At 41.4% G+C, this 115,343-nt stretch carries 98 protein-coding genes, 1 tRNA gene, 2 pseudogenes and 1 riboswitch (2 of these 102 running past the window's edge); of the genes and pseudogenes, 49 read left to right on the top strand and 52 right to left on the bottom strand.

Features of this window, described 5'->3' with window-relative positions:
• On the top strand, nucleotides 1-218 hold the final stretch of the coding sequence (locus NSP_RS11470) for an AI-2E family transporter (RefSeq protein ID WP_006196459.1). Its footprint begins 814 nt before the window's first position; the window shows 218 of its 1,032 coding nt (coding positions 815-1,032); the start codon falls outside the window, past its left edge; the stop codon is at nucleotides 216-218.
• Nucleotides 219-548: 330 nt separating this feature from the next.
• Here NSP_RS11470 and NSP_RS11465 read toward each other — a convergent pair whose 3' ends face one another.
• The 14 genes from NSP_RS11465 to NSP_RS11410 all read right to left on the bottom strand — a co-directional run bounded on the left by NSP_RS11465 (nucleotide 549) and on the right by NSP_RS11410 (nucleotide 14,981).
• Nucleotides 549-935 (bottom strand): endonuclease domain-containing protein, encoded by a 387-nt coding sequence (locus NSP_RS11465; RefSeq protein WP_006196457.1) that lies wholly within the window; start codon nucleotides 933-935, stop codon nucleotides 549-551.
• Between the two features lie 326 nt (nucleotides 936-1,261).
• Nucleotides 1,262-5,752, bottom strand: coding sequence for an Eco57I restriction-modification methylase domain-containing protein (locus tag NSP_RS11460; protein WP_006196456.1), 4,491 nt, complete (start codon nucleotides 5,750-5,752; stop codon nucleotides 1,262-1,264).
• A gap of 282 nt (nucleotides 5,753-6,034) precedes the next feature.
• Nucleotides 6,035-7,600: a cation:proton antiporter gene (locus NSP_RS11455; RefSeq protein WP_006196455.1), complete on the bottom strand. Its 1,566-nt coding sequence runs from the start codon at nucleotides 7,598-7,600 to the stop codon at nucleotides 6,035-6,037.
• Between the two features lie 75 nt (nucleotides 7,601-7,675).
• The gene (locus NSP_RS11450; RefSeq protein ID WP_006196453.1) at nucleotides 7,676-8,050 is read right to left on the bottom strand and encodes a hypothetical protein; all 375 of its coding nucleotides are present in this window, start codon (nucleotides 8,048-8,050) and stop codon (nucleotides 7,676-7,678) included.
• A gap of 175 nt (nucleotides 8,051-8,225) precedes the next feature.
• Nucleotides 8,226-8,342, bottom strand: coding sequence for a hypothetical protein (locus NSP_RS27225; RefSeq protein ID WP_269454130.1), 117 nt, complete (start codon nucleotides 8,340-8,342; stop codon nucleotides 8,226-8,228).
• A 164-nt stretch (nucleotides 8,343-8,506) separates the two neighbouring features.
• Complete coding sequence (locus NSP_RS27220) at nucleotides 8,507-8,821, bottom strand: transposase family protein (RefSeq protein ID WP_144360535.1); 315 nt, start codon at nucleotides 8,819-8,821, stop codon at nucleotides 8,507-8,509.
• The gene (locus tag NSP_RS26540) at nucleotides 8,728-9,123 is read right to left on the bottom strand and encodes a helix-turn-helix domain-containing protein (RefSeq protein WP_006194781.1); all 396 of its coding nucleotides are present in this window, start codon (nucleotides 9,121-9,123) and stop codon (nucleotides 8,728-8,730) included. Before NSP_RS26540 ends, NSP_RS27220 begins: the two co-directional genes overlap by 94 nt.
• Before the next feature lie 71 nt (nucleotides 9,124-9,194).
• Nucleotides 9,195-9,965 (bottom strand): MBL fold metallo-hydrolase, encoded by a 771-nt coding sequence (locus NSP_RS11435; protein WP_006196712.1) that lies wholly within the window; start codon nucleotides 9,963-9,965, stop codon nucleotides 9,195-9,197.
• Nucleotides 9,966-9,968: 3 nt separating this feature from the next.
• Nucleotides 9,969-10,568 (bottom strand): anthranilate synthase component II, encoded by a 600-nt coding sequence (locus tag NSP_RS11430; protein WP_006196711.1) that lies wholly within the window; start codon nucleotides 10,566-10,568, stop codon nucleotides 9,969-9,971.
• A gap of 156 nt (nucleotides 10,569-10,724) precedes the next feature.
• Entirely contained in the window at nucleotides 10,725-11,180 is a 456-nt protein-coding gene (locus NSP_RS11425) for a diacylglycerol kinase family protein (RefSeq protein ID WP_006196710.1), read from the bottom strand.
• A 129-nt stretch (nucleotides 11,181-11,309) separates the two neighbouring features.
• Nucleotides 11,310-11,837 (bottom strand): rRNA maturation RNase YbeY, encoded by a 528-nt coding sequence (ybeY, locus tag NSP_RS11420; protein WP_006196709.1) that lies wholly within the window; start codon nucleotides 11,835-11,837, stop codon nucleotides 11,310-11,312.
• A 424-nt stretch (nucleotides 11,838-12,261) separates the two neighbouring features.
• Entirely contained in the window at nucleotides 12,262-12,414 is a 153-nt protein-coding gene (locus tag NSP_RS24115) for a DUF3285 domain-containing protein (protein WP_006196708.1), read from the bottom strand.
• A 184-nt stretch (nucleotides 12,415-12,598) separates the two neighbouring features.
• Nucleotides 12,599-13,721, bottom strand: a protein-coding gene (prfB, locus tag NSP_RS11415) for a peptide chain release factor 2 (RefSeq protein ID WP_144360533.1) whose coding sequence is annotated in 2 segments (ribosomal slippage) — nucleotides 12,599-13,648 and nucleotides 13,650-13,721 — 1,122 coding nt in all. Because the reading frame shifts where the segments join, the coding sequence is not laid out codon by codon here.
• A 579-nt stretch (nucleotides 13,722-14,300) separates the two neighbouring features.
• Complete coding sequence (locus NSP_RS11410; protein ID WP_006196706.1) at nucleotides 14,301-14,981, bottom strand: Bax inhibitor-1/YccA family protein; 681 nt, start codon at nucleotides 14,979-14,981, stop codon at nucleotides 14,301-14,303.
• Between the two features lie 473 nt (nucleotides 14,982-15,454).
• Here NSP_RS11410 and NSP_RS11405 point away from each other — a divergent pair, with 473 nt between their 5' ends.
• A complete protein-coding gene (locus NSP_RS11405; protein WP_006196705.1) occupies nucleotides 15,455-16,240 on the top strand; it encodes an RNA polymerase sigma factor SigF in 786 nt (261 codons plus the stop codon).
• Nucleotides 16,241-16,364: 124 nt separating this feature from the next.
• Here the strand turns inward: NSP_RS11405 and bchD are convergent, their stop codons facing one another.
• The 3 genes from bchD to NSP_RS11390 all read right to left on the bottom strand — a co-directional run bounded on the left by bchD (nucleotide 16,365) and on the right by NSP_RS11390 (nucleotide 19,187).
• On the bottom strand, nucleotides 16,365-18,407 hold the full coding sequence (gene bchD / locus NSP_RS11400; RefSeq protein WP_006196704.1) for a magnesium chelatase ATPase subunit D: 2,043 nt from the start codon (nucleotides 18,405-18,407) through the stop codon (nucleotides 16,365-16,367).
• Between the two features lie 312 nt (nucleotides 18,408-18,719).
• Nucleotides 18,720-18,932, bottom strand: coding sequence for a chlorophyll a/b-binding protein (locus NSP_RS11395; RefSeq protein ID WP_006196703.1), 213 nt, complete (start codon nucleotides 18,930-18,932; stop codon nucleotides 18,720-18,722).
• Between the two features lie 42 nt (nucleotides 18,933-18,974).
• Nucleotides 18,975-19,187, bottom strand: a complete 213-nt coding sequence (locus NSP_RS11390; RefSeq protein WP_006196702.1) for a chlorophyll a/b-binding protein — start codon at nucleotides 19,185-19,187, stop codon at nucleotides 18,975-18,977.
• 521 nt (nucleotides 19,188-19,708) lie between these two features.
• Here NSP_RS11390 and NSP_RS11385 point away from each other — a divergent pair.
• Nucleotides 19,709-22,825 carry a hypothetical protein gene (locus NSP_RS11385; protein WP_006196701.1) on the top strand — a complete coding sequence of 1,039 codons (3,117 nt, stop codon included), beginning with the start codon at nucleotides 19,709-19,711 and terminating at the stop codon, nucleotides 22,823-22,825.
• A gap of 226 nt (nucleotides 22,826-23,051) precedes the next feature.
• Here the strand turns inward: NSP_RS11385 and NSP_RS11380 are convergent, their stop codons facing one another.
• The 3 genes from NSP_RS11380 to NSP_RS11370 form a co-directional block, all read right to left on the bottom strand.
• Complete coding sequence (locus NSP_RS11380) at nucleotides 23,052-23,930, bottom strand: NAD(P)-dependent oxidoreductase (protein ID WP_006196700.1); 879 nt, start codon at nucleotides 23,928-23,930, stop codon at nucleotides 23,052-23,054.
• Between the two features lie 316 nt (nucleotides 23,931-24,246).
• A complete protein-coding gene (locus tag NSP_RS11375) occupies nucleotides 24,247-25,419 on the bottom strand; it encodes a class I SAM-dependent methyltransferase (RefSeq protein WP_006196699.1) in 1,173 nt (390 codons plus the stop codon).
• A gap of 257 nt (nucleotides 25,420-25,676) precedes the next feature.
• Nucleotides 25,677-27,269: a serine/threonine-protein kinase gene (locus tag NSP_RS11370; RefSeq protein WP_231859578.1), complete on the bottom strand. Its 1,593-nt coding sequence runs from the start codon at nucleotides 27,267-27,269 to the stop codon at nucleotides 25,677-25,679.
• A gap of 416 nt (nucleotides 27,270-27,685) precedes the next feature.
• Between NSP_RS11370 and NSP_RS11365 the strand changes: the two genes are divergently transcribed.
• The 5 genes and pseudogenes from NSP_RS11365 (at nucleotide 27,686) to NSP_RS11345 (ending at nucleotide 32,920) form a co-directional block, all read left to right on the top strand.
• Entirely contained in the window at nucleotides 27,686-28,636 is a 951-nt protein-coding gene (locus NSP_RS11365) for a YihY/virulence factor BrkB family protein (RefSeq protein WP_006196697.1), read from the top strand.
• A gap of 90 nt (nucleotides 28,637-28,726) precedes the next feature.
• Nucleotides 28,727-29,779 carry an AI-2E family transporter gene (locus NSP_RS11360; protein WP_006196696.1) on the top strand — a complete coding sequence of 351 codons (1,053 nt, stop codon included), beginning with the start codon at nucleotides 28,727-28,729 and terminating at the stop codon, nucleotides 29,777-29,779.
• 113 nt (nucleotides 29,780-29,892) lie between these two features.
• A pseudogene (locus NSP_RS11355) lies at nucleotides 29,893-30,261 on the top strand (alpha-hydroxy-acid oxidizing protein); the annotation flags it as partial.
• A 9-nt stretch (nucleotides 30,262-30,270) separates the two neighbouring features.
• Nucleotides 30,271-32,106, top strand: coding sequence for a signal peptide peptidase SppA (sppA, locus tag NSP_RS11350; protein ID WP_006196693.1), 1,836 nt, complete (start codon nucleotides 30,271-30,273; stop codon nucleotides 32,104-32,106).
• Nucleotides 32,107-32,701: 595 nt separating this feature from the next.
• Nucleotides 32,702-32,920, top strand: a complete 219-nt coding sequence (locus NSP_RS11345; RefSeq protein WP_006196690.1) for a DUF4327 family protein — start codon at nucleotides 32,702-32,704, stop codon at nucleotides 32,918-32,920.
• 188 nt (nucleotides 32,921-33,108) lie between these two features.
• Here the strand turns inward: NSP_RS11345 and NSP_RS11340 are convergent, their stop codons facing one another.
• The 3 genes from NSP_RS11340 to NSP_RS11330 form a co-directional block, all read right to left on the bottom strand.
• Entirely contained in the window at nucleotides 33,109-34,365 is a 1,257-nt protein-coding gene (locus NSP_RS11340; RefSeq protein ID WP_006196688.1) for a protein kinase domain-containing protein, read from the bottom strand.
• A gap of 85 nt (nucleotides 34,366-34,450) precedes the next feature.
• Nucleotides 34,451-36,424 (bottom strand): serine/threonine phosphatase, encoded by a 1,974-nt coding sequence (locus tag NSP_RS11335; protein ID WP_173403340.1) that lies wholly within the window; start codon nucleotides 36,422-36,424, stop codon nucleotides 34,451-34,453.
• Nucleotides 36,425-36,604: 180 nt separating this feature from the next.
• Entirely contained in the window at nucleotides 36,605-37,231 is a 627-nt protein-coding gene (locus tag NSP_RS11330; RefSeq protein WP_006196686.1) for an rRNA large subunit pseudouridine synthase E, read from the bottom strand.
• A gap of 269 nt (nucleotides 37,232-37,500) precedes the next feature.
• A riboswitch (TPP riboswitch) is annotated at nucleotides 37,501-37,597 on the top strand.
• 7 nt (nucleotides 37,598-37,604) lie between these two features.
• On the opposite strand from NSP_RS11330, the gene thiC reads away from it, so the two are divergent.
• The 4 genes from thiC to NSP_RS11310 all read left to right on the top strand — a co-directional run bounded on the left by thiC (nucleotide 37,605) and on the right by NSP_RS11310 (nucleotide 42,349).
• The gene (gene thiC / locus NSP_RS11325) at nucleotides 37,605-38,978 is read left to right on the top strand and encodes a phosphomethylpyrimidine synthase (protein WP_006196684.1); all 1,374 of its coding nucleotides are present in this window, start codon (nucleotides 37,605-37,607) and stop codon (nucleotides 38,976-38,978) included.
• Nucleotides 38,979-39,089: 111 nt separating this feature from the next.
• Nucleotides 39,090-39,257: a PCP reductase family protein gene (locus NSP_RS11320; protein WP_006196683.1), complete on the top strand. Its 168-nt coding sequence runs from the start codon at nucleotides 39,090-39,092 to the stop codon at nucleotides 39,255-39,257.
• A 135-nt stretch (nucleotides 39,258-39,392) separates the two neighbouring features.
• On the top strand, nucleotides 39,393-40,484 hold the full coding sequence (locus NSP_RS11315) for an AAA family ATPase (protein ID WP_006196682.1): 1,092 nt from the start codon (nucleotides 39,393-39,395) through the stop codon (nucleotides 40,482-40,484).
• Nucleotides 40,485-40,531: 47 nt separating this feature from the next.
• Nucleotides 40,532-42,349 carry a hypothetical protein gene (locus NSP_RS11310; RefSeq protein ID WP_006196681.1) on the top strand — a complete coding sequence of 606 codons (1,818 nt, stop codon included), beginning with the start codon at nucleotides 40,532-40,534 and terminating at the stop codon, nucleotides 42,347-42,349.
• A 54-nt stretch (nucleotides 42,350-42,403) separates the two neighbouring features.
• On the opposite strand, the gene NSP_RS11305 is transcribed toward NSP_RS11310, so the two are convergent.
• Together NSP_RS11305 and NSP_RS25980 are read right to left on the bottom strand one after the other, a co-directional pair.
• Nucleotides 42,404-42,637 (bottom strand): DUF433 domain-containing protein, encoded by a 234-nt coding sequence (locus NSP_RS11305; protein ID WP_042202284.1) that lies wholly within the window; start codon nucleotides 42,635-42,637, stop codon nucleotides 42,404-42,406.
• A gap of 88 nt (nucleotides 42,638-42,725) precedes the next feature.
• Nucleotides 42,726-42,863: a hypothetical protein gene (locus tag NSP_RS25980; RefSeq protein WP_157133659.1), complete on the bottom strand. Its 138-nt coding sequence runs from the start codon at nucleotides 42,861-42,863 to the stop codon at nucleotides 42,726-42,728.
• A 17-nt stretch (nucleotides 42,864-42,880) separates the two neighbouring features.
• Between NSP_RS25980 and NSP_RS11300 the strand changes: the two genes are divergently transcribed.
• Nucleotides 42,881-43,762: a DNA-methyltransferase gene (locus NSP_RS11300; RefSeq protein ID WP_006196679.1), complete on the top strand. Its 882-nt coding sequence runs from the start codon at nucleotides 42,881-42,883 to the stop codon at nucleotides 43,760-43,762.
• Between the two features lie 49 nt (nucleotides 43,763-43,811).
• Here NSP_RS11300 and NSP_RS11295 read toward each other — a convergent pair whose 3' ends face one another.
• Entirely contained in the window at nucleotides 43,812-44,657 is an 846-nt protein-coding gene (locus NSP_RS11295) for an RpnC/YadD family protein (protein WP_006196678.1), read from the bottom strand.
• Between the two features lie 185 nt (nucleotides 44,658-44,842).
• Nucleotides 44,843-45,460, bottom strand: coding sequence for an orotate phosphoribosyltransferase (gene pyrE / locus NSP_RS11290; protein WP_006196677.1), 618 nt, complete (start codon nucleotides 45,458-45,460; stop codon nucleotides 44,843-44,845).
• A 100-nt stretch (nucleotides 45,461-45,560) separates the two neighbouring features.
• On the opposite strand from pyrE, the gene NSP_RS11285 reads away from it, so the two are divergent.
• Nucleotides 45,561-45,989 carry a hypothetical protein gene (locus tag NSP_RS11285; protein WP_006196675.1) on the top strand — a complete coding sequence of 143 codons (429 nt, stop codon included), beginning with the start codon at nucleotides 45,561-45,563 and terminating at the stop codon, nucleotides 45,987-45,989.
• Between the two features lie 154 nt (nucleotides 45,990-46,143).
• Here the strand turns inward: NSP_RS11285 and NSP_RS11280 are convergent.
• Nucleotides 46,144-46,216, bottom strand: a tRNA-Ile gene (locus NSP_RS11280).
• A gap of 201 nt (nucleotides 46,217-46,417) precedes the next feature.
• Here NSP_RS11280 and NSP_RS11275 point away from each other — a divergent pair.
• On the top strand, nucleotides 46,418-47,119 hold the full coding sequence (locus tag NSP_RS11275; protein WP_017804081.1) for a hypothetical protein: 702 nt from the start codon (nucleotides 46,418-46,420) through the stop codon (nucleotides 47,117-47,119).
• A gap of 74 nt (nucleotides 47,120-47,193) precedes the next feature.
• Entirely contained in the window at nucleotides 47,194-48,567 is a 1,374-nt protein-coding gene (locus tag NSP_RS11270; RefSeq protein ID WP_006196673.1) for a hemolysin family protein, read from the top strand.
• Between the two features lie 551 nt (nucleotides 48,568-49,118).
• Here NSP_RS11270 and queC read toward each other — a convergent pair.
• Entirely contained in the window at nucleotides 49,119-49,796 is a 678-nt protein-coding gene (gene queC, locus NSP_RS11260; RefSeq protein ID WP_173403338.1) for a 7-cyano-7-deazaguanine synthase QueC, read from the bottom strand.
• A gap of 618 nt (nucleotides 49,797-50,414) precedes the next feature.
• Here queC and NSP_RS11255 point away from each other — a divergent pair.
• From NSP_RS11255 to NSP_RS11240, 4 genes are all read left to right on the top strand, one after another.
• Nucleotides 50,415-51,497, top strand: a complete 1,083-nt coding sequence (locus NSP_RS11255) for a Gfo/Idh/MocA family protein (RefSeq protein WP_006196670.1) — start codon at nucleotides 50,415-50,417, stop codon at nucleotides 51,495-51,497.
• Between the two features lie 679 nt (nucleotides 51,498-52,176).
• Nucleotides 52,177-53,322, top strand: coding sequence for a filament morphology actin-like protein FcmB (gene fcmB / locus NSP_RS11250; protein WP_006196666.1), 1,146 nt, complete (start codon nucleotides 52,177-52,179; stop codon nucleotides 53,320-53,322).
• A 5-nt stretch (nucleotides 53,323-53,327) separates the two neighbouring features.
• A complete protein-coding gene (fcmC, locus tag NSP_RS11245) occupies nucleotides 53,328-53,813 on the top strand; it encodes a filament morphology membrane protein FcmC (protein ID WP_006196665.1) in 486 nt (161 codons plus the stop codon).
• Nucleotides 53,814-54,770: 957 nt separating this feature from the next.
• Entirely contained in the window at nucleotides 54,771-55,622 is an 852-nt protein-coding gene (locus NSP_RS11240; RefSeq protein WP_017804078.1) for an SDR family NAD(P)-dependent oxidoreductase, read from the top strand.
• A 243-nt stretch (nucleotides 55,623-55,865) separates the two neighbouring features.
• Here the strand turns inward: NSP_RS11240 and NSP_RS11235 are convergent, their stop codons facing one another.
• Nucleotides 55,866-56,384, bottom strand: a complete 519-nt coding sequence (locus NSP_RS11235; RefSeq protein WP_006198048.1) for a hypothetical protein — start codon at nucleotides 56,382-56,384, stop codon at nucleotides 55,866-55,868.
• 49 nt (nucleotides 56,385-56,433) lie between these two features.
• Between NSP_RS11235 and NSP_RS11230 the strand changes: the two genes are divergently transcribed.
• From NSP_RS11230 to NSP_RS11220, 3 genes are all read left to right on the top strand, one after another.
• The gene (locus NSP_RS11230) at nucleotides 56,434-57,921 is read left to right on the top strand and encodes a hypothetical protein (RefSeq protein ID WP_006198047.1); all 1,488 of its coding nucleotides are present in this window, start codon (nucleotides 56,434-56,436) and stop codon (nucleotides 57,919-57,921) included.
• A 221-nt stretch (nucleotides 57,922-58,142) separates the two neighbouring features.
• Nucleotides 58,143-58,934 carry a hypothetical protein gene (locus tag NSP_RS11225; protein WP_006198046.1) on the top strand — a complete coding sequence of 264 codons (792 nt, stop codon included), beginning with the start codon at nucleotides 58,143-58,145 and terminating at the stop codon, nucleotides 58,932-58,934.
• Between the two features lie 107 nt (nucleotides 58,935-59,041).
• On the top strand, nucleotides 59,042-59,638 hold the full coding sequence (locus NSP_RS11220; protein WP_017804077.1) for a hypothetical protein: 597 nt from the start codon (nucleotides 59,042-59,044) through the stop codon (nucleotides 59,636-59,638).
• Between the two features lie 71 nt (nucleotides 59,639-59,709).
• Here NSP_RS11220 and NSP_RS11215 read toward each other — a convergent pair.
• Nucleotides 59,710-61,067, bottom strand: a pseudogene (locus NSP_RS11215) (sensor histidine kinase).
• Nucleotides 61,068-61,595: 528 nt separating this feature from the next.
• Between NSP_RS11215 and NSP_RS11210 the strand changes: the two are divergent.
• The 4 genes from NSP_RS11210 (at nucleotide 61,596) to NSP_RS11195 (ending at nucleotide 66,987) form a co-directional block, all read left to right on the top strand.
• A complete protein-coding gene (locus tag NSP_RS11210) occupies nucleotides 61,596-62,648 on the top strand; it encodes a permease (protein WP_006198042.1) in 1,053 nt (350 codons plus the stop codon).
• Between the two features lie 226 nt (nucleotides 62,649-62,874).
• Nucleotides 62,875-63,642 (top strand): TIGR03943 family putative permease subunit, encoded by a 768-nt coding sequence (locus NSP_RS11205; protein WP_006198041.1) that lies wholly within the window; start codon nucleotides 62,875-62,877, stop codon nucleotides 63,640-63,642.
• 51 nt (nucleotides 63,643-63,693) lie between these two features.
• Entirely contained in the window at nucleotides 63,694-65,187 is a 1,494-nt protein-coding gene (locus NSP_RS11200; protein WP_006198040.1) for a hypothetical protein, read from the top strand.
• A gap of 318 nt (nucleotides 65,188-65,505) precedes the next feature.
• Nucleotides 65,506-66,987, top strand: coding sequence for a hypothetical protein (locus NSP_RS11195; RefSeq protein WP_006198039.1), 1,482 nt, complete (start codon nucleotides 65,506-65,508; stop codon nucleotides 66,985-66,987).
• An 81-nt stretch (nucleotides 66,988-67,068) separates the two neighbouring features.
• On the opposite strand, the gene NSP_RS11190 is transcribed toward NSP_RS11195, so the two are convergent.
• A complete protein-coding gene (locus tag NSP_RS11190) occupies nucleotides 67,069-69,225 on the bottom strand; it encodes an NAD(P)/FAD-dependent oxidoreductase (protein ID WP_006198038.1) in 2,157 nt (718 codons plus the stop codon).
• Between the two features lie 164 nt (nucleotides 69,226-69,389).
• On the opposite strand from NSP_RS11190, the gene NSP_RS11185 reads away from it, so the two are divergent.
• The gene (locus tag NSP_RS11185) at nucleotides 69,390-69,623 is read left to right on the top strand and encodes a hypothetical protein (RefSeq protein ID WP_042202741.1); all 234 of its coding nucleotides are present in this window, start codon (nucleotides 69,390-69,392) and stop codon (nucleotides 69,621-69,623) included.
• Nucleotides 69,624-69,809: 186 nt separating this feature from the next.
• On the opposite strand, the gene cimA is transcribed toward NSP_RS11185, so the two are convergent.
• Nucleotides 69,810-71,441 carry a citramalate synthase gene (gene cimA, locus NSP_RS11180; RefSeq protein WP_006198036.1) on the bottom strand — a complete coding sequence of 544 codons (1,632 nt, stop codon included), beginning with the start codon at nucleotides 71,439-71,441 and terminating at the stop codon, nucleotides 69,810-69,812.
• Between the two features lie 75 nt (nucleotides 71,442-71,516).
• Here cimA and NSP_RS11175 point away from each other — a divergent pair, with 75 nt between their 5' ends.
• The 5 genes from NSP_RS11175 to NSP_RS11155 all read left to right on the top strand — a co-directional run bounded on the left by NSP_RS11175 (nucleotide 71,517) and on the right by NSP_RS11155 (nucleotide 77,370).
• On the top strand, nucleotides 71,517-71,855 hold the full coding sequence (locus NSP_RS11175; protein WP_006198035.1) for a 2Fe-2S iron-sulfur cluster-binding protein: 339 nt from the start codon (nucleotides 71,517-71,519) through the stop codon (nucleotides 71,853-71,855).
• 23 nt (nucleotides 71,856-71,878) lie between these two features.
• Nucleotides 71,879-72,253 (top strand): hypothetical protein, encoded by a 375-nt coding sequence (locus tag NSP_RS11170; protein ID WP_017804075.1) that lies wholly within the window; start codon nucleotides 71,879-71,881, stop codon nucleotides 72,251-72,253.
• Between the two features lie 404 nt (nucleotides 72,254-72,657).
• Nucleotides 72,658-74,631 (top strand): glycine oxidase ThiO, encoded by a 1,974-nt coding sequence (gene thiO, locus NSP_RS27215; RefSeq protein ID WP_006198033.1) that lies wholly within the window; start codon nucleotides 72,658-72,660, stop codon nucleotides 74,629-74,631.
• 162 nt (nucleotides 74,632-74,793) lie between these two features.
• The gene (psb34, locus tag NSP_RS11160) at nucleotides 74,794-74,973 is read left to right on the top strand and encodes a photosystem II assembly protein Psb34 (protein ID WP_006198032.1); all 180 of its coding nucleotides are present in this window, start codon (nucleotides 74,794-74,796) and stop codon (nucleotides 74,971-74,973) included.
• Between the two features lie 180 nt (nucleotides 74,974-75,153).
• Nucleotides 75,154-77,370 (top strand): tetratricopeptide repeat protein, encoded by a 2,217-nt coding sequence (locus NSP_RS11155; RefSeq protein WP_006198031.1) that lies wholly within the window; start codon nucleotides 75,154-75,156, stop codon nucleotides 77,368-77,370.
• A gap of 330 nt (nucleotides 77,371-77,700) precedes the next feature.
• Here NSP_RS11155 and NSP_RS11150 read toward each other — a convergent pair whose 3' ends face one another.
• The 4 genes from NSP_RS11150 to purE all read right to left on the bottom strand — a co-directional run bounded on the left by NSP_RS11150 (nucleotide 77,701) and on the right by purE (nucleotide 83,064).
• Nucleotides 77,701-78,909 (bottom strand): 4-hydroxy-3-methylbut-2-enyl diphosphate reductase, encoded by a 1,209-nt coding sequence (locus NSP_RS11150; RefSeq protein WP_006198030.1) that lies wholly within the window; start codon nucleotides 78,907-78,909, stop codon nucleotides 77,701-77,703.
• Nucleotides 78,910-79,146: 237 nt separating this feature from the next.
• On the bottom strand, nucleotides 79,147-79,905 hold the full coding sequence (locus tag NSP_RS11145; RefSeq protein WP_006198029.1) for an SGNH/GDSL hydrolase family protein: 759 nt from the start codon (nucleotides 79,903-79,905) through the stop codon (nucleotides 79,147-79,149).
• A gap of 408 nt (nucleotides 79,906-80,313) precedes the next feature.
• Nucleotides 80,314-81,888 carry an ammonium transporter gene (locus NSP_RS11140; protein WP_006198028.1) on the bottom strand — a complete coding sequence of 525 codons (1,575 nt, stop codon included), beginning with the start codon at nucleotides 81,886-81,888 and terminating at the stop codon, nucleotides 80,314-80,316.
• 654 nt (nucleotides 81,889-82,542) lie between these two features.
• Complete coding sequence (purE, locus tag NSP_RS11135) at nucleotides 82,543-83,064, bottom strand: 5-(carboxyamino)imidazole ribonucleotide mutase (protein ID WP_006198281.1); 522 nt, start codon at nucleotides 83,062-83,064, stop codon at nucleotides 82,543-82,545.
• Between the two features lie 41 nt (nucleotides 83,065-83,105).
• Here purE and nagA point away from each other — a divergent pair, with 41 nt between their 5' ends.
• Genes nagA through NSP_RS11120 form a run of 3 tightly spaced genes read left to right on the top strand, consistent with a single transcriptional unit; the run spans nucleotide 83,106 to nucleotide 85,026 of the window.
• Nucleotides 83,106-84,269 carry an N-acetylglucosamine-6-phosphate deacetylase gene (nagA, locus tag NSP_RS11130; protein ID WP_006198282.1) on the top strand — a complete coding sequence of 388 codons (1,164 nt, stop codon included), beginning with the start codon at nucleotides 83,106-83,108 and terminating at the stop codon, nucleotides 84,267-84,269.
• Between the two features lie 19 nt (nucleotides 84,270-84,288).
• Nucleotides 84,289-84,567 (top strand): hypothetical protein, encoded by a 279-nt coding sequence (locus NSP_RS11125; protein ID WP_006198283.1) that lies wholly within the window; start codon nucleotides 84,289-84,291, stop codon nucleotides 84,565-84,567.
• A gap of 12 nt (nucleotides 84,568-84,579) precedes the next feature.
• A complete protein-coding gene (locus tag NSP_RS11120) occupies nucleotides 84,580-85,026 on the top strand; it encodes an HNH endonuclease (protein WP_006198284.1) in 447 nt (148 codons plus the stop codon).
• 14 nt (nucleotides 85,027-85,040) lie between these two features.
• Here NSP_RS11120 and NSP_RS11115 read toward each other — a convergent pair whose 3' ends face one another.
• Nucleotides 85,041-87,122, bottom strand: a complete 2,082-nt coding sequence (locus NSP_RS11115; RefSeq protein ID WP_006198285.1) for a cation:proton antiporter domain-containing protein — start codon at nucleotides 87,120-87,122, stop codon at nucleotides 85,041-85,043.
• Between the two features lie 434 nt (nucleotides 87,123-87,556).
• Here NSP_RS11115 and bchM point away from each other — a divergent pair, with 434 nt between their 5' ends.
• From bchM to NSP_RS11100, 3 genes are all read left to right on the top strand, one after another.
• Nucleotides 87,557-88,243, top strand: a complete 687-nt coding sequence (bchM, locus tag NSP_RS11110; protein WP_006198286.1) for a magnesium protoporphyrin IX methyltransferase — start codon at nucleotides 87,557-87,559, stop codon at nucleotides 88,241-88,243.
• A 244-nt stretch (nucleotides 88,244-88,487) separates the two neighbouring features.
• Nucleotides 88,488-88,976: a hypothetical protein gene (locus tag NSP_RS11105; protein WP_006198287.1), complete on the top strand. Its 489-nt coding sequence runs from the start codon at nucleotides 88,488-88,490 to the stop codon at nucleotides 88,974-88,976.
• Between the two features lie 5 nt (nucleotides 88,977-88,981).
• Complete coding sequence (locus tag NSP_RS11100) at nucleotides 88,982-89,362, top strand: DUF423 domain-containing protein (RefSeq protein WP_006198288.1); 381 nt, start codon at nucleotides 88,982-88,984, stop codon at nucleotides 89,360-89,362.
• A 133-nt stretch (nucleotides 89,363-89,495) separates the two neighbouring features.
• On the opposite strand, the gene pruA is transcribed toward NSP_RS11100, so the two are convergent.
• Nucleotides 89,496-92,477, bottom strand: a complete 2,982-nt coding sequence (gene pruA / locus NSP_RS11095) for an L-glutamate gamma-semialdehyde dehydrogenase (protein ID WP_006198289.1) — start codon at nucleotides 92,475-92,477, stop codon at nucleotides 89,496-89,498.
• Between the two features lie 205 nt (nucleotides 92,478-92,682).
• On the opposite strand from pruA, the gene NSP_RS11090 reads away from it, so the two are divergent.
• From NSP_RS11090 to NSP_RS11050, 9 genes are all read left to right on the top strand, one after another.
• Nucleotides 92,683-93,711, top strand: a complete 1,029-nt coding sequence (locus NSP_RS11090; RefSeq protein WP_006198290.1) for a molybdopterin-dependent oxidoreductase — start codon at nucleotides 92,683-92,685, stop codon at nucleotides 93,709-93,711.
• Nucleotides 93,708-95,192: an adenylate/guanylate cyclase domain-containing protein gene (locus tag NSP_RS11085; RefSeq protein WP_006198291.1), complete on the top strand. Its 1,485-nt coding sequence runs from the start codon at nucleotides 93,708-93,710 to the stop codon at nucleotides 95,190-95,192. The genes NSP_RS11090 and NSP_RS11085 overlap by 4 nt, the downstream gene beginning before the upstream one ends.
• Nucleotides 95,179-96,159 carry an SDR family NAD(P)-dependent oxidoreductase gene (locus NSP_RS11080; protein WP_006198292.1) on the top strand — a complete coding sequence of 327 codons (981 nt, stop codon included), beginning with the start codon at nucleotides 95,179-95,181 and terminating at the stop codon, nucleotides 96,157-96,159. The genes NSP_RS11085 and NSP_RS11080 overlap by 14 nt, the downstream gene beginning before the upstream one ends.
• An 82-nt stretch (nucleotides 96,160-96,241) precedes the next feature.
• Nucleotides 96,242-97,066, top strand: coding sequence for an SDR family NAD(P)-dependent oxidoreductase (locus NSP_RS11075; protein ID WP_006198293.1), 825 nt, complete (start codon nucleotides 96,242-96,244; stop codon nucleotides 97,064-97,066).
• 19 nt (nucleotides 97,067-97,085) lie between these two features.
• Nucleotides 97,086-98,516, top strand: coding sequence for a flavin-containing monooxygenase (locus tag NSP_RS11070; RefSeq protein WP_006198294.1), 1,431 nt, complete (start codon nucleotides 97,086-97,088; stop codon nucleotides 98,514-98,516).
• Nucleotides 98,517-98,746: 230 nt separating this feature from the next.
• Nucleotides 98,747-99,388 carry a beta-carboxysome protein CcmP gene (locus NSP_RS11065; RefSeq protein ID WP_006198295.1) on the top strand — a complete coding sequence of 214 codons (642 nt, stop codon included), beginning with the start codon at nucleotides 98,747-98,749 and terminating at the stop codon, nucleotides 99,386-99,388.
• A 10-nt stretch (nucleotides 99,389-99,398) separates the two neighbouring features.
• On the top strand, nucleotides 99,399-100,205 hold the full coding sequence (locus NSP_RS11060) for a pentapeptide repeat-containing protein (protein WP_006198296.1): 807 nt from the start codon (nucleotides 99,399-99,401) through the stop codon (nucleotides 100,203-100,205).
• A gap of 30 nt (nucleotides 100,206-100,235) precedes the next feature.
• Nucleotides 100,236-101,105 (top strand): DNA adenine methylase, encoded by an 870-nt coding sequence (locus tag NSP_RS11055; protein WP_006198297.1) that lies wholly within the window; start codon nucleotides 100,236-100,238, stop codon nucleotides 101,103-101,105.
• Nucleotides 101,072-102,205, top strand: coding sequence for a restriction endonuclease, SacI family (locus NSP_RS11050; RefSeq protein WP_006198298.1), 1,134 nt, complete (start codon nucleotides 101,072-101,074; stop codon nucleotides 102,203-102,205). Before NSP_RS11055 ends, NSP_RS11050 begins: the two co-directional genes overlap by 34 nt.
• 236 nt (nucleotides 102,206-102,441) lie before the next feature.
• Here the strand turns inward: NSP_RS11050 and NSP_RS11045 are convergent, their stop codons facing one another.
• The 10 genes from NSP_RS11045 to NSP_RS11000 all read right to left on the bottom strand — a co-directional run bounded on the left by NSP_RS11045 (nucleotide 102,442) and on the right by NSP_RS11000 (nucleotide 110,910).
• Nucleotides 102,442-103,209: a phycobilisome rod-core linker polypeptide gene (locus NSP_RS11045; RefSeq protein ID WP_006198299.1), complete on the bottom strand. Its 768-nt coding sequence runs from the start codon at nucleotides 103,207-103,209 to the stop codon at nucleotides 102,442-102,444.
• A 139-nt stretch (nucleotides 103,210-103,348) separates the two neighbouring features.
• Complete coding sequence (locus NSP_RS11040; RefSeq protein ID WP_006198300.1) at nucleotides 103,349-104,092, bottom strand: phycobilisome rod-core linker polypeptide; 744 nt, start codon at nucleotides 104,090-104,092, stop codon at nucleotides 103,349-103,351.
• Between the two features lie 280 nt (nucleotides 104,093-104,372).
• Complete coding sequence (locus NSP_RS11035; protein ID WP_006198301.1) at nucleotides 104,373-105,212, bottom strand: phycobilisome rod-core linker polypeptide; 840 nt, start codon at nucleotides 105,210-105,212, stop codon at nucleotides 104,373-104,375.
• A gap of 95 nt (nucleotides 105,213-105,307) precedes the next feature.
• A complete protein-coding gene (locus NSP_RS11030; protein ID WP_006198302.1) occupies nucleotides 105,308-105,904 on the bottom strand; it encodes a HEAT repeat domain-containing protein in 597 nt (198 codons plus the stop codon).
• Nucleotides 105,905-105,985: 81 nt separating this feature from the next.
• Nucleotides 105,986-106,816: a HEAT repeat domain-containing protein gene (locus tag NSP_RS11025; RefSeq protein ID WP_017804074.1), complete on the bottom strand. Its 831-nt coding sequence runs from the start codon at nucleotides 106,814-106,816 to the stop codon at nucleotides 105,986-105,988.
• A 9-nt stretch (nucleotides 106,817-106,825) separates the two neighbouring features.
• Nucleotides 106,826-107,068 (bottom strand): phycobilisome linker polypeptide, encoded by a 243-nt coding sequence (locus NSP_RS11020; RefSeq protein WP_006199262.1) that lies wholly within the window; start codon nucleotides 107,066-107,068, stop codon nucleotides 106,826-106,828.
• 37 nt (nucleotides 107,069-107,105) lie between these two features.
• Nucleotides 107,106-107,966 (bottom strand): phycobilisome linker polypeptide, encoded by an 861-nt coding sequence (locus NSP_RS11015; RefSeq protein ID WP_006199263.1) that lies wholly within the window; start codon nucleotides 107,964-107,966, stop codon nucleotides 107,106-107,108.
• A gap of 222 nt (nucleotides 107,967-108,188) precedes the next feature.
• On the bottom strand, nucleotides 108,189-108,680 hold the full coding sequence (gene cpcA / locus NSP_RS11010; RefSeq protein WP_017804073.1) for a phycocyanin subunit alpha: 492 nt from the start codon (nucleotides 108,678-108,680) through the stop codon (nucleotides 108,189-108,191).
• A 78-nt stretch (nucleotides 108,681-108,758) separates the two neighbouring features.
• On the bottom strand, nucleotides 108,759-109,280 hold the full coding sequence (locus NSP_RS11005; RefSeq protein ID WP_017804072.1) for a phycocyanin subunit beta: 522 nt from the start codon (nucleotides 109,278-109,280) through the stop codon (nucleotides 108,759-108,761).
• 700 nt (nucleotides 109,281-109,980) lie between these two features.
• Nucleotides 109,981-110,910: an RluA family pseudouridine synthase gene (locus NSP_RS11000; RefSeq protein WP_006198839.1), complete on the bottom strand. Its 930-nt coding sequence runs from the start codon at nucleotides 110,908-110,910 to the stop codon at nucleotides 109,981-109,983.
• 1,756 nt (nucleotides 110,911-112,666) lie between these two features.
• Here NSP_RS11000 and NSP_RS10995 point away from each other — a divergent pair.
• A complete protein-coding gene (locus NSP_RS10995; RefSeq protein WP_006198840.1) occupies nucleotides 112,667-113,743 on the top strand; it encodes a response regulator in 1,077 nt (358 codons plus the stop codon).
• A 43-nt stretch (nucleotides 113,744-113,786) separates the two neighbouring features.
• Here NSP_RS10995 and NSP_RS26535 read toward each other — a convergent pair whose 3' ends face one another.
• The 3 genes in view from NSP_RS26535 to NSP_RS10985 are tightly spaced (at most 18 nt apart) and all read right to left on the bottom strand, a layout consistent with a single transcriptional unit that may run on beyond the window.
• On the bottom strand, nucleotides 113,787-114,146 hold the full coding sequence (locus NSP_RS26535) for a hypothetical protein (RefSeq protein ID WP_049950102.1): 360 nt from the start codon (nucleotides 114,144-114,146) through the stop codon (nucleotides 113,787-113,789).
• Nucleotides 114,147-114,160: 14 nt separating this feature from the next.
• Nucleotides 114,161-114,637, bottom strand: a complete 477-nt coding sequence (locus NSP_RS26530; protein WP_006198842.1) for a class I SAM-dependent methyltransferase — start codon at nucleotides 114,635-114,637, stop codon at nucleotides 114,161-114,163.
• Between the two features lie 18 nt (nucleotides 114,638-114,655).
• Nucleotides 114,656-115,343, bottom strand: partial view of an FAD-dependent monooxygenase gene (locus NSP_RS10985; RefSeq protein WP_006198843.1) — the 3' portion only. It continues 512 nt past the right edge of the window; only the last 688 of its 1,200 coding nucleotides appear in the window; its start codon lies off the right edge, out of view; its stop codon occupies nucleotides 114,656-114,658.

Raw genomic sequence — 115,343 nt, 5'->3', positions numbered from 1 at the left:
TTCAAAATATAGAAAGCTACTGGCTAACACCCACAGTCATGGCCAAACAGGTGTCGCTGTTACCAGCCTTTACCCTCACCGCCCAACTCTTCTTCGCAGGCTTTTTTGGTGCTTTGGGATTAATCATGGCGTTACCCTTGGCGGTAGTTGCAAAAACTTGGATAGAAGAACTCGTCTTTAAAGATATCTTAGATAAGTGGAAACAAACATCTTCTTAGCGGTTGTTTTAAAAGTGTCCGGCTGTGATTTTAGGCACTTAATGATCCCCCCTAGCCCCCCTTAAAAAGGTTACGGTGTACACACAAGTCTTATCAAGTTGCTTAACAGCGTTTCGATCCCCCCTAATTTCTTAAAGTCCCCCTTTTTCTACGCCGAAGGCGCATCCCCGAAGGGGTTTAGGGCGATTTAACGGGATCTAAAATCAAAGTCCCCCTTTTCCTACGCCGAAGGCGCATCCCCGAAGGGGTTTAGGGGGATTTAGGGGGATCTAAAACGTTTTGCTACCGACAATAAAACTTTTAAAATATCTGATACACCATCGCATCAAATTAGCCCCCCTTCTTAAGGGGGGTTGGGGGGATCAATTCTTCAATTGTTGCACACACCCCTTCAAAAGAATTTAACACTTCTTGATTAGTAAAACGAATAATTCTTAATCCATATCCTTCTAATATTTGTGTCCTTTCTCGATCATAATTTTGAGCTAAATCTGTACTATGGCTTTCCCCATCTACCTCTATTACCAGGCTTAAATTTGGACAATAAAAGTCAACAATAAAATTATCTATAGGTCTTTGACGATGTACTCGAAATTGAAAAGTTCTTAAGTAATCATACCAGAGCTTTTTTTCTGCTTTTGTCATATTTTTTCTCAGGGTTTTAGCCCTTTCTACCAGTTGTGGATTATAAGGTAAATGGAAATTGCTGATTTTCATAAGTTTGATCCCCCCAACCCCCCTTAGAAAGGCTACGCTGTACACACAAGTGATCTGATCCCCCTAAATCCCCCTAAACCCCTTCGGGGATGCGCCTTCGGCGTAGAAAAAGGGGGACTTTGATTCTAGTTCCCCCCTTCTCAAGGGAGGTTTTTGATTCTAGTTCCCCCCTTCTCAAGGGGGTTTTTGATTCTAGTTCCCCCCTTCTCAAGGGAGGTTTTTGATTCTAGTTCCCCCCTTCTCAAGGGGGGCTAGGGGGGATCGAAACGCTGTTAGGCAACTTGATAAGACTTGTGTGTACACGATAGCTTAGAAGGGGTGGCTTTTTACTTACGTTTAACACTCTCCTCAATTATCCTAATCTCTTCCTCTGTTAACCCATACAATTGATACACTATCTCATCAATTTCTCTTTCTAATTCTGTGGTGTCTGCTGTGGGGTTTTGGCGTTTTATTTCTAGGATTCTATCTACAATTTTAATAACTTGATCTGACTCATCAAATTCTAATTTCATAGGAAGTACAGCTAATTCATTTCTTTGAACATGAAGTGTTGGAAAAGATGTTTCATAATAAAATTTCATCAGAGATGAATTTAAAATACTTACTAATATTTTAAGAGTCTTTGTGCATTTTTGTTGATGAGATATAATCAATACGTCTTTAACATAAAAATTAAGTTCTTCATAAGTCCCCATTAGTCCGTTTCCAGTATCTCTAATAAGAACTTTTGGCTGTTCAAATCTTAATTTATTACCCGGACGTGCCGTTCGCCTATGTGAAGTCATTATTTTAGGAACATACCAGACATATTCACCTTTATAATCAAAAATATATCGTCCAATATTTTCTCCACGAAGTAAAGATTTATGTTCATTACTATCTTTACTAAAAGATAAAAACTTATCATCATCACCTGTTTTGAGTCCGAAGGATATATCAAACAAGTTTCCTAAGTCAATTGAATTTTGCCCAATTTTCTGTTTTAGTTTAACTATTTCATTATTGTATGATAAATCAAAAATTGATTGATAAGTTTTATTTTGGTAATATTGTTGTGGAACATTAGCAAATTGAAGATTTGCCAAATTAACATGAGAATATATTCTAGCGATTTTTATTTTTTTATTTTTTGTATATGTATTAGTGAAACTGAAAATACAAGTTTTTACAATAGCCGATTCAAAGACATCATCTTCAAAATCTATAATTAAATCAACAGATGTATTTTGTAGTAAAAGTATTCGTAATTTTTCAAAGCTATCAAGCCTTAAAAAACCGTTAGATAAAATAAAAGAGCCTATTCCAGTTTTTTTCAGTATGTTTAAAGTTTTTTCAACAAAGCAACTATACAAATCAGCTTTTTTAACAAAGGATGAGTAAAGCCTCCAGAGTTTCTCTTTAAAAACTTTTGATAATTTATGAGGTCTAACATAAGGAGGATTACCAATACAAATATCAAACCCATCTGTTACCCCAAACATCCAATTAGGGTCAAAAAAATCAGAACAGGTATTCAAATCATAAGGATTCCATCTTGCTAAAGTATCAGCAGTAGCAGATTCTAACCCCGTTGACTTCAATAACTGACTAATTTCTTGACGTAAAATGTTATCTTTATCCCGACATTTTTTCTTGGTTTTCGGAGTCCTAGCTTTAAAATGCTGTTGACGAACTTGCTTTAACTCTTCCTCTTTTTGTATCACCTCTGGACTTCTTAAACTTAACTGAGTTTCTAACCCAATTAAAGAATTAGCCGCAACAAACTTAGTCTCAAGGTTCGGTAAAGGTAAAATCCCCCGATTGGGTTGATTATTATTCACCTTTTGTTCAACAATTAAAGAGATAAAAAAGCGTAACTTAGAAATTTGTACCGCTATCGGCTGAATATCTACCCCAAAAATACAATTTTCAATCAAAAATAACTTCCGGGGATAGTCCATCTCATTATTCTCAAATTCATATTCTATTTCTGCTAACCTTTCCTGTAACTTCTCTATTGCTTCATCCCTTGCTTGTTCATAACTAATCTGTTTCGCCACCTGAATATCCTTTAACACAGGTGATATAGCTTTTTCTTTCTGTTGCTGTTTCCATTTAATATTGTTGGGGTCAAGTTTCTCTAAAATAAACACCAACTTCTGTAAAATTCCCATCGGAAACGCACCCGAACCACAAGCAATGTCAATAATTTTCAGGTTATCAATAGCATTAATTAAACAGTCAACTTCATCATCATTAAACTCATGGAAATCATTACTATAAGACAGTAAATGACGTAATTTATCTTCAATCTCAGATCCCCCTAAATCCCCCTTAGAAAGGGGGACTTTTTTTGTATTCTCCCCACTTCTCAAGGAGGGGTTTTCAGTATTCTCCCCACTTCTCAAGGGGACTTTTTCTGTATTCTCCCCCCTTCTTAAGGGGGGTTGGGGGGGATCTAACAAACCATTCTGTAGATAAGCAATTAACGACTCATCTACCATATAATTAACAATTTCTCTAGGAGTATAAAAAGAACCCGTTTGCTTTCTTGCTAAGGTAGTTTTATTCCCCCCATTACCCCCAGTAACTAAAGCCATATTGATATTTAACTCTGTTGTTACCCACCCTACCAAAGCATCATATAAATATTTAGCTGTATCGGCAAAAGCTGTGAAGATGATAACTTTTTTATTTTCCTTACTTTGTTTATTAAGTGTGGGATTTGTAACTTTATCCTCAATAATTGTTTTTAAATCTGCTAATTTAGCATCCCTACAAACATCTACATCCTTCGCTTGAATATATAACTTATGAAGTTGTCTTCTATCCCTGGCTAAATCAAATAACCATCTGTCAATGTCTAAGTGTTCTAATTGATATTTTAGTTCCCTACCTACTTCAAAAGCCGCTTGTAATTCTTCATCATCAAAAGATTCTATTTCACAATCTTCACTTTTGATAATTTCTATTTGATGCTGTCCAAAATTTTTAATTTTTGACTCTATTTTTTTAATCTTGTCAATGGTTCTCTCTAAGGTAATTCTAAAAGAATAAACCGAACTTTCTAATCTTTTGAGAAAATTCACTTTCATCATCCCAATCAAGTAATTTTCTCGATTACTTTGAGTGAAGTTATTTTGGACAACTTCCCCTTCATACAAGTGTTGATATTCTTCTAGAACATAATTAGAGGGGTTAAACAAAGACAATTGATAGTCAGAAATTTGCTCATTAATTTCATCGTAATCTAAGAAGTTATCTTCTAAATCAATATGGGAAAATAAAGAAACTGGTTTCAATCTCTCTGGAAAACCCCCTAATTCTGCAATTGTTTCTTGATAATACTTTTTGATATGTTGACGAGAACGAGCAATTGTTAACCCATCTAATAATGTGAAAAAGCTAGAATTTAAGTTTTCTAATAACTCATTACTATGATGTTGCTTTTTCTTTGCCCAAAGAGTAAATTCTTTTTGGGCAGTGGTTAAAGTTTGTTTGATACTGTCAATACCCAATGTTTGACTAAAAGCACTATCTTTATCTTTAACAATAAAATTAATCTGATTCCTTAAATCTTTTAAGTCTGTGTTCACGGGAGTTGCTGATAGTAATAAAACTCTAGTAGGAATGCCTTTTTTTATAATGTCTTCCATCAAACGTTCGTAGCGACTTTTTTTAATTACATTTCCGTCTTCATCTCGTTTCCCTTTGGTATTATTCCGAAAATTATGAGATTCATCAATCACCACTAAATCATAATTACCCCGATTTAAGGTTTCTAAATTAATATCCCCTGAATATCCCGTATCTCTACTCAAATCTGTATGAGACAAGACTGTATAGTTAAATCTATCTTCAACTAAAATATTTAATTCACTATTATTAGCAGCATGGTAAATTGTCCAATTACTTCTTAATTTTTTAGGACATAATACTAAGACTTTATAATTCAATAATTCAAAATATTTAATAATAGCTAAAGCTTCAAATGTTTTCCCTAACCCCACACTGTCAGCGATAATACAGCCATTATATTCCATGATTTTATTAATCGCACCTTTGACCCCATCCTTCTGAAAATCAAATAATAAGTTCCAAATCTTTGTATCAATTAAGTGTCCTTGTTTAGTGAGTAAATCACTGGCTGCTTGTTGGTCTAAAAATTGTTTGAATAAATGATACAGTGTTTTATAATAAATAAACTCAGGAGCATTATCTTGATAAAGTTGATTGAGATAACTAATTATTTCATCCTTGACATCTTGTACCAGCTTGTGATTATTCCATAACTCTTCAAACCAAAATTTTAAATCTTGTCTATCTCTTTCGCTATCAACGATTAAATTTAACTCAATATTACTATTGACCTTAGCTAATCCTAATCCCTTTAAAGTAAAATTAGAGCTACCTAAAATGGCAGTTTTCACCCCATTATTATCAATGTGGTACATTTTGCCATGAAGTAAGTTACTTTCCTTAATCGAACGAATATTGACTTTTTTCTGTATCCATTCTTGGCATTCCCTAGCTAATTTACTCTGTCTTAAACGACTGCTTAGTTGAATGCCAGTATCTTCAATTTTAAAAGATTTTCGATCAGTATTAGTGCCGATGGATTGAATAAACCGAGGTTCTCCAAATAGAAAATTTAAGCTATCAATAGAGCATAATTCCTGTTTTAAAGCTTCAAAGGCATAAATTGTAAAATAAGCAGAGACGATAGATAATTGAGAGCCTAGTTCAATCTTATCTTTGAGAAAATCTCCCACTGTACCCCGGTTACGGTTGTCTCGAATACCTGACTGAAACACAGAAAGCTGATGATCTGACATAGTGGTTGAGAAAGAATTGCTTTTCTCTTAGTGTTCCCTGATTGAACCTTTAACTTTCAATAAGTTAAGTTGTTGTGTAAACTGATAAGTCACCCCTAATTAAACAGACATGATATCAATACTGTTCGGTTAACGATATTTGTACATTGGAGATCCCCCTAAATCCCCCTTAAGAAGGGGGACTTTGAGGACTTTAGCCCTGCCTTTTCAAGGGGGTTGGGGGAATTCTACGGCACGCTACGCGAACAAAACCTTAACCGAAAAATATTGGACATGATATAACTAATGACTATCCCCATGTTCCCAAACATCTTCGAGCATCGGGGCTAATTCCGTATTTAAGCGACCAGCCTTGACGAACTCTGCATAAGTATCCGCTTCAATAGCCAAAAGTTCCTCCCGAAACTGTTCAGTGATAAAGGTGCGAAGATTAGGATACTCAACCTGTAACTTATCAATTTTCGTTTGCAGATTTTCCATCTCCCCTTTAATCAGCGTCTCCTGATAACGGTAAAACTCCGGGTCAATACCTGGACGGTGGTCTTCTTGGAGATGCTGCAAAACACGTTCTAAAGCGACATGACGGGTAGCTAGTTCTGAATATCGATCACGTAGAGGTGCATCACCCAAAAGATTCAGCTTCTGTAACAAAGGTTTAATCGTCAATCCTTGGACAAGGAGAGTAAATAAAACTACTCCAAACACCGTCGCAATGATTGTTTCTCGCTCTGGTAGTCCTATAGGTACACTCAAAGCTAAGGCGATAGAAACAGAACCCCGTACCCCACCCCACCATAAAACGGTTTGTTCAGGTAAAGGGATTTGATGTTGCGTAATCACAGCACTCAAATTGCTGAGAAGATAAATAGCCACAGCCCGCATCAAAATCATGGCTGCTATTGTTATACCAATGATTTGCAGGTTTTCGCCCAAAACAGCAAAGCGAATTTGGTCACCAATCAACAAAAATACAATTGAGTTGACAAAGAACGCCAAAAAATCCCAAAATTCTGAAACAATCACCCTAGTACGGGGATTCATACCCACGCGAGAACCAAAGTTACCTAAAATTAACCCTGTGGTGACAACTCCAATTACACCCGAACCACCCAATTCTTCAATAACCAGGTAAGTACCGTAAGCCGAAACCAGAGTTAAAGACTGTTCCACCATCGGTAAATCAAAGCGCTGGGTCAGATAAGAAATACTAAAGCCAATTAATCCTCCCACTGCTACGCCAATACCAATAACCATCACCAGCTCGAACAAAATTGGCTGGACACCCAATTCAGCATTTCCCAAAGATAGCGCCACCATAAAACCAAAAGCCACCACCGCCATGCCATCATTAAACAAGCTTTCGCCTTCCATCATGGTGGTGAGACTTTTACCCACGCCCAATTCGCGGAATAAAGCAGTCACAGAAACCGGATCAGTTGCAGATAAACTCGCACCAATCAGCAAAGCTGTGGTTAAAGATATCCCCGCTAGTTGATTTAGACCAAATGCTATGCCTGTAATGGAAATTACTACCCCTAAAACTGCATAGAGGCAAATTGTCACCAAATTGCGCTTTAACTCTGCCCAGCGCAAATTCCAGGCAGCTTCAAACAACAACGGCGGTAAAAAGATGAACAAAATTAATTCTGGGGAAAGGGTGACAAGGCGGACATCAACAAAGGCCAAGCCTAAACCCACAATCACTAGGAGTAATGTATAAGGTATGTGGCGAAACCAACTAAATATCTGCGGTAAAGTCGCCACCCCTAAAGATACTGAAAGTACCAAAAGAAATTGCTTGAGATTAGTGGTGATAATTTCTTCACCAATTGCTGATTCTATGTTCATAAGTAAAATTTGGTATAGTTCTGCCTTGATAAATTTTCTTAATATAGCAAAGTCCCACTCCCTACTCCCCACTCCCTACTCCCCATAATTCTTTTGCATCAACTCCTTAACTTGAGCAACTACGAGGGGGTGTGTATCTTGTTGCAGTTTGGGTAGAAGTTCAACGAGGACGCGGTGTGAGACGACACTGAGATAGGCGATCGCAGCTTCGCGGACAAAGCCTGTAGGATGACGAAGGGCGACTAAAATTTCCTGAATGTTCAATCGAATGCGCCTCTCTTGAGCAAAGTGAAAACAGCAAGCGAAACACCAATCAGAAAGTAAGTGACTCAGTGTCAACATCCGGGTAAGGCGATCGCTCACTGACATTTGTTGATAGTTTCCTAAACCAGCGTCAATTAAATAATGCAGTTTTTCTTGGGGCGATCGCCTATCTAATATATTAGACATCTCCGAAAACTATCAAACCCTTGCAGTTACGATATTTTTGGTGAGCGATCGCTAACTGCAAATATCCTGAGATTCTACGGTAGAATAGGTGTTAGAAATGCGTGTTGTTGGTAATTAGCCAAAAGTAGGATCTCTTTGAGGTAATTTTATTATAAATAATTTCAAGTTTTTATAGTTACAAAATAAATGTGCCAATGCGTAATCTAACGAGTCCACAAATAGTCATAATTATCTGCTCGTATTTAGAGGAATTTAATCTAAATCTTTCTTGAGCTACTCTAAATATCTTCACTAAACGAATTAAATGTTCTACAAATATGCGCTCTGATGCCAGTTCTTTATTTTGTAATTTTTTGTTCAGAACTTAATTCTTTTTTTCTAGGTCTTTTTTTCAGGTTGTTTTAATTGATTTCTCTCCTTGGTAAGCTTTGTCACCGGWAAAATTTTTGTTTCTCTTCAAACCCTATTTTTATTTTCCCGAAATAAATTTATGTCACTTTTTCGTCCTGGCTCACCAGCTACTACATCAACAATATCTCTACCATTAGGCAGAACAATTAATTGACTTTTTCTAGTGTGCATTTTCTTCTTACCTGAGTAATATTTTTCCTGCTGTTGATACTCTGAAGGTCTTTCTATGGGCTGTTCATAGCTATCTACGATTAGTTCAAAGTCTGTTAAAACTTCTTTAACAATTTCATAGTCACTGGAGTTTTTTTTACCTGTTCTACTAAACTTGGTGGTAATAATTCTCCCAATAATGGCAACCAATAGTTAAACGTATCATTTGCAGTTGTTTCACTCACGCCAAATTGAATACCCAATAGTTGAAATGTGGTTAAATGTCGTAAATATGTTAGGGTGAGAATTATTTGCTCCGATGGTGATAATTTTGGTCTGCGACCACCTCCACCCAGAATAATTCTCACTTTTCTATCTTCAAGCAATTCTCGTTTATGATTGTGCAGTTTAATGGCTTTGTCTAAAAGTTCCTGCAACTGTTCATATTTCAGCCCTACTAAACGCTGTGCTTCCTGGGGATTATTTTGGATATAATCGAATATACTGCTCATAATGCTTTACTAAAAATAGCATTTTATACTCTTATACCATAATTTTATTCTTTTTCGGAGATGTCTATTAATTAAAACTTGTAAGTTAAAACCTGAATTTCACTATTTTCGGGAAGATTACTAGAACTAATGGTCATAGTATCAGAATTACCACGCCGTACTGTCATCCCTTCCATCAAATTTAGAAATTCATCCACTGGCGAAATATCACACGCAGTAGCAGCATCAGCAGCTTGTGTACGGTAGTGAGTGGGAATCACTAACCTAGGATTTAACACCCCAATCGCCAGCTTGGCTTCTTGGGCATTATACGCCTTATCACTGCCTCCCACTGGAATTAGCGCCACATCGGGACGACCCATGAGGATTCTTTGCTCAGTCGAAATAGGTGCAGCAGCGCCTCCTAAATGCAGGATATTAATTCCCCCTTGCTGCCACCTCCAAGCAGTATTTATCCCAAATTGCCTACCACCTCTGCGGTCATGGTCTATAGCAATTCCCTGTAACTTAATACCTTGAAACTCATAAGCACCAGGCGCATATACTAGCTTGGGGTTTCCCGGTAGTCCATCTACTGAACCTTCATCTAGTAATTGACTGCTAATCAGGACTAAATCTGCCTCAACCTTTGGTGGACGATAACCAGCTGTACAGCCAACCGCCTGAAAAGGATTAACCAGAATTCTCACCCCACCACCAGTAAATAAAAAGCAAGTATGACCCAACCACTGAACTGATAAACCGCTAGATTGTGCGTCAGCTTTCCGGTGGGAACCCAAATTAGTAACCAATGCTGTGACTAACCCCGCTCCAGCATAGCCCATCAACTGTCGTCGTTTCATTAATTACTCTCTTGACTGTAATTGTTCCAGAAAGTTGCGTAATAACTGCTTTCCTGAAGATGTTAAAACACTCTCTGGATGAAACTGGACACCCTGAATGTGAGGATAGTTCCGGTGTCGCACGCCCATAATGGTGCCATCTTCAACCCAAGCAGTGATTTCTAATTCTTCTGGGCAGGTGTCACGGTCAATGACTAGACTATGATATCTGGTTGCGACCATCGGATTTTCTAATCCCCGGAAAACACCTACCCCAGTGTGAGACACCTGAGAAGTTTTACCATGCATCAAATCTGTAGCCGCAACAATTTTACCACCAAATACTTGACCAATGCTTTGATGCCCTAAACACACACCCAAAATTGGTAAGTTGTTACCTAGCTGTTTAATTACATCTTGAGATATCCCGGCGTTTTCTGGACGACCAGGCCCAGGAGAAATAACTACAAGCTCAGGATTTAATGCTCGAATTTCCTCTACTGATATTTTGTCGTTGCGAAAAACTTTAATATCTGATGCCACAGGGAACTCTGATGCTAGTTCTCCTAAATACTGCACCAAATTATATGTAAAACTATCATAATTATCAATGACTATAATCACAGCCTATAACTCCTGGTTTCTATCACCCATACTATTTATAGTCATTAATTATCGAACATTACCAGGTATATAAACGAATGGCCAGCCTAAAGCCGACATCTACAAAGTTTGTCCAGTTCTCAAATATTATCAGACAGGGTGGGATAACAAGCAAACCTAGAAATTTGACATAATTAAAATCACTAGAGGCGGTAGCAAGAGCATACCCGCAACTAGTACAGCTACCAAGGCGGAAACAAGCACAGCACCAGCAGCACAATCTTTGGCGATTTTTGCCAACTCATGGTAGGTCTGCTTTACGGTTAGGTCTACAAGGGACTCTACTGCTGTATTCAGTAATTCCAATGCCAACACTAAACCACTGGTTATACCAATGATGGCAATTTCTACTGCTTGCAGATGCAAGAAAATGCTTAAGGCGATCGCCAAAGCACATACACTAAGGTGGATGCGAAAGTTGCGTTGAGTGTGAAAACTGTAGCTGATTCCAGCCCAGGCATATTTAAAGCTAATGAATAAATTAGACGCAACTTGCCAGGACAGTTCCCGTTCCTTCGTGACTAGCGTTGGGAGGCAATTTGGTGTTTGTGGAGGGGAAACTTGTGGAGACATAAGCCTAAAAATAGGATAATAGGGTAATTACAGAAGAATTTCACATATTTTCCGATTTTTTATCATGCAATCAATTTTGAGGGAATTTTCTACAGAAGTATTATAAACATTTACCGACATAAAGAATCTTTAATATTCTATGTCAATATCAATACTGATTTTTTTCAGTAATTCTACTTGCTGTTTTAACATTTGCATCAACTGCTCTTCATCTGGATGATCCCAACCCAACAGATGCAGTAACCCGTGAGCGGCTAACCAAGCTAACTCCGTTGGCAAACTATGGCCTTGTTGTTGAGCTTGACGTTCAGCCGTATTTACCGAAATCACAATATCACCTAAATACAAAGGCGCAACTAGCATTTCCGGAATTTGAGGAAAATCTACCTCCAAGGCCGCAAAAGATAGAACGTCTGTCGGTTTATCTTGATGACGATATTGAGCATTCAATGACTGAATTTCCGCGTCATCTGTCAAACGCAGCCCTATTTCATAACTTGGGGCTGGCGGAAGGTCAGAGTGTAGACTTTCCAACCAGCGATGAAACCAATCTGACCAAGTTTCCGCAGTCACTCGAATATCCTTATCCCCAAAATCCATAGCTGCTTTTGGGGACGATTCGTAAAATAAATCCTGCACATCTAGTTCAACTTGCACTAACTCTCAACTCTCCTCAAAGCTGTTGATTTTGGTTTGTTTTGAACCTCCCCACGTCTAAAGCCAGGGGATTCTTGCCCACCTGAAAAAGGCGACAACGGGACATTCAAGTATCCCTCTACTCACTCAAAGAGCTTTTGCTCTCATTCGCGCATACTTTCTGAGTCCTTCATATTTTAAAGATGAACGCTCCATATCCTGCCCTTATTTGCCCTTTAACTATTCCGAATCGAGTCGGATATGTCCGTTGCCGGGATTGCTCCGTACTAGGATATTTCAAGGCGCTGAAGGTTATTCCTACTTGTTTTCTCGCTAATCTATTTTAACACTGTGGCTAAAGCCACGCAATCGTTTGACGGAACTTAAAAGTTCTTACCGCCTTCTCCCCATGCCTAAAGTCAGGGGCTTGCGTCTCGTTTTTCGGTCAGTGAGTTAGGTAAGCAAGACCCACGAAGACAGCTAAAAGCCCGATAGCGGTGAGCGCAAAATGTTTCATGGAAGTGGCTCCCTTACGCACCATGTTTCGCATGGCCAGTTTCACATAGCTAGGTTTGGGTTCAGTTGGCGAGTTACTCATAATAATTTGATCACAAAACTCTCGTATCTATAAATGTAACAGTTTAGATAAGCTTCTATTGCCATTTTGGCTCTTCTGGGGAGAATAAGAAAGGAAGTTAAGCAGCCGGGAGTGCAAAGTAATTTCCCACTTCCCCCTGCTCCCTGCTCCCTGCTCCCTGCTCCCTGCCCCCCTGTTCCTTGGTTCAGACAGGAGTGCTTTCTACCAGCTGGCTTTCTTGCCGCAGATAGGCTTGAATAAACGAATCGAGGTCGCCATCCATGACATCAGATATCGCAGTTGTTTCGACATTTGTACGCAAATCCTTGACCATTTGGTAAGGGTGAAACACATAGTTACGAATTTGGTTTCCCCAAGAAGCTTCCACCATATCACCTCTAATTTCGGCGACTTCTTGGGCCTTTTGCTCTCTGGCAATAACTAGCAGTTTAGCCTTAAGGCGGGCGAGGGCTTTATCTTTATTTTGCAGCTGAGAGCGTTCTTCTGTACAACGCACTGCAATGCCAGTGGGTAGGTGAACAATTCGCACTGCTGTTTCTACTTTGTTGACATTCTGCCCACCTTTACCACCAGCCCTGGATGTAGTAATTTCCAAATCCTTTTCGGGAATTTCCAGTTGCACTGAGTGGTCTAACTGCGGCATAATTTCCACACCAGCAAAACTGGTTTGCCGCTTACCGTTAGCATTAAAGGGTGAAATGCGTACTAAGCGATGTGTGCCTGTTTCCGAGCGTAGATAACCATAAGCGTAGCGACCAGTAATTTCCAGGGTGGCTGATTTAATCCCGGCTTCATCACCCTCTGATTCTTCGGCTAAACTGACTTTGTAGCCGTGGTCTTCTGCCCAACGGGTATACATCCGCATCAGCATAAACGCCCAGTCTTGGGCATCTGTACCACCAGCACCAGCATTAATTGTCAACACTGCCCCTTCAGCATCATAGGGGCCAGAAAGTAACTGTTGTAATTCCCACTGGTCGAGTTCACGATTCAGCTTGGTGACTGTAGATTCTGCCTCTTGCAATAGTGCTTCGTCGGTTTCTAACTCCAATAGCTCAACAACTGCTTTGGTATCTTCCAGATTAGAACGCCACTGCTCATATTGCTGGAGGTGGGCTTTGAGGTCGTTAAGTTCTTGCAGCGTTTGTTGGGCTTGAGTTTGGTCGTTCCAAAGTTCTGGCTGTGCTGCTATTTGTTCTAAATCTTGAATTTTGGCAGTAAGTGCAGGTATGTCAAAGATAGTCCTGGGCTTTACCCAGACGACCGGACAATATTTCGATTTCGCGTTTGAGTTCTAATACTTCCATAGTGCTTTGCTAAAGAAGGTCAATTAACTATTGTAGTATAAAATTGCCATTTTTTTATCTAGCCACAGAAAACCGTGGTTACTGTTTATGAACCACGGTGGACAATTAATTATTAATTTTGATGGTTTTGAGGACGCTTAAGCTGTTTGTCATTTAGCTGGCTTCATGAGGACGGGCAAGATGCCCATCCCACAAGATATTCAGTCAATCTGATCGAGCAAAGTAGATGAGTTTTGGCTTAATCACGACCATTTAGGGCAATTAGTAACCGCAAGATAAATACAAACAGATTGACGTAGGTGAGCAAGTCCTAAGTTGACAATTTCATAGACAAAACTATACTTATATTCACAAAAATCAATATATATTTTAGGAAAAAATCAACTACTTGATATATAATACGGTGATATCAAGTATTGAATTGAGACTATTGCCGACGCGAAAACCAAGCAATGATGGTGGTAGTCTTTTTCAGAAACTTAATTGGAACACAATCGCGTCTGGCTAAGGCGTGAAAGTCTACTGAGGGATAACTGCTCCCATGCTCCCGTTGAAGTAGAAAGTAAAGTCTAGTTTTGTCTAGGTTTTATATAGCAGGTACATCGACAAAGCAGCAGGTAGATATTGGTCATCCCGATAAGTACGGGGCAAGATGTAGAAATCAACCACAGATACCCCAACAAACAGGAAAACCCCTAAACCTGAAATACCGATTTCTAACCAACTGGGGGTGTAAACACCAAACATGGCAAATACAAATTGAGTCAGACAGACAACAACCAAGGCAATTACACCGAGGCTGATTGTTTTTGTCAAAGCCATGCCATCTTTTTCGGAGAGGTTGGAACCAATTTGACGCGCGACGATAAAGGTAACGCCACAACCGAGGGCAGCTAAACCAATGCCTTGAATGCCAACGCCTTGGGTTTGCAAGGCAAGGAATACTAAGCCACTGAGGGTGTATCCAGATAAGAGACTGTAGGTTGCTAGTAGAGGTAGTGCTAAACCCTTGTTACCTTTTTCGGCAACATTTCTGGCAACAAAGAATAGAATTAATTCCACAATCATTGCACCAATGAAGGTGGGAAAGAAAATACCGGGGTTGGTACGGATAACGCCCAAACCGCCGTAGGTTCCCAAGGCGGTTAGCACAAGACCACCACCTACAAAGGGCAGGGCATTGGCAATTACATTTGGGCCAATGAGAGCTTGAGTTTTAGCCTCACGAATTGCGTCACGAAAGTTGCTGGTATTACTCATAAGCCGATTTTTTGATATGGATATCCGGTTTAATTCCATTTTTACCAATTTTTGCAATTAACAGCTAAGTGGACGCTGAAAAATGTTGGGGTTCAGGAGGAATAATCATTGCTGCCCCCCTATCGCCCCCATTTCTGAGTGCCACTTAGTATCAGAATGTGTTTTCCTTGAATATAAATACGGCTATTGAGTCAGGTAGGCATTTCTCAGCATAAATAGCTAGCTTCTGTGGATAAAACTCAACATTTTTTGGTAATAAATTCTTCTTTGAAGAAATAAAATAACTATCAAGAGATAAAAAACCATAAATATGCGTATAAATACTGATGACGCTAGTAGAAGTTTTTGTAATTTCAGTAAAACGACGATGGTTTATTCAGCCTTGACTAAGGAAAATAATGAGAGATTTGAAGGCAATATACTCAACTCCATTTTTTTTTGAGAAACAGGAGTTATAAAAAAGGAATTTTTATATGGCAACTGGTGAATCCTCTATGCGAACTGATGGTATGGAGTTATTGCACTCATACCACCAAAATCCCTCTATTAAACTTCGTAATCAACTCGTACAGTTACATACTGGCTTAGTCAGAAAGATAGCTCATAAATTCAGCCATCAATGTCATGAACCTTATGAAGATTTAGAACAAATCGGTTATTTTGGTTTAATTAGGGCTATTGAACGCTTCGACCCTAGCCAAGGATATGCTTTTAGTTCCTTTGCAGTGCCATACATTCGAGGTGAGATGTTGCACTTTTTGCGCGATCGCAGTAGTCTATTAAAAATCCCCCGTCGTTGGCAAGAACTGTACAACGATGGGCAAAAAGTTCGCAAAGAATTAGCAGTTTCTTTGGGTCGTTCTCCCAGAGATGCGGAAATTGCACAGAAACTGCAAGTCTCTGTACACGAATGGCAAGAAACTAAGTTAGCAGCTCAAAATCGGATGCCTTTGAGTTTAGATGCTACCGCAGCCCATTATGTTGATTGCCAAATCACACTAGGTGAGGCGCTTCCTTGTCCTCGTTCTATTGCTCTTCAGCAGCAAGATGAAGAACGGCAACAACTCCAAGGGGCAATTAATATGTTAGAAGACAAGCCCCGAATGGCAGTGGAAATGGTGTTTTTAAAGGAACTTTCTCGCAAGGATGCGGCGAAAAATATTGGCACCAGTCCGATGACAGTCACGCGATATTTGCAAAAAGGCATTCAGGATCTAATTTGCTATTTACAACCACAAACAGTACCCACAGGGTCTTAGGGAGTGCTGGGGCAAAAGTCAAAAGTCAAAAGTCAAAAGTCAAAAAATGACTAATGACTAATGACTAATGACTAATGACCAATGACTAATGACTAATGACTAATGACTAATGACTAATGACTAACTATCGTGATTTTAAATCAGCGATCGCACCTTTGGTCATAGCAGCAATGGTTTTATCACTGGCTTTGGGCAAATGATAATACTTACCTGCGGCTGTTTGCGATAACTCTTTCGCAAAACCCGTAGACACAAATTTACTCTCAGTATCAATTACCAATAATTGCATTCCCAAGGCTCGAATTCTCGCCGCAATTTCTAACAATTCAGCTTTAATATCTGGTTTTTCGCCTGGTTCTAACGGTTCACCCAAAGAACGCGCCAAGGGAATATTACCCCGTCCATCCGTGATAGCCACAATTACAACTTGTCCAATATCACCACTCATTTGGGCATTTACACCCACACGGACTGCTTGAGTTAAACCATGTGCTAGAGGCGAACCACCGCCACAAGGTAGCCTTTCTAAACGGTTACGGGCTAAGGCTATGGAACGTGTTGGAGGTAATAAAACTTCTGCTTGTTCTCCTCGGAAGGGAATTAACGCCACTTGGTCACGATTTTGATAAGCTTCCGTTAAAAGCTGCATCACAGCACCTTTAGCTGACTGCATTCGGTTAAGAGCCATTGAACCAGAAGCATCCACTACAAATACTACCAAGGCTCCAGCTTTGCGTACCAAGCGCTTAGAACGGATATCGCCTTGCTCCACAATCACCTTTTTATTGGGCTGTCTTTCCCTTCTGGCTTTTTGATAGGGAGCAGCCGCCCTCAGAGTCGCATCTACTGCTATGCGGCGGACTTTGCCTTTGGGTAACATGGGCTTAATGTAGCGTCCCCGGTCATCAGAGAAAATAATGCTGCGATTACCGGATTTGCCTTGTCGCTTCGCCATTTGGGCAAAGTAAAGCACGCTTTCATCCATAATTACCCCTTCAGGGTCAAAAATAAATTCCTCTGGGATGTCGGGGGGTTGTTGTTCGTCTTGTTCGTCTTGTTCGGGTTCTTCCTTTTCTTCTTCGTCGTCGTCTTCTTGTTCTTGCTGGTCTTCTTCGTCTTGGTTTTGAGGTGGTGGTGGTGGGGGTGGTGGTGGTTGGTCTGGTGGTGGAGTCTGGACGATTGTGGAACGTGGTACAATCACGAATTCCACAGCCCGGCGTAAATCTTCGGCGTTGACGGTGGTTCGTCCTTCCAAAGCCGCCGCAGCTTTAGCCACACGCACGGCGAAGAGTTCGGCGCGATGTCCTTGGACTCCACCCCGAATGGCTTCATCGACTAAATAGGTAATTTGTTCTTGGGTGATGGTGACTTCTTTCAACCATTCCCGCGCTAGGATAATTTGGGTTTTGAGCGAGTCTAAGTCTTCTTCGTATTGTTGGAGAAATACTTGGGGAGATTTAGAATAAGCGATCGCCTGCTCTACAGCTGATACTCTTTGATCTAAGCCCAGTACACCGTCAGCAGAAAGAGAAATGGCAATTCTATCGAGTAAATGCTCCCGTAATGCGCCTTCTTCGGGGTTATAAGTGGCTATAAATAAAGATTTGCAAGGATGCTGAAAACTAATGCCTTCCCGTTCAATCTGGTTGCGTCCCTCAGATAATACTGTTAAAAGCTGATTCGAGATTTGGTCATCTAATAAATTCAATTCATCCACATACAGCACGCCTCGGTTAGCTGAAGCGAGTAACCCAGGCTGAAAAATAGTATCACCTTGCTGGACTGATTTTTCTACATCCACAGAACCCAGGAGTCTATCTTCTGTGACTCCTAAAGGAATCTGGATGAAGGGTGCGGGAATAATTTGGGTGGGGACATCTTGAATATCTTTGTCTCCATACTCGGCGAACAGATAATCATCCCAGTCTTCTGGGTGGTTGGGCTCGCAGTTACTGATTGAACCTTGAACAACTTCGATGGGTGGTAGTAAGGCGTGGATAGCACGAGCCATGACTGATTTTGCCGTACCGCGACGACCTGCGATCGCTACTCCTCCTAAACCGGGATCGACTGCTGCTAACAGCAAGGCTATTTTTATGGCTTCTTGTCCGACTACAGCTGTCAAGGGGAAGGCTGTGATTGTGGGGTTAATAGTGGGCGCGGGCATGGTTGGCACAATAGCGAGTCTCGGTTTTTAGCATAGCAATTTTTGGTACATGAAGTTAAGAGTTTTTTTCACGCAGAGGCGCAGAGACGCAGAGGAAAGGAGTTTACATTGTTTTTTGGGTCATTTTTTTCATTCCGTGGAATGTCTCTACAAGGGTTCTGGAAAACGCATATTTAAATTTGGTTGATGTCTAAAAGGCGGCTACCAATTCCGGCTCCGCCTTTTCACATCTGTATTATTGAGGAGTTATTCACGTCAGCTTTGAGTGGGGAATTACCAGTTACTATTTAACTCCTCATGTCATGTTCATGACTAATATCTAATAATGTGGAGGATGTCCCGCAGGACGCTATATCCAGCTAAATCCCAAAGTAAGTAAGCAAGAAAGCCAATCATTGCTAGCCGACCATTCCACAGTTCGGCTTGAGGGTTCCAACCAAACAAAAAGGCGTTGCGGTCTGCACCATTATAAGCTTTAGCAACTGGTGGTAAATCAGTGGAAGGACGAGTTTCTCTAGTTTCCATTTTTTTACTCCAAAATCAAACTAATTTTTCAGTATTTAATCGTTAATAACCAATGAGATGTAGCACGTCCCGCAGAACGCTATATCCAGCTAAATCCCAAAGTAAATAGGCAAGAAAGCCAATCATTGCAAACCGACCATTCCAAAGTTCGGCTTGAGGAGTCCAGCCAAACAGAAATGCATTGCGGTCTCTGCCATTGTATTCCAGTGCAACTGGTGGTAAATCAGTGGAAGGGCGAGTCTCTCGAGTTTCCATGTTTTTTGTCCTAAATCATTTATTGCTTAACTTTAATTTACCTAATCATCAGTAAATTGCTTTCCATCTGTAGGCACAAACTACACACACCTCTTGTGGACGATTATCAGAAACTTATATGTATAGGCATATCCACCTTGAGGGGGTGATGAAAATTCTAATTATAAATAAATGTAAATTTAGGCTGAAGCCAAGATAATATTTTTATAACCTAAGCATAAGAAATAGTTGTTATAAGCAATGCGAAAATATCAACTAAAATCCTAAAAATTATCAGATTTAACTTCATTATTCCCAATCATTTACTCAGTTTTTAACCTGTTAGATAGTCAAACTTCTATCTAGCGCTAGATATGTTTTTCAAACTTTAGATGGATGCCTGAAACGGCTACATTCCACGATTCTGTAAAGTGATGAAGAGTTGGATATTGCCATAGATACACAGAAAAAAATAGATGTTTACTTGCTTGTGATGAAATTCCTCATCCTCCTCAAACTTAAACTTAGAAGAAGGAAATATAATGTTTCAATGTACGGAAAACATACTAGGAGCCTACAAGCCACTATTGGCACAGGTTCCAGTAGTTCCCACGGGGATTACACCAGCGCAAGCATCAGTTCTCAATTCTGGACCGCGCTTTTTTGTCGCTTTAATCTCCGGTGTGATTCTAGCTTTTGCTTTCCAACTAGTATTAACTAACCTCTCCGTCGCAGCTGGTATTTCCTACTTGGGTCGTCCATCTGAATCAGATGCGGTTGTGGGGGAAGTGGGAAGTTTCAGGGGTACGATTCGCAAAATTGGGACAGCACTGGGTTTGTGGACATTAGTTACTGTCACGATCGCTTTATTAATTGCTTGCTTCCTTGCAGTTAAATTAAGTCTACTGGTTTTAGATCCCAGACTGGGCGCAATTCTGGGATTAGTCATCTGGGGTGCATACTTTTTGCTGCTGGTGTGGGTGAGTTCGACTACTGTGGGTTCGTTAGTTGGTTCGGTAGTCAATTCTGCCACTTCCGGTTTTCAGGCGATTATGGGGACTGCTACTGCTGCATTGGGTGCGAAAGCGGTGAATCAGCAGGTAGTCGCAACGGCTGAAGCTGCGGCCTCTGCTGTGCGTCGAGAAATAGGTCATGCTGTTGATCCTGGTAGTATTCGGGAAAATATAGAAGATTACTTAGAACAGCTACGTCCCCCAGAATTAGATTTATCCAAGATTCGCAGGGATTTTGAAAGTTTACTCAAAGACCCACAATTTCAAGCCATTGCTGGGAGTCCAGACCTCCGCCACATTGACCGCCAAAGGGTTATCGATTTAGTCAGCAGTCGCACCGACCTTTCTAAACGAGACGTTAACCGGATAACGGACATACTATATAATGTTTGGCAGCAGGTTGTCAGTCAGCAACAACCAATCAAAGACAATTTAGGTGAGTTAGTTAATTATCTCAAGTCACTGCCACCAGGACAAGCCAAGACAGATGAACTCAACGCCAAATTGGATCGGTTAATTGCAGAAATGCGTACTTCTCAGGAAGGAGTACCAACAGCAGAAAAACCGGGTTTGATGCAACAAACTTTACAACAGGGAATCACGGCGCTGACTGGTATTGTGTTGGGAAGGGCTGATTTGTCTGATATTGATGTGGAGAAAATTTGGCGATCGCTCACCACTGCAAAAGACAAAGCGATCGCACAAGCTGATAAACTAGGTTTACCTATACCATCAGAACCCTATAGTCCCATTCGGGCTGATGTGGAAAACTATCTACTCAATACCTATGCTTGGCAATTGAGTCGTGAGAGAATCGCTGAAGAATTTCGTGATGTTATCTATGACCCAGCCGCAGATCCTGGTATAGTTAAAAGAGAATTAGAGCGACTTTCTGCCAAGGATTTCGCTAATATCCTGCAACAACGGGGACTATTAACCCAAGCACAAATTCAGCGTATTACTGACCAACTAGAAACTGTGCGCCAAGAGGTATTAATCATAGTCAGTGCTGCGGAACAAAGAGAAATAGCACAAGACTTACAACGCCAAGTAGAAAGTTATCTGCTTGTTACTAATAAAGCGGAATTGACTCCAGAAGGAATTGAGCAGAATTTTAAACCATTACTAGAAGATCCAGAAGCAGATTACGAAACTCTCTCGCTGCGGTTAGCACAATTTGACCGCCAGGAAATGCGGGAAATATTGCTAGCACGCAATGATATTTTACCAGAAGAAGTAGACCCGATTCTCAATGAATTAGAAGAACACCGCGATCGCATTTTGATAGAATCTCAAGGATTGGCAGAACAAGCCAAATATCAAGCCGAAACTTTATGGTTGAATGTAGAATCATATCTGCGAAACACAGGAAAAGCTGAGTTAAATCCTGATGCGATTCGCGCCGATTTGCGAAAGCTGCTAGAAGACCCCCAATCGGGAATAATCTCTGGGCGTTCGCGATTAGCTCGCTTTGACCGTGATACTTTGGTACAATTATTGAGTCAACGTCAAGATTTGAGTGAACAGCAAGTTAATCAAATTATTGACGCTGTAGAAAAATCGTGGTATGATATTCGCCATACACCCCAAGCTTTAGCACACAGAGCTAAGGAACAACACGACTCTGTAACCGCTACCATTGCCGATTACTTACGCAATACTGGCAAAGAAGAATTAAATCCTGAAGGCATTCAACGAGATTTTAGCAGATTATTTGAACAACCCAGAGAGGGAGCCGTGGCTCTGCGCCGTCGCTTGTCTCAGGTAGACCGAGATACTTTAGTCAAGTTACTCAGCCAACGGCGAGACTTGAGTGAAGCGCAAGTCAATGAAATTATTGATTCTGTACAAACTTCGATTCGGAATATTGTCCGCGCGCCTCGTCGTTTAGCTACCCGCACACAGCAAAGAGTGGAAACATTCCAAGCTTATTTGTCAGAGTATTTACGGCAAACTGGGAAAGAAGAACTGAACCCAGAAGCTATTAAACGCGACTTACAATTATTATTGCATGATCCGCGCGTGGGAATGGAAAGTTTAGGCGATCGCCTGGCACATTTCGACCGTGACACAGTGATTGCTTTGCTGAAAATTCGGGAAGATATGACCGATGCAGAAGCAGCCATAATTGCCGATAATATCGTCTCGGTGCGTGACCAATTTGTAGAACAGGTGCGGGGGATTGAAAGGCGGATTCAAGATGTCGTAGAAGGGATTTTTGCCCGGATTCGTAATTATCTCAATTCCTTAGAACGCCCTGAACTCAACTATAATGGCATTAAGCGGGATGTTCGCACGTTCTTTGACGATCCACAGGCGGGGTTTGAAGCTTTACGCGATCGCCTGTCACATTTCGACCGCGACACCCTAGTGGCGATTCTCAGTTCCCGTGAGGACATATCTGAAGAAGATGTTAACCGAGTTATTGACCAAATTGAAAGCACACGCAACAAAGTGTTACAACGTGCCGAACGCATACAGCATGAAACGCAACGCCGCCTAGAAGAAGTCAAGCATCAAGCACAACTACAAGCTGAAGAAACGCGCAAAGCTGCCGCTACAGCATCTTGGTGGTTATTTGCCACAGCCTTTGTTTCAGCCGTATTTGCAGCATTAGGAGGAGCGCTCGGTGTGGTTGTAGTGTAGGGAGTAGGGAGTGGGGGGAAAGAGGCAGGGGAGCAGGGAGCAGGGAGCAGGGGGGAGAAAACGGTAATTTCCTAGTGACAAATGACAAATGACCAATGACCAATGACCAATGACTAATGACTAATGACCAATGACAAATGACCAATGACCAATGACCAATGACCAATGACTAATGACAAATGACCAATGACCAATGACCAATGACCAATGACTAATGACTAATGACTCATTCCCCAACTCCTTCTCCCCATTGACTAATGGCAGAAAATATTGATGAGTAGTCATCATTACCAAATGACATTTTTACAGCTGTTTGCACAAGTTGGCGCACAGCTTCAATGCTTCCCAGATCCAAACCCAGTGATTTGGCTTCTGATATGAACAAATCTGTATCTTTGAGCAAGTGTTTTGTGGGGAAATTGGGATTGGTATAATTTCCATCCAACATCCGCCGCATTTTTTTGTCAAAGGTAGGCGCATAAAGTGAACTTTCGCGCAGGATTTGCATAAATAAATCTATGTCGATACCTTGACGCTCAACAAAAGCTAGACTGAGAGCAAAGCTAGTTGTCAGGGAAGCAATGAGTTGATTTAGTGCCAACTTGACCCCAGCCGCAGCACCTACTGAACCTACAAGTACAGGTTCGGAACCGAAATTTTGCAGTAACTTTAAATGGCGTTGATATTGTTCTGGTTTACCGCCTACCATCACAATCAACTTACCAGCTTTTGCTTCGGGAATACTACCTAATACGGGAGCTTCCATATACTCACCACCGCCACCAATTACGGCATCTCTAATTTCTTGGCTTTCTGTAGGAGTTATAGTCCCCATCTGAATCACAGTGCGCCCTTCTAGAGTTCGCCAAGAGGTATCAGAAAGCAAAACATGATAAATTGCTGCGGCGTTAGTCAGCATGAGAATAATGCAATCAGCCGCACGTATTGCTTGGCGGGGATGTGTAGCAATTTCCGCCCCAGCAGCCTGTAATGGAGCTAATTTTTCTGGGGTGCGATTGTAGGCTACTAGCTCGATGTTGGCTGCTAACAACCGTTGAGCCATCGGTAATCCCATGAGTCCAGTTCCCAGAAATGCCACCTTCATTTTTTACGTTCCTTTATTACAGGTGTAGCTAGTCCTATGTTTGATTGTACGCTTAGTGAACAATTATCTTTGTCCAGTGATAACTGTTCACTGTTCACTGATAACTGACTAAAAATCAGCCACCTGCGGCAAATGTCACCATAATGATCACGGATAGTAAGATGCCGGGGCTAAGTAATGTTATCAATAAGAAAAGTTCATGAGCCGTCATAATTAATACTTTCCTGTTGTCTGAATCTGCACAGTAGTCAATGTTATGCTAATCTATATCAGCATCAGATAGCATTGTTAAAGACTGTTTTAACTTTTCTCAAGTTTAACCTGGTACTGTTAGTCCTTTGAGCGGTTGAGTTATTTCTGTCTGCTGGAGTCCTTTGCTTTGAATTAATACTCCAAAGTTACCTAATTCTGTAGGATCTATCAGTTGGTGTAATGCTTCTCGTCGTTGTAGAAGTTGTGAGAGGGGTAATTCTTGGTGAGAAATGGCTGAAAGACGCTCGCCTAAACCTAAAGCCATTAAAAATAAACCTTGCTGGATAAAGCCGATTTTTTCTAACTTGAAGCGATCGCCCCAGCGTTCCAAAGCTGTAAAATCAACATGGGCGGTAATATCTTGCATCCCGACGTTGATATAAGGGTTATCGTGGTGGCGATGGTTGTAGTAGCATTGTAAACTTCCTTGCGATCGCCTGGGGTTATAATAACGATCAGCCGGGTAGCCATAATCAATAGTTAACACATACCCCCGATGCAAGCGGTCGGCTACAATACTCAACCACTCACCAGCAGCCAAATTAATTTCACTGCGATAGCCATCTTCATAACCACGAGCAGTTAAATCAATTTCCACTAAATCCAGATATTTTTGCAATTCCGGTGTAGAAAGTTCTCCCGTAACTTCCAAAAATAACGGCTCAGAATCATCTTTCCCGGTTGTGACATAAACTTCGTGCATTTTCCCATCTGTTAAAATAAACTGATGTACAGGCAAAGCATCCACCAATTCATTAGAAAAAAAGCAGCCTGTAATCGAGTCAGTGGGTATATCTTCTAAACTGCACCAACGCACAGAAAAATCTTGCAAACGTTGCTGTTGTTCTTGCTGAAATCCTGGCGACTTTTCCACAATCACATAATCCAGCGCCGCAAAAAAATCTGGATAATGTAGCCCAGAGTAATTGAGGATATGCATAGCCAGCAGTCCTTGACCGGCTCCCATTTCCACCAAAGAAAATGGTACAGGACGCGCTAAAATATCCCACATCTGCCAAAATTGTTCCGCCAATAACTCGCCAAAATCAGCACCGAGATGAGGCGAAGTAAAAAAATCACTACCCTGAAATCCAATTTTCACAGCATGGCTAGAATAGTAACCGTGTTCAGGGTGATATAAAGCCAGATCCATAAATTCAGCGAAAGTAATTCGCCTTTGAGGACTGGTAGAAATATGATAGGCGATCGCGTTACACAATGCTGGATTGGAAGTCATGCAAAAACTATAAAAATGTAGTCGGGGTTAGCGACAGCGTAACCCACCATCATCCTAAAACACCCGCCCTTGAGTCCCATTAAATTCCCCCCTCTCCTTGGTAAGGAGAGGGGCTGGGGGGTGAGGTTCTTTTTAATAAATGATGAGAATCTTTTTTAACGCAAAGGGGCGCAAAGGTTTACGCAAAGGTACGCGGAGGTTTAAATTGAGATTGCTGTAACTGTTAAGTTGATACTCACGGCGGAAGCGTTTAGATGTTACAGTTTACAAGTATCCATGCGAGAAAAGAGAATACCTCTAGTCAAACCCCAACGAAAACCTCCTGCTGACCTATCAGATGGAAGATGTCCTGGTGGCGCTATTTTATCAAAAGTAAGCTCACTATAGCTTTTCCATTTTCTTTCTTTCCTCCATCCTATTTTTTCTCCAAAAGCTTCTGCAATGTTTCTGTTGAACTCTCTGGTTCCCCCCAAACTTTGATAAATGGGTTTTTGCACAGAAAAACCAAACCGGCTATTGCTATGTTTTACCCACAACTTGTCAATAGTCTGAAGGTCTTTACATGGGAAATTTTCAACACTTGTCATAAATAGCAAACCTTCTTTTTCCTGTTTCGCGACTACTAACATAACTCTCACTGTTTCGTCATTTGCTTGTTTCCACCTCCCCTCAGTAAGTAAATCTCTTAGTTTTGTATAGTCCATACCCACAGATGATATTAGTCCCCCATCTTCTATTGGTCTAGGTTCTGGTTTTGTAGTAGCTTCTGATATTGGAGTAGGTTCTGGTTTTGCAGTAGCTTCTGGTCTTAGCGTTGGACTAAATATACTTTGTCCCACCACAGCTAAAACAAATCCTCCCACGACTAACCCCGCAAGTTTCATAAAACCCGGTCGGGAAAATTGAGGTTTTACTGCTGTTTGTGATTTGAGTGGAGGTCGATAATGTACTGTAGGGGATATTTTGAGAGGATTTAAATCTGTTAAAACTTCTTCAGCAGACTGATAACGTTGTTGAGCATCTTTTTGTAATAACTTATCTAAAATTTGCCCCAATTCTGGACTAATTGGTTGCTGTAAATGGTTACGCCATTCTTTCACCCATCCATAACCATCTTCCTGCCAAAGTTGCCAAGGGTGGACTTTTGTTAACAAATGAAAACAAGTTGCACCAATACTATATAAATCACTGGCGGGATAAACTTTCGCATCTTGCATTTGTTCTAAGGGAGAATAGCCAAAAGTCCCGATGGTTGTTCCTGTTTTCACTGTTCCCTGTAGTTGCTTAGATGCCCCAAAATCAATTAATATTAATTTGCGATCATTCCGACGACGCATGATATTCTCTGGTTTAATATCCCGGTGAATAATGTTCTGGCTATGAACGACTTTCAGAACTGATAATAAATCTTGTAATAAGGCGCGTATTTTTAATTCTGGAAATATTCCCTGCTGTTCTAATTCCTTTAATAAATTCTCCCCATCAATAAATTGTTGTACCAAATACAGCCGATTATTTTCGTTAAAATACGCTAACAAAGCCGGAATTTGGGGATGTTCTCCGAGTTGTTGTAATTGCTGCGCTTCTTGTAAAAATAATTCTGTAGCTTTTTGTAACCCTGCTGTTCCTTGGGTTTGGGGTGCAAATTGCTTAATTACGCACTTTTCGTTTAATTTGTCAATATCTGATGCTAAATAAGTTTTGGCAAATCCTCCACCACCCAATGATTTTATTGGTCGATAGCGGTTTCTCAACGTGATTAAGGGAACTCCGCAACTGGGGCAAAATTTCGTATTTTCGGGAACTTGCGGGTTATCACACTCTGGGTTAAGACAACATATCTGGTTCATGGGTGGGTGGCGATAGATACATTTATTATTAAATATCTATCAGTATATAGGAAATTCCCCTTAAAGAGGGTGTGTGTTCTCTGTTCGTAACTTATTTATTTAGGACTGCTATATCTATAGTAATAAGTTTATTTCATCCAGAAGAGAGATATTTAGTAATTAAAATAAATCAATATTTAGTATCAAGCGATCGCTCTATCTATTGTGATATGAATATGACAAATTTAATAAGTATACTTATTCATTACTTGTTACAATCAAAAAACAAAGGTATTTTCAATTTTTTTCAATTAATCATCTCGCAAAATTAGCAGAAAAATCCTGGTTTATGCATTTTATACCTACTGTATTAAGCAAATTACAGGCGAACACTCAGGTATATTTCCGAGATAATTAAAAGCTCCTTTAGCGGCAATATGCCTTATTTAGTTACTATGGTAACTTTGAGAAAAATTCGGCGGTTATTAACAGAAATTTTTTCTGATTGGCAACTGAATGAAGTCCCTCTGTTAGCTTCATCACTAGCTTATTACTCAGTATTTTCCCTAGCGCCACTTTTGGTACTATTGATTATGATTGTAGGCACAATTTTTGGGGAATCTGTGGTTCAAGAAGAGGTGATTTCTCAGTTGAGTAAACTGTTTGGTGAGGAGGGGGCGAAATTAATTTCTACAGCTATTGTTAATCTGAGAGTCGATTCTAGAGAACAAACTTTTCAAATTGTCTTCAATCTTGGTTTTTTACTATTTGGTGCTACTGGAGTATTCACCCAAATTCAAGCCGCACTCAATAGAATTTGGAAAGTCAAGCCAGTCCCAAGACACCACGTTTTAAATCTATTGCATAAACGTGTATTGTGTTTTTTAATGGTATTGGTAATTGCTGTTGTTTTAATATTATTTTTTGTAAGTAACGCAATTTTGGCAAGATTAGTGATTTTTTTAAATGAATTAGTTCCCGGTTCAGGTTATCTATGGCAATTTATGAGCTTATTGATTACTTTTGGCGGGACAACATTAATGTTTACTATGATGTATAGTATACTACCAGATGCCGAGATTGCTTGGCGTGATACTATCGTTGGTGCGTTAATCACCTCTGTGCTGTTTTTGGTAGGACAGTATTTATTTGGACAGTTCCTCAGTCGCACTAATTTTGGTTCTGCTTATGGCGTGGCTGGCTCGTTTGTGATTGTGATCACTTGGATTTTTTTCGCGGCTCATATTCTGTTTTTAGGGGCAGAATTCACTAAAGTTTACGCCAAACAGCGCGGCGCGGCAATTTTTCCCTCTGAATATGCTGTACACCTCCCGGCTGAACAACAGCAGCACCAGTTATTTCAACCGAAAAAACGTCATCCTAGGTAGATAAAATTATGTTTAATTAATTAAGAAAATTCTTGTCAGAAGGTATTGATAATTACTACACACTAAAATCTTATAAAATTTCTCTAAATTATGAATGATTCAAGCATCAAAATGTTTTGGGAAAAGCTGAATAATACCAAGCTGATTCGCTATGTATTACTGTTAGCTCTTGGTTGGGCAATTGTGCAAGTTTTGGCTTATTTTTCCACAGTGATTGTTATTTTTATCTTTGCTGGAATTCTGGCATTTTTGCTGAGTTATCCAGTCAAGTGGTCTGAACGTTTTTTACCACATGGTATTGCAGTTATTGTGGTTTTTTTAGTGAGTCTGCTGGTTTTGGTAGGATTGATAGTAACTCTAGGTTTTGCTATATTATCTCAATTTCAACAGTTACTTGAACAAGCCCCTCAATTTGTTGAATATGTGATTTCCCTATTAAATACATTACAAAATATCCTAATTAAATTCAATTTTAAAGTGGATTTCCAACTAATTGAGGAGGCCTTACGCAATCAAATTTTAGCAGGAATTGGCACGGGATGGGCAACATTTCAAGGTTTATTAATTAATTTAGTAGATTTAATTTTGATTGCAGTTGTAGCTTTTTTTATGTTGTTAGATGGCAAAAGGGTTTGGGATTTTCTTATGAAATTTTTTCCTAGAAATGTTCGTAATCAGGTGACTTTAGCCATCCAGCAGAACTTTTTAGGCTTCTTTTGGGGTCGTTTATTATTATCTTTATTTTTCGGTGGTTCTATATTTGTTGTATTTATTTTTATTCAATTACCTTATGCCTTATTTTTAGCGGCGATCGCCGGAGTATTTGATTTGATTCCTGGCATTGGCGCTACAATTGGAATTACCCTAGTTGCTCTCATTGCTCTACCTCAAGGTATTTGGGTAAGTGTGCAAGTTTTAATCGGTAGTGTAATCCTTCAGCAAGTGGAAGAAAATTTACTTATGCCGCGCATTATGCAAGGCTCAATAAATATGAATCCAGTCTTCATGTTCTTTGCTTTATTAATAGGGGCAAAAGTAGCAGGTTTAGTAGGGGTATTTTTATCAATTCCTATAGCGGGAGTATTAATTAGTATGTTTAAAATTGAAGAAATGCAGGGGGGAAATCCAGGTAGAACAAACTAACACCACAAAATTCCGACACCTGTCACAATAGTTATTACAATTGCTGTGAGTTATATTTACCAGTGAACGCCCCTACCAAAAATTCAGAACAAACCCAGTCACGCAAAGCAGATTGGGCTATGGTGGAAAGTGAACGGGCGGAAAATGCCTTGCAAAGGCGCTTAGGGAGGACATTTGCTGATTGGGGTTTACCTACGGCAGAGTGTATCACAAGTATTCGGGCGATCGCACCTGATGTACCCTTAATTGCTTCGGGGGGTTTACGTCATGGACTAGATGTCGCCAAGGCGATCGCTCTAGGAGCAGATATTGGTGGTTTAGCGATGCCTTTTTTACAAGCCGCAGTGGAATCGGAAGCCGCATTGTATGATTTAGTTCAGGTGTTAATTGCCGAAATTACGACAGTATTATTTTGTACTGGCAACACGACATCAAATAACTTGCAGAACTCAAGAACTTTACGTAAAAATATGATTAACTAAATAACTGAAATGCGTAATTTTTTTAAACAAACTTTTGCCAGTTTAATAGGTACTGTACTGGGACTGATGATCTTCTTCGGTATCAGCACAACAGGAATAATATTCCTGTTATTTGCAGTTACCACCTCCAGAGATACTACTCCCCAAGTCAAAGATCAGTCAATCGTGGTTTTTGACTTGTCAATGAATATTACCGATACCCCCCCCGGTTCTAGCGAATTGCTACAACAAGCATTATCAGGAGCAGAAGCCCCAAGGATGACACTGCGTAGCGTTCTCGATACCTTGGAAAAGGCCAGGCTTGATCCGCGAATTGTCGGTATATATTTAGACGCAACAGGAACAAGTGCATCTGGTAACATGGGCTTTGCTTCTCTGACAGAAATTCGCCAGGCGCTGAAGAAGTTCCGCGAATCTGGGAAAAAGGTTGTCGCCTATGGCGTGGGCTTGAGTGAAAAGGATTATTATCTGAGTTCGGTGGCGGATACAATCACCCTTAATCCCATAGGCTTGATGGAAGTCAATGGTTTAACTAGCCAACCGACGTTTCTAGCTGGGGCTTTAGACAAGTTCGGAATTGGTGTTCAAGTCGTGCGGGTGGGCAAATTTAAAGGAGCCGTCGAACCATTTATCCTCCAAGAGTTGAGTCCAGAAAACCGCCAACAAATCCAAAAATTATTGGACGATGTTTGGGGAGATTGGCGAACTACAGTCAGTTCTAGTCGCAAAATGACTCCTCAACAGTTGCAAGCGATCGCCGATACTCAGGCTTTACTGACAGCCACTGAAGCCAAAGAGCGTGGTTTGGTGGATCAGGTAGGATACCTGGATGAGGTAGTTAACGACCTCAAGAAGTTAACAGCCAGCGACGAAACAGATCGCACCTTTGAGCAAATTAATCTGAGAAACTACGCTCAAGTTCCCGGAAAATCACTAGGTGTAGAACGCAACTCTCAAAATAAAATTGCTGTGGTTTATGCTGAGGGTGAAATTGTCGATGGTAGAGGTGAAGATCAGCAAATAGGAGGCGATCGCTTTGCCAGAATCTTGAATCAACTACGTCACGATAATGATGTCAAAGCAGTTGTCTTGCGAATTAATAGCCCCGGAGGTAGCGCTACCGCATCCGAGATCATGCAGCGAGAAGTACAATTGACTCGCGAGGTCAAACCTGTTGTGGTATCAATGGGTGATATCGCCGCCTCTGGTGGTTATTGGATTGCTACCGATTCCAACCGCATTTTTGCGGAACCAACTACCATTACAGGCTCCATAGGCGTGTTTGGTGTGCTTTTGAATGGGCAAAAACTGGCGAATGATAATGGTATCACCTGGGATACTGTCAAAACTGCACGTTATGCCGATAGTCAAACCCCGACGCGCCCAAAATCACCCCAGGAGTTAGAAATTTATCAACGCAGTGTTAACCGCATTTATAATCTGTTCCTCGATAGAGTTGTTCAAGGTCGGAATTTACCAGCCCCAAAAGTGGCAGAAATTGCCCAAGGACGAGTTTGGTCAGGAATATCCGCTAAACAAATCGGTTTGGTGGATGAAATAGGTGGTCTGAATGCTGCTATTGAATATGCTGCCAAGGAAGCTAAACTGGACAACGATTGGGAATTACAAGAATATCCCAGAGTCAGTACTTTGGAAGAACGCTTTTTTGGGCGGGCGATTCAAGAAATCACCACTATGTTAGGAATGGCCGGGGTGTCAGTTCAACCATCTCATCCCTTGATGGCGGAATTACAAAAACTCCAACAGGAAATGGTCATTCTTCAAAAGATGAATGATCCTCACGGGATTTACACTCGTTTACCCTTCAATTTTCACATTGAGTAGGTTTTTCTATGGGGGGTCAATTTGGTGCAATGATGCAAGTTGCTATCCAAAATGATCACCCTGTAACCTTTTTGCTGGAGAAACAAGCTTTGTAGCAGCATATTTTCCCCAGAGCGCGATCGCAAGAGCGCAATAATTAAATTTTTATAAAGATTTGTCAGAAGTATGTTTATTTCTAGATGTTTGCGATAGTCTATATAAGGGTTAAATATGCGTAATCATTTTTTTGCACCATTACGCTAAAATCATCAAAACCCATCGGTTCTATGGTCTTTTAACAATCACACAAATTCTGGTGACTATAAAACCAAAAAATTTCCAGGTCGTCCCCAGCAGATTTTTCATGTAACTTTTCGGATGGCTAGCTTGTCCGTATAGCATCTAAGATGATGGCTGGGCAGAATTTAAGTTATGTAGTGGTGATTACCGTACAAAACCGAATTTTCTCACCAAGTAGCAGAGTTTGTTATGGTATAGTAGAATAGTTAAGACTAGCTTTGCCAATTACAATACTCCACGCATCGATGACAATTGCAAAACGGAAAGCAGTTTTGATCAAGTATTTACCAAACAAAATCAGAATTGAATCGAGGCTATGACTCAGCAAGTGATTCACCCAATGGTGAAATTGCAGCGTAACGTGCAATCACTCATTGAATCCAATATTATCAAACCAACTGATAGCATTTGGAAAATTGCATTACTCTACGGCAACGACTGGCAGCACTGGAAACAGGAACTGCAAGACTTTGGCTTCAGTATGCAAGATCCAATTGGCGATTTGCTCTCAGTAGAAGCTTGGGACGAAGAGTAGGGTATAAAGCACTGGGAGTAGGTATTTCTCATACTCACTACTCCCCAGAAGAGGCAGGGGCGCACCGGAGCACCGGAGCAAGGGGGAGTGAGAAATTACTTTAAACTTCCGGTTACTTAAAAACCGTTCCTCTTCTCCCCTGCACCCTGCCCCCTGCACCCGTTCCTCTTCTCCCCACTCCCCACTCCCTATACTGGGCAAGCAGCTAATGCTACAGCCAGTTCTTTAGCACTTTGGTAGCGATCGCGTGGCAAATGCTGCGTAACGCGTTCAATAATTTCTCTGAGTTGAGGAGTAATTGTGGGAATATTGGCTACGTCAAACCCGGAATTTTGTTTCCGGTAACGATAAAAGTTGAAAGGATTTTCGCCGGTGAGGAGAAAAATTAAAGTCGGACCAATGGCATATAAATCGGATTGCGTTAAGGGTTGTCCCCGCTCTTGTTCGGGCGCACAGTAACCTTCTGCACCAATACGAGTGCCTGGTGTGGTGCCAATCTCCTTCACAGCCCCAAAATCTAACACTACTATCTGATTACCGGAATTTCGCACCATCAGGTTAGCGGGTTTGATGTCACGGTGTATTAGTGGTGGATTTTGTCCATGGAGATATTCTAATATGTCGCAGGTTTGAATCATCCAAGCGATCGCCTGGCTGGGTGGCACTGGACCTGTAGCATAAATTCTTTTTTCTAAATCCTCACCATGAACTAATTCCATCGCCAAGTATTTTTTGCCCCCAACTACAAAAAAGTCGTAATACTTGGGAATCCCCGAATGGTTAAGGGATTTGAGAGTATGCGCCTCCCGTTCAAATAATTCTTGGGCTTTGGCAATTTTAGCCATGTCAGCATTCATTTGTTTTAAAACCAACAATTGTGGTTTTCCTGGCATTCGACCTGCTGCATCCCAAGCCAGAAAAGTAGTACCCATACCTCCCTGTCCTAGAGTTCGCAACACCTGATATTGCCGAATTTTCTGTTGAGTTGAGATGGGTTGACCGCAATGAATACAAAAGAGATTATTCGGCGAATTACCTTCGTGCTTACAAGTGTAGGCTAAATTTGCCGGCGTATTTTCTTCAGCATTGACAGCTTCAGGCGATCGCACCACAGTATCTGGGATATCCTGAAATTGTAATTGTAATATTGGCCCTCCCTGTGCCAATTGCAGCAGCCCACTATCCGGCAAATCGCACTGAAGCACCAGCATACCCTCCAAAAAAGTGCCATTAGTGCCTTTACTAATTACCTGCCAACAACAGACATTTTTATTTTTAGCAGAATTAACTTGTCTGAGTTCCAAATGGTGCCGCGAAACCAAACTATCAGATAAAACCACATCATTATCCACCGCTCGACCAATGCGAATTACAGAGGAATTTTCAAAGCACCACTGTTGCAGTGGCGTTTTTTTTTGCGGCTCTAACAGTGTCAGAATAAGCACAATACAACCTACATAAGCTTAAAAAGTTAGATATTGGGATGAGGAATGGGGAAATAACTCACTACTTCCCACGCTCTCTATATTTTTAACCATCCAGATTGGGGCGCAATTTGGCCCGGATAAGTATAGCAGTAATATTGTCATGCCCATTGTATTGATTTGCTAAATTAATTAAGCCTGTGACTCCCTTTTCCAAATTAACCCCAGAACTCAGCAAGGGAATGAGGTAAGCCTGTCCATAAATTTCTAGGACATCATTATCTGATAAACCATCTGATACCAGAATGAAGAGGCTATCTTCAGTAATCTGGAAAAATTCTACATCGGGATTAATTGAATGTTGATCACGAGGCCCCAAGGCTTGAGTCAGCTGGTAGGCATCCGGACGGGCATAGGCTATACTAGCTTCCACTCCTCTAGAAATTTCTCGTTGACCTACTTCGTGATCAACGGTGATTTGTTCCAAGCCCCGCTTACGTGTCACGCGGTAAAGGCGACTATCTCCCACATGGGCTACTGCGGCTTGAGTACCTTTAATTAAAAGCATCACCAAGGTAGTACCCATGCGCTTGATGCCAGAACGGGCTTCTTCTTGATTTACCTCATAAATTGCTTGATTAGCTAAATATACCGCCTCACGGATCATATTTTCCGTAGGTATTTGGTTAGTAATCCAATGTTGATCAAAGTATTGTCTGAGAGTATTAACTGCTAACTCACTGGCTACCTCACCCCCTGCGTGTCCACCCATACCATCACAGAGGATATACAAACCACGGGCTTCTAGAACTCGGTTTTGCGGAAATTCCAGCTTGTTAATTTTGGTTGAAATCCCAAAGCAGTCCTCATTATAATTACGTTGACGACCTACATCAGTGCGCCCTGCATCGTCTAAACTACTCAATTGCATTGGCAGCACAACAGTGGGCAAATCATCAGCTTTCTCAGAGAAATCTTTTAAATCATCTGATTGCAAAATAGTCGGTGCGGCAGTATCATCGTCATCATCTTCTTCTATTGGATCAGACTTTGTGGTGTCGGGTGTTTCTAGTTCAGCCGCGATTTCCTTTAAACGCGATCGCAACATCTCAACTGTTTGAATTTTACCCCTTGCCAAATCTTCCAAAATATGTATTACAGAACCAAATTGAGTTCGTTGGGACTGTCTAAATAGTGCTTGCCAAACTTGCCCCAAAGCTTGAATAGTTAAAGGTTCCTCTGGAATTGTAAATGTTTCTCCTTCTGACTCTTGACATGATCCCATCATAGAGTTTGGCAACAGTGAATCTACATACAATCGCTGTAGCGCCAATGTTTGGTCTTCATCTAAGCGCAAATTCGACAAATTCAACAAACTTTGACGACAATTCACTGTTTCCAAAACAGTCCAAAGTTGGGTCATCTGATAAAGGCAGTGTAAAATTTCTAACCTAGATGTTGTTTCAGATTGCCATAAATCGAGTAAAGATTGCCAATTTGAACGGTCTTCAATCAGTAGCACCTGCATATCATCTTGTTGCCAGGCATCATGAATTGCTGGTATACCTGGATGAATTTGGGATTGCAAGACAAGATAAGCTTTAGCAAGGCCAGAAAGTTCACTTACTTGAACCGATGGTATCACCAGTCCCTGTTGCTGATTGGCTAGCATAGCCTCAATTGGCGATATTTGATATGGCTTACAGTCCAACACTTTTAGGCATATTTCAGCCTGAGATAAATTTTCCTCGGCGGCTGATAGCGGTTCTAACAATTGATAACGCTGTTCTGGGTCTAAATAAGAACCTGCTGTGAGTTGTAATAGAGAGATAGAAGGAGCTACAGTCGTCTCTTGTGTTTCTTCCCCAGTTCCTAATTCCCAACTCTCATTCCCTGACTTGGCAATAATTGCTTGCCAAACTGTCCCGCATTCCGCATTACAGTTATGACAAAATTGTGCGTTCACCGGCACTTCCGTACTGCACTCAGGACAAACTTTGTGGGTCAGGGATGCACCACAGCTTTGACAGAATTTGTTACTATTGGGGTTTTCAAATGTACACTGAGGGCAAATCAGCATAATGGAAGTTCCTTCATCCCGTTCCAAGCTGCTTTTAGTCACTAAGATCCAAAGTGCCACAATTGGCTGCCCCTGCCTAGAGTACAAGTACAATTAATTATGGTTTTACCAATGAATTTTGGTGGCTGTATTAATTGTGACACATATTAGCCAAATATTTCAGATATTGGTAGCTAATTTTTATTTCCGCCTTGGGGTACTAGCCCTAGAAACTTTGTAGTTTTTCGGCAAATTATGCAAAAATTCCAGTTCTGAAGGCATCAGGTCGCGCCACTCACCCAAATCTAAACCATCCAGATTGAGATGGGCTATGTTTACCCTCACCAGTCGCAAAGTGGGAAATCCTACAGCCGCAGTCATTCGCCGCACTTGGCGATTTTTTCCCTCAGTCAATGTCATTTCTAACCAAGCTGTGGGAACATTTTTCCGAAATCTAATTGGCGGGTTACGTTCAGGTAGCTGGGTTGCTGCTAACAACAACCTAACTTCTGCTGGTTGAGTGCGATAACCTTGAATTTCCACACCTGTTTGTAACTTGTTAATTGCATCCACATCAGGAATGCGCTCAACCTGTACCCAGTAAGTGCGTTGATGTCCAAAGCGAGGATGAGCGAGGCGATGTTGTAACTGTCCATCGTTCGTCAATAATAATAAACCTTCGCTGTCCCAGTCCAAACGCCCCACCGGATAAACATCCCGAACCGGGATATAGTCTTTCAACGTACTATGCTTCGGTGTTTCCTGCGTAAACTGGCTGAGAACTCCATAGGGCTTGTAAAAAATAATATATCGATAATGGTTAGCCATAAATACTTACGTCATCTGGGAAGGGAACCTGATGATGTTTAAAGAATGCGATCGCCTTCAGTATAGCCAATGAATCAATCCCCTTCTTCTTTCCCCTTCTTCTTTGCGCCTACCCTGCGGGAACGTTTTCAACGAATGCGCCTACCCTTCGGGAACGCCTTCGGCGAATGCGCGAGATAAAAAAAACCCAGAACCCAAGCACCGAAAACCCCTTACCTGATGAATTGTAAACAGCCCGACCCGTATTCTTAACTAAGGTGGTACAATTTCATTCATGCTAGGGGTGCCTGAAAAATCAGGCTGAGATCACACCCTTAACACCTGAGTCTGGCTAATACCAGCGGAGGGAAGCTGTTTATCGAGGAATTCAAATATGCGGACAGAATGGGTTGCTAAACGTCGTGGCCAGAGTAACGTAACTCAGATGCACTACGCACGCCAGGGTGTGATTACTGAAGAAATGCACTACGTGGCCAAGCGGGAAAACCTGCCTGTAGACCTGATTCGTGATGAAGTGGCGCGGGGACGGATGATTATCCCTGCTAACATTAATCACACCAATTTAGAACCGATGGCGATCGGCATCGCTTCCAGATGTAAAGTTAATGCTAATATCGGCGCTTCTCCTAACTCTTCCAATCTTCAAGAAGAAGTGGATAAGTTGAACCTAGCTGTGAAATACGGTGCTGACACCCTCATGGACTTGTCCACAGGTGGCGGTAACTTAGATGAAATTCGCACCGCTATTATTAATGCTTCATCTATTCCTATTGGCACAGTACCAGTTTATCAAGCTTTAGAAAGTGTCCACGGCACAATTGAAAATCTCACCGCCGACGACTTTCTGCACATTATCGAAAAACACGCCCAACAAGGTGTAGATTATCAAACTATTCACGCCGGGATTTTAATTGAACATTTACCGTTAGTCAGAGACCGGATTACTGGTATTGTCTCTCGTGGTGGTGGTATTTTGGCGCGGTGGATGCTGCATCACCACAAACAAAACCCCCTGTATACCCATTACAACGACATCATTGAGATTTTCAAAAGATATGATGTTTCTTTCAGTTTGGGTGATTCCCTGCGTCCTGGCTGTACTCATGATGCCTCAGATGCTGCACAATTAGCAGAACTGAAAACCCTCGGACAGCTAACCCGCAGAGCTTGGGAACATGATGTACAGGTGATGGTAGAAGGGCCTGGACACGTCCCAATGGATCAAATTGAGTTCAATGTCCGCAAGCAGATGGAAGAGTGTTCTGAAGCACCTTTCTATGTATTGGGACCACTAGTAACAGATATTGCTCCTGGTTATGACCACATTACCTCGGCAATTGGGGCGGCAATGGCTGGGTGGTACGGTACAGCCATGCTGTGTTATGTGACACCAAAAGAACATTTAGGCTTACCCAATGCCGAAGATGTCCGCAATGGTTTGATTGCTTATAAAATAGCGGCTCATGCTGCGGATATTGCTAGACATCGCCCAGGTGCGAGAGACAGAGATGATGAACTCTCAGCAGCCCGTTATAACTTTGATTGGAATCGTCAGTTTGAATTATCTTTAGATCCCGAAAGAGCTAAGGAATATCACGACGAAACTCTACCAGCAGATATTTATAAAACTGCTGAATTTTGTTCCATGTGTGGTCCTAAGTTCTGCCCCATGCAAACCAAGGTTGATGCTGATGCGTTGACTGAACTTGAGAAGTTCTTGGCGAAGGAACCTGTAACTCAAGGTTAAGTTAATTCTCGTTAAATGTCGTTACTGGGGTTAACCTGGTAACGATATTCATGTTGAGGATAACTTTACATTAATTCAAATCTTTATATCGAAATTAAGCCCTAAAAATCAATGAGTGAATCAATTAAATGGACTGCTGACGCTGAAGCTAAACTCAAGGAAATCCCTTTTTTTGTCCGTCCTTTTGCCCGTAAAAAGATTGAAACCTATGCTGAGGAGAATAATATTTCTCTAATCACTCTCGAAATTTATGAAGCTGTGAAAAAACAATTTAATTAATATTTAAATTAATTTTTCAAGGCATTATTTTGAGTTTATAGCCATTCATATAGACATCTAGGGCGATACAAACAAAGTCTGCCTGAGTAGACTAATTTTATTGTAATAATCATCTAAAGTATTTAAGGTTGAAAAATGCCACCAATTCAGAAGATTCTTTTTGGAAGTCCAGGAACAGGAAAAAGCTATAAAATTCATGAGATTGCAAAAAAAGAACTGGAGATAGAGTGGAATGAACAAACTAAATATTTAAAAAATACAATTAAAACAGTTTTTCATCCAGAATATACTTATTCAGATTTTGTCGGTAAGCTTTTACCACAAACAGATGGAACTAGTTCGGTAATATATAAATTTTATGAAGGTCATTTTTTACGTGCTTTAGGTTTAGCATACAAAAAAATAATTGAGGGTACTAATGAAAATGTCTTGTTAGTAATAGATGAATTAAATAGGGGTAATGCTGCGGCAATATTTGGGTCAATTTTTCAGTTATTAGATAGAGATGAAGATTGTTGGTCAACTTATGAAGTTAATTTATCGGAACTTGAGATAGTTGGACTTTGGCGAGCAATGGGATCTGTAATTATTAATGAAAATATAACTATTAATTACAGTAACTTTAATATTCTTTGTGATCTTGCCGAAAAAGATTTAAGAGACAAAAGTAATAACTATGGCTTGCGCGTCTTAGAAAATCTGAAAAATGGTAGTATTACTATTCCAAGTAATCTATCTATTATTGCAACCATAAATACATCAGATGAATCAATCTATTATCTTGATAGTGCATTTAAAAGACGCTGGGATTGGGAATATGTAGATGTACCTAATAGCAAATTTTCTGAAGATATACCTGAAAAAATTAAAGATGTATTTGTATTTATAGCTGACGATAAATTTATTTGGTCTGATTTGGTAATTAGATTAAATGAATTTATAAAATCTCATCATCAATCTATTAGAAGAATCGAAGATAAACAGATTGGTTGGTGGTTTTTAAAAGCTGATAAAAATAGTGAAATTACAGAAGCAGCAATTAAAAATAAGCTCATGTTTTATCTTTGGGATAGTGTTTTTGCAAAAGATAGAAGACCATTAGAAGAATTACTAGGAGTAAAATTGATTACCTATGCTGATTTTGCTAATTTATCTTTTGAATTTATACATGAATTAGCGCCAAAAAAAGTTAAAGCTATTAAGGCTATTAAGGAAACTGAATTCTGATGACATATTTTTTATTTATCTAACAAAAAGATTTAAGCTAAAGGAAAATGATAAATTTTGGAGAATTAGAACTTAGCGTTAACAATAAATATTCCTTTGTAGGAATACAAAAGGAAGGTTCAAAATTTATATTTTATATCCCCAAAGGGTTTTCTGAAGATGATATTAACACTTTTGATGCAAAACGTGATTTATTTTTCCGTCTTTATCGAACGTTAAATGTCTTTAAACAAATCTGTATTGAAAAAGGGTATTTAAAGAAAAATAACCAAGCTAATAATCGAGACGGAGTTCTTGAGGTTGATACTGGTTCAGAAATTACATCTGATGAGGATAGCAAAAATATTTTTTATTCTAAAATTGATGCTTTGGGAAGCATACTAGATGCTTATGATGAATTAAAAATACTCGGTCTTATTAGCAGATTAGGTAAATCAGAAAGATTAGACTACAGTAAATTACACAGTTATTTAAACAAAGCTGTTTTTCTAAATAACGGTGCAATTTATATTGATGCTATGAATTTACCCCGAAAAGAAATACATTTTGATGCAACTGATATAGTTGCCATGTATTGTTATATTTTGAATGAAATTAAGGAACAATTAAAACAAGAAGTTAATCCTGAAATCGACTCTTTAGCCGAAAGATTTAAAGAAAAATATTTAGGTTACGAATATAGTTTATTTAATGAAAAATATTATCTGCAAGTTATTAATGAATTAAAAGATGCTTTAGAATTAATTGATCATTATACTCCAATTAAAGATAGTGATTATTGGGATTTTTACGAGGCGATTAAAAAATTTTTGTTTGGAGAATTAGACACTTCTATTCAAGGTAAAGTTTGGGGATTTAGTAATTTCAATACTATCTGGGAGTCAATGTGTTTAACATACTTAGTTAAAACAGTAAACCCTGCTTTTATTCTTTATTTGGATAAGAGATTTATATCTGACAAAATTTTAAGTACATGGAATATTTGTAATAAAGTGATTGATATTTCAGGAATATTCAGTGTTAATGGCACTAATATATTCCCTGATGCAGTTATTCTTTCAGACTTTATAAAACAGAATAAAACTTATATAACATATCAACTTACGCCAGGAAAGCATTGGGATAAAGTATATCAACAAAACATTTATTATCACACTGAATTTTTTTACAAAATAAATAAAGCATATCGTGGAAATATAAAAATTGCTTATTCACAACAACCTGGAGGACATCATACTTTTGATGAACTAAAGAAAATATTTCCAACTAATAATAGTTACATTACATTTACCTCACTACCGAGTAAATTTTATTCTTATTGGGAAACTGATTACAAAAAAATGTCTGCCGACTTAATTCGCAAAGAAATACAACTAATGTGTAGCTTAAACCATATTTTTGTGGTAGCTATAAACAAGGGATTTTTATGTTTTAAAGATTTTCACAAAAAATATCTTGAACCTTATGAAGTGTTTATAGTCTCATTATTAGGAAGTGCTGGAGGTAAAGAAAACCTAGAGAAATTATTTCAAGAGTTTATTAAAGTTACTCTAAGTCAATTTAGCATTATTGATATAAAATACTTTACATCTGACTATTACACAAATCCAGACAATATAGAAGAAATTAAAAGCAGAAGTATTAGAAAAGAATTTGTTTATGAATATCTCCTACAAAAGCATTTAGAAAATACTAAAAGCCCGTTGAAAGAATTAGATATAAAAAGTGAATTTTGGCTTCCAACGTATTCTTCAAGTCAAGAAACATTTACACCACTAACAAAATATATGGACGATTATATTAAATTAACAGGTGTAAATATTATGGCTGTAATTGACAGTTATTTAGAAACAGAACAAAAGTAATTTAAAATACTATATAGTTTGTGCTAGTGTAATACTGAGCATCAATCCAAATCTTCATGCTGTCAACCGGACAAAATCAGTGCGACGTGCAGCAAACAAAAGACAAGCTTGAATATCTTCTGGTTCTAAATCAGGAAAGTCCTCTAGAATTTCGCTAACGCTGACATTTTCCGCTAACATTTCTAAAATGTCGCTGACTCTAATTCTCATACCTCGAATGCAAGGACGACCCCCACATTGACCCGGAATTTGCGTGATACGAGTCAATAATTCACTCATTGAATTAATCGTTTATTGGGCTATAAAATTATACTTTACCATAATTACGACATTATAAATTTCTCATATACGCTTTTTTCGACACTTTCAATATTTACTATGTGCGATCGCCTATGATGAAACTAGCAAGCTGACAAAGTGCTTGTCCTTGGCGTTCTTTGCGTCTAAAGCCCTTCGGGCATACGCTGCGCGAAGGCGGTTCGTTGTTCCATTCTTCTCTAAGCCAAAATCCCATAAATCAATGAAAAAAAATTGCAACCTTTAACACAGGGATTTCAACTGCAATACACACATCCTCACGGCAAACTTTATCAAGGTAATTCCATAGATTGGCTGACATCACTGGAATCTGAAAGCATTGATCTAGTCTTTGCTGACCCACCTTATAACATTAAAAAAGCTGAGTGGGACAACTTTGAAAACCAAGAGAAATATATCGAGTGGTCTATTCAATGGATTAGCCAAGCTTCACGTATTCTCAAATCTACTGGCTCTCTTTATATTTGTGGTTTTTCGGAAATATTAGCTGATTTAAAACATCCAGCATCAAAATATTTTAAAAGTTGCCGTTGGTTAATCTGGCATTATAAAAACAAAGCTAACTTAGGTAATGATTGGGGACGTTCCCATGAAAGTATCATTCATTTTCGTAAATCTGATTCCGTTAAACTCAACATTGACGATGTGCGAATTCCTTATGGCGCACACACATTAAAATATCCCTCTCACCCCCAAGCAGAAACCAGCGCCTACGGAAAAGGAACAAAGAAGAAACACAATAACTGGACACCTAACCCAAAAGGTGCAAAGCCTAAAGACGTAATAGAAATTCCTACTACTTGTAATGGAATGGATGAGAAAACACCCCACCCAACTCAAAAACCAGAAGAATTAATTAGAAAATTTGTATTAGCATCTTCTCAAGAAGGAGATTTGATTATTGATCCCTTTTCAGGTTCAGGAACAACTGTTGTAGTTGCAGAACAACTTAATCGTTACTGGATGGGATGTGATCTAAATATTGAGTATAACTATTGGGCTACTAAACGAATAGAAAATGTCCGTCGCATGACCAAAGAAGAATGGCTAGCCTTTGATCGTAAAAATGCCGAAAGAAGAGTATCTATCAGATGAAGATAGAAGGTTTGCTAAATTATTATGCAGTAGAAAAAGGGAGAGCGCATTACAAAATCTCTCGCAAATCTTCCACTGTATTAGCAGTTTTAATTGCCTGTTGAAATGATTTCAATCGCTCCAAATCATTCACTTGAGAGATGGTCGGCATCAACTCCAAACCTTCGTTGCCAAACTTCATCTCTAGTAACATCTCAATACTCAAAAATAGCTCTTCCCTTCGTCCTTGTTCTACTCCACGCTGCTCAATTTCTTTATACCAAGGCGATTCGCGTAATACAGCCATATCCCACCTCATGATTTCCTGAACTAAGGCGCTATCTAATACAAAAGTAGCAAAAAATGCTAACACCGTCTCAAGTTGATTTAATTGTTCATCAGCCCTGAGTATTTGTAGCGCTTCTCGAATTGTAGACTCATTTTCACCACCTTTGAGAATTGGCACAAATGGAAGCAAAGATGGTAGGGGTTGTTCAAAAGCAATATTTACATCAACTTCCCACAAATTAATCACGCGATAATCTTGAATTGCCCGCAAACCAGCAATATTTGATTCATAAGTTGTAGAGATTTCTGCATTTGTAGTTTTGAGAATGTTGATTAACACAGGATATGTTAGCAATTTATATTTTTCTTCTGCAAGTGCTGCATAAGCACGCATTCTCCGAGGCATATCCAATGTGGGACGCAGTTGTAATTCATTGAGAACCAGAAAATTGCCGTACTGGGGACTTTTAGCACGAATTAAAACATCACTTTCTCGACTTATCCACTGAAATTCTGAGTTGAGTATTTCCTGTGCTGTAATATCGGGAATTTGCGTTACCCATTTTACCCAGTTATCAGGTGCGAGGCTAATCAAACGTTTTGTGCTGACATCTGCGGATTTTGTCATGGTGTTGTAAGTAAGTCGGCGTAAATAATTAAAGGTTTGTAGTCAGGACTTTAGTCCTGAATTAAGGGCTTAAGCCGTTACTACGAGCTAAATCACCAGAATTTTACTTAGATGCTTCTACAAGTATTAGATAAAAATATTCAAAATTGTGTTATGAGAGTCGCGCTGCGACTCTCATCCCCTGACTAATTAGCTAATTGTTGATACCGTTTTTGAAGGTCAGCAATTGTGAATACCGTCTTAAAGTTCAACCCCACTGACTGATAAAACTCTGCGCCACCTTGTAGTCGGTCTACAAGTGTAATTACGGTATCAACCGTATAACCAGCTTCCCGAAGACGCTCAACGGCTGTCATCGCTGATTTCCCCGTTGTCACCACATCTTCCAAAACGATGACTTTTGCACCTTCTGGCAAATTTGGCCCCTCAATATAAGCCCTTGTCCCATGACCTTTGGCTTCTTTCCGAATAATCAGCGCTGGTATGGGGCGATTTTCATAAGCAGAAACCACACTCACGGCTGACACAATGGGATCAGCACCCAATGTTAAACCGGCTACAGCTTGAGTCTCTGTAGGTAACAGGGATAAAAGAATACGACCAATGGCTAAAGCCCCTTGGGGATGAAGAGTTACCTGCTTACCATTAATGTAGTAAGAACTGCTTTGTCCTGAAGAAAGGACAAAATCACCCTCTTGATAAGCGAGTTGGCAAAATAAATTTAGTAGTTTGTCGTGCAGGGTTGTCAGGTCAGTAGTAGCTGCACTATCTGATTGGGTAAAGGTTTCAGTAGTATACGTCATTACAAAACAGGCAAAATTATGTTACACCAAAGGTTGAACTAATCAGAGTTCTGAAATTAAGCATAAGTTACGATCGCCCAAAAGTTGAGGAGTACAGAATATGGGTATTAATTTTAAAACCTTTGGTGGTTTATTGGCGTTGCTAGTTTCTGGTGTGGCTTTTCCTGCTGTTGTAGTTGCTGAGACAGAAACACCCAATTATGAAACTACAAATGATACATTTGAGCGAGCTTTTTTTCAAAACGATCGCAACTTCTACGAGAATAGCACCCCCAAGCGTCAGCTAGAATCACTTATGGGTTCTGGTTCGGTTTTCCGTAATTCTTTCCCAGAAAACGAAATTGCCCGCGATGCTGAGTTACTTAACACTCTCTACCGTGATGTCATGAAACAGCAGGTAAGCAATGACCCCTATCTGCGGACTCCAGATTTACCCAATCCTTATGACACATCTTTGCTGATGTCTCCTCGCTTGAATGCGGAAAAGCTGAGAGTTGGCACTGAGTTCCGATTTGAATCGATGAAATAACGGTAAAAGTGCTGAAATACTGCCACACTTGGTGATTAGCGGGCATCTTTGCCCGTTCCACAAGCAATTTAGGGGTATTTTTTTATTTGTTAGTTCCTACCTCCAAGATTACTTGTAGAGACGTAATTAAGCGTCTCTAATCAGAATCATAAAATCCAGGGTGCAGGAGTTGAACCTGCCTTGGGCAAATTATGAGTTTGCTGCCTCAACCGCTCGGCCAACCCTGGTCGATTTCTATTGTAGCATAATTGTACGCTTTGTGTGAACTCGATAAGAATTTATCAGATATTCATATTACATATATTATCAGAAATAGTGCAGACTATTATTGATTAAGTTCCTTTAAGGATTTCGGAACATAGCTTCAATACTTTTAATCTTTAATACGCTTAGAATAGGGCAGCATTTTTCGTAATAGCTTGTCAGCAATGAAAATAAATTCCACTGTACTTTTAACTTTAATATTGTTAATCCTGATGCTGGGTGCAGGTTCTGTGAGTGCGTTTTTCGGTTTCGAGATGGGGAGTTCAGCGCTCAAAGGTGTATCAACACCAGATGGCCGCCCCACGACTAAATTTCGTAGCAGTAAGACCAATAACTCTCAACAGTTAGGGGTCGCACTCTTGAAAGAAGATGAAATCCTCAAAATTGTCAAGGCTCGAATTGAGGGTAAGACCAAGGCGGCTAAATCAGAAAAATTAGACGAATATGACGAGGAAACCAGAAGCAGTAAGCAGAAGCCCCAGGAAAAACCCCCAGCAGTGGTTGCAGAAAAACTCCAACCAGGTTTTCCAGTTACCGCCGAGAGTGAGGGTGTAACTTTTGCTGTGCAATCTGTTCGCTACTCTGGGGGTGATTTACTCATGAGAGTGAATATGCAGAATAAAGGTACTGATTCTGTGCGCTTTTTGTATAGTTTTTTGGATGTTAGCGACGACAAAGGACGAACCCTGAGTGCTAGCACAGAGGGTTTACCAACAGAATTAACTCCTGATAGCCCAATTGTTTCCGGTACGGTAATTATTCCTACGGCTTTGCTCGATGATGTGAATAAGATATCCCTGTCTCTGACAGATTATCCGGCTCAAAGATTAAAGCTAGAGGTGTTAAATGTTCCTGTAGAAAGGTAGATGATGGGGATTGGGGACTGGGGATTGGTGAAGATGATTGTCCAATACTCAATACCTAATTCCAAAATGGGGGCGTGATTTTTACACGAGCTTTGGCTGTGATTGGTTTTTCTAGCTTAGTTTGGACGGATGTGGGGCTGAGATTGTTATCAGTGCTATTGCTGATTGCTATCAATGCTTTTTTTGTGACGGCAGAGTTTTCAATGGTGACAGTCAGGCGATCGCGTATTCATCAACTGGTTAAGGCTGGAGATATTCCGGCGATCGCTGTTGAAGGACTACAACGTAGTATTGAAAGATTATTATCTACAACTCAGTTAGGTATTACCCTTTCTAGTTTGGCGTTGGGATGGATTGGCGAAAGTTCCATTGTCGTCCTGGTGAAGTCATGGCTAAAAACCTGGCCTTTACCCTTAGAGATGAGTAATTTTCTCGCTCATTCCCTATCAATTCCCATCGCCTTTTTTTTGATAGCTTATCTGCAAATTGTTTTAGGTGAACTATGTCCTAAATCAGTAGCTATGTTGTATTCGGAGGATTTGGCGAGATTTTTGGGGCCTTCAGTTAAAGCAATTGTCCGCTTTTTTAACCCCTTTATCTGGATTCTCAACCAATCAACCCGATTTTTGTTGCGGCTTTTTGGCATTGAATACACGGGACAAAGTTGGCGATCGCCTGTGACTCCAGAGGAATTACAGCTCATCATCTCCACAGAACGAGAATCAACTGGTTTACAGCTTTCAGAGAGAAAATTGCTGAATAATGTCTTTGAGTTTGGCGATGTCATAGCCGAAGAAGTCATGACTCCCCGAACTAGCATTGTCGCCTTATCAAAAGATGCCACTTTCCAGACCTTACTTCAGGAAATGATCTCTACTGGACACTCGCGCTATCCCATTATTGGAGAGTCTTTAGATGACATTCGCGGTATAGTTTATTTTAAAGATTTGGCACAACCCTTGGCAATGGGGAAACTGACTCCAGAAGCAAATATCCAACCTTGGATGCGTCACGCCCGGTTTGTACCAGAACAAACGCCTTTGAGTGAACTATTACCTATGATGCAGCAAGAAAAGCCCGCTATGGTGATAGTTGTCAATGAATTTGGCGGTACTGTGGGATTGGTGACAATCCAAGATGTCATAGCCGAAATTATTGGTAACGCAGGCGAACCGGACAACATCGACGACTTGCTGGTGGAAATGTTAGACAACAACACATTTTTAGTGCAAGCCCAAATCAACCTCGAAGACCTCAACGAAGTTTTACATCTCAACTTACCCCTAACAAAGGATTACCAAACCTTGGGTGGTTTTGTGCTGTATCAATTACAGAAAATTCCCGTCAAAGACGAAACCTTCTACTATGAAAATCTGGAATTTACCGTAGTGTCAGCCGTCGGACCACGCCTGCATCAAATTCAAGTGCGACGCTTAGAAGCAAAATAATGGTCATTGGTCATTGGTCATTGGTCATTGGTCATTGGTCATTGGTCATTGGTCATTAGTCATTGGTCATTGGTCATTGGTCATTGGTCATTGGTCATTGGGAAGTTACCACCGTCTTCTCCCCCCTGCACCCTGCACCCTGCACCCCTGCCTCTTCTCCCCCCTGCACCCTGCACCCTGCACCCCTGCCTCTTCTCCCCCCTGCACCCTGCACCCTGCACCCCTGCCTCTTCTCCCCCCTGCACCCTGCACCCTGCACCCCTGCCTCTTCTCCCCCCTGCACCCTGCACCCTGCACCCCTGCCTCTTCTCCCCCCTGCACCCTGCACCCTGCACCCCTGCCTCTTCTCCCCCCTGCACCCTGCACCCTGCACCCCTGCCTCTTCTCCCCCCTGCACCCTGCACCCTGCACCCCTGCCTCTTCTCCCCCCTGCACCCTGCACCCTGCACCCCTGCCTCTTCTCCCCCCTGCACCCTGCACCCTGCACCCCTGCCTCTTCTCCCCCCTGCACCCTGCACCCTGCACCCCTGCCTCTTCTCCCCCGCCACTCTCTACGGACTATATGGCAATGGGTCTTTTAACCCCAATTCGGCAAAAGCTGCTAGCCTTAAACGACAAGAATCACAGACACCGCAAGCAACATCGCTACCTGCATAGCAAGACCAAGTAAGCTCCCAAGGAACTCCCAATTGGTTGCCAAGTTGGATGATTTCGGTTTTTTTCAAATCAATTAGGGGTGCAACAATTTTGATGGGGTTGCCCTCCCGTCCTTGTTTGGTTCCAAGCTGAAAAACTTTCTGCATCGCCTGGATGTAGTCGGGACGGCAATCAGGATATCCAGAGTAATCTAGAGCGTTAACACCAATGTAGACCCGTTGGGCTGCGATCGCTTCAGCATAACCCAGGGCAAAGCTTAAAAAGATCGTATTACGTGCAGGTACGTAGGTGACTGGAATATTTTGCGACATCTCATCAAGCGATCGCTCTTGGGGTAAATTAATCGTTTCATCTGTCAGTGCCGAACCGCCCCATAGTCTTAAATCAAAATTGACAACCTGATGTTTAACTACCCCCAGTGTTTGAGCCACCAAGAAAGCTGAGTGCAACTCTCGCCGATGTCGCTGCTGGTAATCAAAAGAAATTGGATGACATTCATAACCATCAGCTTTGGCTTGATACAAAACTGTCGAAGAGTCTAATCCTCCAGACAATAGAATTACAGCTTTCATCTCAGTTTCAACTTTTAAATTTCCCATCGCCAAATTACACTTCCACAAAATGCCAAAAACAATGCTACAGTCCTCCTAAACCCATTTTGGTTATGGCGGTTTTTACTGTGCTTACCATAGCCAAAAAAAATTGTCCATACCAGCCCCTGGAAAATTAATATGTAAAAGTTACAGATAATTATGCAAAAATTGTTTGAGTGTTTCAGCCCTAGCCATAGCGTCAAACATCCCATAAAACCATGACAGGGCAGTTTTTTCAAATTTCTGTATTTTTGATAACAAAACCATATTATTTTTGAATGATGCCAAGTTAAATATTGATCCCGATGATTAATTGCCCAACGGTTTTTATGAGTTATTACTTACGTCTTTATGGGTTTATAAAGTCAATAAAAAGGCATATCATATTTTATGTAAAGAACAAAAAATTGATCAATTTACAATTGAATATCCAAAAAAAGCCAAATTTCGGGAACTGAATACAAACTTTGAAATTCTTCATAAATGTAGCCTCTATGTTACCATCTGGATGGTTTTCGACAGAGCATAACTGGCTTTCAAGTATAAATGCCAACGGCCGTAGCGTCTCTAAATTTGGTGGTGGAGGAGAGAATAATAGTGCAAAATAGCATTTCAGTGGCAGAACCAAATTCATATACACAGCGAAATCAACCAAAACCGATTCGCATAGGCGTAATTGGGGTGGGTAACATGGGACAACATCACGCTCGCATACTGAGTTCCATGAAAGATGTTGAACTGGTGGGTGTGTCAGATATTAATGTTGAACGAGGCTTAGAAACAGCTAGTAAATATAAGGGACATTTTTTTGAAGATTACTGTGACCTGCTACCCCATGTGGAAGCAGTTTGTATTGCAGTTCCCACCCGAATGCATTACGCAGTAGGCATCAACTGTCTATTGGCCGGAATTCATGTTTTGATTGAAAAGCCCATTGCTGCCAGCATTTCTGAAGCAGAATCCCTAGTAAATGCTGCGGCTGATTCTCAGTGCATTTTGCAAGTGGGTCATATTGAACGTTTCAATCCAGCATTTAAAGAACTGAGTAAAGTTCTGAAAACCGAAAATTTGCTGGCTCTAGAAGCTCATCGCATGAGTCCTTACTCAGACAGGGCCAATGATGTTTCCGTAGTGCTGGATTTAATGATCCACGACATTGACCTGTTATTAGAACTAGCGGCTTCTCCAGTGGTGAAGTTAACGGCTAGCGGTACTCGTTCTTTGGATTCTGGGTATTTAGATTACGTGACAGCTACCTTGGGCTTTGCCAATGGTATTGTTGCTACTTTAACTGCTAGCAAAGTCACGCACCGGAAAATCCGCCGCATTGTGGCTCATTGCAAAAACTCATTTACAGAAGCAGATTTTCTCAAAAATGAAATTTTAATTCACCGACAAACCAATCACAACACTCTCAATGACCATCGACAAGTGCTGTATAGACAGGATGGCTTGATTGAGAAAGTTTACACCACTAACGTCCAACCCCTGAGTGCAGAATTGGAGCATTTTGTCAATTGCGTACACGGTGGTAATCAACCTTCGGTAGGTGGTGAACAAGCCCTCAAAGCTCTGAGATTGGCAAGTTTAATTGAGAAAATGGCTTTAGAAGATCGGGTTTTGAATCCATTAGACTGGCAATCTGAATCGAGAGTGCAGTCATTAACCTCAACAGTTTAAAACAGGAATGGGGCATTAGGCATTGGAAATAAAGTTCTCCCTTTGTCTGTTTGCCCCTACTCCTGAGTTTTGAATTGGGAATTTTTTGGTAACATCTGAAAAAATTACATCAAAAACTAGAATACAGAAAGCGTTTAAAGTTACCTATCATCTTAAACCTGAAATTTTTGTCAAGTAATCAAAGCACTTCGGAAAGATTTTAATCGGCGTAAATGCTCTTTTATATATTAGCACTTAATAGAGTTTATACAATTAACCTGAGAAAATTATAAATATATTTACTCATATATTCTGGATGCTTCTTGCTAATCAGTACGAACTTGTGGACAAGTACCTTGCCCTTAGATATACAATCATGCTGGGGAGTTGGCTTTTAGCACTTTTTGGTTGGTTACTCAAATGGCAACACAAAAGCACTAGAAGCTGAAATATCTACTTTTAGTGGAAACTGGGGTTACATCTAGTTAAAATTCGCCGTAAATATGCCAAATAATCATGCTGAATTCGCGTTAGCGAACGGGAACGCGTCTCCTAAAGAAGCCCACCTAAGTTATCGCCTAAACTAAACATTTGGCGTATTTCTAGCTACACTTAACGGAGCCTAGAATTTTGGTTGTCTCCAAAATTTGTAAGATGAGCATGATAAATTTTTAAAGTTAAGTAAGAATTAGGAGATTTTATGACAGACCAACCTTCCGCCGCTACCCCGATGAATGCTGCTGCCATACCTCTAAATAGGGCAGCTAATATCCCCATCAATGCTAATCCTGCAACCAATAGACCAAATCTTGGCGGCAAAACCATTCTCAGTGTTGATTTAGGCAGAACTTCTACCAAAACTTGTATCAGCCGCGAACCAGCCAATGTAGTGTTCGTACCTGCCAACGTTAAGAAAATGTCCATAGAACAAGTTAAGGGTGGTGTTTTTGAAGCCAGGGCTACTGACCCTCTCATGGATTTATGGCTGGAGTATCAAGGGTATGGATATGCTGTTGGTCAGCTAGCAGCAGACTTTGGGGCGAATTTAGGAGTTGGACAATCTAAAGTAGAGGATGCACTCATCAAAGTTTTGTCCTGCGCCTGCTACTTCAAACTCAAAGACGAAATCTCAGTCATCATGGGTCTTCCTTTCCTTTCTTTAGAACAATTTGAAAAGGAAAAAGCTCAGTTGACCAGCCAGGTAACTGGTCCTCATGTTTTCAACTTCCGAGGCGAATCTGTTTCGCTGAATATTACCAAAATTTGGGTCATGCCAGAAGGTTATGGCAGTCTTCTGTGGTCGGAAGCTCAACCTAAGACAGGTGGTAAAGTTCCCGATTTTACGAAAATATCAGTAGCAGTTGTCGATATCGGACATCAAACCATTGATCTTTTGATGGTGGATAACTTCCGTTTTGCCCGTGGTGCTTCTCAAAGTGAAGACTTCGGGATGAATAAGTTTTATGATATGGTAGCAGCCGAAATAGACGGAGCTGATAGTCAATCTTTAGCACTGATTACTGCTGTCAACAAACCCAAAGGTGAACGCCTATATCGTCCTAAAGGTGCAAGCAAGCCCACCAACCTTGACGATTTTCTCCCTAACCTCATAGAAATGTTTTCTCGAGACATTTGTAGTCGTGTGTTAGCCTGGTTGCCAGAGCGGGTAACAGATGTAATTATCACTGGTGGCGGTGGTGAATTCTTCTGGGAAGACGTTCAACGTTTACTCAAAGAAGCTCAAATTAATGCCCATTTATCTGCACCCTCCCGTCAGGCTAACGCCTTGGGGCAGTATATTTATGGAGAGGCGCAATTGTCTGTGGGTAGAGCTACTAGGGCTTAAAACTGATGTTCCAATGGTCAAAAAAGGTAGTTAAATCGGTAACATTCAACCCAGAAGTTGGTGATGAGAGCTTGTTAGCAGTTGTGGACAACTATTTGGAGCAACTACCTGACAAAACTTTTAGCGACATCTGTAAAGAAGCTCTATGGCAAGCTTTATGTGTACCGGAAACTGTAAAACCTAGTCCAAAAATAGTAGCAACAGATGCGGTTGAAACAAAAATCGATGAGTTGCAACGTCAATTGGCTGACCTAGAGGAACGTTTTTTTGCTCAAGAATCTCATCGTTTGGAGTCGATAGAAGGCCATATTTTGCAACTTACGCAACAAATAGCGCATTTGGCAGTTATGGTAACTGAGCGGCCAGTTATTGAGTCTTCAACTCCATCAGCGTCAGTAGCAGAAGTAGCTAATACTACTTATCTTGATAACCCTCTTGAGGAGGTTGATCCCGTCATCAGCCGCCTAAGTCAGTTTCTTGATGATTTTTAAGAAAGAATTAGGTTTGTCAGGATTTTTCGCTGCTTTTACCAATCTTTAATAGTTAAAACTCGTGAGTTACCCCACCCTGCATTCGTCTGAGGGTGGGGCTTCCAACTTCACAGGAATGCCGCATCTTGGACTTACGTCGGCGAATTGCTCTGACTTCCTCTCCATTGGCTTCAATAAATATACAGAAATCATAGTATAGCTCAATTACCAAAAAAGTGCGCTCGTGCTGAATGAAGAGGAGCGGCGGGTGATAGCTTGCGTGGCGTAACCATACAGACGAAGCCAGCACGCTGCTCACGCCCCGCTCGGCTAACAGGACTCAGCACTAATTAAAACTTATCTATCTGGGACTTAGGCAAAATCATGAATTGACCAAGCCCCCTTCGAGCGGGGTGTGGGGTGTGGGGTGTGGGGGAAGAAAGAGCATCGAACAACCAGTGGGTCACAACCCCCTCTTCTCAAAATGATTGTATTGGTGGGGGTTCCAAGCCCCGACCTACCGTCTTTCCTACCCCCTACCCCCTACACCCCTACACCCTATTCGTGACTCACCGCAGAGGCGCAGAGGTAACAGAGTCATGAAAGTTTTAGATTAAGAAGTGTTAAGAAATTCTTATTAAATAATATTGCAATACGTTGATTTAATTGTTAAGGTGTGTGTTGGTAACGATGCTGGTGAACGCTCTGAATTTAGGAGAGATAAAACCTATGAGCTATATCCATTCAGCCAATTGTGTGAATTGTTGATTTTTTATCGGGAAAACAAGGCAGAAATGTCTTGAATACACAATGCAGATTAGTCTAGGAATATTTCGTTGCCAAAGGCTTATTTACTTTTTAATTTCAATAACGACTGATTATTTGTCTTACCTTGTGCAAGCAAGCGAGTAGCTTTGATTGTATCTGTCGGCAATCACTAAGAGTAGGGTAAGACTACAATTTTGGAGGTTAAAACCGATGAATATTCAAGGTAAAGTTGCTCTAATTACTGGGGCTTCTCGTGGTATTGGTAAAGCGATCGCTCTTGCATTAGCACAACGAGGGATCAAGCGGTTGATTTTGGTAGCACGCGATCGCCAAAAATTAACCGCAGTAGCTCACCAAATCGAGGCTATGGGCGTAGAAACCACAATCTTATCCATTGATTTAACTAAAACAATTGAAGTAAACATAGCCGTAGCCCAACTGTGGCGCAACTATGGTCCCATTCATCTCCTGGTTAACTGTGCAGGTGTCGCCTATCAAACCTCCTTTTTGCAAACCAAACTCCCCCAAGTGCAAGAAGAACTCTCAGTCAACTTATTGGGAATGTACAACCTCACCAGCCTCATAGCCCGACGCATGGTGAGTCAAAAGCAAGGAACAATCGTCAATGTCTCCAGTTTGATGGGGAAAGTAGCCGCACCGACAATGGCGACTTACTCAGCTACCAAATTTGCCATCATCGGCTTTACCCAAGCCTTGCGGCGCGAACTCGCCGAACACAATATCCGCGTCATTGCTTTATTACCCACTCTCACAGACACAGATATGGCGCGTGACTTAAAATTATTTCGCTGGGTGATCCCCATGAACCCCGAACAAGTAGCGGAGGTACTCGTCTCTGGGTTACAAAAAGATGCACCAGAAATTCTAGTAGGTTGGCAAAGTCATTTAGCAGTGTGGTGTCAACGTCTAGCCCCTTGGCTGCTAGAAATAATATTACAAATCGCCACTCCGCCCACCTTGACAAAATCACAGCATCCTGAAAGACCCAGCTTTATGAGAAAAATTTACCGCTTTAGTGATTTATTGTGGTCAAGAACCTAAATTTTTTCTCTTGCTAAAATTCGATAATTTTACCCTGCGGTCAATCACTTGAGCTTTTCAGATAAAAACGGTAATAACCCACCAGGTAGAACACATTGACCGCAATTAGGATGACCAATAGTTCCTTAATGGTACAAGCCCCCAGATTTATCTGTGGAATCAATCAATCGAAAATCCCAAATCTAAAATCCTCAAGCCCGTAGATTTATCTGTGGGGTCAATCTAAAATCTAAAATCTAAAATCTAAAATTGTTTGACTTTTCCCCAGTGCGTTAACGTAGAGCTAAAGAGGACAATTGTAGCTCCAATCACCAATAAAAATTCCACCAAAGCAGCGATCGCACCATAATGATTACGATCCCAATAAGAAACAGGACTGATGAAACGGTAATTACTCAAAGGAAAAAAGTGCCGATGCGCGTCGTTGTTGTGGACTGGGAAATCTAACAAAGAATGCAGCACCATACTGATTAAGGCAATCTCTATCAGTTGCCAATTCCAGAAATGGGCAATCAACAATCCCAGCACAGCCAGAGGGACTGAATGAAACGTACTCACAATACCTTGCCAAAAAGGTTGATAATAAACCTCTGACCAAATCTGCTTTTCCGGTAGACGGTAAACAAACTTCATCAGCAAGTAGAACACAAAGATGGGAATATCTGGTAAGACCGCACCGATGAGAATCGCCGGACTTGCCTGATCTCGTAGTTGTTGATTAAAAATGACCAAATTGAGAATTGCATGGCTGGGAGTATTCATGTAATCGGTGCAAAATGAATAAATTTAACTTATTTCGGAGCAATCATAAATGCTGACATTGCCTACCACGCTTCCTACTTTGCCCGAAATCATCGATAATTTACCAAATATTTCCGGTTGGGAAACAGAAGTGCTTTCTGTAGTTAACCATGATGCACCTGTCTTTTTACCCTCCACCAATATCCGCCTAGAGGACGTAAAAGCTGTATTTGCGATCGCCTTACATATGCACCAGCCCACCATCCCGGCTGGACATGATGGCGGATTAATTAGCAATCTGCAATATATGTTTGAACATACCCACGAAGGGGACAACCATAACGCCGCACCTTTCGCCCATTGTTACAGCCGCATGGGGGACTTGATCCCCGAACTCGTCGATCAAGGTTGCAATCCTCGTGTCATGTTGGATTACTCAGGTAATCTGTTGTGGGGACTCAGACAAATGGGACGCAACGATATTTTAGATAATCTCAAACGTATTACCTGCGATCGCACTTATCAACCCTATGTAGAATGGCTGGGGACAATGTGGGGTCATGCAGTCATTCCTTCCACACCCATAGCTGATATTAAATCGCATATCGTCGCATGGCAACATCATTTTGCTGCCATTTTTGGTTGGTCAGCACTAGCGAGAGTCAAAGGATTTTCTCCCCCAGAAATGCACCTTCCCAATCATCCTGACACCTTATTTGCATTTATCAAAGCCCTGAAAGAATGCGGCTATCGCTGGTTACTTGTACAAGAACATTCCGTACAAACAATTAACGGACAATCTCTCACTCACAAACATTTACCACATCGTTTAATAGCCCGTAATTCTCAAGGCGAAACAATTAGTATTACAGCCTTAATTAAAACCCAAGGTTCAGATACTAAATTAGTCGCTCAGATGCAGCCTTACTATGAAGCTAAAACTTTAGATAAGCAACCAGTAGGAAATGTTTTAATCCCACCCATTGTTAGTCAAATTGGGGATGGTGAAAATGGTGGAGTCATGATGAATGAATTTCCCAGTGCATTCAAACAAGCTTGGGGCGATATGGTTAATAATGGGGGAGGTAAATCTGGCGTTGTTGGCGTGTGTGGTACAGAATATTTAGAACTAATCACAGATGCTGGTTGTCAACCCGAAGATTATCCCACCTGTCAACCAGTAGGACAACATCAAATTTGGCAAAGAGTAGCACCGGAAAACTGCAAACCTGAAGCTGTAGAAAGTGCCATTCAAGAATTAAAACAGACAAATCCTAACTTTCATATGGATGGAGCCTCATGGACAAATCATATTAGTTGGGTAAAAGGATATGAAAACGTCATTTCTCCCATGTATGAATTAAGCAGTTTATTTCATCAAAAGGTAGATAATATATTGCCCACAAACTCATCAGAATACCGCAATCTTTTGTTACATAACCTGTTGCTGCAAACTAGCTGTTTCCGTTACTGGGGACAAGGTTCCTGGACTGACCATGCACGTAATATTTACCAAAGAGGCGAAAACTTACTGCAAACCATCCCTAACTCTCGGTAAAAATTGTAAATTAGCTTATTTATAGCCATTTTAAAACTTTAATTAGTTTGTGTTTGTAGCTACAGCTAAACATTACAATTCACTCAACTATAGATAGACTGTATAGTCTAATATGTCTGCCTTAAGAACGGTTAAGCCTTAATCTATAATCGCTAAATTGGACTTACATAACAATGGATATCAGATTAACTTAATCGTTTTTATCTAAGGAGAATATTCATATGGTTGAGAGTAAGCAGACTGCAAATAATCAGAGTGAAAATGTTAACCGCACCACTACAGACCAATCTTCTGTTGGTACAAGAAGGGCGGATAGGGAAACAGGAATATCTAGTAAAGAAGAGGCTAACCGCACAACTACAGGCGAATCTCGTTCTGATACAGCAAAAACTGGATCTCAACCCGAAACTCGTCGAGAAAACGGCAGAATGAATCCAGCATTAAGTAGAGCGCTAATTGGTGGACTTATTGGCGGAACTTTGGGTTCATTAGCTGGCGCTTTAGCTGGGAGAAGAATTGGTGAAGGATTTAACCACACCATGAAAGGTGTTGGAGACGCAGCAAAAACTATCGGTGAAGGTCTTGGTTATACTGCAAAAGGAGTCGGAGACGTAGCTAAAAGTTTCGCTGAAGGTGCGAGTCATGCGGTTATGGGTGATGGGTTAGACATTGCTGAGGGAGTGAAGCAAACCGCAGAAGGTACATTGAACGCGGTTCAGAAAACAGCGCAGGATGTGAACCAAGCGGTACAAGACACTGCGGAAATGACAAAGCAAGCCGCACAGAGTTCTCGACCCTCTGAAAATGGCGGTAAGCAAGATAGCCAAGAGACTCAAAATCAAGGTATGGGGATGGGTCAGCGAGACACGAGTACCCAGTCGATCTACATTTCCACCCCAGAGTATACAGAAGGATATGTTGGTGAATCTACAAGTTTTGTAAATGAGCAAATTTCTGTAGAGACTTTTGAAGATAGTTCTTTAGAACAAGAGATTAATCGGATTGATAGTTAGATGAACGCCCAAGGGGCGCGATTATGCGCCCACAAGAAATCAAACCAACACATTGAGATTAAAAACCTCAAATCCTTACCCGGAAAATAGATGAAGAGGTAATGATCATGAATGGAAATCGGCAGTTTTCGGATACCCTTGAAGACAAGAAAGATGTCTCTACAAATCAAGCCGATATTGACACAGCAAATCAAAATTCAACTAATGAGTTATCTAAAATAGTATTTGGAACTTTTATGGGTGCTGCTTTAGGTGCATTAGCTGGGGCTTTAGCTATGAAAGGTACAGCCCAAAGAGTGAACGAAAGTGTGAAAAATGTCGGTAATTTAGTTAAGGATACAACTAATAATTTTAATCAAACTATAAAGGGGGTAGGTGATGCCATTAAATTAGTCGCTGAGGGTGTGAACGATACTGTTAAAGATGTCAGTGGTGTTGTTAAGGGTACGGCAATAGATGTTAATGATACTGTTAAAAATACTCTGGTAAGTGTCAAAGGTACGGCTGTAGATGTTAACGATACTGTACAAAATACTGTGGAGATTGTTAAGGGCGCAGATCAAGGTATTAGCGAAACTCTGAAAGGGACGGTAAACATAGCTAAAAGTGCCGTTCAAAATGTTAAGCCATCTGGTAGTGATAGCGTCAATCCACCGAGTAACCAAACTGCATATATTTTAGTTCCTGTGGAGAAGCCAGAGTGAGTTGAAGAAGTACAGGCGCGATTGTTCACGTCTGTACTAAGAAATGGGGAATAGCATACAGTTAAATTTGCTCATACTAAAGGTAATAATATTTCAAATTCAGTCCCTACGCCTAGTTGTGAACGGAAGTTTAATTTGCCACCATGTCTTGCTGCTATAATTCGATAACTCATTGCTAAACTTGTTTCTTTATCAGCCCATTTTTCTACAGAGAAAGATTCCATAATTTCCTGTTGCAGTTCTTGAGACATTCCAGGACCATTATCAGTAATACAGACTGAAACCCAGCGTGAATCTGGCGCATCTGGTTGGGTTGGTTCTAGAGAAATGACTTTGGTGGTAATTTCAATTCGTGGTTTTTTAGCAGTATTCGTAGATTCTGGATAAAACTTTTGCCGCAATGATTCATTAAGTAAAACATCTATAGCTTGGCTTAAAATATTCATTAATACTTGGTTCAACTGCCCCATAAACAATATATTGGTGGCAAATTACCGTAATTTTTAATTATTTGAATTTCTCCTTTTAATCGACTCTTCATCAGCAGTACAATACTATCTATACAGGCGTGTAATTCTGCGGGCTTGGGATGAATTTCATCGATATGGAAAAAGTTTTGTAAGCCAGAAAAAAGTTTTTTTAATCTGTCTGCCCCAGTGCGAATACTTGTAAGAACTTTTGATAAATCTTCTGCTAAAAAATCAAATTCAATTTCTTCTTTAAGTTGGTTAATTTCCGGGGAAATTTGAGGTAGTTCTTTTTCATATTGAGCTATGAGCTTGAGTAAGTCTTGACTGTAGTTAGAAACGTAAGTTAAATTACCCCAGATAAAACCAACGGGATCGAGAATTTCGTGTGCTACGCCATCTACCAAGCGCCCTAGACGTGCCATTTTGTCATTTTGAATCATTTGGACTTGGCTGCGTTCATAGCGCACTTGAGTTTTGATTCCTTGAATTTGCCAAGCGGCGATGTTTAAGTCATGTATATCTAATAATTGGTAGGTATTGGCTGCGGTTTGGACTACGATGGGTTCTGCTAAAAGTTCAGGCGATCGCCTCAAAGTATGTTGTAGCGCTGTTAAAATCGATGTTGTTCCCGGTAGCAGCAAAATAGCTGTGCGCGCATAACTGTAAAGGACACCCAATGTTTCTTGGGTAAATAACTCTTGTCCACGAGGGCGAATCAGAAATTCCAACAGTCTTCGGCGCGAAATCATCCCCATGAATTCTCCCTGATCTAGCAAGATTGCTCCGGGTAGGAGTGGGTATTTTTCCAAAAAATGAGCAAGTTCAACGCCACTACAACTAATTTCTAGCTGAAAGTGGTATATTGGCAGTTCTTGGATTACTGAGTCTAAATTGAGGTCGCGATCGCTCGCACGAGGCAAAACTGGCGGCGAGATTAAGGGGTTAAAATCTTGTGACACTGGTAACTCTAATATTTACAAAGCTGACAAGTAATCAGCTTAAATTTTAGCAATCGCTGTCTGGGATTTGGACAGAAAGCGCCAAAATTAGATAAATTAGCAATCAACAGCGAAGTGACAAGACGCTACGCGGACATATCGATTCAGCACTAGCGCTATGCCCGAATGTTTAAACACAATGAACCCTTTATGAAATTTACTGGAAGATCACATCCTGACATATAGTTGAGAGTCAGTATAAACATGAGGTAATCCAAAATCATGGAGCTAGATGTTTATGTCCCTAAACTTGGAACAATTTTGGACATGGGACAATCTGCAAATCAGTCAGCTTCAGTAAATGCACAAGATTAAATTTAACTATTTACAACTGAACAGCGCTAATAAACGTTTAAGCATGACTAGCCACAGAACCCTAAGTTTCTGTTTAAATCAGATCAAGTTACCGATAGATACTTTTGATCCCCATTCCGATAGAATGGCTAGGCATAACCTAAAATCTTTCAACCGCTTTTGACTGCGACACCCATGAATCAACTGAACAATGGTTTCACTATATTTCTGAGTTTGCTAGTCGAGGCGATGCCGTTTTTGCTGTTTGGGGTTTTATTCTCCAGTGTGCTGCTGATTTTTATCGATGAGCGCCAATTAGTCACCAGAATGCCCAAAAATCCGGTACTGGGTGCTTTAGCAGGTAGTCTCATCGGTTTTATGTTTCCGGTGTGTGAGTGCGGTAATGTCCCGGTAGCGCGGCGGTTGCTGATGCAGGGAGTACCCACACCCGTGGCTATTGGTTTTTTGCTAGCAGCACCAACGATTAACCCTATTGTGATTTGGGCAACTTGGCTAGCCTTTCGAGATCAGCCAGAAATAGTCGTTTTACGAGTGGTATTTTCCTTATCAATTGCTGTAATTATTGCGATTGTTTTCAGTTTTCAAAAAGATGTAAAACCTCTGGTTCAACCAGCGATCGCCCGTTATCTCAAATTCAACCCACCAGTCGAGCCAGAAACTAAAGGCCGTAGCAGAGGTTACGCAGCACAACCACCAAATACAGTACCCAGTGTCTTGAAATCGGGGACTTATATTTTAGGAGGAAAAGCAGGACTGACTCAACCCTTAGATCCTAATTTATTACAGACGACCCCAGCCGCCAACCCCAATAAATCTGTAGCGGATAAACTACGCCTAGTTTTAGATAATGTCATCCAGGAATTGCGGGAATTGGGCGGCGTAATGATTTTAGGTAGTGCGATCGCCGCTTCTGTTCAAGTATTTGCTCCTCGTGACTTAATCTTCAGTTTGGGTGCGGGACACATTAGTTCCATTGTCGTCATGCTGATATTAGCCGCAGTTGTATCAGTCTGTTCCACAGTGGATTCATTTTTTGCCCTGTCTTTTGCTTCCGCTTTTAGCAGTGGTTCCCTATTAGCATTTTTAGTATTTGGCCCTATGGTTGACATCAAAAGTATTGGATTGATGTTAACCGTTTTTAATGCCAAGACTATATTCTACTTATTTGCTTTAGCGGCACAATTGACCTTTCTCTTTACCCTGTTCCTCAACTTGTATGTGCTGTAAATCAGTTAACAGTTAACAGTTATCAGTTATCAGTGATTAAGGCGGACGGTAAGGAATTTAGACCCGCAATCAACCTTTACCATTTATCGGAATTCAGTGATTAGTTTTCAATTTATTTAGTCAACGCCGATATAGCGGGATTATTCAACTCAAATATGCCTCTTGACTGATAACTGATAACTGCTATATTCTTCTTCACTGACTACTGGCTAATTACTCTTAACCAATGGCTAAAAAAATTAAAATTAACCTGCAAAATCTCTTATTCCCTTGGCTGGATGCCTTAGCAGTCACAACTTGGGGAATTTTGATGCTGCAATACTGGCTATCAGGCAAATTATATTTGTTGATTCACCCCAATTTCTTTGGGTTGGTGGTAGGTTGTGGTATCGCCTTCGTTATTATTGGCTTGTTGAAAATACGGGAAGTTTGGCGGGAACGTCGCCGGGCTGCTACCTCTAACCTTCAACATCTCAATTTATTTCCTCCTGGCTGGGGTAGTAGCTTGTTATTAACTGTGGCGATTTTGGGTTTAATGATTACACCCCGCGTTTTTGCTAGTGACACCGCCATGCAGTTGGGTGTGACTGATTTACTATCCACTGGACGCGCTCAACCCCAGTCCTTTCGTCCTTCTACTCGCCCCGAAGATCGCTCACTTGTGGATTGGGCGCGCACACTTAATGTCTACCCAGAACCAGACTCTTATACAGGTCAAGATGCCAAAGTTCAGGGCTTTGTGATTCACCCACCAGATATAGGAGAAGAATATATTTTCTTAGCACGATTTGTGCTGACTTGTTGTGCAGCAGATGCTTATCCTGTAGGATTGCCAGTTAAACTACCAGAAAATCAAAAGCGCTATCCTCCTGACACTTGGCTAGAAATAGAAGGAAAAATGATTACAGAAACTCTCGCAGGTAAACGCAACTTGACTATTGCTGCTACCTCCATTAAACAAATTCCCCAACCCCGCAATCCTTATAGTTATTAAAACTATTCTCTGACAACTGAAAACTGATCACTGATAACTGATAACTGAAAAATGGCTACATCCAAAACATCGATCCAACCATTAGATCGCGTGGCGATCGCATTTATGGTGCTACTAACTCTGTTGATTGGATTCATGATATTTAAAGGTGATGTGGTAGCCGCTCGTGTGCGAGAATTTACCTGGGAAAATCAACAAATTGGCGCAGACGATACTTCCTTCACGCTCAACTTTAGTCGCCCAATGGACATTAAAAGCGTAGAGGAAAACTTGAAAATCGAGCCGCCACTAGCAGGTAAAATTAGTTGGGCAGGGCGAAGGATGGTTTATACGCTGCTCACACCCGCACCCTATGGGACGAATTATGAAGTGCGGTTACAAGACGCAAGAGATCGGTTTGCTGAACAAGAAGGGAAAAATCGAGTCATACAGCCCTTTACAGGTAACTTTAGATCCCGCGATCGCGTCATTATGTACATAGGAGCCGATGTAGAAAATCAAGGTCAGTTAGTTCTCTACAACTTAACCCAAGAGAAAAAAAATATCATTACCCCCAAAGACCTGATTATCATGGACTTTAAGCCATTTCCAGATGGGGAAAAGATTTTATTTTCGGCTCGCACCAATAATAATCAAGACCTACTATCGGCTCAGTTATATACAGTCACAACAGGTATTTCCGCCCAACCGGAAACACCAGCAGCAGCAGCAGGTAAAGTTGACCTGATTTTAGACAATAAGCAATATCAAAACCTGAAATTTGACTTATCCCCAGATGGGACAACAATTGTTGTTCAACGAGGGAACAGAAATAATCCCAGCGATTTTGGGCTATGGTTTATGCCCAGTCATAGTAATAGTAGAGAAAGACCCACGCCCCAACGCCTAGAAAGCCAGCCAGGGGGAGACTTTCTCATCACTCCCGATAGTAAAGCCGTCGCAGTTGCCCAAGGTCAAGGAGCAGCTATTTTACCACTACAAACTGATGCCAGCAAACCCCTCGATTTTCTCCCACAATTTGGGTTAGTGCAGTCTTTCTCCAAAGATGGTTCCCAAGCAGCAATGGTAAAATTTAATACGGATTATACCAGGGATTTATTTTTGGTAACTAACCAAGGCATCCAAAAACCCCTGTTAAAAACCACAGGTTCTATTATTAATTGCCAATTTGACCCCGCTTCACCTACCCTCTACTGCTTGTTGACACAGCTCATATCCGATGAAGAATATATAGAACAGCCTTATTTAGTAGCAATTGACTTGAAAACGGGAGAACAAAAACCACTGTTGTTATTACCAATTGAACAGAGGAATGTGCAAATGAGTTTAGCACCAGATGGTTTGGGCTTGCTCTTTGATCAAGTGATGCCACAGATAGATCCCGTACCCTTATCTGCAAACGTTCTCAAGACCGAAGATGGGGAGGCGATCGCTACTAGTAGCCTATGGTTAATGCCTTTACTACCCATTGACGATGCTGCAAATAATACCATCAGACCAGAAAAACTACCTTTAGTCGGATTTCATCCCCGTTGGTTACCATAAATATAAATAAAAGTCAAGCAGGTTAAAACCCTTTCTCAGCATCTCTAAAAAAGCCTGTATATTGGTAGTGTTTAGATTCCACTCGGCCTTGATTTCCAAGGTTGACGCAGGATAAACTCATAATGTCAAAAAGGCATCAGTTCTAGAAACAAAAACATGACTAATAACTCACAATTGCGAACAGTCTAACTTAGCTTCTAGAGTAAACCCTGATCTGACGTAATTGATCAGCAATGTTAAACCGAGCAATGCTGAACACTTTTTAAGTGAGTGGGTCAAAAGTGATAAATAACTGACACCTCAAACAACAGGGCTGGAATGGAATCCCTAAATTCTGATAATTCGCTACAACCGCAGGCGGCCCCTAGCTGTCCATTTTACTCAGTTGTACCTCATGACAACATGGCAAATACACAATTGGCGCGACTCAAACCTGCGGCCGAACCACATGACTCCCAGAAAGATACAACGAAATCAGACTGGGTTGTGGAGCCTAATAGTGAACAACAAATACTTGTTGAGACTGAATTTCAAAAGCTACTAACATTGAATGAAGAATTGCGTGCAGCAAACAATGACTTGTATGAGGAAGTGGAACATCTCAAAGATGACTTCGCTGAATCAGAAAAAGCTTTACAGTGGCAGAAAAGGCGTTCTAGTGTCGCCGAGTCCATGCTGAACCAACAAACGCAAGAACTAGCCGCAGCCCAAGAACAAATTAAATCTTTATTCCAAGAGTTAGAAACAGCTGTACAAACTGTTCAACGCCAAGAAAACCTTATTGAAACTTATAAAACACAACTACAAATTAGCGAACAGCGACTGGCTAAGTTAGAGCGAGAATGTGCGCTGCTGCAAACTAACTATAACGAACAGGCTCAACAGGCATCACAATCAGAAAATACTTGTCGAGAGTTACGTAGTAGGCTCATGCGACAACAACGCCAGACCCTACAATTTAAAGCGGCTCTGGAAAAATGTCTAGAGACACCCGGAGTAAATGATTCCTCTGACGATACAGCCAACCACCAAACAAGATTTTCGAGAAAGGCTCGGTCTTTGTTTCCGAATGTGCAGCCCATTAGACCTTGGTCAGCCGAATCAGAAGCTGATGGCTTTCAACTCGATTCTCCTTGGGGTCAATGTTCCACATCACCCCCATGCAGCACTGATAATTCTGAGCCAATTCCATCATCACCGGAAAACTCGCCAGTTAAGGAAGATACACCGCCTCCCTCACAACCAGTTGCTGCGGTAATTGACGCTTCTCCCACTACATCAGAATCTATTTCATCTCTGGGGTCATCAAAGTTAGATGATCAATTGGATAGTTTGATCCAATTGTTTTTTACTACTGAGTCTGCATCTGCATCACCACCCACTGCGGAAATTAACTTAGACAGCCCTCAAACTGAAGCACTTGTTGGGGAAACTCAAGAGACAACCGTTGAAAATGTTCAGCAATCAGAAACTTTACCAGAACAGCAAGTCGAAATATTTACAGTCGAGGAAGATTCCCCGCCTTCATCTGTAAATCATTCCCCAGAGTCTTCCATTTTGCCTTTTAGCGAGACGACTGCTGATAGCTCACCTGGCATCCCATTGGAAAATTATTGGTTAGAAAACGCACAAGTGCATCAGACTAATTTGACTGCCAATGATTCTTGGGATTACGCCAATGATACTCAATCGCCCTCACCAGTGGTTTATCCCCAGCGTCCACCGAAAGGTCGTAAGTCTTTGTCATCAGTAGAACTACCGAATTTTCGCCCAAGCAATCAATCTAAAAATACTCAATGATTTGAGATTGATTATGGTGGGTGAGCAGGAGCCTCACCCACCGGACAATTTTTGGGTAACTTATGGGGAAAAATCCCGCAACTAATTCAGAATTTTTGCTTCTGATTTGGGGATAATGGCATCTGGATTGACTTGTGCTGGCTGATTTGGCGATAGCGCCAGCGCTGACTTGTCAGTTCGCCGTTGAGCAGCAGCGATCGCATAATTAATCACCAACAGCCGGAACCATAATGCCGGATAGCGGGGTTCCAGCCAAGGTTTAATCCCCACCAAGAAACGCGGGAACCATCCACTCAGTAAAGCACTGACGAGGGAATGAACACCGAAATTCACATAATTACCCAGCCACCGGACTAAATCCCTAAATCCCGCTAATTGCCAAATCCATAACAGCAGGGCGGGATTTTTGCGCGCTGCTTTGAGTGCAAGGCGGTTAAAAGTCCACCAATCACACCGATCTTTAATGAAATTATCGGCTACCGCTTGTGGTTCATCTGCTAACAACCCAAAGAAGGTATTCAGCATTGAGTTAATTCGTTGGGGTGGTAAAAATTTCCCAGTCGGAACCATCATCCCCTTAGAAAATAGCCAGGTTACAGAAACGTTACTTTGGTAGGCGCGAATCCTGTTTAAATTGCCAAAACTCAGCAAGTCATGCTTGAGGGCTGTATCTAACAGTGTTGTTAAACGGTCTAAATTGCGAATTAGAGAACCAAAACCCGTGAACACCAGGGGAGACTGGAGGGATGCAGCATCACCAATGGCAATCAATCTATCAAAGGCAATGGTGCGATCGCTACTTCCCACACTAAAATGCCCCGGAATATAGCCAAATGTCGGCTTTTTCCACACCAATTTATCTAAATCACAGCGCCGATACTCTGGCAAAATCGAGAAAAAGTCCTCGTACATCTCCAGCAACGAACCGGGATTTACTGCATTGACTTCGTGGTAATGAAATAAATAAATTGTCAGTTCTTCCCCAAATCCGGGAAATAATTCCCAAATCAATTGTCTTCCCCTGGAAATATCGCCGTGACTGTAAAGCACATCTCCATATTGGGAATCCCAAACCCCTGGCTCAAATCCCCCCTCAATCACTGCGCCCACCGTCGGACATACACTGTCAAAAGCACGACCACCATTTAATTGCCAAGCGATGGGGGAAGCTGTTCCCATAGCATCAATTAACAGTCGCCCACTAACTTGCTGCTCATTTTTACTGGGTAAATGCTTGACTGTAATCTCCACTTGTGAGTTGTCAAGATCAGCACGTAGAAACTCTGTTTCATCCCAGATATCCCCCCCGGCATCTCGGAGTTTTTCACCGCACATCCGCAGCCATTTCTCCGAATCCAAGGCGATATTTAACACCGTTGGGGTGTGTAGGATAGGCGATCGCAATTTAGGCGGATTGTTCCCATCAAAAAATTTATTAAATCCGTCCTTGTATTCCCGAACAATCACAGTTTCTAACTCGGCGGCTGTTACCAAACCCAAATTAATTAAACTTTGCAGTTCATCACGAGAAATATTCCATTCTCGATTCATCCGTCCAAAAGGTAAGCGTTCCACTAGCAGCACTTTATAACCCAATCTAGCCATAACAGCCGCATGAATTACCCCTAATGCGCCGCCAATATAGATCAAGTCGTAAGTAGGAGAAGAAGACGAGGACGAAGATGTTATACTACGTTCTCCCTGCTGTCCCCCAAATCCTCCGCTTTGCGAAAAAATGACTTGACGAGGCTGCCGAGGATTCCGTACTCCTTCGCGCCATCTTTGCTCCCACCAGTAGGCACGATTGAGGTCATATTCCCCATTAGGCATTTGCTGAAAATACTTAACTGTCAGAGGATAATCATTGGCTAGTTCCTCGAAAATCGATTTTTGGGAATCAATGGTTGGAGGTTCAGGGTATTTATGGGAAAATTTCTGCCTAATTTCATAACTTAGACGTTGCAGGATTTGTCCTTCTCGAAAAACGGGCTGATCTGCCCAACGAAAAACTTTCAGATAAGTAGTACGCTGCACAGACCAGACGAATACAGAAAGTTCGCTCGGTAATTTTTCGGTAATCGCCGCATCAGCATTTGTAGTTTCTGCCGGGATTTTCAGGCGAAAGCCATCAGGTCGGAGTAATTTTTCCCCGGTTCCTGGTTCAAAATCTTTTTGCAGCCAACTCAGTACAGTCGCAATGTCCGGTGTGGGAACTTCCAAATAAAGTATTTCTTTCATGATTTTTTGCTGACATCTCCGATGAATCTATTCACTCAGACAGATTTTATAAAGGCAGAAACTAAGCTAGACTCCGCCCTATTGGTTCAATAAAGATTGAGTAAAGAAGTTTTAATAGTTTGTCAAAGTTTATTGTTCATTTTGTATTTTTTTTACCCTACGCCATGAATTATCCCATCCCAGACAGTCCCCAGGAAATTTTTGCTCTGCGTCAACAGCCCATTGACGCAGAATTAGTAGCCTCAGCCATCGCCGGAGTCATCAAACTGGTTCGCGCTCAGGGACAATCCTTGGAGGAATTCACCGCTCAACTACTAGCTGATGACCCCATGCTAGACCACCAGCAACGGCGTTGGCTGAGTCAATTAGTTACCCAATCCTGGGAACAATTTTCTTGATGGTCATTAGTCAATCAATTTTAGATTTTAGATTTTAGATTTTGGATTAGACTGCAATCTAAAATACTCGCTTCGCTGCGTACGGTTCGCTAACGCAAATCCAAAATCCAAAATTCTTTGCTCCCCACCCCCCCACACCCCCCACACTCCCCACACCTCCCACACCTCCCACACTCCCCACACTCCCTACTCCCCACTCCCCACTCCCCACTCTGGGGAATGTAACAACAAACCATATTCCAATCCCTCTACCACTGCTTGATAGGAAGCTGCCAAAATATTGGGCGAAACTCCTACAGTCGTCCAGCGTTGAGAACCAGTACCTGATTCTACTAATACACGAGTTTTAGCGGCTGTACCTGTATGTCCGTTGAGAATCCGCACTTTATAATCTGTCAACTCAAAGGTGGCAATTTGGGGATAAAAGTTGACCAAAGCTTTGCGTAAGGCGGCATCTAAAGCCGCAACGGGTCCGTTTCCTTCGGCTGCTTCGAGAATATTTTTGCCATTAACACCTATTTTCACCGTGGCTAGGGCATTGTTCCTTTCTTTACCTTCCACTAAATCACAATGTACTTGAAAGCCTTTGACTTCAAAGAACTGCTGACGCTCACCCAAAGCTTCGTACATCAAAAGTGCAAAACTCGCCTCTGCTGCTTCAAATTGATATCCTTCACTTTCTAATTCTTTGAGGCGTTGTAGAATTTGTCGGGCGGCTGGTTTGTCTTTATCTAGTTCAATACCAAATGTTCGAGCTTTGGCTAAAACATTACTGAGTCCAGATTGTTCGGAAATGACGATGCGGCGACGGTTACCGACTTGTTCTGGTTGAATGTGTTCGTAAGTTAGGGGATTTCGTTCTACTGCTGAGACATGGATACCACCTTTATGTGCAAAAGCTGAACGTCCCACAAAGGGCGCGTGTTCATCGGGGGCGAGGTTTACTACTTCACTCACAAAGCGACTAGCTTCTGTAAGTTGATTTAGCTGGTGTTCAGCTATACAGCTATAACCAAGCTTCAGTTGTAGATTGGGAATTAATGAACAGAGGTTAGCATTACCACATCTTTCACCGTAGCCGTTAATTGTACCCTGTACCATTTTCGCCCCTGCCATGACGGCAGCTAAGGCATTAGCCACGGCTGTTTCTGAATCGTTATGAGTGTGAATACCAATTTGGGGAATTGGTTGTTGAGTATTGACTGATGACACATGATTAATGACTGATTCCACTATTTGACTAATTTCGTGGGGTAAAGTACCGCCATTTGTATCACAGAGGACTAGCCATTCGGCACCAGATGCGATCGCAGCTTCTAATGTCTGTAAAGCATAATCGCGATTTTGCTTGTAGCCATCAAACCAATGTTCGGCATCATAAATCACGCGTCGCCCTTGAGAACAAAGATACTCGATAGTATCGCTAATCATGGCGAGATTTTCTGCTAAAGTCGTCTTGAGTCCGGCTGTAACGTGTAAATCCCACGATTTGCCAAAAACTGTTACCCAACGAGTACCCGCAGTCAGAATCGCTTGCAGCATTGGCTCAGTTTCCGCCGTGGTGTTAGGGCGGCGTGTGGAACAAAAGGCCACGATTTCTGCTTGTTTAAGCGGATATTCTTGCAATTGCCAGAAGAACTGAACATCCTTGGGATTGGCACCAGGCCAACCACCTTCGATGAAGGGAACCCCCAGTTGGTCGAGTCTGCGGGCAATGCGTAACTTATCTTCTATAGAAACTGATAACCCTTCGCGCTGTGTGCCATCTCGTAGCGTGGTGTCATAGAGCCAAAGTTGAGGTGAGGGGTGTATGGTCATAAAACTGCGACTTGCGAGACAACGAGTAAGGCGATGTGCCAATATACAACAAAAAGCCAGTCTGGAAATTAATATATGCCCAAGGTACTAGCTCAGGGTAAGACAATTGAGTGCGATCGGGGAGCTAAATTAGGTCGAGTTTTGCAGCACAACGGTATTGACCTCTACAATGGCGGTGCTAAGTTAATCAACTGTCGAGGAATTGGCAGCTGTGGAACTTGTGCAGTCAAGGTAGAAGGTGAGGTATCTGCCGCAAATTGGCGCGACAAAGCCAGACGTTCCCTTCCTCCCCATTCTCCTACAGCAGAACTGCGTTTAGCCTGTCAAACTCAGGTACTAGGGGATGTAAAAGTCACAAAATTCGCTGGATTTTGGGGAGAAGGTTCTCAAATAGTATGGACACCAGAAGGTTAGGTTAACAAAGGAGAAAAGATCATATGGGTAGATGGACTCCACTAATGCTTATGGGCGGAGGCTTGGCAATTTTACTTGGGACATTATTGGGGATCAATTTTCCCATAGGTGGACAACAAGTTGCCAATAATGATGCTCCTGACGGCAGAACATCCAAAGTACTCCCAGCTAATATTAATGTTAATAGCTCTTCTCCTAGTAGGAGTACAAGTAACGATACCGCCTCTGAAAGTAGAGGTAGGGTGGCACAGGATAATTTTTCTACTCCTGACGACAGAAGCACTATTGCCCAAAGTAATGATTCTTCCTCAACCTCTGACACTACACCAGGTACAAGCACTGGCGTACAGTCGGACAGAATGAATCAGGATAGACAACCTATTCGGGCTTTGTGGTAAATCTGGATAGTCTTTAGGAGTCGTGAAGCGTCAAGCCCCCGTTATTTATGCGGGGGAGTGGGTCAATATTTATGAGCAAGTCCTAAGTTGACAATTTCATAGACAAAACTATACTTATGTTGACAAAAGTCAATATATATTTTAGGAAAAAATCAACTACTTGATATATAATACGGTGATATCAAGTATTGAATTGAGACTATTGCCGACGCGAAAACCAAGCAATGATGGTGGTAGTCTTTTTCAGAAACTTAATTGGAACACAATCGCGTCTGGCTAAGGCGTGAAAGTCTACTGAGGGATAACTGCTCCCATGCTCCCGTTGAAGTAGAAAGTAAAGTCTAGTTTTGTCTAGGTTTTATATAGCAGTTATTAGTTAGTAAATACCTCATGATAAATGACTAATGACTAGTGACGTTTTAATTATTGGTGGCGGTGCGATTGGCTTGGCGATCGCCGTAGAATTAAAATTGCGCGGAGGCTCAGTCACCGTGCTTTGCCATGATTTTCAGGCGGCTGCTACCCACGCCGCCGCCGGGATGTTAGCACCAGATGCCGAAAATATCCCTAATCCGGTAATGGGTTCTTTGTGTAGGCGATCGCGTGCCTTATATTCAGACTGGACGCAAAAACTCGAAGATTTGACTGGTTTAAATACTGGTTACTGGCCTTGTGGAATATTAGCACCAGTTTATCAAGGACAAGGGGACAAATTAAATGCTTCCACCACTGCCCACACTGCCCAATTCCCATACTGGCTAAATCAAGCCGCAATTCATCAATATCAGCCAGGATTGGGTTCGGAAGTAGTTGGTGGCTGGTGGTATCCTGAAGACGGACAAGTTGATAATCGTGCTTTAATAAATGTACTGAGGACAGCTGCTGAGTCCCTTGGTGTTGAATTCAAAGATGGTATTAAAGTAGAAGCATTTTTACAGCAGCAAGGAGAAGTACAGGGTGTACAAACCAACACAGGAGTAATTCGTGCTGCTCATTATGTCTTAGCCACAGGTGCTTGGTCTAATGAATTATTACCATTACCTGTAAATCCTCGCAAAGGACAAATGCTGAAAGTGCGAGTACCGGATTTTATCCCAGAATTGCCCCTGACACGAGTTTTATTCGGAGATAATATTTATATCGTACCGAGGCGCAACCGTTCTATCATTATTGGGGCAACGAGCGAAGATGTCGGCTTTACGCCCCACAATACGCCCGCAGGTATTCAAACCTTACTACAACAAGCTATTAGCCTATATCCTCAATTACAGGATTATCCCATTCAGGAATTTTGGTGGGGATTTCGACCAGCTACACCCGATGAGTTACCGATTTTCGGTACTAGCCACTGTAAAAATTTAACTTTGGCTACAGGTCATTATCGTAATGGTATATTACTTGCGCCCATAACCGCAGCATTAATTGCCGATTTGATTTGGTCACAAAAATCTGACCCCATATTGTCTAATTTCCACTATTCCCGCTTTCATAGCCAGTCATCTACTCCCACTTCTATGTTCACCCACTCTGCTAACTTCTCTAAGGGAAATATTGCCGTTAAAGATGCAATTCATCCCGTCTCTATAGATTCACCACTTGTAATCGCTGGCAAAACTTTTCAATCTCGTTTAATGACGGGAACCGGCAAATATCGCAGCATTGAAGAAATGCAGCAAAGTATTGTTGCTAGTGGTTGCCAAATTGTCACTGTGGCAGTAAGAAGGGTGCAAACTAAAGCCGCAGGGCATGAGAATTTAGCCGAAGCTCTGGATTGGACAAAAATCTGGATGTTGCCCAATACTGCCGGCTGTGAAACCGCAGAGGAGGCAATTCGTGTGGCTCGTTTGGGGCGAGAAATGGCGAAACTATTGGGACAGGAAGATAACAATTTTGTGAAATTAGAAGTAATACCTGATCCTAAATATTTACTTCCTGATCCGATTGGGACGCTACAAGCGGCAGAACAGCTAGTGAAAGAAGGTTTTGCCGTACTGCCTTATATCAATGCCGATCCGATGCTAGCCAAGCGCCTAGAAGATGTTGGTTGTGCCACAGTCATGCCTTTAGCGTCGCCCATTGGTTCGGGACAAGGGCTAAAAACCACTGCTAATATTCAAATTATCATTGAAAATGCCAATATACCAGTAGTGGTAGATGCCGGAATTGGCGCACCATCAGAAGCTGCTCAGGCGATGGAATTAGGTGCAGATGCTTTATTAATTAATAGTGCGATCGCTCTTTCCCAAAACCCCCCAGCAATGGCTCAAGCCATGAATTTAGCAGCAGTAGCCGGTCGTTTAGCATATCTAGCTGGCAGAATGCCCCTGAAAACCTACGCCAGTGCAAGTTCACCTCTGACTGGCACAATTATTAATTAGGGATCGGGGAGCGTGGGAGTGGGAAATTAAAGTAACCAGCTGCTGAACAAGCTTTCCTATTCTCCCCTACCTCAACGTAAATATTTGTATCTTACCAGGAGAGCAGAATATAGCGTATATGTAACATGAAACGAATAAAAGCAGATAAAAAGGAATTAATTCATGCCCTATACAAACGAAGAAGGCGGTCGTCTGAACAATTTTGCCAGTGAACCCAAGGTTTATCAAGCAGAACCTCCGACAAACAAGCAAAAGATTACCTATATTTTATTAGGACTCGCTGGCGCTGGTTTAGTTGTTGGTTTGATTTTTGTTGCCTTCTCTGTTTCTAATGTCGGTTGAGCAGAATATTTTTTAATATAATTTAATATTTGGGTTTTCAAGGTTCCCATGTTATCGGGGTCCTTGTTTTTTATTTTTGTTAGAATGATATGGGAGGAAAAAGTATAAATATATACTATTAACTTTGCCAAATCTGAAAAACATAATTTATATGAAAAATGTTTGGGCTTCTTAGCCGTCATGAGCGTGAATGATACTACACATCTCAATAATTTTACTTGGAACCGACAAGTATATCATCGTTTAAAACTTGCCCTAAGTCTTGGTTTAAGACGACAAGTTTTATTAGCAGTTAACGATAATTTACACTTACGAAATCAAGTAGCTGCTCGCTTGCATTCTACTTTAGCTTATCCAGTGGGACAAGTGCTATATCAACCTGTAGATGGTCATGAAACTAGCACTCCTGCTTATCCGCGTTTAGTCACATTGAGGTTGAATTTAAGTGATCCCAATCCCATAGATCATATAAATCAATGGCTGGCTAATTATCCACCACCAATTGTAGGTGCATCAAAAGATACAACTGGAAGACCTTTACCAATACCGATATTTCAAATTGTAGGTGTGGAACAGTTAACTAAGCAACCAGTAGCGATACAGCGTTTATTTTTACACTATCTACGCTTAAGTGATGAGAATTTTTCTAATCCAGAGTCGAATCGGTTTCTAGAATCGAGCCTACTGTTGTGGGTATCGCGTCCTTGGTTGTCTGCTATTCAACAGTCAGCACCACAGTTTTGGCGTTGGCGTACTGGTGTGTTTGTGTTTGCGGGGGAACCGACACCAACAACCCAAAAACAAGGTTATTCAGAAAGTTCTGAGCGTTCGAGAAATTGGGATGTAGAAGATATTGAGGAATCTGTTTTCGATGAATCAGTCATGGAAGCGGAACTCAAAGCCAAATCTACGAATGGCTTAAAATTTGGGGATGACTTTGACTTTGCGGTGGAATCACCTCCGAATCATCCCGGTAAAGAGGAAGAAGTTTCCGCCTTAAATTCGGAATTATTCAAGACTCGAACGCAGCAACACAAATCCACTGCTCAATTGAGTCAAGGTAATAGCTTATTGCCATTGTCGTTGTCTCATATTAGCAAGGAGTTAACCGAGTTAATCATACCAACAATCAACCAGACGACTACTGAAGATGGAGAGGATAACCAACAAGCGCCACAAATTCTCTTAGAGATTGAAGCACTACACTCACAACAAGCCTCTGGAGAGGTATTGGCAGAAGGGTATCATAAGTTAGGAAATTTATATCGTGTACGCATTGAACAGGGAAAATCAAGTCTAGAAAATTTGATGGTGGCAATTCTCGCCTATCAGGAGGCGATCGCCTATGATGAGAGTTCACCCCAACTGCCAGATATTTTAAATGATTTGGGTACACTCTATTGGATGCTGTCCCGCCAGCCTGATAACTCAGGGGATGGGAAAGTTTATATAGAGCAGGGAATTGAATTTTATCATTTGGCTTTAAAGCTGATATCTCCCCAAGAACAGTCAGAAACCTATGGAAGGGTACAAAATAATTTAGGTACTGCTTATGGTGATTTAGCTCGTTTTGCTAACCCATCGGAGAATTGGCAACAAGCAGTATTAGCTTACAGTGAAGCGCTGCGGTATCGTACAGCCGACATGGAACCGTTAAAGTATGCTGCTTGCCAAAATAATTTAGGCACTGCTTATTGGCATTTAGGGCAGTATAATCAACCTGTGGAGAATTTAAAGAAAGCGATCGCCTCATACAGCCAGGCGTTGGTTCACTACAGCCCCGAACAGGAACCGTTGAAATATGGCATGATTCAAAATAATATCGGCACTGCCTACTGGAATTTAGCACAATACAACGAACAACCGGCGAAAAATCTGCAACTAGCCATTGATGTTTACAGGGAAGCTTTAAAATATCGCACTCCAGCTAATGTTCCTAGTGCTTGCGCTGCTACACAAAATAATCTGGGTACTGCATACTGGCATTTAGCAAACTTATCTCAAACAACTAAAGAGTTACGACAAAAGTTCTTACGATTGTCTATTGAAGCTTATGATGAAGCTATTGCTTTGGCTCACTCTCTGAGCGGTATACCTTTAAGTTTTGATTTGTTTGCTGCTCACAATAATTTGGGATTAGCTCATTATCAGTTAGTTACAGATAATTCTTTTAATGGTGACAAAGAGGCAATTTCACAACATTTACAAGCAGCATTACATCATCATTTGCAAGCTTTAAATGGATTTAGCAAACAACCAGAGGCTTATCAAATAACTTTCACTTATGTGGTGAAAACAATTCGGGCTTTCCACGCTGAGTTAGGGATACAGGGACAAAATTTGGGTTTATCTCAAGTTCCAGGTCATTTGTTAACGGAAATTTTACCTCAGTTGTAGAGTCAGGAAACATCACCCCAACCCTCTGCTTAGTAAAGAAACCTAAGAAACCTCACCCCAACCCTCTCCTTACTAAGGAGAGGGCGTAGTCAAGAGATGGGGAAATTTCATAGGACTTACGCAAGAACTCTTTGAAACCCTCTTGACTTCTCCCTTGGCGCTAGCCTCTCCCTTTGGGAGAAGGGGAGACGCTACGCGGTAAGCGTTCGCGGAGCGTCTCGTAGAGAAGCTATGCCGTTGGCGTTCGCGTAGCGTGTCGCAGACAAGCCTCTCGTAGAGAAGGCTTTACGTGGTTAGTTTTTTCATAATTTTGCGTAAGTCCTTTTTCAGTTAAAGGGTCGGGACTAATGCTTTTAATGCAAAAATCTTTTCCATGACATCTGCGACTACTTTATCTGGCGTAGAAGCACCAGAGGTAACTCCTACAACAATTTTGCCATTGGGTAGCCAGTTTTGTGCGATCGCTAATTCTCCATTTAACTGGCGATGTTCAATCGCATCTGCTGATTTGATGCGTTCTACACAATCAATGTGATAGGAAGGAATTTCCCTCTCAGCCGCAATTTGTTGTAATTGTGCGGTATTTGATGAATTAAAGCCACCAATTACGAGCATTAAGTCCAAATCGTGTTGTACTAATTCTAACATGGCATCTTGCCGTTCTTGGGTAGCATCACAGATGGTGTTAAAGCTTTGGAAATGCTGATTTAACTCAATGGTTCCATACTTCTGCATCATTGTTCGCTCAAACAACTTGCCAATTTGCTCAGTTTCATCTTTGAGCATGGTGGTTTGGTTAGCAATACCCACTCGTTGTAAGTCCTGATCAGGGTCAAATCCTGCGGAACAAGCTTTAGCGAATTTTTGCAAAAATTCCTGGCGATCGCCACCATTGAGAATATAATCTGCAACATAATGGGCTTCTTGTAAATTCAGCACAATCAGATATTTGCCAGCAAAAGAACTGGTAGCAATTGTTTCTTCGTGCTTATATTTACCGTGAATAATGGAAGTGTAAGCAATTTTTTTGTGTTTTTCTACAGTATTCCAAACTTTAGATACCCAAGGACAAGTTGTATCGACAATTTTGCAACCTTGATTATGGAGAATTTGCATTTCTTGCACGCTGGCTCCAAATGCGGGTAGGATGACCACATCACCGGTTTCCACCACCGAAAAGTCTTTGTTACCAGCTTCCACAGGGATAAATCCGATATTCATTTCCTGCATCCGTTGATTCACAGAAGGATTGTGAATAATCTCATTAGTAATCCAGATGCGTTCAGTGGGGAAATGCTGACGGGTTTCATAAGCCATTGCGACAGCGCGTTCTACACCCCAGCAAAAACCAAAGGCTTGGGCTAGTCGGATGGTGACATCGCCTTGTTCCCAGATGTAATTGCGATCGCGAATTTCCTGAATCAAGCTACTTTGATACTCAGATTGTAACTGAGAAGTAACTTCTGCTTGGTGACCAAATCCCTTACGATTGTAATTTTCCGAATGTTGGAGCGATCGTTTAAAAGCTTTTGTATCCATTATTGTTGCAATTTAAATTACTATTTCTTATTTTCTCGTGCCATGAGGCGATTTTAGGAAAATGGGAAAAATATTAAGTGGAATTTAAGCCCATTCCCCACACTCCCCAGAAGAAGCAGGGGCGCACCGGAGCACCGGAGCAAGGGGGAGTGAGAAATTACTTTAAAACTTCCGGTTACTTAACAACCGTTCCTCTTCTCCCCTGCCCCCTGCCCCCTGCCCCCGTTCCTCTTCTCCCTACTCCCCATTCCCCAATTCCATATTGCTATACATTTGTAACGCAGTACGCCAAACTACATAACCTGTGGGATTGAGATGTAAGCCATCAGTAGTAAATTCACTGCGAAGATTACCCTGTTCGTTAGTAAATAAAGGATACAAATCAAGATATTTCACACCGACTGTGCTAGCTGTGCTTTGCAGTTGTTGATTTAACTGGCGAATCCGACTGTTGGGAAGGGTTAGCAGTTTCTCTCTTCCCTCCCAAGTGGCTTCTTTATCCCCATGAGGCAAAATTGACTGAACGACAATTTCTGCTTTGGGATGCGTCTTGCGGAGGTAAGTCATAATTTGCCGTTGATTCTCTAAAATGACTGGATCACTTACCCCCCGGATGAGATCATTAATGCCAATCATCACAAAAATTATCTCTGGCTGGGTACTGTCAAATAAGTCTAATCTTTTTAATAGTCCATCGCTAGATTCACCGGAAATCGCCTGATTGAGCCAATTTCTGTCGTCGGGTAAAAACTGTGGGGGAAACCACAGAGTCAGGGAATCTCCTGTGAGGATGCTTAAATTCTCAGGAGGTTGTTCAGAGGCTACTTTGGCTTCTTGCTTGAGAATATCTACCCACTGCTGATAAGTGAGTTGATGACGGGGCCCTAAATCTGGTGAGATGGCTGGGGTTTGACGAACTTTATCCGGGGAGAATGGATTACCAAAAACATCTGTAAATCGCTGCTGTTGCCAAATGAGCAAGATGACTGCCAACATTAGTATGCTGTTGGTTACCAGCAAGAAAAATCCCCAGAGCGGAAAAGTTTTTGCAGAAGTGGACACAAATAGCAAAATATACCAATAATTTGACTCAGATTTTAAATCCTTAGCGCCAATATGTCATTAGCACTCAGCACTCAATACTGTTCGGTTAAGCAAATTCCTGAGCCGAAAACCCTTGTAGAGACGTTCCATGGAAAGTCTCTACATCCCTTAACCGAAAGGTATTGACTCAGCACTTCCTATAACTTTAAGCCAGAAAAAATTTTGCATGAAAAAACCCGCCGCTAGGATCGATCTCAAAAATCTCATGGGCGGGTTCAGCAATCAATCCGCTACTCGGAGTGCAGCGTCATTGATACACCGTCAACAACTAAGGACAAATGACAAATGACAAATGACTAATTAATATTTGTCTTGTGATACTCCGGCTGAACCATATCCTTCAGGAAATCCGCCAGGGTTAGTTTCTGTGAGAAATCCATGATATGCTTCCATACCGTGTTCGCTGATATCTAAACCTTCTAATTCCTCTTCTCTAGATACTCGGATACCTAAAGTAGCCTTGAGGAACAGCCAGAAGATGCTGCTAAAAACAACTGTCATTCCACCTACACTCAGAACGCCAACCAATTGAATTAATAACTGTCCCAAGCCACCGCCGGCGAATAAACCCGCAGTTGGTCCAGCACCTTCACCGTACCAGGAATAAACGCCAGGACCGACAGACCAAAGACCAACGGCTAGAGTTCCCCAGATACCGCAAACTAGGTGAACTGAGGTGGCTCCTACTGGGTCATCAATGTGGATTTTGTCAAAGAGTGTGACGGAGAAAACGACGATAATTCCGGCAATAAAGCCGATAATTAAAGAAGCAGGAATACTCACGTAAGCACAAGAAGCTGTAATTCCCACCAAGCCAGCCAATACGCCGTTGATAATCATGGATAAGTCTGGCTTACCTAAGTAAATCCAAGCTGTACCTGTAGCGGCGATTCCACCCGCAGCAGCGGCCATGTTAGTAGTCAGAGCTATATGAGCGATCGCATTTCCATCAGCAGCCATTGTGGAACCGGGGTTAAAACCAAACCAGCCCAACCAGAGAATTAAACAGCCCAAGGTCGCAATACTCATATTGTGACCAGGTATAGCCACTATTTGCTGGTCTTGATATTTACCGATCCGTGGTCCGAGAAATGCGGCTCCCATTAAAGCAGCCCAACCACCTACAGAGTGAACGACGGTAGAACCAGCAAAATCCCAAAATCCAAATTCACTTAACCAACCACCACCCCAAATCCAATGTCCGGTAATGGCGTAGGCAATACCTACAAGTAGGACGCTGAAGATTAAGAAGTCAGCAAATTTAATTCTTTCGGCTACCGCACCAGAAACAATTGTGGCGGCAGTTCCCGCAAAGGCCAATTGAAATAAAAATTTGGCGGCTAAAGGCACACCAGCCCAATTCAGAGAACTGAAGACACCTTGATAAGCATCGCCTGTGACAGGACTGTTATCTGCTCCTAAGAGGAAAAACCCAGAAGTTCCCAAGAAGTTATTACCGTCGCCAAACATGAAACCAAAACCAATTGCCCAAAAGGTAACACTAGCGAGAGCAAAAACAATTAAGTTTTTTGAGAGAACGTTGACGGCGTTTTTCTGGCGACAGAACCCGGTTTCTAACATCCCGAAACCAGCATTCATAAAGAATACTAAAAAAGCGGCGATCGCTACCCAAAGAGTATCCAGAGCAACTTTAAGTTCTGCTGTTGTTGGCCCTGCATCTGGTGTTTGGGCAACTGCGACATAACCCCAGCCCAAAACAATCAAACAAGCTAAAGGTAAGCAGGCTTGCCAACTGGGAGAAAGCTGCTTAATTGCTAAATTAAATCCCTTGATTTTTGAGTTTAATCGTATACTTTTAGCCGATTTTATTGCCGATATTCGTCTATTTTTGATTCTTGATTTCTGTTTGTACATGAGTATGAATTACATCCTCCAACCTTGAATGAAAAAAACAAGTTTAGCAAAAAAAATACCGCCCAAACTTAACCCCGGTGGTTCTTGATGCCACTGGTTTACAAAGCATAAATTCAGATAACTCAATTAGGAGTTTAAGAAACTATTGGTACATTTGTAAACATTTTTTGATGATTTGATTAAGAAAATATTATGCAGTTTCCGAAACATTCCACCCTCCTGCACTTAATGTTTAATCGGTCAATATGATGCTTTAGGAAGAATCAGCCCAACAATTGGCAATTTTTACGTTAAAATCACACTAAACGGTGATAAAGAATACTGTAACTTTACTGCTGTAACCTCCCAAAACTTGGGCATGATTACAGTAGGTTCCTTGATAAACCTCGATAAAGTGAACAATAAATTTGATTGATTTTCTATTTACTCAAGCTGTAATTCTGTATGATCAGATACTATTTTTTTTTGCTTGACTCTTTTAGTAGTCTGGAGGTTTTTCCCGGAGGAAACTATATCCTTTACAGTGTCAGCATTCTCTGACTTCAGGAGAGAAAAGTCAAGAAGATTATTAAATTTTTATAAAATAAATGCATAACTGGTTATTATCAAGTCATGTTTAAATTTTGACTTGCTGCTAAAATTTTGGCGATTGTGCTATGACAATTCTTGTTGCAAATATTGCTCATAGCCTAGTTGTTCGAGTTTGGCTTGTTTTGCTATTACCGATTCACAGAGGCTTTGGCGGTATTGTTGCACTTTTTCGAGTAATTCTGGTAGCTGGGTTGCGAGAATTTGCACCGCTAAAAGTCCAGCATTTTTGGCGTTACCTATTGCTACTGTTGCCACGGGAATACCCCCAGGCATCTGTACAATGGAATACAAAGAATCAACGCCTTGTAAGTTGCGAGTCGCTACGGGAACGCCAATCACTGGCAGTGGGGTTAAAGATGCTACCATTCCGGGAAGATGGGCTGCACCGCCTGCGCCGGCAATAATTACCTTAAGCCCTCGTTTATGGGCTTGTTGGGCATATTGTACCATGCGTTCTGGAGTGCGATGGGCTGAAACAATTGCTACTTCTGTTTCTACACCAAATTCTTCACAAATTGCGATCGCATCTTTCATTGTGGGCAAATCTGAATCACTGCCCATGATAATACCGATAAGAGGAGCCATATTAATTTTAGATTTTAGATTTTAGTAACTAATGTGATGTGATGATCAAAGCAACACAAAACCCCATAGATATTATCAATGCACGAGTACCTAGTTATCAAGATTTACAAAGAATTTCAGTGAACGATGAGGGAATAATTCAGCAAATTTCACCAATGAGTCAGGGATTTCCCGATTATTGTGCGCCTTTATTGGATGTCGCCGGTGATTGGATTTCGTTCGGTGGTGTTGATTTACAGATTAATGGGGCGTTAGGTTTAGCGTTTCCCGATTTAAAGGCTGATAATGCTCATATTATCCCCAAAATATCGCAATTTCTCTGGGATGTTGGGGTTGATGGATTTTTACCCACTGTAGTTACTACTTCTGTGGATAATATACAGCGAGCGATCGCCATAATTGCCAAAATTATTCCCACTCAAAAAGTCGGTGCAAAGATTCTGGGGGTACATCTAGAAGGGCCATTTTTAAACTATCAAAAGCGGGGCGCACACCCAGCCGAATATTTGTTACCTCTGACAATTGAGCAAGTAAACAGAGTCTTGGGTGATTATGCCCATGTTGTCAAAGTTATCACTTTAGCCCCAGAATTAGACAGCACAGGGGAAGTAATTCCATATTTGCGTTCTTTGGGCATAATTGTCAGTTTAGGGCATTCCCAGGCGACAGCAACCCAAGCACAAGCGGCTTTTAAACAAGGGGCAGCAATGGTAACTCATGCTTTCAACGCCATGCCGCCATTACATCACCGTGAACCGGGACTATTAGGTGCAGCAATTACCCATCCTGATGTGATGTGTGGTTTCATTGCCGACGGTGAACACGTTACACCCACCATGCTGCAAATTCTCCTCCGCGCCAGCCACCAAGCACAAGGGCTATTTTTAGTCAGTGATGCCCTCGCACCTCTGGGGCTACCCGATGGCGTGTATCCTTGGGACAGTCGGCAAATTGAAGTGAAAAACGGTACAGCCAGATTATTGGATGGGACTTTATCAGGGACAACTTTACCCTTATTAGTGGGAGTGCAGAATTTGGTAAACTGGGGAGTGTGTGATCTAGAAAGTGCCATAACTTTAGCTACAAATGCACCTAGAAAAGCAATAAATTTACCCGGAATTATTTCCAGTCCAGCCGCCAATTTGTTACGCTGGTACAGAGATGAAAATACAAAACAACTAACTTGGCAAAGATTATTTAGCTGAATTCTTGGACATAAATGCAATGACAACTAATTTACCTCTGAAATTTTCGCACTTACCTAAAAGTTTGCCCTTAGATGCTGCTGTCCGCATCGATTTTGTAGAAAGTGTGCCGATATTTCGGGCTTCTAGCTTAGTTCAGGGACGAATTGAAGCATTATTAATGAAACAAAAAGAGTTTACCCTGACTACGGAAGAAGAAACAGAATTAGATGAATATGAAGAATTAGATGATTATCTGAGTTTGGTAAATCGAATTATCAGAAATACGTTCCTAAATCAAAACCAAAGCTCATTATAGGTAGTTCTTAATTTGTCTGCCAATCGTTACATTAGTAAAGCTACTCAATATCAAGTCAGACAACGAGCTAATTTTTTGTGCGAATATTGTCATGCTTCGGAACAATGGCAGTATGTCTCTTTCACTGTAGACCATGTAATTCCTATTTCTAAACATGGTGCGAACTCAATTAATAATTTAGCTTTAGCGTGTTTTCATTGCAATCGCCGAAAATCTGATAAAGTTAGAGCATTTGATCAGCAAACATTATCGGAAGTGCCTTTATTTAATCCTCGCACTGATAATTGGCAAGAACACTTTATTTGGTCAACGGATACACTCTCTGTAATTGGCTTGACCCCAACAGCACGTGCCACAGTAGCAGCATTAGCATTCAACCGTGCCAGGATAATGAATATTCGTGCTGCTGATCGAGAAATTGGACGACATCCACCACTAAATGATCCGATTCAAAATTAAAAGTTGTTTAAAATTTAAAGATGAGCCTCTCCCAATAACACAATAGAACCGGTTAACTCATCTATCACCTGAGTTGTGACTTGGCTGACAGCTAACCCACCTGTGGTACGATAACGCACAGAACGTAACACAGCTAAATCAAAAGCTTGTGCTTCCCGAACTATGGCTTTAGCAACATCATCATCTATTATAATTTGGATATTTGTATTTACCTGTAACTGACTTTTAGCAACAATTTCAGATAATTGAGTGGTAAATTGTTCTACTAAATTAGCAGGAGTGTTGCTATTAAAAACGTGTAATAGTACAACCTCCGCCTTATTCGCATCAGCTAACATTTCCGCAAATCGCCAAGCGCTGATAGTTTGAGGTCTTAAATCTCCAATTGGGACAATAATTCTGGCAATTGTCTTAGGACTATTTACCAAGCGTGCTACAGCTACCGGACAGTGAGAAGACCAAAAAACACTATCAATTATATTACCAAATAAACGGGCGCGTAAACCTGTGGTTCTAGACCAACCCATTACTATTAAACTAGCATTTTGTTCTCGACTGGTGCGGCTAATTGCCAAAGCAACATCATCATCAATGCGAATTGCTGTGGACACTTTTACATTAAATTCTTGACTGATTTCTTCAGCCATTTTTAATCTTTTTTGACTTTGCGCTAGTGATATTCCTAATTGTGGGTCATCCATGTGAACATGGGCTTTGCTAATAGCTAATGGCAAAATTTGTCCAGATTCATGTTGAGCGATTAATGCTGCCAGTTCTATTAAATATCGCTGCGTTTGGGGGTTGTATATTGGTACTGCTACAGTGAATGGATGCTGAGTTGTTTCGGCTGGCTGACTATCAGGATTTTCCCACCAATTTGAAGGATTTTCTGTTTCTAAATCTGTTTGGGGCGTTTGTAATAAGGCGGCAAATCTCGTGGTGATTAATGGTCCCATAATTGAAGTAACTAACATCAGGACAATCACACTATTCAAAACACTTTCACTAATTAGCCTTTCACCAGCAGAATTTAAGGTTTGATAGCCAACTAAGGCTGCTGCTAATGTAGCGGCTACTTGTGGTAAAGACAATGACCACATTGTCAGCATTTCCGCAGTGTTGTAGCGGTAAATTAGCTTGGCTAAAAATGCCGCCATAAATTTGCTAGAAATCAAAGCGACTACAATTACCACTGTTAGCCAAATTGAACCAAGAGTTTTGATAAATGCCGGAATATTAATTAGCAGTCCCATATCTACAAAGAAACAAGGGATAAATAAGACGCTACCGATAAACTCAATTTTTTCTTTAACTGGGCTACGTCCTACAACATCATTCACTGCTAAACCTGCTAAAAATGCCCCAACAATTTTTTCAACTCCCACTATCTGCGCTCCCACAGATGCGAGAAATAAAGCTAGTAAGATGAATAAAAATTGGTTACTTTGTTCATCTCCAGAACGGCGAAAAAATTCTTTACCCGCCCAGTCGAAGCCAAAGAGTACAAAAGCAGAATAAATTGCTAATCCACCTAATAAAGTTACTAAACTTATGGCGGAGAATTCCCCTCCATGAATTCCTACACAAATTGCTAGGACTAATAAAGCAGCTGTGTCAGTAAAAATTGTCGCCCCGACTGTGACTGTCACAGCTTCAGTCATCACCACTCCCAGACGACTGACAATGGGATAAGCTAAGAGAGTATGGGAAGCTAGTAAAGAACCAATTAGGACAGAAGCATTCCAGCCAAAATTGAACAATCTCCCGACAGATATCCCAGCAATTAATGGGATTAAAAATGTTAAAATGCCAAAAACAATTGAGCGATTTTTAGTTTTGCGAAACTGTTTTAAATCAATTTCTAACCCGGCAACAAACATTAAATAAACTTTACCAATGTCTGATAGTAGACTGACAGTTTCAGACTCAGTATTTAAAAGTTTTAGCCCATTTTGCCCCAGGACAACACCTGCTACCAGTAACCCCACTAATCCAGGTACTCGCAGTCGCTCAAATATAGGAGGAACAGTAAAAATTACTGTTAGGAGAATTGTAAATTGAATGATCGGACTGTCAATTAGTAAATTTGATGTCATTGGTAATCAATCAAGCTAAATGAACAACTCAACTATGTATAATGTACACAAATATTTAGGAATTATTAAAAAATATTTTTTTATGGCATAAGTAATGCTAGTATATTTCAAGTTTAGGTTTTTATTAAAACTTATGAGAAATTGAAAGGATGCGCTTAGGTTAGTAATTTGAGTCAGAGCTACGGCAGCCTACATAAAAATCCCTATAAAATGTCTATAAATTTAATTATCAGGATATTATTTGAGATTACCGCGTGTAAAACAAATTTTTCATCTTTTAAAGTAATAAATACCAATTTAAAACAATTACTATCTATAATTAGTTAATATGCCATAAGTTAGAGAAAAACTCCTAAAAAAATATGTCGAAGTATTCTTGACGGGTGCTATTAATGATAATTTGAAGAGTTGGGAACACTTAAAAATTTAGCTTTATGAACGTAGCTGACGATAAAACGATTGTTCGCGAGTATTTTAATTCCACGGGGTTTGACAGATGGCGGCGAATTTACGGCGATGGCGAAGTCAACAAAGTCCAGTTGGATATCCGCAATGGACACCAGCAAACTGTAGATACAGTTATTAGCTGGTTGAAAGATGATGGTAATTTACCAGAGTTATCAATCTGCGATGCTGGTTGTGGTGTGGGTAGTCTGAGCATTCCCTTGGCGGCAGATGGTGCTAAAATCTATGCTAGTGATATTTCGGAGAAAATGGTGACAGAAGCTAAGGATAGGGCTTTAGCAACCTTGGGAAATGTCGAAAATACTACTTTTGCTGTTCAAGATTTAGAATCTTTGAGTGGTAGCTACAACACGGTTATTTGCTTGGATGTTCTGATTCATTATCCCCAAGAAAAAGCTGATGAGATGATTTCTCACCTTTGTTCTTTGGCTGAGTCACGGGTAATTATGAGTTTTGCGCCCAAGAACTGCGCTTTGACTATACTTAAGAAAATTGGCAGTTTCTTTCCGGGGCCAAGTAAAGCAACTCGCGCCTATCTGCACCGTGAGGCTGATGTGGTGAAAATCCTGGAAAGTAATGGCTTTACGGTACAACGCCAAGCGATGACTAAGACTCGTTTTTATTACTCGCGTTTACTGGAAGCTACGCGCCAATAAAATATAGAACCTCACCCCCAACCCCTCTCCTTAGTAAAGAGAGGGGAGAGTATTACTCGGTTAGGCAAATTTGTGTCTACATCATAGCCTTTTCCTAAAGGGAGACGCTACGGGAAAGTAACCAGAGGGGAGAATATTACTCGGTTGTTAACTTGGGAATTTTTCAGTAACAGCTTAGTACGCTGGAACCTTGAGCAAAGTCAGGTTAGAATCGCAAGCAAAGTTTAAAATCTGATGGGAAATTATGAAGACTGCTGAAAAATTGGCTGCGGGTTGGCTATTGACACTGGGATTCATGTTTTTGACACTATCAGTTTCGGCGACAACTGAGAAAAAATCGATGCTCAAGCCGATTTCTACGGGATACCATGAGGCTGTAGCGGAGGAATTTATCAATGAACCGGCTCTTTATTTACTTGATAATACTGCCATAAATGGTATAATATTCGGTATTCCGACTATGATGTTAGGCGGTTGGATGAGCTTAGGGTTGTATCGTCAAGGCAAGAATGAGAAAAAGGTACTTCAGAAACAATTAAGCGATCGCCTGCAATCGAATTTTTATCAAATGCTCCAAGAAAATAACGGGCGCGTCACTGTGTTAGGTTTGGCGATGAATTGTCAACTACCAGCAGCAGAGGCGAAAGAGTATTTAGATATGAAAGCTAAAGAATTCAATGGGGATTTTCAGGTGAGCGAAAAAGGCGGAGTATCATATCATTTTGACATCTAGAAGAAATGGCACAAATATTTGTTAGCATAGCTGCCATTTTAGGCGGGTTATCTGTAGCCGCAGGTGCTTTTGCTGCTCATGCCTTGAAAGAAAAGATTAGTGAGCGATCGCTTGAAATTTTCGATACAGGCGCACGTTATCAAATGTATCATGCTTTGGCACTTTTGTTAGTAGCTTTATTAATTAGTCGCACAACAGCACCTCAACCGATGTTAATAGCTACTGGGTGGTTATTTATCGTTGGTATTGCGATTTTTTCAGGTAGCTTGTACGCCCTAAGTTTAACTGGGTTGAAATACTTGGGTGCAATTACGCCTTTGGGTGGTGTAGCCTTTCTCATTGGTTGGGGGACTTTGGCTTTTGCAGCTTGGGGTTTGAAGTTTTAAGGAAACGAACCACGAAGGACACAAAGGACACAAAGGAAAGAGAAATTTAGAGAGTGTTTGCTAATACTTCCTTTTCTTTCTTCACTTCGTGTTCTTCGTGTCCTTTGCGGTTCGTTTAAAAAAAGAATTATATTTACTCCGCGCCTTCAATGGGTGCAAAACCCTGACGCTGAATATTTTCCGTAACCGTCCGGGGTTCTAAGAATTGCAGCAGATAATCAGGACCTCCAGCTTTAGAACCCACACCAGAAAGCTTAAAACCACCAAAAGGTTGCCTAGCCACAATCGCACCTGTAATATTGCGGTTAATATACACATTCCCGACTTCAAAATCCGTCTGTGCTTGCTGAATGTGGGAAGGCGTTCTAGAATAAAGCCCCCCAGTTAAAGCATAATTAGTCCCATTCGCCACGGCTAAAGCTTCAGCAAAATCTTTGACTTTCGTTACAGCTAGCACTGGACCAAATATTTCTTCCTGGGCAATGGTGGCATCGGGTGCGACTTCACTAAATATTACTGGACCGATATAATACCCCTGTGCAGGTGCTGTTAATTCTAGGGCTACTTGCGCCTCAGCTTTACCTTTCTCAATATATTCTAGGATGCGATCGCGCGCTTTAGCATCGATGACTGGACCAACTTGGGTACTCGGTAACTCAGCTTCCCCAATATTTAAAGATTTTGTCGCCTCTACTAACCGCCGCACAAAAGCATCATATACCGGTTGCAGTACAATTACCCGCGAACAGGCAGAACATTTTTGTCCACTGTAACCAAAGGCTGACTGTACTACCCCCACAACAGCTTGATCTAAATCAGCACTTTCATCCACAATAATCGCATTTTTCCCGCCCATTTCCGCAATTACCCGCTTCAGATGCTTTTGTCCCGGTTTGAGCGTTGCGGCTTCGGCGTAAATACGACAACCCACTTCTTGAGAACCAGTAAAAGCAATAATGTGAGTATCTGCATGATTTACCAAGTAAGCACCAACTTGGGAACCCTTACCTGGGACGTATTGAAATACACCTTTAGGTATCCCCGCCTCAATCAAGATTTCTGTGAGTTTTGCAGTAATTACCGAAGATGTTTCCGCAGGTTTGAGCAAAGTACAATTACCTGCAACCAAAGCTGCAACAGTCATTCCACAGGCGATCGCTAACGGAAAATTCCAAGGAGAAATCACCACAGCAATTCCCCTACCTTGGTAAATATAACGATTAGTTTCCCCGGCTACGTCATAGATTACACCTGCATCCAGACGTTCCATTTCATCAGCATAATACAGACAAAAATCTATCGCCTCAGAAACCTCAGCATCTGCTTCCTTAACAGGTTTCCCCACCTCCAAAACAATCCAAGCCGAAAGTTCAGCCCGACGTGCTTCCATCAAATCAGCCGCCTTCCTGAGAACCCCAGCGCGTTGCTGTACAGGCGTTTTCTTCCAAGCAGGAAAAGCCGCCTTAGCCGCCCGCATCGCCTCTTCCGCCTGTTCCACACTCAGCAAACCAACCTTACCCACCACCTCACTAAAATTAGAAGGATTCAGAGAATCAACAAACTCCGCCGTATTCAAATACTCCCCATTCACCAAAGGTAAATAAGTCCTACCCAATTGTTGACGCACCGCAGCAAAAGCCTCAGTAGACATCCTGGCTGCTGACTCTTCAGCATAATCTGTATCTGCCACACCGACAAACTCCCCTTCCTCTCTGCGCCTCTGCGCCTCTGCGTGAGACAAATCGATATTTGGAGGCGCTAACAACTCCTCAATTGGTCTATTCTCCAGATTTTGCCGTAAAAACGAACTATTAGCCGTATTTTCCAACAACCGCCGAATTAGATAAGCCATCCCCGGTAACAACTCACCATAAGGACAGTAAACTCGGACTCGATAACCCTTGTCTACCAAAGCTTTCGCTAATTTATCCCCCATCCCATACAACACTTGCATTTCAAAGTGACGACGAGGGACATTTAAACTTTGAGCGATCGCAATTGCACGAGCTTGCGATCGCACATTATGACTACCAATAGCAGCATACACATATTGGTGATTTTCTAACAATAGCTGAGTAATGGTTTCAAAATTGGCATCTGTAGCCGCTTTCTCGTTATAAACTGGCTGTTTCCAGTGCTTTTGTTCTGCTTTAATGGTTTCCTGATCCCAATATGCGCCTTTCACCAAACGGATAGTTAAAGGATAACCGCGCCGTTTTAACCAAGAAATCAGGTTTTTAGCATCCTCTTCGCTATCACGCAGATATGCTTGGATGGTGACACCAATATCTGTACGTTGTCGAAACTCATCTTCTAACAGTAGCTTTTGCAGAATATTCAAAGTTATATCTTTGTAAGCGTACTGTTCCATATCAAAATGCACAGCTGCGCCTAATTCTTTCGCCAGACGTAAAAGAGTGCGGATGCGATCGCTAACTTTCTCCTCACTACCTTTAGCATCTAAAGGGTCAAATTGGGAATAAAACGCCGTTAACTTGACAGATACCTGTACTTGTGGTAATTGTTCACCATCAGCTTGATCAATAGCTGGAATTACAGACCAATTTTTTGATGCTTCCACCAATTGCTGCATTAATTCCAGATAGCGTTCTAGATAAGACTGGGCTTCAGTTTCGGTAATTACCGCTTCACCAAGTAAGTCAATGGTGAAAGCCATTTTATCTTTCCGCAGTCGTTCAACTGTTTTAATGACTTGTTTAATATTTTCCCCAGAAATATATTTATGCGCTAAAGTTTCCACGGCTGTAGAAACAGTTGTCGCCGCCACCTGTCCCGGCATAGAATCAGGGTGAGCAAAGTTGAGCATTGCCTTCAAAGCTGAGGGTAACTCTACAGACTCTTCTCCTAAATATTCTTGTAAATGTGCGGCAATTTCTGGTTTATGTTGTAAAGCGGGTAATGTGTCGATAAACCTAAATAATTGTACCCGTAAACCAGGATTACTCATAGCCCAAGCGAGTAATTTATCATCCCAGCGCATCTGGTCGCGTAGGGAACCTAAAAACGAGCGATTTTCTTGGGTAGCGCCCAGAAGCTGTTTCGCAATTTCTTGAGTTTTCGCTTCGTAGGTGCTGGTTTTTACTTGTAATACCATAAAATTTGTGCGTAGTTAGTTGTAATTACTCATTAGTCATTGGGAAGTTACCGTCTTCTCCCCCCTGCTCCCTGCTCCCTGCCCCCCTGCCTCTTCTCCCCACTCCCCTTTTGAAATGTAGAATCATGGTGTAAACTTTAATACGGTGATATTTTTAACGTAGTTAGCGCCATTTTGTAAACTGTCTCAAGTAATAGTTTTGAAGATGGTTGTATTGAATGTCTGGAAAAACTTGGCTGTAGTATCTTTGGGGATAGCTGTGGTCTGTTTGGGAGGTTGTACAGAAACGCCGACAAATGAACAATTAGCAGTATGGCGTAAAGAAGCAAGCGATCGCAATGCTGAAATTGTGGCAGAAAAAACTAAAAATAACCAGTCGCGTGAATGGAATTTAGTTATACAAGGTCAGACAGCAACAGGAAACACGGAAACATTAAATTGGTCACAGTTGCAGAATTTAGCTACAGACAATGTGAATACTATTGATCCTAATCACATTATTAATCCTGACAAAGTATTTAAATTTACTGGCATATCTGTAAGTTCACTATTAAAAAAGTTTGGTAGTCAAAGCGAAATCACGGAAATAACTTTCGTGTGTTATGATGCCTATCAAGTGACTATCAAGATAAAAGATTTACTCAATTACCCAATTATTTTAGCAGTTGCTAAGGATGGTCAACCAATTCCCCGTGAGCAAGGTGGACCGATTTATTTAATTTTTCCCTATACTGAGTATCCAGACATTAGAAAAAAGTATGATCCGGGGATTTGGGCATTTTATGTAACTCACATCATATTGGGTACAGAACCAGCTAAGGTCAGTATAGGAGATCGTGAACTCAATGTAGCCGATTTAGATCAATTACCCCAAGTTAGCTTGATACAAAATGTTGGTTATCGGGTGTGGTGGCCGAGTGGCGAAGTGCAATTATCCGGTGTGAGACTACGAGATGTTCTCAAGTTAGCTGATGTAGATTTAAACACTACGAGTTCTGTAGTCGTGCGTGGTAAACCCCCAGTTTACCGCCGAAATTCTCAGCCAATAGAATTAGTCACTGAGGATATACTCAAATGTGATATTCTTTTAGCTACTAGATGGGGTAATGACAAACAAAGAATTCCCGCGAGAATGGGAGGTCCAGTCGCTTTGGCTTTTAGTGATAATTGTCCCAGTAGAGCTAAGAATCAGCGATGGGTGACTTTCGTAGAAGAGTTAATTCCACAACTATGAAAAAATTAGCTTTTCGTTCTATTCGCACTCAGATCATGACTTCAACTACCTTGCTGATTCTTGGTTTGATTACTGCTATAGTGACGGTTTGGGCAACAAGTCAAAGCAATCTCTACCGTCAAGAAAAGTTAAATGATGCTAAAATTACTTCTAAAGTCCTGAGTTCTACATATTCTAATGAATTATCGGAAGAAAATTGGAGTCAAATTCGCATAAATTTACATCTTTTACTGCAAGAAAATCAAGATGTTGTTTATGTTTTTGTCTCGGATACCCGTCAAGGTGAACAAATCGTTGCAGGTTCTCCTCAAGAATTTCTAGAGCAATATATTCCTGATATAGTACCTTTAAGTGTCACCAATTATTCACTAGATTCCTCTTATAACATGGAGACTCGTGTATCAGAAACATTTCTGCTCAGAGATATTTACTTTGGAGAAAAGCTAAAAGCTAAACGTGGTGAACGAGTGATTGAAGTGGCTTCAGATGTTTTGCTATCAAATCAAGAAAAAATTGGGACTTTACGAATAGGTATATCCTTAAAAAGAATAGATATTGCTATTACCAATGCAGTCAAGCAAGCTTGGATAGTAGGTTTTTTAGGACTGAACATTGGTTGGGTGTGTGCATATATTTTAGCCCATCGATTGAGTGATCCCGTGCGGCGTTTACAGATGAGCGTTGCTCAAATTTCCAATGGAGATTTACAACATCGCGCTGATATTTATTATCGTGCAGATGAAATTGGTGCATTAGCCAATTCAGTAAATGAAATGTCCTCTGCATTGCAGATATCATTTAGTAAATTGCAAAAAACATTAGAATTATTTGAGAAATTCGTACCAGATAAATTTTTTTCAGTCATTGCTCCCCAAGGAATAGAAAACATTGAAGTAGGTATGGCTGCGACGCGGAAAATGACAATTTTATTCTGTGATATTCGCAATTATACTTCCATGTCAGAAGCTATGACACCGATGGAAATTTTTTTATTTTTAAATGACTATTTAGCTTGTATGGGAAAAGCCATAGATGAATCTGGTGGCTTTATTGATAAATATATAGGTGATGCTATTATGGCGCTGTTTGATGATCAAGCTACTGATGGCGCACTCAAAGCCGCACTTTTAATGCAAAACTATCTGGATAAGTTTAATTATGAGCGATCGCAACACGGATTACCAAAAATTGCCGTAGGTATTGGTATTCACCGTGGTGAAGTGGTCATGGGTACGGTAGGATTTACTTGTCGCATTGATTATACAGTCGTCGGTGACTCGGTAAATATAGCCTCACGGGTTGAGAATATAACTAAATACTATGAATGTGGAATTTTGGTAACTGATTCAGTAGTTTCAAGTTTATCTCATCCCGAATTATTCTCACTGAGATTGGTAGACAAATCGGTGAAATTAAGAGGTAAAGATGAAGCGATCGCAATTTATGAACTTCAGGATAAAATTTTAGATGCAAAACCTTGAAGGAAAAGTAACTTTAGTTACAGGTGCTACACGAGGAATTGGCAAAGGAATCGCTATTGGACTGGGTGAAGCTGGTGCAACTGTGTATATTACCGGAAGAACTCTAGATAATTCTGATACTAATAGTGAAATCTCTGGAAATCTCAAAGATACCCAAACCGCAGTAGAACAAGCCGGTGGTATATGTATTCCCATCCAAGTAGATCATAGCAACGATGAACAAGTGCGATCGCTCTTTGAACGTATCCAAGATGAGCAGAATGGACAACTAGATTTATTAGTTAATAACGTTTTCTCAGGAGTCCAAGCAATCAGTAATAGTCAAGGGCAGACTTTTTGGGAATGTGAACCCAGCCTTTGGGATGCTAGTAACAACGTCGGTTTGCGTAGTCATTATGTTGCCAGTATTTATGCTGCCAGAATCATGGTCAAACGTCAACAGGGATTAATTTGTACCATTTCCTCATGGGGTGGGATGTCGCAAATTTTTAGTGCAGCCTACGGTGCTGGTAAAGCCGCCTGTGACCGATTAGCGGCTGATATGTCAGTAGAACTCAAACCGCATAACGTGGCTTCTGTGTCCCTGTGGCCGGGAATCGTGGGTACTGAGCAAATTTCCAGTTTAGCAGATAAAATTGTAGCAGAAAATACTTCTGACCCAAAAAACTCAATATTTGCAGACCGCTATAACTGGGAAACTCCCTTATTTACAGGGAGAGTAATTGCAGCCCTCACCGGTGATACCAACGTCATGCGCCGCACCGGAAAAGTGCAGATTGTCGCCGAATTAGCCCAACAATATGGAATTGTAGATCAAGAAGGTAATATCCCGGCATCGCTCCGTTCCCTAAAATTTCTCATCCCAGCAGCCTTACCCGCACTGAGAACATACTCATCCCTGATACCAGATATCAAAGTACCGTGGTTACTGCTACTGCTAACAACACTCAAATCACCCCAGATTTAACAAAAATAATATTGTTCCCAAAAATTGATTTTTTATACAAAAAACTTGTATAAATATTGATACATTTTGGCACAGAAATATTATGACCAAGCTAGATCAAGCCGTTGTGTTAATCACTGGTGCATCTGGTGGATTTGGAAAAGAACTAACCCGACAGTTATTACAAGCCGGTAGCCGACTGATCTTAACTGATTTGGATGAAACCGTACTGCGTGAACAAGTTCAAGCAATTCAACACCAAGTCACAACTGGGGATGTACTGGCTTGCCTAGCGGTTGATCTTTCCACCAGAGAAGGCTGTGAAATCCTTTATCATCAGGTAAAAGCGCTGAATATCCCTGTAGATATATTGATTAACAATGCCGGGATTGCCCTTTTTGGTAACATAGAAAAAATCCCGAACGATAAATGGGAACGTCTCATGCAGATCAACCTGCTAACACCCATGCGCTTAAGTAGTTTATTTGTGACTGATATGATTGCCCGTCAACAGGGTCACATTGTCAATATTTCATCCATAGCCGGTTGGTGGTCAATGCCAGGATTAACTCATTACGCAGCCAGTAAATTTGCTTTGCGTGGGTTCAGTGAAGGATTGTTCCATGAAGTTAAAGACTACAATATCAAGGTCACGGTTGTATATCCCTTCTTGAGCCGTACCCCAATTATCGACTGTGAAAAGTTTGGCAGTTTAAACAGAAATAATCAAGAATCTCTCAACAATATAGCAACAGACCCAGCTAAAGTAATGCGCGTTACCATTAAAGGAATTATTCATAACAAACTCCATATCTTTCCCGATGCTACATCTCAAAAAGCCCATATTCTCAAACGATATTTTCCTCAAATAATGAGCTTGATTAGTGACATATTGGTGAAGAGATCGAAAGTTGGTCAAGGTAAGTAACTCCAGTAAAATTCAGAATATGGTTGATACATCTGATAAACATCTGATTATCGGGGCGGGTTTTGTCGGGTTGGGTATGGCTCAAGCCCTGAAATCTGCTGATATCCCCTATGATCAGGTTGATGCCAGTGATAATATTGGTGGAAATTGGTATCACGGCGTTTACGAAACTGCACACATTATTTCGTCACGCAAAATTACCCAATTTACTCATTTCCCTATGCCCGATGATTATCCTGATTTTCCCAGCGCTCAAAATATGCTGGATTATTTAAACTCCTTTGCTGACCATTTTGATTTGCGTGGGCAAATTGAACTAAATCGGACAATTAGTTATGTGCGACCAGTGGAAAATAATCTTTGGGAAGTTTCCTTTGCTGATGGGGAACAGCGAATTTATCAAGGAGTGGTGATGTGCAATGGTCATCACTGGCGCAAACGTTTTCCCCAGTTCCAGGGAAAATTTAACGGCGAGATTATCCATTCTAAAGATTACAAGCATCCAGACCAGCTGCGTGGAAAACGAGTTCTGGTAATTGGTGGTGGAAATTCAGCTTGTGATTTAGCCGCAGAAGCAGGCCGTGTTAGTGCCAAGTCTGTTCTGAGTATGCGCGAATCAGTCTGGTTTATTCCCAAAACATTTGCGGGAGTCCCAATTGCTGATTTTCCTGGAGGGCGAATGCCAAAATGGTTGTCGCGCTTATCATCTTCTAAGACTTATGGCAACCGTAAATATACTGGAATATCTCTTCCTAGTTTGCCGAAATTGCGCGCCCCACAATGGTTGACGCGCCTCACAGTTCATACAATCATCCGTCTGAGTTTCGGTAGTCACGAAGATTATGGTTTACCCAAACCTCAGCATCGGATTTTCGAGAAACACCCCACCATTAACAGCGAAGTCCCCTATTACCTCAAGCATGGAAAAATCACCCCCAAGCCGGCTGTACGTCGCCTTGATGGCTGGGAAGTTGAATTTGTCGATGGTAGTCGAGAGACATTTGACCTGATTGTTTGTGGAACCGGTTACTATGTAGCCTATCCATTTTTACCTCCAGAACTAGAACGTGTGAAAGGGTCGGTAGTCCAATGTTATGCAGACTCATTTCTGGACGATTACAAAGGACTATACTATATCGGTTGGTCACAGATCAGAGGTGGGGTTGGCTCGGTAATTTCCGCTTACGGCACAATTTTCTCACGATATCTCAAACTCCAGGATGAAATTAATGTCCCTCTTGGTTTAGTGTTCAAAGAAATGGGACACAAGCTAAGAAAAACTCATCTTGTTGATCCACAGGAATTCTTTAACCAATCAAACATGACTGATGCTGCATTTAATCGCTTAGTAAAAAAAGCACATCAAATTGATGCTCAACATCCTAACTTTAGCAACCAACCACTTCCTACCCGGCAAAGTAGCGAACCAGTTCAGCCCTTAGTCCGTTAAAAGTAGCACCGATTTAGTAGCAGTTTCAGGCAAAAATCTGAGTTCAATCACCGCCCTCATTGACTCGCTCATGAAGAACTGAGTATTATAACCCAAAATTTTGCAACTTTGTGCGGTTTCACTTCAGTCATGGGTAATAACACAGTAGTACCAAACCTTATGGTAGTTTTAAGGTTACACTCATACATTGCGATCGACTACTTTTATCCTCATGACTGGAGAGTATAACCTTGGGAATAGAATTACGCAGTTTTGTATTTCTCGACAACCTGCAACCTCAACACGCAGCTTATATGGGAACAGTATCCCAAGGTTTCCTACCATTACCCGGAGATACATCACTGTGGATTGAAATCTCTCCGGGTATTGAAATTAATCGAATTACAGATATAGCACTCAAATCAGCCTCTGTGCGCCCAGGAGTCCAGATAGTAGAACGACTATACGGATTATTAGAAATTCATTCTAGCTCTCAAGGAGAAACCCGCGCTGCTGGTCAAGCGATTTTAGCCGCACTAGGAGTCGAAAAAGAAGACGGACTAAAACCCCGTGTAGTTTCTAACCAGATTATCCGCAACATCGATGCTTACCAAACCCAACTCATTAATCGCACACGCAGAGGACAGCTAATTCTAGCCGGAGAAACCCTATATGTATTAGAAGTTCAGCCGGCTGCTTATGCTGCATTGGCTGCAAACGAAGCGGAGAAAGCAGCAGCGATTAATATCCTGGAAGTGCAAGCTGTAGGAAGTTTTGGACGGCTTTACTTAGGTGGAGCCGAGCAAGATATTCTCGCAGGTGCAGAGGGAGCATTAACAGCCATTGAAAATGTAGCAGGTCGCGTCAATCCCCAGGGTGGGGGAAACGAATAAAGGAGAGAAAATGGCAAATCGAGAGCATCTAGCTTTACTCAAAGCAGGTGCAGTCCAATGGATAGAGTGGAGACAGCAAAATCCCCAAATGAAACTAGATATCAGTGCGGCGAACCTCAAAGGAGAAAACCTCAGAGGCGCAAACCTCCAAGGAGTCAACTTAAACAAAGTCGATTTAAGTCATGCTTTACTCGTGCGCGCCAACCTTAGTAACGCCGACCTAAGTGGCGCAAACCTGCACCAAGCCAAGTTAATTGAAGCTAACTTGAGCGAAGCTAATTTGAGTGTAGCTAATTTGAGTGGTGCGACACTTACCCAAGCAAATTTGAGTTACGCCCATCTCATTGGCGCTGACTTGAGTACAGCCAATCTTCAAGGCGCGATTATTGCTGAAGCGAACCTGATTGGAACTGACTTGAGAGACGCGAACTTGAGAGAGACTGATTTAAGTACAGCGAAATTAATCAGGGCTAACCTTGGTTTTGCCAATTTGATTGAAGCCAACTTAATTAATGCTGACTTAAGTGAAGCCAATTTGTACGAAGCGCAATTAAACGGAGCTTATCTTTATAAAGCTAACTTTTACAAAGCTAATTTACACCAAGCTCACCTTAGTGGTGCATATTTATTCCGAGCTAATTTCAGTGAAGCTAACTTGAGTTGTGCTAACTTAACTTGGAGTAACCTCACAGGAGCAAACTTGGCTGGGGCTAATCTCCAAGGAGCTAATTTGAGGGGTGCTAAACTCCAAGGTGCTAACCTCAACGGTGCTAATCTTCAGGACACAATCATGCCTGATTTATCTAGATGTGATTAGGATTAAGATGCACATTTGAGGTTAGTTTTCATGGCAAAAAAAATTGCATTTGGTTGGTATGGCGGTAAGTACAGTCATTTAGACTGGCTTTTACCCTTGTTACCAACAATAACTCACTATTGCGAACCATTTGGCGGTTCAGCAGCTGTGTTGTTGAACCGGGAGCCTGCACCTGTGGAAACCTACAATGATATTGATGGGCAGGTTGTTAACTTCTTTCGGGTGCTACGTGACCAAAGAGATGAACTCATCCAGGCGATTGGGTTAACGCCGTTTTCGCGGGAAGAATTTCGGATTGCCATTGCCAAAGATGAAACAGGTTTATCAGACTTGGAAAAAGCCAGACGATTTTTTGTCCGGGCGCGACAAGTGAGAACAGGCTTGGCGCAAACTGCCAGTATTGGACGATGGGCGCACTGCAAACTTACTAGCCGCGCTGGAATGGCTGGTGCAGTTTCCCGGTGGCTAGGCAGTGTTGAGCATCTGCCAGAAATTGTGCAACGGTTGCTGCGTGTGCAAATTGAGAACGACACAGCAATTGATATTATTCAACGGTACGATAGTTCAGAAACTTTATTTTACTGTGACCCCCCTTACCCGCACGATTCCCGTGGGGATAGCAAAGCTTATGCTTATGAAATGACCGACGACGAACATCGGCAACTAGCGGGTGTTTTGCGTTCAGTCAAAGGTAAGGTTGCCCTTTCAGGCTATGATTGTACATTGATGCAGGAACTTTATGGTGACTGGAACTGTATCAAAGCGCCCCAGAAGCAATGCCATTCCATCAAGGAATTACGGCAAGAAGTACTTTGGGTGAATTATGACTTGACAACCTCCATACTTACTATCGAAGAAAACGCTCCATGTCCACAACCCCAGCAGCTATCCTTGATGTAGCCTTGCAAACAGGCGAAGCATCGATAGTGCAACCGCTTATTAGTGACCCCAGCATCGCCGAAAAAATTGATTATGTGTCGCGTTATGTGGGTAATCGTGCTGTGGTTCGTTTGTTGCTTGCCTGCTCTTTGGCGGCAATTCACCGTCTGGATGTCGATATCCGTAAGCCTTATACTGAAATAGGTACACCAGATGCTTACTCTGGGCGTTACTACGATGAAAGTTATATTACAGCCTTCATTAACAAACACGAGTTGCCTTGCAATCCTACCACGGCATTCCTCACCCCTGCCCTGCGGAACCGCAACGTCACCTTAACTCCAGCCGTAAATCTGGTGGGAAGACCGCCTAAACTCTATGAATCTGCACTGCAATTACTTGATGATGTTTATCAAGGTAGGATAACTGCTGAGGAAATGCTGGCGGAAACTATTCGCTGTCTGATTATTGTTCGGAATGAGAAACGACAGCGCATGGAAACACTGCTGGCTGACCTGAAGAAATCGGAAGACGCAATGCCTCTGTCAGCAGAGGAAATAGTCAACCTCCTAACACAGCATTTGGCTTGCCGTGGTTCCAGTCGCCTTCCTGTACTAATTGTTGCTGCTGCTTATCAAGTCGCAGAACAATACATTGGGGAGCGTTTTTTACCTCTAGAATCCCATAATGCGGCAGATGAGCAGACTGGGGCTTTGGGAGATGTGGAAATTACCTTAGTTAATGATGAGCAGGTTATTACCAGCTATGAAATGAAGACCCGGCGTGTCACCTTACCCGATATTGACCGTGCCTTGCAAAAAATTAACAGCACTGGCAAGCGGGTTGACAACTATATTTTTATCACGACGGATGTGATTGAAGAAGTTATTCGGGAATATGCCTCAAGTATGTACGAAAGTACAGGCGGTATAGAAATTGTAGTTTTGGATTGCATCAGCTTTGTGCGTCACTTCCTGCATTTTTTCCATCGGTTGAGGTCACATTTCTTGGAAGCTTATCAACAGCTAGTGCTGGCGGAACCAGACAGTGCTATTAGTCAACCGCTAAAAGAAGCTTTTTTAGCTTTGAGACAAGCCGCTGAAAGTGCAAGGGAGTTTTGACTTAGTTGAACATTCTCTAATCTTTTTTACCCCAAACTTTTCGGCTGCGTCCAAGGCTATCTCTACACTGTTTGAGTTGTTCAATAATTTCCAGTGTTTAGCGGATAGCACTAAAAGCTACTGGGTCTAGTTTCCAGTTAACGCAACGCACAGTAACAGAAAAACTGCAAACCCGTCGTCACATCAACGCAAAAACTAGACCCAGTATAAAATTTGAGACAGTCAGATTTTAAATCCTAGCGTCTGCTACCACCACGGTAAGGAACTGCACTCAGATAATCAATATCAAATGCAGAAAGCTTTTGCGCGTAGTTACCTTTACCACCAACCGATGCGGCCATGTCCGCATATTTGCGGGGGTCGCCTTCGGGGAGGCGTTTTTCTTGGAACTTGCGGGTGTAGAACTTCTCCAAAGTGAAGCGCCAATCGGTTTCGACTGTACCGACTTTTTCGCGGAAGTCTTGGCCGTAACGAGGTGTTACCAAGTTGTGGGGACGACCTTCCATGCGCTTGCGTTGGTAAGGTACGATGTTATCGCCAAAGTTTTGGGTGTACTCTTCGCTGTCTACTAAAGCATCAACGAAGCCGCCAAAACCTTTGGTACCAATAACGATTGACCAAGCAATTTGTTCGTCTTTGTTGTAAGACGCACGGCCTAATACCCGCTTGAGGGTGATGTCTACTAAACGGTAGTTGTTGTTGGATGAGACAACTAAACGATAGTAGGTTTCAGACTTGGCTAAACCTCTGATGAAGTCCCGCACAGATAGGGAACCAGTTTTTAGTTGAGATTCCAGAGTCTTCTGGCGGTTGAACTTGAGGATTTCATGTTCACTGAAAATTTGGCGATAGGATGCCCAAATGATGTTCTGGATATCAGTGTAAGAACTGACATCTTCAATGCGGTAGATATATGGTGTATCTTCATTCAGGTCAGCTACACCAAAGCTGGCGACTCGGTGATTTTGACTGCTGGGTTTGTATTTAAGTAATGGCAGAGACATACTGCGGTCTTCCTTTTATTAACAATGTGAACAAAAAGCTGCTCGGAAAAATCAAGGAGGTTTGAATCTTCAAATCCTCACTGATAATTTACTTATTCTCCCCCATTATGTTGATAGGTAGAGCTAATTCCGAAGTAATTTAGCGCACGGGGAAATTGGCGCTGGAATTGATGGAAACGGGAATACCTTGGGGGTTGATATCCCTGGTCATGTCGGGAATTTCAACGCTGGCTAGGTTAACTGGGGTAAATTTCAGCATCTTGATTTCGATGGAGTTGGCTAATTCCATGAAGTTCTTGATGTCACCTGCTTTATAACGCGCATCTTCTAACTTGTCGCGCCAGTAGTTACCGTAGCGAGGTGTAACTAAATTAAAGGGTCTATCTTTGTAGCGTCGCCGTTGGTAGGGAACGATGTTGTCGCCAAAGTTGCTTTGATACTCTTGGGAGTTGATTAAAGCGTCAACAAAACCATTCCAGCCGAGGGTGGCTATTTTGATTGACCAAGCAATTTCTTCGTCTTTGTTGTAGGACGCACGACCTAAAATCCGTTTGAGGGCAATGTCTACTAACCGATAGTTAGAGTTGGTTTGCACTACTAAATTCCGGAAGGTTTCGGACTTGGCTAAACCCCGGATAAAGTCGCGCACGGTAATGGCTCGATTCTTGATCTGAGATTCTAAGTTGGTCTGGCGATAGAATTTGAGGATTTCATGTTCGCTAAAGATTTGCCGATAGGCTGCCCAAATTAATTCTTGGACTTCACTATCAAAGGCGCAGTCTTCGATGCGGTAAATTCTGGGGGTGTCTTCGTTAGGGACTTCGTAACCAGCTACGCGCTGATTTTGGGAACTGGGTTTGTATTCGAGTAAAGGAATTGTCATTTCAGTTATCAGTTATCAGTTATCAGTTGTTTGAGTTTGATGACTTACAGCAGTTTTTATTGAGATGAAATCCAAATTTATCTGTGTTCATCTGTGTACTCTGCGAGAAGCCGCTAACGCGTCTACATCTGTGGTTGATTATCTTTTGATCTCAGCTGTTACTCATTTAACTTGCATCATGAGGACGGGCAAGATGCCCATCCCACAAGATATTCAGTCAATAGATGGGTTTTAGCTGATTCAACCCACGTGCAAACTCCTGTAACTCAGCACTCAGGTCTTAATTTGTGGGATTTGCAGGGATGTAACGGTAAGGTAGGGCAACGGCTACAGGTTTCATGGTTGGTTGGGGAGTACCAATTTCACGGGAGTTGTCGGGAATCTTGATATCTTTGATTTGTGAGGTGACTGTAGCTATTGTCCGTTGGTAGTTAAATTCCGGGGCGAGAATTTCTCCGGCCATGCTCATGAAATTGGCGGGAATAATTCGGCGAATCTCTTCTTTACTGGCAACGCCTGTGGTGCGGGCGTTGTAGAAGGAACGACCACCGATAGATTCTAACATCATGCGATCGCGCCAGTATGAACCGTAGCGAGGATTAACTAAGTTAAAGGGTCTGTCTTTATAGCGACGGCGTTGAAAAGGTACGATGTCATCACCAAAGTTTTGCAGATATTCTTCACTATCTAACAAGGTATCGATGAAACCGTGTAATCCTTTTGTACCAATCACAATAGACCAAGCAATTTCTTCGTCTTTGTTGTAGGCGGCGCGTCCGACAAACCGCTTTAAGGTGATGTCAACTAAGCGGTAGTTGGTATTAATATCTGCTACTTGTGTGCGGTAAACTTCCGATTTACCCAATCCCCGGATAAAATCGCGGACGTTAATTGCCCGATTCCGCAGTTGAGATTCCAGAAACTTTTGGCGATTACTGGCAATGATTAAGTGTTCGCTAAAGATTTGCCGATATGCTGCCCAGATAATGGCATCAATATCTGTATCTGAGGTAGCAGCAGCTAACCGATACATGGTGGGCGTGTCTTCGTTGGGTACTTCGTAACCTTCTACACGCTGATTTTGCGTGGTATATGAATAATTCAGTAATGGTATTGACATATTTACTTTTTCCTTGTTTTATGATATGTAAGTCAGAAACCAGCGATCGCAGAAATTCAAAGTTACTAACTGATAACTGGTAACTGTTCACTGATTCAAACAGCCACCTGCACACGAGCGCGAATTGCTTTTTCGTCATCAGTGGCTAACATCTGGTCAAATCTCGTCTGAATGGGTTGCTGTAAATCAGGTATTTTCGCCAAGGCTTGTAAACCGACAACAGCAGCATAACGGATTGACCATTCTGAGTCTTGAGAAATAAACAGCAGGGTTTCCAAGGCTTTGTTCAGCGCTGTTTCCCTGTCGGCAGAGTCGAGTTTATGCCAGTTTAAATTTCCCAATCCCTTGGCAGCAGCACGGCGGACACTGGGAGCAAAGTCTGTGGCTGCGGCTGTGATTAAAACGTCTATAGCACGGGGGTCTGCGATCGCTGCTAAAGTACGAATCGAATAAGCCCGTGCGCCATAGTTATAATCGTCTATCTGGGATAGCAATTGTGGCACTGCTATTTCTCCCATTTCGGTCAATGCTGCCACCGCCACGGTTGCTGCGGATGGGTTGTTATAGCCAAACACCGCAATTAACGTGGGAATAGCGGCGACATCTTTTGCTGCTGCCAAGTTTTGTACTGCCGTTACCATATTGGCTGGTGTATCTGCCTGGGCGACGGCACGAATTAATTCATCAGTCATTAGTAAACGGTCGGTAATTAATCATCAATAGTCATTGGCTACTCATCATTCAACTAATGACTAATAACTAATGACTAATGACTATAAAAGTGAATCCATCAAGTTCATCACCTGGATAGCATTGTCAGAAACAGACAAAACATCGAACTCTGGGGTGAGTTGATGCTCTAGTAATCCTTTGAGGGCAATGAGTTTGAAGCTATTTTCTACCTGAGCGATCGCGATCGCCTCTGCTGCTGCCATGTATCCAATTGCACCCAAATCCGTTAAAACCAAGCGGCGCAATTTCAGGTCACTGCTGGACAAAGTTTTGACTAACCTATCCCCATAAACAGGGTCTTGTGTTAGTTGGTACATTGCTCTCGCGGCGGCACACTGTACGCCTGGGATTTCATGCTCTAAAAACGGTGCAATTAAAGAAATAGCCTCAGTTGCACCAATAGCTCCCAAGGCTTCTATTACCGCTTCATAGGGCTGGGTGAGATGAGGGCGACCCATTACTTGCACGGCCTGGGCAACACCCCCATCTAACATTTTTATGAGGGCTGGGGCGGCAGTTTTGTCTCGCAACTTTTGCAAAGACTGGGCTGCTGCTTCGCGCACATAAAAATCATGGCATTCCAAGCTCTTAATTAAGCCTGGTATAGCTTTGGCATCACCTAATTTCCCCAATGCTCTGGCTGCATTGCGCCGCAGTGGATAACCTCCCATTTCGGTTCTGTCGGCTTCATCCTCTAACGCTGCAATTAAGGCATCTACGACATCTGGGTGGCTAACTCGAAATTTGCCCAGCCACCAAGCTGCGTAGTAGCGGAGACTTAAATCTGATGATTGCAGGTTGGCGAGTGCTAACTCTGGTGTCAACTGGGGCGCATTTTCTGCTGAATATTCTGACGCACTGGGTTCGTTCATGCCAAGAAATTAGTTCTCGTCAGCGCTCAATGGTGAAATATTGATGATTCTGCCACCTAAGCGGTTAATGCGTTGCATTTCTTCGTTCATCCGACTGTATGGCACTGTGATGAACACACTACCACTGCGACGAATGTCGAATTGATTTTTGTCAGTTTCTGCATTTTGGCGCAAGCCTACGACTTCATAACGAAAGATTCGGCTTGCAGATGAAGAAACGCTACCAGCCCCAAGTGTGGTTTGACCGAACATTACTTCTTATCTCCTGTATGGTTTGAGTAACGCTACCTTATGCTGACGTGATGCTGACGATTTTGCCACCCTGCTTATGAATTTGCTGGATCTTGTCAGAAAGTCGCTCGTAAGGTACGATAAATGCTGTGCTACTCCGTCTGATACTGGGATAGCCGGAACCACGGATTGCTGTAACTTCGATGCGGTACACGCGATCGCCTACACCCACAGCATTTCCTAAATTCTTCTTGGGAGCGACATCTGATGAAGCACGGTAATTCCAGTTATCATTGCTTCCTGATGGTCCCACAATCGAAGAAGATTTATTACTTGCTAAATCCTGCGCTAAACGGGATTTAGTACCTTCTACTTGAGTGCGATCGCTATTGGCATAACCCCGGTATAACCGGAACATCCGCGTAAAGCCGACAGTTTTTTGCCCTGGTTGGTTATCAAAACCACGATAATATGGAACGATATTGTCACCGAAGTTATTTTGGTACTCTGGAGAATCAATATAAGAATCAATTTCCGCGTCGTACCCTTTGTTCTGGTACAAATCTAAGTGGTAAACAACTTCCGCTTCATCGTAGGGTGCGCGTCCCAAAAGATGCTTGTAGTTGAGTTCAATCAACCGAGTTTGAAAACTGTTGTAAAAAAACTTGTTTTTGTAAAGTTCTGATTTCGCAATGCTGCGGACAAACTCCCGCACTGATAAATTGCCATCTCGCAGGAGGGATTCGGCGCTGACTAGACGTTCCGATGCCATCAAATAGTCGTTACCCAAAATTTGCCGATAAGCAGCGCGGATTACAACCTCTGCTTCATCTTTGCTGGCGTTGGGGCGCAGTTCAACTCGACGTGCATCGCTAAAAGGCTCTGTTCCTAGCCTAGATGCTGCTGTTGTAATTGCCATTATTTTTCACCTATTTATTTGCATTTCGGCTATTTGTACCGAGTGCTGACTTTACTCAAACCTTTTTTATTTCTCTGCTAAATAAAAGTTTGCCCGGAGCGAGATTCAACTGCTAGATGAGCCAGAACGGTCTTTTTGTTTGACAAAACGAGCGACTGGTGAACCCCAAAGGGTTGACTAACTCCATCCAACACTTGCATCCTGATCCGGGCAAGATACTATTTAGCTAAGAGCGTTGATAGCGTAGTCAAAGTAGGTGTTGGCTTCGTTAGCAGCTTGTCCACTCAAACCATGATTGGCTTTCATGTACTTGATAGCTTCAACGTACCAGCTAGGAGACAAATCAAAGGAGCTGTTGATTTCAGACAAGCCAGCAATCAAGAACTCATCCAAAGGACCTGTACCACCAGCAACTAAGCTGTAGGTAACGATGCGTAGGTAGTGACCAACGTCACGAGCGCACTTGGACTTACCACGGCTGTCAGCAGCGTACTGAGGGCCTGGTGTTTGGGTGGTGTATGGAAATTTTTGGTAAACAGCTTGGGTTGCACCATCAATCAACTTTTGAGCGTTGGAGGTCAAAGCACGAGCAGCTTCCATGCTGGCAATAGCACGTACATAACGACCGTTAACTGCTTGCAGTTCGGTGTTGCCTAAAAAACTTCCTTGGGTATCAGCAGATGCGATCGCTTCGGTAATTGGTGTTTTAACCATTTCTAAAATCTCCTTGGTATTTCGTAAATTTTTGGTTTGATTACCTAAATATTTAGGTGTTGGACTTTGTTATTGATATTAAGCAACAGCAGCAGCAGCACGATCAAAGTAGCTAGCTACTTCAGACATCAAATTGCTGCAATCACCCTTGGTGATGCCGTTAGGATCGTTAGCTAGGCCAACAGCAGCATCTTTCATTTTTTGAACGCCGACAGCTACAGAAGATCCAGGAGTTCCTAGAGCTTGGTAGGTTTCGCGCAAGCCGTTTAAGCAGCGATCATCTAGAACACTAGCATCACCAGCCAAGATAGCGTAGGTAACGTAACGCAAGATGATTTCCATGTCGCGCAAACAAGCAGCCATACGACGGTTTGTGTAAGCGTTTCCACCAGCAGCAATCAATTGGGGTTGTTCTTCAAACAAAGAACGAGCCGCGTTGGTAACAATAGCTGATTGATTGCTGGTGATGCGGTTAACAACATCTAAGCGCTTGTTGCCTTCTTTAACAACGTTGGTTAAAGCGTCTAATTGCTCGTTGCTTAAAAACTCGCCTCTGGAGTCAGCTTGAGAAACTACCTTGGTGAATACATCTAATGTCATGGACTTTAATCTCCTAATTTGTGAGATGTCTAGATTAAAACTAGCAATGTTTATGGTTAAAAACAGACTGGGGATCAAACCGCTTCTCACCTTAGTCTCATAATTCCCTGTCACCAAATGAACGAGCAATTATGAGAACCTGGGGTAATTTATGAGAAATGGGCAAACTTGATTAAATGGATGCCTTGTTTGACTTTTGTCTGTCATTTAACCCCTTCAGCTTATGTTTATACAATGCCATAGATCCTTTATTTGTTACAAATTATGAATAAATAAGATGACCGAATAAGAACCACCTCAAATGCTTTACATATAAGGACTTTGCCTGAGAAATCGCCCAAAATTGCTTTACATTACTTCATGTCTGTTACAAATCGCCGGAAAATTCCAGAGTTTTAGATTTTATTAATTTTTCTAGAAGTATTGAAAATACAGGACATGGCAGTTTTTATGAGTATTTTTAGCCAGTGCAGTTTTTATTAAAAGATGTTAAGATAGTCTGTTGACCTGTTACTTAAAATGGTGATCAACTGATCTTTTTACAGCAAAAAAGCCCAAAAAACTTTACAAATCTAAATATAGGGGAATAGGGAGGAGTCAAGTCCCACCTATTTCTGTTTGTCCTCTACCCCTTCTTGCTTAATCCGTATGCAACGTTCGTAATTGAAGCATCTACCTTAAGGATGATATGTTCATAATTTTAACTAGCAACTCGTCGCCGGAGAATTTCTAGCAAAGTTGTAAATGTTTGGGGAGGGGGAGCTGTCACCTCAATCAAATTCTCAGAAATTGGATGTTGCAATTTTAATCGCCATGCGTGCAGTGCTTGACCATTTAATTTGACCCCCACGGAATGAGCCGAACTATAAATGGGGTCGCCAACGATGGGATGACCGATTTTAGCGCTGTGGACACGAATTTGATGGGTGCGTCCTGTTTCTAATTGAAAGAGGACTAATGTCTGGTTTCCTAGTCTTTCTAAGATTTGCCAATGAGTTACCGCATTACGTCCGCCTTTTTCTATAGGGACTACTGCCATTTTTTTTCTATCTTGGGGATGACGACCAATGGGTTCGTCGATCTTGCCATTTTCGGTTTTCGGCGCACCGTAAACTACGCCTAAGTATTCTCGTCTGGCAGTTTTTGCTTGGAGTTGGGCTTGGAGGCTGTGATAGGCAATATCGGTTTTAGCGATCGCGATCGCCCCTGTTGTATCCTTATCCAATCGATGCACAATCCCTGGACGCTGGACACCGCCAATTCCGGGGAGGTTGGGACAATGTGCTAACAAAGCATTGACCAAAGTCCCATCAGGATGACCGGGTGCGGGATGGACGACTAAGCCAGCAGGTTTGTTGAGAATCAGTAAGTGGTCGTCTTCATAGAGGATATCGAGGGGTATATCTTGGGCTTGCACTTGTAGGGGTTGAACTTCTGGGATTTCTAAGGTAATGCGATCGCCTGCTTTGACAGTGATTTTTTTAGTTGTGCAAATTTGCTCATTTAGGTGAACATTTCCCTGTTCAATTAATTGCTGGATGCGAGAACGAGATAAATTAGGTAAATTTTCGGAAAGGTAGCGGTCAAGGCGTTCGCCTGTTTCTTCGACTTGTAAATTAAATGCGGTCACAATTGTTTAAAATGAATTCCTCTTTATTGGAGTAAAGCACGGATATCTTTAATTTTAACGAACTGCTGAACAACAAAGAAATTTAGATGCGATCGCCAGTCATGAAGCGATACCAACAGATATTATTCATCTTGATGTATTAGATCCAGGACTTACGCAACAATTGCCAAAAATCTTGATTTATAACCGCCAAGTCGCCTTGGCGCTAGCCTCTCCCTTTGGGAGAAGAACGCCAAGAAAACCTAAATTATGCGTAAGTCCTAAGATCAATAACTGAATATATCTTGTCTATCAACCCTTGCGATCATGACATTTGTTCTATGTGTTATCCATATTCATGTAACAATTATTCTTTTACAGCCATCCCGTGTAAGCACTGTAACTCTTGTAAAATTAGATTTTGCCAAAAAAACTATATAAAATTGTCCTGATTTTTTATTCATATTTCCTTTACTTATTCATTATTATATTTACAAATTTTTGGAGATTTTTTCCTAAAAATATAGTAATCTAAAAATTAGTAAGCAACCTATTTGCTCTCTACCATTTAGCTGAAAAGCGCTATTTTGGTGGTATAGCAACCTCCAAGGTGGTTAGGACATGGCAAAAGTCTAAAACCCATTCACAGTAGGGGCGAGTTTACTAATATCCTCGTTGATGTTGAATGATATCTATGTAGCTTGCGTGGCGTAGCCATACCCGCCCCTAGTTTTGACCTTTGACTTTTGCTATATTTAGTACCATGTGATTTACTTCGCTGTAAATTTGGAATATAGCACTCAAAATGGTTCAGGGTGATTATCTTCTACTGAGTCCGGCACTATTAACGTTGACTACAAGCGCTCGTGATTTAAAATTAAGTCTGGATAATTAACGAAGATGACCACAGTTATCGCACCCCAACCCCACTACACCAGTCAGTAAAAATTAGACAAAGTTCGCTACCCACTGGCTCACCAAGACCTCCTTTGCAGGTGGCGCAGGGAGATCAAGTATAGCTTTGTTCCGGTGGGATTCTGGGTTCAATCGGTAATCTATCAGACATGAGATAAATTATTAGCTCAATCGCCCTTGACAAGAATTTACCTGACTAGAGAGAAACTCTACAAGAGCAAAATTGTGGAAGATACTGCATCAGAGGAATACTTAGTCAATTAAATACATTGCATTTTAGCTGAACTATCTTAAAGTGCTTACTTACTGCAATTACCATGTAGTAACTACGGATAGAAACAATACTTTTGCTACTGATGGGCTAGAGCCAATAGTCTGTGTGCGGCACTTAGGTTACTGTTAAACAGGACTTACGCAACAATTGCCAAAAATCTTGATTTATCTAACCGCCTTCGCGCAGCGTATGCCCCCAGGGCTTTAGTCGCCCGCGCGCAGCGATGCCCGCAAGGGCTGTAGAACGCCAAGAAAACGTAAATTATGCGTAAGTCCTATTAAATTAGCCTCTTAGCGAAATCACAGACAATCAAATTGTTTTTCAAATACTATTTTCGGTTAACCAGTGGGATTATTTTGCTGTTTTACAAAAGCATGGTTGGGTCTACCACAGCAAATTCTAGTTCGATGAACTATAGCTTACCAGATATTGGGAAATTAGGAGTTAGGGGTGAAGAATCTCTGTACTAACTCCAATATGACCGCTATATTTAGCTGAACACTACTTTTGAAAATCTCTGTGTAAACTCCCAACAAGTTATTCACTAATTTTGATAGTGGCTGTTAACTACATCTCAAATCTGTGCCGATGAAGACACTTCCCATTAATAGATATAGATTTTTCCAAAAACTTCAACCCATTTCTCTTTTAAAAAAAATCACCAGTAAGACTGTTAATGGTTGTTTGCAAGTATTTAGCACAACTGGTTCTTGGTCAATCTATATAGAAGAGGGTAAGCTGATTTATGCCTGCTACTCTGAGAAAATGTTTGAGCCGCTTTACAGAAACTTGCAAAGCTTAAGTCAGCAAATCTCAACACTTCCTGATGGAATTGAGCAGCAATTGCAGGCGATATTTGAAAATGGTATTGAGGATCAAACTATACCTAACCCAGATTATCTGGCTATTTGTTGGTTAGTAACTCAAAAATACATTAGTCCGGCTCAAGCAGCAATGCTCATAGAGTTACTGGCGCTAGAAGTTTTGGAGACATTTTTGAGCTTAGAAGAGGGAAGTTATGAATTTGTCTTGGAAAGCTTTCTCGATGATATGCCAAAGTACTGTCATCTAAATATCCGTTTATTAGTCGAACAGCTTCAAACCGGTCGCCGTCAGGGAACCAACAAAGACGCATCGCCAGTTGTGCGGTTAAATCAGCCGCAAATTTCCACACAACCTGCACAAAAATCTCCTAGAGTCAGTGAAGCTCAGAAAACGGTATACTCTCACAGTGTATCAACTAACAATATTCATAATATTAATCATAGCGGTCAGCCAACTCAAGCACCTGCTGATAGAAAACTTTATAAAATACTCTGTATTGATGACAGTCCTACGGTATTAAACACTATTAAAAATTATTTAGATGAACAAATATTTACTGTGATTACAATTACTGATTCTTGGAATGTTTTAACTCAAATTTTCCGGATTAAACCAGATGTAATTTTATTAAAAGTTGAAATGCCTAATCTGAATGGTTATGAGTTATGCTCTTTGTTACGTAAGCACTCATCTTTTAAAAATACGCCTGTAATTATGGTGACAGGTAAAACAGGGCTGATAGATAGAGCTAGAGCAAAGCTAGTGAGAGCTTCAGGCTTTTTAGCTAAACCTTTTATCCAAGGGGATTTATTGAAAATAATCTTTCAACACATCAGCTAATTAGTTGATAGTAAATGTCATAAATATCTTATTTAATGATAATTTACAATTTTTGCACAATGTAAAAGACATAACTATAATATTTAGAGTATTTACGATAAAGGTCGATCTCAAATTGCTCCATATTGATCACTTCCAGAGCTTCTGTATCATCTTGGTAATGCTTTCGTAAACCGTGTAATTTTTCTTCTAAAGGTTGATAGTAATGATTCCACCAAGCTGATTCTGGGAGGACAAAATAGTCAATGATTTTGTAGCCACTATTTTGGATAATCTTTAAATTACCTTCAATATCCTGCATGGCTGGATAACCCTCATGCCAAAATTCCTTTAATTCAGTTGGTGCGTTAGGTTTAAGCCATGTAAGTTCTGAAGCTACTAAATACCCTCTCTGATTTAACAAGGGTTTCCATTGCTTCAGTCCATTTTCAAACCCATAGGACTTACGCAATAACTCTCTGCAACCCTCTTTCCTTCGTGTCCTTCGCGTTCTTTGTGGTTCGTTTTTTCATGATTTTGCGTAAGTCCTGACCCAATAATGTATATTGAACCTTCCGCCCAAATAATATCAAAACTTGCATCCGGAAAATCAAGAGCAAACATATCAGCGTTGATTACAGTAATCTTTTCTGATAATCCTTGCTGAAGCACTTTCTGTTTGAGTTCATTTACATAAAAAGGATGATTATCAATAGCAATAATTGTGCCATTAGTCAAGCTGGCTAAGTCTAAAGTCTGAAAGCCAGGGCCACAACCGATATCGATAATTTTGGGATGTGGTGGTAAATCAACCAATTTTAAAAAAGCATTTTTCGTAGATATTGAATCACCAGGCCCTTCTCTGGGTATATTCTGATGAATTTGAAAAAATATATCTTTCTGTTTATTATTCATATTGACTATTCAGCTAACTTAAACCTTTAGCCTTACCTGTGTTATGCCTTGACGCATTTCACGTTGTCGCCTTAACCAAGATAGTTTAATTATTGTACGCAGTAAGGGCGCAAATTGTACCAAGAGCGATCGCACTAATAAATTTTTTCGCAGTAGTTCCCCTTGAGCAGCTTCGTGTAACTGAAGTTGCTGGGCGCGGATAATTTCTGGCTCACGTTCTGCTTGAATATTTGATAGTGCTGTATCAATTTTTTGGTGTTCAGCATCTGCTGACAATAACGGGACTAAATAATTAGCCGCAACAATCACATCACGCAATGCTATATTTATACCTTGAGCGCGCACAGGAGACATGGGATGTGCAGCATCACCTAGAAGCAGTATCCCTGGTGCGTGCCATTTTGGACAACAACCAACCACAACAGACAGTTTAATGGGAGATTCGATGCTATCTGCATGATTGCGGAAATGTTCTGCTAGCCATGCGGGGGATAATGAAGCAAAAATTTCTGCCCAGTTTGCTTGCTTGTAGTCGGTTTTTTCCTTTGCGGAAATTACATAAGCTAAATGTAATTTATCTGACTCTGCGCCATGAAATATACTAAAAATGCAATTGTTATTTACAATCGTCCGAAACACATTATCATCTGCAAACTTAGGGCTAGCAGCCAACTTAAACCAGAGAATATCGATACTTTTGGGCTGA

The sequence above is a fragment of the Nodularia spumigena CCY9414 genome, assembly GCF_000340565.2.
Taxonomy (GTDB): domain Bacteria; phylum Cyanobacteriota; class Cyanobacteriia; order Cyanobacteriales; family Nostocaceae; genus Nodularia; species Nodularia spumigena.
This window is presented reverse-complemented; position numbering and strand designations above follow the sequence as displayed.

Coding starts and splice junctions, on each gene's coding strand:
- NSP_RS11465 (WP_006196457.1), bottom strand. CDS start 935: ATGAAAATCAGCAATTTCCATTTACCTTATAATCCACAACTGGTAGAA.
- NSP_RS11460 (WP_006196456.1), bottom strand. CDS start 5,752: ATGTCAGATCATCAGCTTTCTGTGTTTCAGTCAGGTATTCGAGACAAC.
- NSP_RS11455 (WP_006196455.1), bottom strand. CDS start 7,600: ATGAACATAGAATCAGCAATTGGTGAAGAAATTATCACCACTAATCTC.
- NSP_RS11450 (WP_006196453.1), bottom strand. CDS start 8,050: ATGTCTAATATATTAGATAGGCGATCGCCCCAAGAAAAACTGCATTAT.
- NSP_RS26540 (WP_006194781.1), bottom strand. CDS start 9,123: ATGAGCAGTATATTCGATTATATCCAAAATAATCCCCAGGAAGCACAG.
- NSP_RS11435 (WP_006196712.1), bottom strand. CDS start 9,965: ATGAAACGACGACAGTTGATGGGCTATGCTGGAGCGGGGTTAGTCACA.
- NSP_RS11425 (WP_006196710.1), bottom strand. CDS start 11,180: ATGTCTCCACAAGTTTCCCCTCCACAAACACCAAATTGCCTCCCAACG.
- NSP_RS24115 (WP_006196708.1), bottom strand. CDS start 12,414: ATGAGTAACTCGCCAACTGAACCCAAACCTAGCTATGTGAAACTGGCC.
- NSP_RS11410 (WP_006196706.1), bottom strand. CDS start 14,981: ATGAGTAATACCAGCAACTTTCGTGACGCAATTCGTGAGGCTAAAACT.
- NSP_RS11405 (WP_006196705.1), top strand. CDS start 15,455: ATGGCAACTGGTGAATCCTCTATGCGAACTGATGGTATGGAGTTATTG.
- bchD (WP_006196704.1), bottom strand. CDS start 18,407: ATGCCCGCGCCCACTATTAACCCCACAATCACAGCCTTCCCCTTGACA.
- NSP_RS11395 (WP_006196703.1), bottom strand. CDS start 18,932: ATGGAAACTAGAGAAACTCGTCCTTCCACTGATTTACCACCAGTTGCT.
- NSP_RS11390 (WP_006196702.1), bottom strand. CDS start 19,187: ATGGAAACTCGAGAGACTCGCCCTTCCACTGATTTACCACCAGTTGCA.
- NSP_RS11385 (WP_006196701.1), top strand. CDS start 19,709: ATGTTTCAATGTACGGAAAACATACTAGGAGCCTACAAGCCACTATTG.
- NSP_RS11380 (WP_006196700.1), bottom strand. CDS start 23,930: ATGAAGGTGGCATTTCTGGGAACTGGACTCATGGGATTACCGATGGCT.
- NSP_RS11375 (WP_006196699.1), bottom strand. CDS start 25,419: ATGACTTCCAATCCAGCATTGTGTAACGCGATCGCCTATCATATTTCT.
- NSP_RS11370 (WP_231859578.1), bottom strand. CDS start 27,269: ATGAACCAGATATGTTGTCTTAACCCAGAGTGTGATAACCCGCAAGTT.
- NSP_RS11365 (WP_006196697.1), top strand. CDS start 27,686: ATGCCTTATTTAGTTACTATGGTAACTTTGAGAAAAATTCGGCGGTTA.
- NSP_RS11360 (WP_006196696.1), top strand. CDS start 28,727: ATGAATGATTCAAGCATCAAAATGTTTTGGGAAAAGCTGAATAATACC.
- sppA (WP_006196693.1), top strand. CDS start 30,271: ATGCGTAATTTTTTTAAACAAACTTTTGCCAGTTTAATAGGTACTGTA.
- NSP_RS11345 (WP_006196690.1), top strand. CDS start 32,702: ATGACTCAGCAAGTGATTCACCCAATGGTGAAATTGCAGCGTAACGTG.
- NSP_RS11335 (WP_173403340.1), bottom strand. CDS start 36,424: ATGCTGATTTGCCCTCAGTGTACATTTGAAAACCCCAATAGTAACAAA.
- NSP_RS11330 (WP_006196686.1), bottom strand. CDS start 37,231: ATGGCTAACCATTATCGATATATTATTTTTTACAAGCCCTATGGAGTT.
- thiC (WP_006196684.1), top strand. CDS start 37,605: ATGCGGACAGAATGGGTTGCTAAACGTCGTGGCCAGAGTAACGTAACT.
- NSP_RS11320 (WP_006196683.1), top strand. CDS start 39,090: ATGAGTGAATCAATTAAATGGACTGCTGACGCTGAAGCTAAACTCAAG.
- NSP_RS11315 (WP_006196682.1), top strand. CDS start 39,393: ATGCCACCAATTCAGAAGATTCTTTTTGGAAGTCCAGGAACAGGAAAA.
- NSP_RS11310 (WP_006196681.1), top strand. CDS start 40,532: ATGATAAATTTTGGAGAATTAGAACTTAGCGTTAACAATAAATATTCC.
- NSP_RS25980 (WP_157133659.1), bottom strand. CDS start 42,863: ATGGGATTTTGGCTTAGAGAAGAATGGAACAACGAACCGCCTTCGCGC.
- NSP_RS11295 (WP_006196678.1), bottom strand. CDS start 44,657: ATGACAAAATCCGCAGATGTCAGCACAAAACGTTTGATTAGCCTCGCA.
- pyrE (WP_006196677.1), bottom strand. CDS start 45,460: ATGACGTATACTACTGAAACCTTTACCCAATCAGATAGTGCAGCTACT.
- NSP_RS11285 (WP_006196675.1), top strand. CDS start 45,561: ATGGGTATTAATTTTAAAACCTTTGGTGGTTTATTGGCGTTGCTAGTT.
- NSP_RS11275 (WP_017804081.1), top strand. CDS start 46,418: ATGAAAATAAATTCCACTGTACTTTTAACTTTAATATTGTTAATCCTG.
- queC (WP_173403338.1), bottom strand. CDS start 49,796: ATGAAAGCTGTAATTCTATTGTCTGGAGGATTAGACTCTTCGACAGTT.
- fcmB (WP_006196666.1), top strand. CDS start 52,177: ATGACAGACCAACCTTCCGCCGCTACCCCGATGAATGCTGCTGCCATA.
- fcmC (WP_006196665.1), top strand. CDS start 53,328: ATGTTCCAATGGTCAAAAAAGGTAGTTAAATCGGTAACATTCAACCCA.
- NSP_RS11240 (WP_017804078.1), top strand. CDS start 54,771: ATGAATATTCAAGGTAAAGTTGCTCTAATTACTGGGGCTTCTCGTGGT.
- NSP_RS11235 (WP_006198048.1), bottom strand. CDS start 56,384: ATGAATACTCCCAGCCATGCAATTCTCAATTTGGTCATTTTTAATCAA.
- NSP_RS11230 (WP_006198047.1), top strand. CDS start 56,434: ATGCTGACATTGCCTACCACGCTTCCTACTTTGCCCGAAATCATCGAT.
- NSP_RS11225 (WP_006198046.1), top strand. CDS start 58,143: ATGGTTGAGAGTAAGCAGACTGCAAATAATCAGAGTGAAAATGTTAAC.
- NSP_RS11220 (WP_017804077.1), top strand. CDS start 59,042: ATGAATGGAAATCGGCAGTTTTCGGATACCCTTGAAGACAAGAAAGAT.
- NSP_RS11210 (WP_006198042.1), top strand. CDS start 61,596: ATGAATCAACTGAACAATGGTTTCACTATATTTCTGAGTTTGCTAGTC.
- NSP_RS11205 (WP_006198041.1), top strand. CDS start 62,875: ATGGCTAAAAAAATTAAAATTAACCTGCAAAATCTCTTATTCCCTTGG.
- NSP_RS11200 (WP_006198040.1), top strand. CDS start 63,694: ATGGCTACATCCAAAACATCGATCCAACCATTAGATCGCGTGGCGATC.
- NSP_RS11195 (WP_006198039.1), top strand. CDS start 65,506: ATGGAATCCCTAAATTCTGATAATTCGCTACAACCGCAGGCGGCCCCT.
- NSP_RS11190 (WP_006198038.1), bottom strand. CDS start 69,225: ATGAAAGAAATACTTTATTTGGAAGTTCCCACACCGGACATTGCGACT.
- NSP_RS11185 (WP_042202741.1), top strand. CDS start 69,390: ATGAATTATCCCATCCCAGACAGTCCCCAGGAAATTTTTGCTCTGCGT.
- cimA (WP_006198036.1), bottom strand. CDS start 71,441: ATGACCATACACCCCTCACCTCAACTTTGGCTCTATGACACCACGCTA.
- NSP_RS11175 (WP_006198035.1), top strand. CDS start 71,517: ATGCCCAAGGTACTAGCTCAGGGTAAGACAATTGAGTGCGATCGGGGA.
- NSP_RS11170 (WP_017804075.1), top strand. CDS start 71,879: ATGGGTAGATGGACTCCACTAATGCTTATGGGCGGAGGCTTGGCAATT.
- thiO (WP_006198033.1), top strand. CDS start 72,658: ATGACTAGTGACGTTTTAATTATTGGTGGCGGTGCGATTGGCTTGGCG.
- psb34 (WP_006198032.1), top strand. CDS start 74,794: ATGCCCTATACAAACGAAGAAGGCGGTCGTCTGAACAATTTTGCCAGT.
- NSP_RS11155 (WP_006198031.1), top strand. CDS start 75,154: ATGAGCGTGAATGATACTACACATCTCAATAATTTTACTTGGAACCGA.
- NSP_RS11150 (WP_006198030.1), bottom strand. CDS start 78,909: ATGGATACAAAAGCTTTTAAACGATCGCTCCAACATTCGGAAAATTAC.
- NSP_RS11145 (WP_006198029.1), bottom strand. CDS start 79,905: ATGTTGGCAGTCATCTTGCTCATTTGGCAACAGCAGCGATTTACAGAT.
- NSP_RS11140 (WP_006198028.1), bottom strand. CDS start 81,888: ATGTACAAACAGAAATCAAGAATCAAAAATAGACGAATATCGGCAATA.
- purE (WP_006198281.1), bottom strand. CDS start 83,064: ATGGCTCCTCTTATCGGTATTATCATGGGCAGTGATTCAGATTTGCCC.
- nagA (WP_006198282.1), top strand. CDS start 83,106: ATGATCAAAGCAACACAAAACCCCATAGATATTATCAATGCACGAGTA.
- NSP_RS11125 (WP_006198283.1), top strand. CDS start 84,289: ATGACAACTAATTTACCTCTGAAATTTTCGCACTTACCTAAAAGTTTG.
- NSP_RS11115 (WP_006198285.1), bottom strand. CDS start 87,122: ATGACATCAAATTTACTAATTGACAGTCCGATCATTCAATTTACAATT.
- bchM (WP_006198286.1), top strand. CDS start 87,557: ATGAACGTAGCTGACGATAAAACGATTGTTCGCGAGTATTTTAATTCC.
- NSP_RS11105 (WP_006198287.1), top strand. CDS start 88,488: ATGAAGACTGCTGAAAAATTGGCTGCGGGTTGGCTATTGACACTGGGA.
- NSP_RS11100 (WP_006198288.1), top strand. CDS start 88,982: ATGGCACAAATATTTGTTAGCATAGCTGCCATTTTAGGCGGGTTATCT.
- pruA (WP_006198289.1), bottom strand. CDS start 92,477: ATGGTATTACAAGTAAAAACCAGCACCTACGAAGCGAAAACTCAAGAA.
- NSP_RS11090 (WP_006198290.1), top strand. CDS start 92,683: ATGGTTGTATTGAATGTCTGGAAAAACTTGGCTGTAGTATCTTTGGGG.
- NSP_RS11085 (WP_006198291.1), top strand. CDS start 93,708: ATGAAAAAATTAGCTTTTCGTTCTATTCGCACTCAGATCATGACTTCA.
- NSP_RS11080 (WP_006198292.1), top strand. CDS start 95,179: ATGCAAAACCTTGAAGGAAAAGTAACTTTAGTTACAGGTGCTACACGA.
- NSP_RS11075 (WP_006198293.1), top strand. CDS start 96,242: ATGACCAAGCTAGATCAAGCCGTTGTGTTAATCACTGGTGCATCTGGT.
- NSP_RS11070 (WP_006198294.1), top strand. CDS start 97,086: ATGGTTGATACATCTGATAAACATCTGATTATCGGGGCGGGTTTTGTC.
- NSP_RS11060 (WP_006198296.1), top strand. CDS start 99,399: ATGGCAAATCGAGAGCATCTAGCTTTACTCAAAGCAGGTGCAGTCCAA.
- NSP_RS11055 (WP_006198297.1), top strand. CDS start 100,236: ATGGCAAAAAAAATTGCATTTGGTTGGTATGGCGGTAAGTACAGTCAT.
- NSP_RS11050 (WP_006198298.1), top strand. CDS start 101,072: ATGTCCACAACCCCAGCAGCTATCCTTGATGTAGCCTTGCAAACAGGC.
- NSP_RS11045 (WP_006198299.1), bottom strand. CDS start 103,209: ATGTCTCTGCCATTACTTAAATACAAACCCAGCAGTCAAAATCACCGA.
- NSP_RS11040 (WP_006198300.1), bottom strand. CDS start 104,092: ATGACAATTCCTTTACTCGAATACAAACCCAGTTCCCAAAATCAGCGC.
- NSP_RS11035 (WP_006198301.1), bottom strand. CDS start 105,212: ATGTCAATACCATTACTGAATTATTCATATACCACGCAAAATCAGCGT.
- NSP_RS11030 (WP_006198302.1), bottom strand. CDS start 105,904: ATGACTGATGAATTAATTCGTGCCGTCGCCCAGGCAGATACACCAGCC.
- NSP_RS11025 (WP_017804074.1), bottom strand. CDS start 106,816: ATGAACGAACCCAGTGCGTCAGAATATTCAGCAGAAAATGCGCCCCAG.
- NSP_RS11020 (WP_006199262.1), bottom strand. CDS start 107,068: ATGTTCGGTCAAACCACACTTGGGGCTGGTAGCGTTTCTTCATCTGCA.
- NSP_RS11015 (WP_006199263.1), bottom strand. CDS start 107,966: ATGGCAATTACAACAGCAGCATCTAGGCTAGGAACAGAGCCTTTTAGC.
- cpcA (WP_017804073.1), bottom strand. CDS start 108,680: ATGGTTAAAACACCAATTACCGAAGCGATCGCATCTGCTGATACCCAA.
- NSP_RS11005 (WP_017804072.1), bottom strand. CDS start 109,280: ATGACATTAGATGTATTCACCAAGGTAGTTTCTCAAGCTGACTCCAGA.
- NSP_RS10995 (WP_006198840.1), top strand. CDS start 112,667: ATGAAGACACTTCCCATTAATAGATATAGATTTTTCCAAAAACTTCAA.
- NSP_RS26530 (WP_006198842.1), bottom strand. CDS start 114,637: ATGAATAATAAACAGAAAGATATATTTTTTCAAATTCATCAGAATATA.